Here is a 114,227-nt window from a genome sequence, read left to right as displayed (position 1 = left end):
ACCCCGTCGGCACCGGCAGGCATTGCAGCAGCGGCGCGGCCGCATATTCCGCGTAGCCGCCGCCCGCGAGCAGCGCGCACACGCGATCGCCGATCTTCAGACCGAACGGGTTGTTCTTCGCGTCGATCGTGCCGCCGACGATCTCGCCCGCCACCTCCAGCCCCGGCAGATCCGACGCTCCCGGCGGCGGCGCATAGCCGCCCTTGCGCTGAAACACGTCCGGACGATTGATGCCGGATGCCGCCACCTTGATCAGCACCTCGCCAGCCTTGAGCTGCGGCGTCGGACGCTCCGCCAGCTTGAGGACTTCCGGCGCACCGAATTCAGTGATTTCGATCGCTTTCATCTGCGTCAACTCCAAGATTGGATTGCGTTACCTACCCGTTGCTGCCGTCTGCCGTAGCGCACCGCTGCGATTCGAATGCGCAACGCAATCCATCCTGCATGAAAAACGGCCGGCGCGCATGACACGGCCGGCCGTTTGTCCGCTACCGCCTTACTGCGGCGTCGGCTCGCCTTGCGGCGCGTCGTTCAGCAATGCCTTCGCCGACAGACGCACACGACCCTTCTCGTCCGTCTGGATGACCTTGACCTTCACCTGCTGGCCATCCTTCAGATAGTCGTTGATGTCCTTGATGCGCTCGTTCGCGATCTCGGAGATATGCAGCAGACCATCCTTACCCGGCAGGATGTTCACGATCGCGCCGAAGTCGAGCAGCTTGAGCACGGTGCCTTCGTACACCTGGCCCACTTCGACTTCCATCGTGATCGCTTCGATACGACGCTTCGCTTCGGCCATGCCTTCGCTGTTCGTGCTCGCGATCGTGACGACGCCGTCATCCGAAATGTCGATCGTCGTGCCGGTTTCTTCGGTGAGCGCGCGGATCACCGAGCCGCCCTTGCCGATCACGTCGCGAATCTTTTCCGGGTTGATCTTGATCGTGATCATGCGCGGTGCGAACTCCGACAGTTGGGTGTTCGCGCCGGCCACGGCCGAGGTCATCTTGCCGAGGATGTGCATGCGGCCTTCCTTCGCCTGCGCGAGCGCGACCTGCATGATTTCCTTCGTGATGCCCTGAATCTTGATGTCCATCTGCAGCGCGGTCACGCCTTGTTCCGTACCCGCGACCTTGAAGTCCATGTCGCCGAGGTGATCTTCGTCGCCGAGAATGTCGGTCAGCACCGCGAAGCGATTACCTTCGAGGATCAGGCCCATCGCGATACCGGCGACGTGCGCCTTCATCGGCACGCCGGCGTCCATCAGCGCGAGGCAACCGCCGCACACCGAAGCCATCGACGACGATCCGTTCGACTCGGTGATTTCCGACACGACGCGGATCGAGTAGCCGAACTCGTCGGCGCTCGGCAGGCACGCGACGAGCGCGCGCTTGGCGAGACGGCCGTGACCGATTTCACGGCGCTTCGGCGAACCGACGCGGCCCGTTTCGCCCGTCGCGAACGGAGGCATGTTGTAGTGGAGCATGAAGCGTTCGCGGTACTCGCCTTCGAGCGCGTCGATGTTTTGCTCGTCGCCCTTCGTGCCGAGCGTCGCGACCACCATCGCCTGCGTCTCGCCGCGCGTGAACAGCGCCGAGCCGTGGGTACGCGGCAGCACGCCGGTGCGGATTTCGATCGGGCGCACGGTGCGCGTGTCGCGGCCGTCGATACGCGGCTCGCCGTTCAGGATTTGCGTACGGACGATCTTCGCTTCGATGTCGAACAGCACGTTGCCGACCGACGCCTTGTCGGCCGCCACGGTGCCCGCTGCCGCAGCTTCTTCCTCGAGCTTCGCCGAGGTCGCCGCGTAGACTTCCTTCAGCTTGGTCGAGCGAGCCTGCTTGTCGCGGATCTGGTACGCGGCGAGCAGTTCGGCTTGCGCAAATTCGGTCACGCGTGCGATCAGCGCTTCGTTCTTCGCGGCCGGCTGCCAGTCCCACTCGGGCTTGCCGCCTTCGCGGACCAGTTCGTGGATCGCGTCGATCGCGGTCTGCATCTGTTCATGACCGAACACGACGGCGCCGAGCATCACTTCTTCGCTCAATTGCTGCGCTTCCGATTCGACCATCAGCACCGCGCGTTCCGTGCCGGCGACGACGAGGTCGAGTGCCGATTCCTTCATCTGCGGACGCGTCGGGTTCAGCACGTATTCGTTGTTGATGTAGGCCACGCGCGCCGCGCCGACCGGGCCGTTGAACGGCAGACCGGACACCGCGAGCGCCGCCGAGGCGCCGATCAGCGCAGGGATGTCGGCGGGGATTTCCGGATTCAGCGACAGCACGTGAATCACGACCTGCACTTCGTTGTAGAAGCCTTCCGGGAAGAGCGGACGCAGCGGACGGTCGATCAGGCGCGAGATCAGCGTCTCGCCTTCCGACGGACGGCCTTCGCGACGGAAGAAGCCACCCGGGATCTTGCCGGCGGCGTAAGTCTTTTCGATGTAATCGACGGTGAGGGGGAAGAAGTCCTGGCCCGGCTTCGCGGTCTTCGCGCCGACCACGGTGGCGAGCACCACGGTATCTTCGACGTCGACGATCACCGCGCCGCCCGCCTGGCGAGCGATTTCACCGGTTTCGAGGCGAACGTTGTGCTGCCCCCACTTAAACTCTTTGACGATCTTATTGAACATAGTCATTGCTTTTCCTCATCGTAATGCCGCGCGGACCGGAGCGGCGCGGCAACGCCAAGCCGGCGCCGCATGGGAAGAGTCGTGCTATGCCATTCCAGAGAGCCACGTGCTGCGACTGCGCGCGAACCGCTGGAATGACACAAAACTCCCCCCTGAAGCCCGGCCTTGTTTCCTGTTACTGCTTCTTCTACTGCTGTTCTGCTACTGCTACTGCGCTTGCCCGTAGACGCCGCGCGAACCGGCATACGCCGCGGATCACAGGCGGTGCGCGTTACACGAAGCGCGCCGCGCAAAAACAAAATGCCTGTATCAGCGAAACTGACACAGGCATCTTGCTGAACGACTGGCCGATTACTTACGCAGACCCAGCTTCTCGATCAGGCTGCGGTAACGATCCGCGTCCTTACCCTTCAGGTAGTCGAGCAACTTGCGACGGCGGCTCACCATGCGCAGCAGACCGCGGCGGCTGTGGTGATCCTTCGTGTGCTCCTTGAAGTGGGAGGTCAGTTCGTTGATACGGGTCGTGAGCAACGCGACCTGAACTTCGGGGGAGCCGGTGTCGTTGGCTGCGCGTGCGAATTGCGCGACGACTTCGGACTTCTTGCTTGCTTCAACTGCGGACATGTCAATTTCCTTGATAACTGGACAGGCGGTCACGGAAGAAAGGCCGTGCCGTGGGATACCCGTTTCACAATTTACTGAGTCCCGTTCGTGGCTGAATTAACTGAATCAGAACCCAGCCCAACAACGGGACGCGTATTGTAGCACAGCCGATTCCGGCCGCGAACCCCGGGCCAGCAAGGCGGATTGAGTGTCGCTCGCGGGCGCTCAGGGGCGCCGCATCCGGCAGACCGTCGGCAATAGGGTGCGTTCGGCTGGTATCGCCAGCACCGTGCGAAAGCCATAGCCCGACCCTTCGTTATCGAAATGCACGCCGGGTGTGCCGGCTTTGTCCATCTGCATCACGTAGAGGGGCTGGATCAGCTGATGGTCATCGGCGCGCATCCACGATGCGTGAATACCGTTGTCGAAGCGGATGCCCTCGAGCGCTTTCGCGACCGCCGTCGGAGCGGCGCTGCCGGCGCGGCTCATCGCGGCGGCGAGCGTTTCGATCATCAGTGGCATGCGCAGCACCGGATAGTCGTCCCGGGCGGCCGGAAAGCGCGCGCGGAACGCCGCGTACCACGCGTCGGAGGCCGCGCCACCGACATTCGGATGCCACTCGGCCACCGCGATCACGTGACCCACGCCTGCGTCGCCAAGCGCGGCCGGCGCGCCGAGGCTGTTGCCGTAGAACGTGTAGAACTTCGTGTCGAGGCCCTGCTCGCGCGCCGCCTTCACGAGCAGCGTCAGGTCGTTGCCCCAGTTGCCGGTGATCACGGCGTCCGCGCCGCTCGCGCGGATCTTCGCGATGTACGGCGCGAAATCCTTCACGCGGCCGATCGGGTGAAATTCGTCGCCGACCACCGCGATGTCGGGACGCTTCGCCGCGAGCGTCGAACGCGCGAGGCTGCTCACGTCGTGTCCGAAGCTGTAATCCTGGTTCAGCAGGTACACCTTTTTCACCGCCTTGTCGCGCTCGATCACCTCGGCGAGCGCGGCCATCCGCATGCCGGCGTGCGCGTCGAAGCGGAAGTGCCAGAAGCTGCAGTCCGCGTTGGTGAGCGCGGGGTCGTCGGCGGAGTAGTTGAGGAACAGTTCGCGGTTGTCCGGCTCGCGGCTGTTCTGCTTCTCGATCGCGCCGATCAGCGCCGCGGCGACCGCCGAGCTATTGCCCTGCAGGATGTAGCCGATATGGCGATCCGCGGCCGCGCGCAATTGCGTCAGCGCTTCCTCCGTGCTGCCCTTGCTGTCGAGCACGACGAGTTCGAACGGATGCGCGCCGTCCGCGAGTTCCACGCCGCCGTGCGCGTTGACCTGCTCGACACCGAAACGCAGATTGCGCTCGACCGCCGCGCCCGCGTTCGCGAACGGGCCGGACATGCCTTCGATCAGCGCGAGCTGGATTGGCGTGCCGGTGAGTTTGCCGGCCGGCAGGCTGGCGGACTTGCTTGCGTGATTACCGGCCGGGCTTGCCGCCAGCGTGGCCGCGCGGCTCCCCGGCTTGCCGGCGGGCGGAACGGTCCCCTGCGCGGACGCCTGACTCGCGCCCGTCGAGGCCGGATTCGCCGCCTCAGCCACGCCAACTCCCGCCACTGCCATCGAAATCGCCGTCAGCGCAACCGCCGCCGCCCCTCGCCACATCGCCGTCATGGTCGTCCGCTCTGAATCTTCGAAGCGCGGATCATAGGATGACGCGCACGGAATAGGCAAGCCGGCGCATCCGTTACCGTTTGGTGGCGACGTACGTTCAAGCAACGCCGTTCTTTCGCCACAGCGCGTGTCAAAATGGTGCGTTTCGATGATAAGAACCGCTATTCAAACGCCATCGGAGGAATACATGCCGAACCGCCACCACCCCACGGCGGCTGCTATCACAGCCCCGGCCGGCGCCAGTCTGCGCCGCGCCGCGCTCGTTTGCCTGAGCGTGCTCGCGCTCGCCGGCTGCGCCCAGCCGTGGCAGCAGTATCAACAGGGAGCGGACGCATCGACGGTCATCGCGCGTCTCGGTCCGCCGCGCGAAACCTATGATCTGCCCGACGGCGGCAAGCGTCTGATGTGGCCGACCCAACCGATGGGCGAAACCACCACCGCCGCCGACATCAACGCAGCCGGCAAGATCATCAACATGCGCCAGGTGCTGCAGCCCAACGAGTTCTACCGCGCCGAGATCGGCAAATGGACACGCGGCGACGTGCTGGTGAACTTCGGCCGCCCGGTCGAAACGTCGTACTTCCCGCTGATGAGGCGCGAAGTCTGGACCTATCGCTATCTCGAAGACAACGTCTGGTACATGATGTACAACTTCTACTTCGATGACCAGGGCATCTTGCGCCTCACGCAGAAGACCCCCGACCCGCTACACGACCCCGACCGCCGCAACCTGTTCTGAGCACTGAGCACCCTGTTCGGAAGAAGCACCAAATCTCAAAAAAGCCGCCTTCGATAGGCGGCTTTTTTATTGTTTAAGCATAAAACAGAATTTTATCCTGTTTACGCCAACAATTTTGCGAAAGAAAGGTTATTGTAAACGCCGTTCGGGCGCCGGCTCGCAATCACGTGCAGACGCGGTTTCGGTCCGGTGCCAGGTCAATTGCCTCTCATACGGAGTTGCTACGATGAACCGACCCAAACACCTGCTGGTCGCCAACGTTGCGTGGGCTCATGAAACCGCGACGCGTAATCCGGCATTTTTTCGCGACCTGATGCGCGGACAGAATCCACACATTCTTTGGATCGGCTGCGCGGACAGCCGCGTGCCCGCCGAAACGATCACGCATTGCGAGCCCGGCGATCTGTTCGTCCATCGCAACATCGCCAACCTGTTTCATCCCGGCGACGATAACGTCGCGAGCGTCCTTGAATACGCGGTGCGGGTGCTCAAGGTCGGTCATGTGATCGTCTGCGGCCACTATGGCTGCGGCGGCGTGCGCGCCGCGCTGCTGCCGCCGGACCCCGCGCTGCCCCATGTGAACCGCCGTATCGCGCCGCTCTGCGCACTCGCCAAAACACATCACTCGGAGCTGGACGGCGCGGCGACCGAGCCGGATCGCGTCAATCGCCTCGCCGAGCTGAACGTGCTCGAACAGGTGCGGCAGCTACGGGCGAGCCCGATCGTGCACGAGGCTGAGCCGGCGCCGCTCGTGCACGGCTGGATCTTTGCGCTCGACGACGGGCGCATCAAGGTTCTCACCTCCGGCTATACCGCCGACGACGCGATGACCTGCACGACCGCGGCGCACAGCGCGGCCTAGCGAAGCGCGTCGCCCGTCCCATTCGAACCGCGGACGGAGCCGACAGCGGAATCGTCATCGGGCCATACCTGTTCGTCGCCCATCGTCCCACCTCTCGCTCTTCGACACCATGGATAATCAAACCTCTTTCTCCGCGCTCCAGAGCGACGTGCTCGCCGGAACGGCCGTTTTTCTGGTGGCCCTGCCGCTTTGCCTCGGCATTGCTCACGCATCGGGCGTCGACCCGTTTGCCGGACTGGTGTCCGGCATCATTGGCGGGCTCGTGGTTGCCGCGCTGAGCGGCTCGCGTCTGAGCGTGAGCGGCCCGGCCGCGGGCCTCGTCGTGATCGTCGTCGACGGCATCGCACGGCTTGGCGGCTTTTCCGCTTTCCTGCTGGCCGTACTGCTGTCGGGCGTCATCCAGTTCGGCTTCGGCATGCTCAAGGCCGGCCGGTTCGCCGCCTACGTGCCGTCGCCGGTGATCAAGGGGATGCTCGCGGCCATCGGCGTGCTGTTGATCCTCAAGCAGTTTCCCGTTGCGCTGGGGCTGTCCGGCACCGCCGACTCCGGCCAGTCGGCGGCGGCGGTCGCAACGCCGCTCGGCCCAATCTCACCGACCGCCGTGCTGATCACACTGCTGTCGCTCGCGATCCTCGCCGGCTGGGAAACGCGCGCGCTGCGCCGCTTCGCTGTCGTGCGCATCATGCCCGCGCCGCTCGCGGTGGTGCTGCTCGGCATCGGCGCGACGCTCGCCCTCAATCTCGTCGCGCCATCGTTGGCGCCGCCCGCCGAGGGGCGGGTCGCGTTGCCGTCGCTGGAATCGTTCGCGGCACTGCAGGCCGTGCTCGCGTCGGCCGACTTCGGCCCACGGTTCGCCCAGCTCGTCAATCCCGACATATGGCGCGTTGCGATCACGATCGCCATCCTCGCAAGTCTCGAAACGCTACTGAGCCTCGAAGCGGTCGAACAGATCGATCCGGAGCGCCGCCGCGCGCCTCCCGATCGCGAGCTGAAGGCGCAGGGCGTGGGCAATCTGATCGCGGGTGCGATCGGCGGCCTGCCGATCACCGCGGTGATCGTGCGTAGCTCCGCGAACGTCCATGCCGGTGCAAAAAGCCGACTCTCGGCGATCGTTCACGGCGTGTTGCTTCTCGTCAGCGTGTTCGCGCTCACGAGCGTGATCAACCTGATCCCGCTCGCCTGCCTTGCCGCGATCCTGATCTTCACCGGGTTCAAACTCGCCAAGCCGTCGTTGTTCGCCGGGCTCGCGCGGCAGGGATTCGCGCCGTTCGCACCATTTATCGTCACAGTCGTCGGTGTGCTCGTCACCGATCTGCTGATCGGTATCGTGCTCGGCATCCTGTGCAGCATGCTGTTTGCGCTGTACGCAAACCTGCGCGGCCCGATCGTGCTCGCGCAGCATGGCGATCACTACCTGCTGTCGTTTCGCAAGGACGTGTCGTTTCTCGGTAAGGTGCCGCTCAAGCACTATCTGCAGCAGATTCCGGATGGCGCCACCGTTATCGTCGATGCGACACGCGCCGATTTCGTCGATCACGACGTGCGCGAACTGCTGGACGCGTTCGTCGCCGATGCGCCTCGCCGTGGGATTACCGTCGACGTCAGATTTCAAGTCCGCGAGCAGGCCCGCGCAACGCGCGGCTGGTCGCTGCGGCGCACCACGGCGGAGTAGTTTCGTCATATCGCGCCGCCGCAGCTGCGCGATGACGGCAGAAAAAAGCCCCGTGTGCTGAGCACCACGGGGCTTCTCCTCCGATTCACACAAGCGATCGCGCGCTACCGGCGCGCCATGCTCGCGTTACTCCGAGCGCTGCGGATTCACCTTGTCCGCATTCGAATACAGCTTGTTGAGCGCCGAAAAATATGCCTTCGCGGATGCCGCGACGATATCCGGATCAGTGCCCGTGCCGTTGACGATGCGCCCGCTCTTCGACAACCGCACGGTCACTTCGCCCTGCGCCTGCGTGCCGGTCGTGATCGCGTTGACCGAGTACAGCAGCAGTTCGGAGCCGCTGCCCACTTCCGTTTCGATCGCGTTGAGGGTGGCGTCGACCGGTCCGTTGCCGCGCGCTTCGCCGGTGATCTCTTTACCCTCTACCGAGAACACGACCTTCGCGTGCGGCTGCTCGCCGGTTTCGGAATGCTGCGACATCGACAGAAACTTGTAGTGCTCCTTCTCGTGCGCTTCCGCCGATTCCTCGTTGACGATGGCGATGATGTCTTCGTCGAAGATCTCCGCCTTGCGATCGGCGAGTTCCTTGAAGCGCGCGAACGCGGTGTTCAGTTCGGCTTCGCTGTCGAGCGCGATGCCAAGCTCCTGCAGACGCTGTTTGAACGCATTGCGGCCCGACAGCTTGCCGAGCACGATCTTGTTCGCGGCCCAACCCACGTCTTCCGCGCGCATGATTTCGTAGGTATCGCGCGCCTTCAGCACGCCATCCTGATGGATGCCCGACGCGTGCGCGAAAGCGTTCGCGCCGACCACGGCCTTGTTCGGCTGCACGACGAAGCCAGTGATCTGCGACACGAGCTTCGAGGCCGGCACGATCTGAGTCGTGTCGAGGCCGACGTCGAGTCCGAAGTAATCCTTGCGGGTCTTCACCGCCATCACGATTTCTTCGAGCGACGTATTGCCCGCGCGCTCGCCGAGACCGTTGATCGTGCATTCGACCTGGCGCGCGCCGCCAATCTGCACGCCGGCGAGCGAATTCGCGACCGCCATGCCGAGGTCATTGTGGCAATGCACGGAGAACACCGCCTTGTGCGAGTTGGGAATGCGCTCGCGCAGCGTCTTCACGAGTTGGCCATAGAGTTCCGGCACGCCGTAGCCGACGGTGTCCGCGATGTTGATCGTGGTCGCGCCTTCGGCGATCACCGCTTCCAGCACACGGCACAGGAAGTCCAAATCCGAGCGGCTGCCGTCTTCCGGCGAGAATTCGACGTCGTCGGTGAACTTGCGCGCGAAACGCACCGCAAGCTTGGCCTGCTCGAATACCTGCTCGGGCGTCATCCGCAGCTTCTTCTCCATGTGCAGTGGCGACGTTGCGATGAACGTGTGGATGCGGAAATGATCGGCCGGCTTCAGTGCGTCGGCGGCCTTCTGTATGTCCTTGTCGTTCGCGCGCGCAAGCGAGCAGATCGTGCTGTCCTTCACGAGGCCGGCGATCGTATGGATCGCGTCGAAGTCGCCGTTCGAGCTGGCCGCGAAGCCCGCTTCGATCACGTCGACTTTCATCCGTTCGAGTTGCCTGGCGATGCGGATCTTCTCTTCCTTCGTCATCGACGCGCCGGGCGATTGCTCGCCGTCACGCAGCGTGGTGTCGAAAATGATCAGTTTGTCGGACATGTCGGGCCTCCTCGGGAGTCGTTCAGATGTGAGACTTGGTTTTGGAATGGGACGATGAGCGCCGCCGCTGGCAAGGTAGGGCGATCACGATGATCGCGGCCGGTGCGGACGGAACGCAAAAACGCATAAGGGCGTGAACGAAGCATGATGGCGCGGCGCAGCGAACGGCCTCGCCGACCCGGCAAAATCGGCCACGCCCACGCACTGATCCGACGACTATAGCGGCATTCCAGCCACCGCGCAATGCGCGCCGGGGCGGCCTGCGGCGCTGTCCGAAGCGACCGCGTAACGGCACCAACCAACGAAAAACGGCAGCCTACAGGCTGCCGTTTTTCGTACGTCGCTGCGATGCAGCGCGGTTCAAATCCTCAACGGTCGTGCGACATCGAACGCGCCGGATTGGCCCGGCCGCGCACCGCCTGATACGCCCAGAACACGTAGCCGGACAGACCGTACAGCACGAACAGACCGAACAGCATCAACGGCGGATCGGACGACACCAGCACGAAGGCGACCACCACCAGCAGGATCACGCCGAACGGCACGCGATGCCGTACGTCGAGCGCCTTGCCGCTATAGAACGGCGCGTTCGACACCATCGTCACGCCCGCGTAGATGGTCAGCACGAAGGCGACCCACGGCAGCCAGACGAGCTTCAGCGGCACGCGGTTGTCGGTGGCGAGCCACACGAAACCGGCGATCAGTGCCGCCGCGGCCGGGCTCGGCATGCCCTGGAAAAAACGCTTGTCGACCACGCCGATATTCGTGTTGAAACGCGCGAGCCGTAGCGCCGCGCCGGAACAATAGACGAACGCCGCGAGCCAGCCCCACCGGCCGAGGTCCTTCAGGATCCACTCGTACATCACGAGCGCGGGCGCAACACCGAACGACACCATGTCCGACAGGCTGTCGAACTGCTCGCCGAACGCGCTTTGCGTATGCGTCATGCGCGCGACGCGACCGTCCATGCCATCGAGCACCATCGCGACGAAGATCGCGATCGCGGCGATCTCGAAGCGCACGTTCATCGCCTGCACGACGGCGAAGAAGCCGCAGAACAGCGCGGCCGTGGTGAATGCGTTCGGCAGCAGGTAGATGCCGCGTTTTCTGAGGAACTGCTGACGCTGCGCGCGCCGGCTGTCGGCGACCGGCGACTCCGTGACCACCGGCGGCTTGTTGCGACGAAACGGCCGCGGCAGCGGTCCACTGCTGCGGGGTCGACGCGGTTTGAATGCGGCCATTCGGACAACCTCCTGTATGCCGCTTTACAGCTCGGCGAGGATTGTGGACGACGCCGACACCTTCTCGCCGATCGACACGCGCGGACGGCTGCCCACCGGCAAATACACGTCGACGCGCGAACCGAAGCGGATGAATCCGTAACGCTGGCCGCGGGTCAGCGGCTCGCCTGCACGGACGTAGCAAAGAATCCGCCGCGCGATCAGCCCGGCAATCTGCACCGACGTGACCGTCTGGCCGCCGGCCATTTCGATCACGACCGCGTTGCGCTCGTTTTCGAGCGAGGCTTTATCGACCGCCGCGTTCAGATAGGCGCCAGGAAAGTATTCGACTTTCGAGATCGCACCGTCGACGGGCGAGCGCTGCGAGTGCACGTTGAATACGTTCATGAACACGCTGATCTTCAGCGCTTCGCGATTCGCAAAAGGATCATGCGCGGTTTCTACCGCGACGATACGACCGTCGGCAGGACACAGCACCGCGTTGGCCTGCGTCGGAATCGGACGCGCCGGGTCGCGGAAGAACTGCACGATGAAGATCAGGATCAGCCAGAAGAGCCACGCAAAGCCGAACCCCCCGAAGGCGTGAACCAGTAATGCAACGACGGCCGCGATGGCGATGAACGGCCAGCCTTCTCGCGCGATGATCGGATGAGGGTAATTCATGGATGGCTTCTGTGTTTTTGTAAAACCGTAGGATAGCAAAAGCCGCCCAGGGTTCAGCACCCTTGGACGGCTTTTTGACTGGTCCGGCCGCCGCACCGAAGCGCCGCGCCGAACCTCGTTACGTCGAGACGCTTAGTTCTTCGACTGGTCGACGAGCTTGTTCTTCGCGATCCACGGCATCATCGCGCGCAGCTTCGAGCCAACCTGCTCGATCTGGTGCTCGGCCGTCAGACGGCGACGCGATTGCAGCGTCGGTGCGCCAGCCTTGTTCTCGATGATGAAGCTCTTCGCGTATTCGCCGGTCTGGATGTCGGTCAGCACGGCCTTCATCGCCTTCTTCGTTTCAGCGGTCACGATGCGCGGCCCCGTCACGTACTCGCCGTACTCGGCGTTGTTCGAGATCGAGTAGTTCATGTTCGCGATGCCGCCTTCGTAGATCAGGTCGACGATCAGCTTCAGTTCGTGCAGGCACTCGAAGTACGCCATTTCCGGCGCGTAACCCGCTTCGACCAGCGTTTCGAAGCCGGCCTTGATCAGGTCGACGGTACCGCCGCACAGCACAGCCTGCTCGCCGAACAGGTCGGTTTCGGTTTCTTCGCGGAAGTTCGTTTCGATGATGCCGGCCCGGCCGCCGCCGTTAGCCGCTGCGTACGACAGCGCGATGTCGCGCGCCGCGCCCGACTTGTCCTGCGCAACCGCGATCAGGTGCGGCACGCCGCCACCTTGGGAGTAGGTGCCGCGAACCGTGTGGCCCGGCGCCTTCGGCGCGATCATGATGACGTCGAGGTCGGCACGCGGGATCACCTGGCCGTAGTGAACGTTGAAGCCGTGCGCGAACGCGAGCGCTGCGCCCTGCTTGATGTTCGCGTGGACTTCCTTCGCGTACACGTCGGCGATCTGCTCGTCCGGCAGCAGCATCATGACGACGTCCGCGCCCTTCACCGCTTCCGCGACTTCCTTGACTTGCAGGCCGGCGTTTTCAGCCTTGCTCCACGATGCGCCGCCCTTGCGCAGACCGACCGTGATGTTCACGCCGCTTTCCTTCAGGTTCAGCGCGTGCGCATGGCCTTGCGAGCCATAGCCGATGATGGTGACCTGCTTGCCCTTGATGAGGGAGAGATCGGCGTCCTTGTCGTAGAAAACTTTCATGTCGGTTCCTTGGCTAGATTCGATGATTCAGAGAAATTCAGGTACTGCGAATGTTGTTATTGCCAGCCGGGCGATACCGCGTTGCCCGGCCTTGCGAAACGCGACGTCAGACCTTCAGAATGCGCTCGCCGCGACCGATGCCCGAGCTGCCCGTGCGGACCGTCTCGAGAATCGCCGTGGAATCGAGCCCCTCGATGAAGGCGTCGAGCTTGTCGCTCGCCCCCGTCAATTCGATCGTGTAGGTCTTTTCGGTGACGTCGATGATGCGGCCGCGGAAAATGTCCGCCATCCGCTTCATCTCCTCACGTTCCTTGCCGACCGCCCTCACCTTGATCAGCATCAGCTCGCGTTCGATGTGGGCGCCCTCGGTAAGGTCGACCACTTTCACCACCTCGATCAGGCGGTTCAGATGCTTCGTGATCTGTTCGATCACGTCGTCCGAGCCAACGGAGACGATGGTCATGCGCGACAGCGAACGGTCTTCGGTCGGAGCCACCGTCAAGGTTTCAATGTTGTAGCCGCGTGCGGAGAACAGACCCACCACGCGCGACAGCGCGCCTGGTTCGTTTTCCAGCAGGACGGAAATGATGTGTCTCATGTTTCGCTTCTTCCAGATGATGTGTCGATGTCTGCGAGCGGAGCGGCGCCGCTTCGTCTGCCCTCGCCTTTTTTGAAGGCGCGCATCACGAAGCCGGCGCTGGAGTTATCCAGACGCCCCGTCGTTAAAGATCTTCCGAACCCATGAGCATCTCGGTGATGCCCTTGCCGGCCTGAACCATCGGCCAGACGTTTTCGGTCGGATCGGTCTGGAAGTCGAGAAACACCGTGCGATCCTTCAGGCGCAGCGCTTCCTTCAGCGCCGGTTCCACATCGGCCGTGCGCTCGATGCGCATGCCCACGTGTCCGTACGCTTCGGCGAGCTTCACGAAGTCCGGCAGCGCATCCATGTACGAATGCGAATAGCGTTTGCTGTATTCGATCTGCTGCCACTGGCGCACCATGCCCAGATAGCGGTTATTCAGCGAAATAATCTTGATCGGCAGGTCGTACTGCTTGCAGGTCGACAGCTCCTGGATGCACATCTGGATCGAGCCTTCGCCCGTGATGCACAGCACGTCGTCGTCCGGATGGGCCATCTTCACGCCCATCGCGGCCGGTAAGCCGAAGCCCATCGTGCCGAGGCCACCGGAATTGATCCAGCGACGCGGCTTGTTGAACTTGTAGAACTGCGCGGCCCACATCTGGTGCTGGCCCACGTCGGAGCACACGAACGCGTTGCCGTCGGTCAGCTCCCACGCCTTTTCGACCACGTACTGCGGCTTGATGATGTCGCTCTTGCGGTCGAACTTCAGGCAATCTTTCGCGCGCCAGCCTTCGATGTCCTTCCACCAGTCGGCGAGCGCCGCGGCGTCGGGGCCATGCTCGGCCGTCTGCAACTGCTCGATCAGCTCCTTCAGCACTTCCTTCACGTCGCCGACGATCGGAATGTCGACCTTGACGCGCTTGGAAATGGAAGAGGGATCGATGTCGATATGGATGATCTTGCGCGGCCGCGACGCGAAGTGGCTCGGATCGCCGATCACGCGGTCGTCGAAGCGCGCGCCGATCGCGATCAGCACGTCGCAGTGCTGCATCGCCATATTGGCTTCGTACGTGCCGTGCATGCCGAGCATGCCGAGGAATTTCTTGTCGCTCGAGCGGTAGCCGCCCAGACCCATTAGCGTATTGGTGACCGGATAGCCGAGCAGATCGGCGAACTGGTTCAATTCACGCGACGCATCCGCGAGCACGATGCCGCCGCCGGTGTAGATATACGGACGCTTCGCCGACAGCAGCAGCGACACCGCCTTGCGGATCTGACCGGAGTGGCCCTTCGTGACCGGGTTGTATGAGCGCAGCGAAACGCTCTTGATCGGCTCGTATTGGCACGGCGTCTTCGACACGTCCTTCGGAATGTCGATCAGCACTGGGCCGGGACGGCCGGTACGGGCGATGTAGAAAGCTTTCTTGACCGTGGCGGCGAGATCGCGCACGTCCTTCACGAGGAAGTTGTGCTTCACGCAGGGACGCGTGATGCCGACCGTGTCGCATTCCTGGAATGCATCCTGACCGATCGCGGCAGTCGGCACCTGGCCGCTGATCACGACCAACGGGATCGAATCCATATAGGCGGTCGCGATGCCGGTCACCGCGTTGGTGACGCCGGGACCGGAGGTCACGAGACACACGCCGACCTTGCCGGTGGAGCGCGCGTAGGCGTCCGCGGCATGCACGGCGGCCTGCTCGTGGCGCACGAGCACATGCTGGAACTTGTCCTGCTTGTACAGCTCGTCGTAAATGTAGAGTACCGAGCCGCCGGGATAGCCCCAGATGAACTCGACGTCTTCGTCGGCCAGTGCCTTCATGAGCACGGTGGCGCCGATAGAGTCTGCTTCGTGATGGGGGGTCGTATCCGACGTGGAGAAATCCGCGCTGGGCATATTCATTGATTCACCTTTCGAATTTTCGGCAAAAAATTGATCGGGTGCTCTCTGCCGGGCTTGTGGCTCGGGTTCAAGCGGCGCGTCCAGTTGACAGGAGGGCTTCTTGGGCCACACCTCAATTGAGACAACTCACTTATGTTGCGAACCAGCGACGATAGCTTCTGACGCGCTCGCGGTCAAGAAAATATTGCCATTTGGCTCGCGCGTAAGAGCGCGCGATCGGACGGAATGTCGACCGTCATGCAAATGCAAGCTTGAGCAGGTTTCACCCTATCGGAGCAAAAGTTTGTTAGCATCCGCGAGTTTTACGACATTTTTCGACCGATTACGCGCACGCTTGCTGCGCCGACCCCAACCGGATGGCATCAGACAAGGAACTCGCCGATTTTCTGGCGGGCGTCGAAAGGCGCGCATTCAAGCAGACGGTCTACGCCGTGCGGGACGACGACGCGTCCCTCGACATCGTGCAAGACGCGATGATCAAGCTCGCCGAGAAATACGGCGACCGTCCGGCGGCCGAGCTACCGCTGCTGTTTCAGCGTATTCTGCAGAATGCGACGCACGACTATTTCCGCCGTGCCAAAGTACGCAACACTTGGGTTAGTCTATTCTCGTCGCTCGGCAATGCCGACGACGACGAGTTCGATCCGCTGGAAACCCTCGAGGCCGAGGCGGGTTCGGCTGGCGCCGAGAGCAACGAACAGAAGCTCGAACGAGAGCAGGTCCTGCAGTCGATCGACAACGAGATCCAGAAATTACCGGCACGTCAACGGGAGGCGTTTCTCATGCGTTATTGGGAGGATATGGATGTCGCCGAGACTGCCGCCGCAATGGGCTGCTCCGAAGGCAGCGTGAAAACGCACTGCTCCCGGGCCACTCACACGCTGGCGCAAGCGCTCAAGGCGAAAGGAATCACGCTATGAGCTCCCTTGAAAACACAGAACTCGAGTTTGCGCGTCAACTGCGCCGCGCGCTCGACGAAACCACCGCCAGCCTCCCTCCCGCCACCGTCGACCGGCTCGCTGCCGCGCGTCGTGCCGCGTTGGCGCGCAAAAAGCCCGAAGCCGTCAGCGCGCCGGTGTTCGTGCCTGCGTTCGCCGGCATGCCGGCCGGGATGGCGGGGCTACCGCAGGGAGGCTTCGAGCCGCGCCGCCGCTGGCCGCTGCGCCGCTTCGCGCTCGCGTGGCCGCTGGCCGCGCTGGTCGTGAGCCTGATCGGCATCGCGTACTGGGAAGATCACCAGCGCACCGCCGAACTTGCCGACATCGATGCCGCCATGCTAAGCGACGACCTGCCGCTCAATGCCTATCTCGACCACGGCTTCAACGCGTATCTTTCACGCGCCCACTGAGCGGGAGATTCCTCGGGTGAGTTACAAGCGCGGCCTGGCCGTTGTTTTCGGATGCGCGATCGCGGCCCTGGTGTCGTTTGTCGCGACCTATCCGCGCTTTCACCCGAGCCCATCGTCGGCGGGCAATCCGTCGCCCGGCGTCAACGTCGCCGCGCCCGCGCCCGCCCCCGCACTTTCCGTCGAATTGCCCGGCCTGCCGGGCAGCAATAGCCCCCTCGCGTGGTCACGCCTGAGCGCCGCCGACCACGCCGCGCTGGCCCCATTCGCATCGCAATGGGATTCGTTTAGCGACGAACGCAAGCGAAAGTGGATCAAGATTGCGTCGCGATACGCAAAGATGTCGCCGGATGCGCAAAAGCGTCTGCATGAGCGCATGAGCGAATGGGTGCGCATGACGCCCGATCAGCGCCGCGTCGCGCGCGAAAACTACCAGGTTTCGAAGGAGTTGCCGCGCGAAGCGCGCCAGAACGCGTGGAAAGCGTACCAACAGCTGCCCGAAGAAACGAAGGAGCGGCTCGCCGCGAGCGAACGCAAGCGTCGCCCCAGCGTCGTCAGCGCGCCGCCATCGGCTCGCAACGAGATCAAGGGCATCGACCGGTTCGTGAATGCGCGCGAGCACGGCGCCAGTGCTGCCGCGGCGGCGAGCGCCGCGCCGGCTGCCTCCGCGCCGGCCGCGGCCTCGCTGCCGGCAACGCCTGCGATTCCGGCGGCGGGCAGCTTCGTACCGGCGACGCCGGTGCCCGTGTCGCCTGCCGAAGCGCCGGCAATCTTCCACGGCTCCTGATTCCGACCCCGAACCCATTACGTGTCCCAGCCGCTCGCCACCCCCAGCCTGCCTGCCGCCGCACCCGGCGGCACGGCGCCCACCGTCCGGCGACGGCTCGCGGCACTGCTCTACGAAGCGGTCATTCTGTTCGGCGTCGTGTTTGTCGCCGGCTATCTGTTCAGCACGCTGACGCAGCAGCGTAACGGGCTCGCGCATCACAACCTGCTCGCCGGCTGGATCGGCCTCGTGGTTGGCGTGTACTTCGTCTGGTTCTGGACGCACGGCGGCCAGACGCTGCCGATGAAAACCTGGCGATTACGGGTTGTTGGCGCTGATGGCGCGCCGGTTTCGGTTGGGCGGGCGATTGCGCGGTATGTGTTCGCCTGGTTGTGGTTTTTGCCGCCGCTGGCGTTGCATCCACTTCTTGGGTTGCGGGTGCCGCAGACGCTTGTTATTGCGGGCGTCTGGTTCGTGGTGTGGGCCGCGAGTGGGCGTTTTGATCCGCAGCGGCAGTTTTTGCATGATCGGCTCGCGGGGACGCGGGTGGTAGCGGTTGGGCGCTAGCGCGCGTGGGCGATGGGCCGAATGCGGTGTTGGCCTTTCCTTGCTTTGTTATCGGTCATCGGTCTATTGGAGTTGCCCCTTGCAGGGCGGGGCTTTTTTCGTTGTTCTGGCTTTGTTGGCCTTTCCTTGCTGACTTATCGGTCTATTAGCGTTGCCCCTGTGCGGGGCGGCACCTACTTTCTTTGCTGCTGCAAAGAAAGTAGGCAAAGAAGACAGCTAAAACCGCCAACTCTTAAGCGGGTCCCTCGGTCCGCGTGAGGTAGTGGTGCATCTGGAATCCGTGCTCCCGCACATTCCGCGCTAGTGACAAGGCTGTCATTCTTCCGGCGGCGCTACGCGCACCGAAACCCCGTTCAAAACCCACTGGTGGTTTCGGCGCATCGCCGAGGCGCAGCCGACGGCCCCCGCTGCGCGGGCAAAACCATTGGTTTCCCAGGCAGACCCGTCCGCGACGCACGTAGTGCGGAGTGGGAGGGATGACGGCTTTGTCACGAACGGCGGAATGTGCGGGGGCCCGGATTCCAGATGCACCACTACCCCCTCCAAGCCAGGGGACCCGCTTAAAAGTTTGCGGTTTTAGCTGTCTTCTTTGCCTACTTTCTTTGCAGCAGCAAAGAAAGTAGGTGCCGCCCCGCACAGGGGCAACGCTAATAGACCGATAAGACAACAAGGAAAGGCCAACAAAGCCAGAACAACGAAAAAACAGGCCCCGCCAAGGCCCCTCCGTAATAAGAACTTCTCATGACTGTCACGCCGCAGTCACGCGCACCCGGCCCAATACGGGCACCGCCACTCGACGCGTGAGCCATGGACCCCAATACGTCCGCGACTTCCCTGTTTCGTCAAACCGGACCGAGCGTCGACCCCGTCGCGTTCCGGCCCGCTCCGGGTTCTACTCAACACGGCCTGCCGCTGCCCGCGACGCCATCACTCGATGCCCGCGCCGATCATCCCGATGACGGCCACGACGATCCGCATCGCTATCGCACGATCTGGCTCTCGGATATCCATCTCGGCTCGAGCGGCTGCCAGGCGGGATATCTGCTCGACTTCCTACGCCACAACGAATCGGAGTACCTGTACCTCGTCGGTGACATCATCGACGGCTGGCAGTTGAAGAAAGGCTGGTACTGGCCGCAGGCGCACAACGACGTCGTGCAGAAAGTGCTGCGCAAAGCGCGCAAAGGCACCCAGGTCATCTACGTGCCCGGCAATCACGACGAAGCCGCGCGCCAGTTCTGCGACCTCGCGTTCGGCGACATCCACGTACGCGGCGAAGCGTTCCACACGACGCTCGCCGGCAAGCGGCTGTGGATCGTGCACGGCGATCTGTTCGACGGCGTGATCCAGCACGCGAAATGGCTCGCCTATCTCGGCGACACGCTGTACACGATGATCCTCGTGCTGAACCGCTGGTTCAACCGCATTCGCAGCAAGCTCGGATTTCCGTACTGGTCGCTGTCGCAATACCTGAAGCATCAGGTCAAGAACGCGGTCAACTTCATCTCGTCGTTCGAACGCGTAATGACCGACGAAGCGCGTCGCCGCGGCTGCGACGGCGTCGTCTGCGGCCACATCCACAAGGCCGAGATGCGCGAGATCGATGGCGTGCTCTATTGCAACGATGGCGATTGGGTCGAGAGTCTGTCGGCGCTCGTCGAGACTTATGAAGGCGAGCTCAAGGTGATCTTCTGGACTGCGCTGCGCGCGCCCCAGGCGGGCACGCAAAAAGCCCGCGCCACTGCCTGAGCACTTCCACTCTCCACTTCCACAGGGCCCGCAGCGATGAACAACGCGATGAAGATCATGATCGTCACCGACGCATGGGAGCCGCAGGTCAACGGTGTCGTACGCACGCTGAAGAACACCCGGCGCGAACTCACCGCGCTCGGCCATCAGGTCGATCTGCTGACGCCGCTCGAATTCCGCACCATCCCGTGCCCGACTTACCCGGAGATACGCCTGTCGTTGCTGCCGCGCCGCCGGCTGCGCGAGCGCATCGACCGTTTCGCGCCCGACGCGTTGCACATCGCGACCGAAGGTCCGCTGGGCATGGCCGCGCGCGCGTATGCGCTCGACCACAAGCTACCGTTCACGACCGCGTATCACACGCGCTTTCCCGAGTACGTGCAGGCGCGCTTTCGCATCCCGCTCGCGGCGACCTACAGGTTTCTGCACTGGTTCCACAAGCCGTCGCTCGCGGTAATGGCGCCGACCCCCGTCGTCAAGCAGGACCTCGAGAAGTTCGGCTTCACGAACGTCGTGCTGTGGACGCGCGGCGTCGATCTCGAAATCTTCCGCCCGATGGACTCGAAGGTGCTCGACACCGCGCGGCCGATCTTCCTGTACGTGGGACGCGTGGCGGTCGAGAAGAACGTCGAGGCATTCCTGCAGCTCGACCTGCCCGGCTCGAAGTGGGTCGCGGGCGAAGGTCCAGCGCTCGCCGAACTGAAGTCGCGCTATCCGCAGGTCAACTATCTGGGCGTGCTGTCGCAGGCCGAACTCGCGAAGGTCTACGCGGCCGCCGACGTCTTCGTGTTTCCGAGCCGCACCGACACGTTCGGACTCGTGCTGCTCGAAGCGCTCGCATGCGGCACGCCGGTGGCCGCTTATCCGGTCACCGGCCCGATCGACGTGCTCGGCGACGGCGGCGCCGGTGCAATGCACGAGGATCTGCGCGAAGCGTGTCTGGAGGCACTGAAGATCGATCGGTCGCATGCGCGCGCATGGGCCGAGCGCTTCTCGTGGGCAGCGGCGTCCGCACAATTCGCCGCGCATCTGAAGCCGCTGCGCGATACGGCGTATCGTGAGGAAAGCGCCGCTGCGTGATGCGGCGCGCGGAGCCATCCATGCGAAGCAGTCGATCCAGCGCCGAAGGCGCGTCGAACGGCGCACTGCGCGCCGTCGAGTCCACCCGCGACACCACCAGCATCGAACCGTTCGACGACGTACGCGAGCCGGGTATGACCGGGCATGCGGATACCGTGCATCGGGTGAACGGCGCGAGGACCACGACCGGCGGCGCCAGCGTCGCGGGTGGCGTGCAACCTGACGCCACCCAGGACACGACTCACGACTCAAGCCACGACGCCCCCAACGAACCGCTCAGCCCCGACGACCCGCTCGCCCCGCTGCCCTTCAACCCCTACAAAGGCAACCGCGGCCTCACGCGCGCATGGCACGCGATGAAAAACTCGCTGGCCGGTTTTCGCGTTGCGATTCGCGAGGAAAGCGCGTTTCGTCAGGAACTCACGTTGGCCGCGATCCTGATTCCGTGCGGCCTCGTCGTGCCCGTCGATCCCGTGTCGCGCGTGTTGCTGCTCGGCTCGGTGCTGCTCGTGCTGATCGTCGAGCTGCTCAATTCGAGCGTCGAAGCGGCAATCGACCGGATCTCGCTCGAACGTCACGAGTTGTCGCGCCGCGCGAAGGATCTCGGCAGTGCGGCCGTGATGGTCGCGCTCGGCATGTGTGTGATGACGTGGGGAGTCATCGTCGGGCCGCTGGTCGTCGGCTGGGTTCGCGCGTGGCTTTGAGGTTCGATGCGGGTCGAAGCGCACGCTTCGCCACGCCCCACAGGATGAAAATCCGCGCAGGCGGTTGGGTATTAGAACGCTCGGTTTATAATCGTTTGACGGTCTCACAGGAAAGCGCTCGCGCAAACGGATCCGCGCCTCGCCTCATCCTGCCCTTTCGGGGGGCCCGCCGCGTGTCGGCGGGTTCGGGAGAGCTCAATATACCAACCGCATCCGGGTGGAACACGCAGCAGCGGCACGCCGCCACGCGCCCAGCCCGGCATAACCAGGGCCGGACGACATGGAAGCCAAACCTCCCCGCCGCACGCGCGAACGGATTCTCGAACTGTCGTTGAAGCTGTTCAACGAAATCGGCGAGCCGAACGTCACGACGACGACGATCGCCGAGGAAATGGAAATCAGCCCAGGCAACCTGTACTACCACTTCCGCAACAAAGACGACATCATCAACAGCATCTTCAGCCAGTTCGAGCAGGAGATCGAGAAGCGTCTGCGTTTCCCCGACGACCATCGCGCGACCATCGACGAGATGTGGTCGTATCTGCAGTACATGGTCGATTTCACGTGGCGCTACCGCTTCCTGTACCGCGACCTGAACGACCTCCTCGCGCGCAACCGCACGCTCGAGACGCACTTCAAGCAGATCATCAGCCATAAGGTGCGCTTCGCGAGCCAGTTCTGCGAACAGCTCGTCGCCGACGGCGAAATGGTCGCGACGCCGCAGGAAATGCAGGTGATCGCGACCAACGTCGGCGTGATCGGCACGTACTGGCTGTCATATCAGTTCGTGATGAATCCGCGCAAATACAACGAGCAGGAAGCGATCCGCGAAGAGCTGCATCAGGTCAGCGTGCAGATCGTCTCGCTGATGGCGCCCTACCTGCGCGGCCGTTCGCGGCAGCTGTTCGACGATCTCGTATCGGGCAGGCTGCCCAAGCGCGAGTTCTACGACTACCTGCCGCCGCGTGAAGGCGCCGCGCCTCGCAACGAATCGAAGGACAGTTGAGCATGAAGTCGGTGTGTGTCTATTGCGGCTCCTCGATGGGAGCCAAACCGTTGTATGCGCAGGCGGCGCGCGCGTTCGGCCGTGCGCTGGTCGAGGCCGATCTCGCGCTCGTCTATGGCGGCGGCAAGGTGGGGCTGATGGGCGTGATCGCCGATACCGTGATGGCCGAAGGCGGCCGCGCGATCGGCGTGATTCCCGAGCTGCTCGTCAGCAAGGAAGTGGGGCATAACGGCCTGACCGAACTGCACGTGGTGCCCGACATGCATCATCGCAAGAAGATGATGGCCGAGCTGTCCGATGCGTTCGTCGCGATGCCCGGCGGCGCGGGCACGCTCGAGGAGCTGTTCGAGGTCTTCACGTGGGCGCAGCTCGGCTACCACGGCAAACCGGTTGCACTCCTGAACACCGACGGCTTCTACGCGCCGCTGATCGACCTGCTTCAGCACACGGTCGACGAAGGCTTCATGCGCAAGACCTATCTCGACATGCTGCAGATCGACGCCGATCCGCTCGCGTTGATCGGCAAGCTGCAACACTACGCGCCGCCCGCGCGCGACAAATGGGCGGCGGTCCAAAGCGACGCGATCTGAATCCCCGGTCCGCCGAACCCGAGCGAAGCGCGCCGCGCACGCACCACCCCAACGACGAGGTTGCGATGACGAAAGCTGTTCTGATCACCGGCGGCAGCCGCGGCATTGGCCGTGCCACCGCGCGTCTGCTTGGCGCGCGCGGCTGGTGCGTCGGCGTGAACTACGTGCGTGACCTCACCGCCGCGCAGCAGACGGTCGCAGAGGTCGAACACGCGGGCGGCCGCGCGGTGCCGATCGCCGGCGATGTCGCGAACGAAGCCGACGTGACCGTCATGTTCGATACGCTGCAGCAATCCTTCGGCCGCATCGATGCGCTCGTCAACAACGCGGGCATCGTCGCGCCGTCGAGCCAGCTCGCGCGATATGGACTTCGCGCGTCTGAAACGCATGTTCGACGTCAACGTGCTCGGCGCCTATCTGTGCGCACGGGAAGCGGCACGGCGCATGTCGACCCAGCGCGGCGGCGCGGGCGGCGCGATCGTCAATGTTTCGTCGGCGGCGGCGCGGCTCGGTTCGCCGAACGAATACGTCGACTATGCGGGGTCGAAAGGCGCAATCGACACGATGACGCTCGGCCTCGCGAAAGAACTCGGCCCGCAGGGCGTGCGCGTAAACGCGGTGCGTCCGGGCCTGATCGACACCGAGATCCATGCGAGCGGCGGCAAGCCCGAGCGCGCCGCGCAACTGGGCGCGACCACGCCGCTCGGCCGCCCCGGCCGCGCCGACGAAGTCGCCGAGGCCATCGTGTGGCTGCTCAGCGACGCATCGTCGTACGTGACGGGCGCGCTGTTCGACGTCGCCGGCGGCCGCTGAGCGAACGCCGCACGCAACGCGGCGCAAGCCTTAAACACTTGGCGCGGTCCACTACGGCCGCGCCTTTCCAGCCCGCTCCCCCTCTCCTCCTTCCCCACGAACCCTGGTCGATTTGTCATGAAACCGGCACAGCCGCGCATCGAATGCGCGCGCGTTCGTTCGCGCGTAATCTTCAGTAATAATGCGGCGCTACAATCGACCAGATCGTATGCATCCGCAGGCGACGTAAGCAAAGCATAAGTACGAGGCCAACGCCGCCGCGTACGCTGACCAGAGACTTCCATGCAACACAAGCAGTCCACGCGCTGGCGCGCGCACAGTGCCAACGCGACGGCCCCGACCTCGGCCGCTGCAGCAGGTGGCACGCACGAGGCTTCGCTTTCCGCCAGCACCGCGCACCCGTTTGCCGGCGCGCAGACCCAGCCGGCGGCCGGGGACCCCGCGGCTTCGGCCGCAGCGGTATACAGCGCCGACACCGCCCATCCATCGGGCTCCGCCGTTTCTGCCGACCGCGCAACGCGCGGCCTGCAGCGTTGGCGCGCGCTCGCGGCGATCCGCCCGCTGCTGTGGCTGGTCGCGCTGGCGATCCTGTGCGCGTGGCTCGCCCCCGGCATTCTCGGCCACGAACCGTGGAAGCAGGACGAAACCTACACATTCGGCATCGTCCAGCACATGCTCGATACCGGCGACCTCGTCGTGCCGACCAATGCCGGCCAGCCCTTCGTCGAAAAGCCGCCGATCTACGATTGGGTCGCCACGGGCCTCGCGTGGATGTTCGGCCGCTATCTGCCTCTGCACGATGCGGCACGGCTCGCGAGTGCGCTGTTCGCGGGCCTGACGGTGTATTACACCGCGCGGGTCGCGCGTCGCGCGGTCGCTGCGTCGAGCTGGTTCGACCTGCGCGTGATCGGCACGCTCGCGCTGTTCGGCGGCACACTCGTCGTCGTCAAACACGTGCACGACATGATGACCGACGTCGCGCTGATGGCCGGCGCCGCGCTCGGCTTTTGCGGACTGTTCGAACTCGTACTCGTGCATTTGCGTGACGACCCGCGCGCCGCGTCGTATTTACCGATGCACTCGCAAGCCGCCCGGCACACCAAACCGCTCGATGCCCGCGAGCGGCGTCACGCGATCATCAGCGGCGCGACGATGTTCGGCGCGGGCGTCGGCGTGTCGCTGCTCGCCAAGGGGCTGTTCGTACCGCTCGTGTTCGGCGCCACCACCTGCGCGGCGCTGCTGCTCTATCCCGCATGCCGCAGCCGCGGCTTCGCCGGCGCGCTCGTCCTCGCCGCGCTCGTCTGCGCGCCGTTCGCGCTGATCTGGCCGATCTGCTTCTACCTGCGCTCAGCGGCACTCTTCAAGGTGTGGCTGTGGGATAACAACGTCGGGCGTTTCTTCGGTTTTTCGGTCGCCGAGCTCGGCTCCGAAAACGAGAGCCACCTGTTCGTACTGCGCACCGTGCTGAGCGTCGGCTTTCCGGTCGTACCGCTCGCGCTGGCCGCGCTCGCCGGTGGCGCATGGCGGCGCTGGCGCGATCCGCGCGTCGCGTTGTCGGTGCTGTTCGCGGGTATCGGTTTCGCGGTGCTGCAAAGCTCGGCGACGGTTCGCGAGCTATACATCCTGCCGTTCATCGCGCCGCTCGCGCTAGTCGCGATGCAGGGCGTCGAACGTTTGCCGGCGCACCTGCATACCGGCTGGGATATGACTAGCCGAGTGCTGTTCGGCAGCGCGGCCGCGCTCGTGTGGATCGTCTGGTCGATCATGACGACCCCCGCGAGCACGCATGCGTCGCTGCATCTGCTCGGCCGCTGGCTGCCGCTCGACTGGGTGCTGCCGATTTCGCCCGCGCTGATCGTCGGCGCGCTGCTGCTGACGATCGGCTGGCTGTGGCTGTTGCCGTCGTTCAAGTACGCGGGCAAATGGCGCGGCGCGCTCAGCTGGTGCGCGGGCGCGATGCTCGTCTGGGGGCTCGTCAGCACGCTGTTGCTGCCGTGGCTCGACTACGCGAAAAGCTACCGCTCGGTGTTCCGGGACCTCGGCGCGAAGATGGATATCGAATGGAACGACGGCGACTGCATGGCAAGTTCCGGACTCGGCGAATCCGAAGCGCCGATGCTCTTCTACTACACGGGCATCGTGCATCAGCCAAGCGAAGATCCGCGCACGACCGCCTGCACCTGGCTGATCGAGGAAAGCCGCCGCGACAACGCGCGGCCGCCGGCCGGCGAATGGCGGCTGTTCTGGTCCGGTGCGCGACCGGGCGATTCGGATGAGCTGTTGCGCGTCTTCGTGCGCACGCCGATGGCGGGCAAGCTGCACGGCGACGAATAGAGCCGCGCAACGCGTCGCTCCGGCCGAGTGCCTCGCGCGCGCGTCCGCGTCGAGTCAGAACGACGAACCGGGCTCGCGCAGGAACGCGATCTCCTCGTCGCTCGATTCACGTCCGAGCAACCCGTTGCGATGTGGAAAGCGGCCAAATCGTTCAATCGCTTTCGCGTGGCGCAGCGCGTACTGATAGTAGCCGTCACCGCCCGGCTCCGCCGCAAGCTGTTTGAACAGACGCAGCGACTCCTGCTGGCTCGCGAGCGTTTCATCGTGCTCGAACGGCAGATACGCGAACGCGCGATGCTGCACGTCCGGCAACAGCCGATCGGCGCCGCTCGCGATGATCCGTTGCGCGGTTTGCAGCGCCTTACCGTCGGTCGAGAAGGCGCGCGGCGTATTGCGATGGCAGTTGCGGGAAAACTGGTCCAGCACGATGACGAGCGCCAACGCACCCAACGGCGTGCTCTGCCATGCGTCGAGCTCACCCGCGTTCGCCGCATCGATCAGCTTACCGAAACGTTCGCGCAGCATCGTATCGACGGCGTCATCGCGCTTGAACCAGAACTTGCGCTCCGTGCCGCGCTCCGGCGTGCCCGGCGCGCCGAACCAGCAGTCGAGAACCTCGCGCGCCCGCGGCGCAAGCGCCGCATAGTCGGCTTCGACCGAGTACGGTGCCGAGGTGGCGTGCGGCGGCGTGTCAGCCATTGCGGTTGCGCATCCAGTCGGCGGTTTCGAAGAAGGAACCGAGCAGGCGCTCGCGCAGCGGTTCCGGCAAGCCGACATCCTCCATCGCCCATGCCATGCACCTCAACCACTGATCACGCTCGCTCGACGCGATCGCGAACGGCAGATGCCGCGCGCGCAGACGGGGATGGCCAAAGCGGCCGATGTAATGATCGGGACCGCCGAGCCAGCCGCACAAAAACCAGAATAGCTTGTCGCGCGACCCCTCGAGCGACCCCGGATGCAGCGCGCGAATCCCGGCGAAATCCGCCTCGAGATCCATCAGGTCGTAAAACCGGTCGACCAGGTCGCGCACCCGCGACTCGCCGCCCACCAGTTCGAAGGCCGTCGGCTTGTCCGAGGACACTTCGTCGTTCAAATCGCTCATACCCTGCTCGACAGCAAAAAGACATCACCAGGAAAACTCACGCGTCGCGCAGCGACTGGAGCGCCGGCCGCGCCAACACATGCCGCAAACTCAGCCACCCGCCGACACCGGCACACGCGATGCCGGCCGCAATGCCCACCGGCAGGAGCCACGGATCGAAGTCCAGATAAAACTCGAACACGTGCGTGGCCAGCATCGAGCCGACGATCTGCGCGCCGAGCGCCGCCATCAGGCCGGCAAGCGCACCGACCGCGACGAATTCGGACACCTGCACCGACCGCACCTGACGATGCGATGCGCCCAGCGCACGCAGCAGCGCGGATTCTCGCATACGCTCGTCGCGCGTGCCGGCGAGCGCCGCGTACAGCACCAGCACGCCGGCCGCGAGCGTGAACGCAAACAGGAATTGCACCGCGCCGATCACCTGCTGCAACACGCGCTGCACCTGCGCGAGGATCGGGCCGGTATCGATCGCGGTCAGATTCGGATACGCGGCGATCAGGCCATCGATCGTCGACTGTTTCTCCACCGGCAGATGGAAGCTCGTGATGAAAGTCGCCGGAAAATCCTGCAACGAAACCGGCGGCATCAGCACGAAGAAGTTGACCTTGAAAGAACCCCAGTCGAGCTTGCGCACGCTCGTCACCGGCGCCTCGACAGTCAGCCCCGTCACGTCGAAGCGCAGCACGTCGCCGGGCTTCACGTTGATCAGCTTCGCGAGACCCTGCTCGATCGAGATCTGCGGCTTCGTCGTCTCGCCGAACCAGGTTCCCGCGGCGATCCGGTTGTCGTCGGGCAGTTGCGTCGTGTAGGACAGGTTGAACTCGCGGTCGACCAGTCGCCGCGCATCCTCGCCCTTAAACGAATCCGGATTGACCGCCTTACCGTTGATCGCGACGAGCCGCCCGCGCACCATTGGCGACAGCGCCGCGCCGGCGATGCCGTGCGCGTCCAGATACTGCGTGACCGCGTCGCGCTGATCGGGCTGGATGTCGATGATGAACTCGTTGGGCGCATCGGGCGGGGTCGATTTGCGCCAGCCCTGCACGAGGTCGTTGCGCGTCATCGCGATCAGCAGCAGGCACATCAGGCCGATGCCGAGCGCGGTGATCTGCAGCGTGCTGGTACTGCTGCGCCGCTCGAGCGACGCCAGCGCATAGCGCCAGCCGATGCCCGCATTGACGCGCTCGCTGCGCACCACGCGCGCCGCGCCCCACAACGCGAGCCGCGCGATGCCGGCGAACACCAGCAGCCCGCCCGCGAATCCACCCGCGACGATGCCCCCGAGCTTCAATTCCCCCGCGGCGAGTATCAGCAGCCCCGCGAACAGCACGATGCCGACCGCGTAGGCGGCCCACGCAGTGCGTCCCTCCTCGCCCCATTCACGCCGCAGCACGCGCACCGGCGGCACGCGCGTGAGCGGCAACAGCGGCGGCAGCGCGAAGCCGAGCAGCAGCACGAGGCCGGCCGCGATGCCTTCGAGCGCGGGCCACAGCGTCGGCTGCGGCAGCACCACGTCGATCAGGCCGCCGAGCCACGTCAGCAGCGCGAGATGCCCGAGATAACCGAGCGCCACGCCGAGCACGCCGCCGAGTACGCCCAGCCCGACGAATTCGAGCGTGAACAGCGCGCGCAGCGCGGCCTGGCTCACGCCGAGACAGCGCATCGCCGCGCAGCCGTCGAGATGCCGGCGCATATAGCGGTGCGCGGCCATCGCGATCGCGACGGCCGCGAGCAGCGCGGTCAACAGCGACACGAGCGTCAGGAAATGGCCCGCGCGATCGAGCGTCTGACGCACCTGCGGCTGGCCGTCCTGCAGCGACTCGAGCGCGACGCCGCGCAGCTTGCCGCCGTCGACGTGCTCATGCGCAAACTGCGCGAAGCGCGCGACCGCGTCGTCTGAACCGGCGACCAGCAGCCGGTACGTGACGCGGCTGCCATAGGTGATCAGGCCCGTCGACGGTACGTCAGCGGCATTCAGCATCAGGCGCGGTGAAAAGTTGACGAACGAAAAGCCGCGATCGAGCTCGCGCGTGATCAGCGCGCCGACCGTGAAGTTGCGATTGCCGAGCTTCACCGCATCGCCGATCTTCAGCTTCAGCGCGTCGAGCAACTGCTGGTCGACCCACACGGTGCCCGGCGCCGGAATGGACGTCGCCGGATGATCGGCCGCACCGGGCGCCGCCGCGATGCGCAACGCGCCGCGCAACGGATAGCCGGGCGACACCGCCTTGACGGCGGCGAGCCGCGACGCCGGCTGCGCGCCGGTCGAATTGATCATGCTGGGAAAGATCGCCGTGGTGGCGGTGCGCAGGCCCAGGGCGTGCGCCTCGGCGGCGAATTGCGGATCGACCGGATGATCGGCGCGCACGATGAAGTCGGCGGCGATCATGCGCCGCGCATCGCGCTCGAGCCCCTGATGCAGCCGATCGCCCAGAAACCCGACGCTCGACAACGCCGCGACCGCCAGCACGAGCGCGAGCAGCAACATCGTCAGTTCGCCCGCGCGCCAGTCGCGCGCCGTCATCCGCATGGCCTGGCGCAACAGATCGATGCCGCCGAGCCGCCGCGCCGGTCTCGTGTCGGCGCGCGTTCTTGAACCCGCCTTGGATCCTGGTAGTGCTTCGCTCAATCGTGCCTGCTCCTCGCAAATCGCGACACCATGTGCGTGGCCATGCCGCGAAAACCGCCCTGCACGCCACGCCACAATCGCGGCAATGCCCACGCCGCGAGCAGAAGGAAGCCTACCATCAAGACCAGAAACACGAGCGGCACGAACAGCGCAAGCAGTACGCCGCCGACCACGAGGCCGTCCTCGGCGGTCGACGTGACGAGGTTCGACACCGGCTCCGGCGACAGGTTGATCAGCGCGCGCGTGCCCGCCTTCGCGAGATGCGCGGTGCCGGCGAGCGTGCCGCCCGCGAGCGCGGCAACGCTCAGTAGCGTCGGATCGGCGTGGCCGAGCGCGCCGGCGGCCAGCACGGCGCCGGCCGGAATGCGGATGAAGGTGTGGATCGCATCCCACAGCGAATCGAACGCGGGGATCTTGTCGGCGAAGAATTCGGCCAGCGTCAGCACGGCCGCCGCACCGATCACCCATGGCGATGACAGCGCGGACAATGTGTTCGGCAAGTGAATCAGGCCAAGACGTTCGAACACGCCGGCCAGGAGGACCGTCAGATAGAGGCGCAGACCGCTGCCCCATGAAAGGCCCGCTGCAAGTGAAAGTGATTCAAGCATGGCCGCCTCCACGCGCTAAGTGCGTGCCAGGCGCCGCGGCGGGAACGAGCGGGCGTTCCGCGCCGAAGCCATCAGGCTCGCCAAGCTGGCCGCGCCAGCCAGGCCGCGGGCAATTTCAAGGTCGTTTCTGTCTCATTATAGCTACGATAATTCGCAGAACGCAGAGCGGCGAAGCCTTCGCTGTGGCTTGCAGGCAATGGCGGCCGCGCCCCGAGCGGACGTGGCCGCCCGGTCAGTGCCCCGACGACAGCTTCAGGCCGACGAGGCCGATCACGATCAGCGACGCACTGGCGACGCGCGCGACCGTCAACGCCTCGCCCATCATCACGACGCCGAAGATGAACGCGCCGACCGCGCCGATCCCTGTCCAGACAGCATAGGCTGTGCCGAGCGGCAACTGGCGCATCGCGAGCGCGAGCAGCACGAAGCTGCCGAGCGCGGTCACGACCGTGAAGACGGACGGCCACAAGCGGGTGAAACCTTCGGAAGTTTTGAGACCGGCCGCCCACGCGACTTCGAGCAGACCGGCAATCAGGAGAAGAAACCAGGACATCGACACAGCTCCATGAAAAAATGGGGCCGTCCCCGATGATTGATGCAGGCGCAAGATCGTCCTTACGTCGGGAGATTATAACGAAGCGGCATCGCGGACGAACTCACACCGCACCCACCAGCCGGTACCCGACGCCCGTCTCCGTGACGATATGCTCCGGCTGCGCCGGATCGCGCTCGAGCTTGCCGCGCAGATGCGCCATGTAGATGCGCAGATAGTGGTGACTCTCGACGTGCGACGGCCCCCACACGTCGCGCAGCAACTGCCGGTGCGTGAGCACGCGGCCCGCATGGCGCACGAGCGTCGCGAGCAGCCGGTATTCGATCGGCGTCAGATGAACCGCGGCGCCGTCGCGCGTAACCTGGCGCAGCGCGAGGTCGACGGTGACCGCACCGAAGCGCACCTGCGGCGATTCGTTCGCGCCGCCGTGATTGCGCCGCCGCAGATGCGCGCGGATCCGCGCAAGCAGCTCGGACACGCCGAACGGCTTGGTCAGGTAATCGTCGGCGCCGGCGTCGAGCGCGGCGACCTTTTCGCTTTCCTGGGTACGCGCCGACAGCACGATCACCGGCAGCTCGCTCCAGCCGCGCAGCTCGCGGATCACGTCGAGGCCGTCGGTGTCGGGCAGGCCCAGATCGACGATCACGAGATCGGGCTTGCGCGTCGCCGCTTCGACGAGCCCCTGCTTGCCGGTCTCGGCGTCGTACACGGCGATGCCCTCGCCTTCGAGCGCCGTGCGCACGAAGCGGCGAATCTGCTTCTCGTCTTCGATCAGAACGACGGTGATGCTCAGGTCACTCATGGGCGGGGCGGGTGAGCGGGTTGAGGTCGGCGGCGGTGTCGGTGTCGGTGGCTGCGCCTTCGTCTTCGAGCGTATCAAACGTCTCGGGTGCGTCGGGCGGCGTCTTGACCGGCAGCGTGAACCAGAAGCGCGCGCCCTCGACGTGGCCATCCGCGGCCAGCCGGTTGAGCGCGCCGATTGTACCGCCGTGTGCCTCGACGATCGCGCGGCAGATCGCGAGCCCAAGGCCGATGCCTGGTTTCGCCGACTCCTTCTCGCCGCGCGTGAACTTCTCGAACACGCGCGCTTCCATGCCGGCGGGCAGGCCGGGGCCGTTGTCGTCGATCGTGATGTGCACGAACGGCGTGCCGTCCGCGTCGATCTGCTGCGCGCCGATCGCGAGCGGCGTGCCGGACGCCGTGTATTTGGCCGCGTTCTCGAACAGGTTCGAGAACAAGCGCTCCATCAACACCGCGTCGAGATGCAGCAGCGGCAGATCGGCGGGCAGCGTAACCCGCACCGGATGATCCGCGAGCACACGCTTGCACGCGCGCAGCGCGGCGCCGACGGTCTCCTCGAGCAGCGTCCATTGCTGGTTCAGCTGCAGGCTGCCGGCCTGCAAGCGCGCCATGTCGAGCAGATTCGTGACGATGCCGGTCATGCGCAGCGCTTCTTCGTGGATTGCGTCGACGAGTTCGTCGTCACGCCGCGCGGCGGATTGCGCGTCGGGCCGCAAAGAAGCATTCGCCTCGCCTTCTGTCCGCCCCTGTCCCGCCTGCCGCCCCTGTGCGAGCATCGACGAAAACCCGACTATCGTCGTCAGCGGCGTGCGCAGATCGTGCGAAATCGCCGACAGCAGCGAATTGCGCAGCCGCTCCGACTCCATGTTGACGAGCGCATCGCGCGCGATATCGACGTAGTGCACCCGTTCGAGCGCGAGCGCGATCTGCGCGGCGAACGCATCGAGCATGCGGCGCTGTTCGGGCACGGTCAGCTCGCGCTCGTCACGCACGACCACCGCGAGCACGCCGCGCGTGCGCATCGGCGCCTTCAGCGGCAGATACAGCGCCGCGGCGGCCGGCAGCGTATCGGTGCCGTGGCCGGCCGGCTTCTGCTGATCGTAGACCCATTGGCCGACGTCGAGATCGAGCGCGTCGCCTTCGAGCGTGATCGCCGCGTCGGGGTCCTCGATCTTCTGTTTGATCTGGTCGGCGCTGTCGGGCAGCAGGATCGCCACACGCGCGCCGAACACCTCGCTCACGTGCCGGGTGCCGATGCCGACGATCTGCTCGGTCGCGAGCGCCGCGGCGAGCTCGCGCGCCATCTCGTACATCGCGCCGGTGCGCTGCTCGCGGCGTCGCGCGACGCTCGCCTCGTGGCGCAGGCTCGAAGTCAGATGGCTGATCACGAGCGAGGTCAGCAGCATGCCGAAGAACGTCAGCAGGTATTGCGTGTCGGAGACCGACAGCGACATGCGCGGCGGCACGAAGAAGAAATCGAACGCGGCGACGCTCGCGAACGACAGCACGACACCCGGCCCGCGCCCGAGCTTCACCGCGGTGAAGATCACGCCGAGCAGATACAGCATCACGAGGTTGGTCAGATCGATGCGGTCGATCAACTGGCTCGACAGCAACGTGATCGCCGCACCAATCGCGAGCGCGTACGCGTACGCGCGCGGCGGCGAGCGACGCTCGCGGGCCGCGCTCAACGCCTCGCGCCACGCGTTCGCGGTCGTGTTCAACAGCCGCCGCTGCTCGCCGCCGTCGCGCTCCGACGATACGCGAATCAGCGTGAGATCGAGATCGCCGCTCTTCTCGGCGATGCGCTCGCCCAGCGGCCGGCGCAGCCAGCGGCTCGCGCCCGTGCGCGACGATGCGCCCGCCACCAGCTTCGATACGTTGCGCGCCTGCGCGTAACCGATCAACGCGTCGAGCTCATCGGTGGCGGCGAGCGTCGCGGTTTCCGCGCCGAGCTCGGCGGCGAGCTTCAGCGCGTTCAGCGTGCGTTCGCGGCGCGCGTCGGGCAGGCGCTGCAACGCGGGCGTTTCGACATAGACCGCGAGCCAGTCGGCCCTCAGGCTCGCGGCGAGGCGCGCCGCCGAGCGTACCAGCGCCGGCGCTTCGGGACCAGGACCGACGCACACCAGCAGCCGCTCGCGCGCCTGCCAGATACGCTGGATCGACCGATCGGCGCGGTACTCGCGCATCTGCGCGTCGACCCGATCGGCGGTGCGGCGCAGCGCGAGTTCGCGCAGCGCGATCAGGTTGCCCTTGCGAAAGAAGTTGCGCACCGCGCGCTCGGCCTGCTGCGCCATGTAGACCTTGCCGTCGCGCATGCGGTCGAGCAGTTCCTCGGCCGGCAGATCGACGAGCGTGACTTCGTCGGCATGATCGAACACGCGATCGGGCACGGTCTCCCACACCCGGATGCCGGTGATCTGGCCGACCACGTCGTTCAGGCTCTCCAGGTGCTGCACGTTGACGGTCGTATAAACGTCGATGCCCGCGTCGAGCAGTTCGTAGACGTCCTGCCAGCGCTTCAGATGACGCGCGCCCTGCAGGTTCGAATGCGCGAGTTCGTCGACGAGGATCAGTTGCGGCTTGCGCGCGAGCGCGGCGTCGAGATCGAACTCGCCGAGCTTGCGGCCGCGATACTCGATCTGCGCCAGCGGCAGCACGTCGAGCCCCGCGAGCAACGCGGCGGTATCGCTGCGTCCATGCGTTTCGGCGATGCCGACCAGCACGTCGACCCCTTCTTGCTGGCGGCGGCTCGCGGCCTGCAGCATCGCATAGGTCTTGCCGACGCCGGCCGACGCGCCGAAGAAAACCTTCAGCCGGCCGCGCTGGCGTTTTTCTTCGTCGCGCTGCAGCTTGTCGAGCAGTTGGTCAGGATCGGGGCGGTTCATGCTCAGTGGTTTTGATAGTCGTGCGAGCGGCGGTGTCTGCATGGTGGCACGGCCCGCGCCGGCCCGCAAATGGCGGCGCGGCGCCACGCGAAACGCCGCTGTTTCATCGATGAACCGCAATTGCGGCTGGTGCGTCGTCGATGCGTTCAGTGTCAGCCGCGCTTCATTTCATCGAGCGCGAGATTGAGCTTCAGCACATTCACGCGCGGCTCGCCGAGCACGCCGAACTGGCGCCCCGTCGTGTAGCGCTCGACGAGCGCCTGCACGTCGTTCGGCGCGAGATGACGGGCCTGCGCGACCCGCTCGAGCTGATACGCGGCCGCGGCCGGACTGATCTCCGGATCGAGCCCGCTGCCCGACGACGTGACCAGATCGACCGGCACCGGCTTCGACATGTCGGTGCCCGCCGCCTTCAGCGCCGCGAGACGGCCCTTGATCTCGTCGAGCAGCGCGGGGTTGTTCGGCCCGAGGTTCGAGCCGCCCGAGCTTTGCGGGTTGTACGGCATCGGGCTCGTCGCCGACAGCCGGCCCCAGAAGTACTGGGGCGCGTCGAACTGCTGGCCGATCAGCTGTGAGCCGACCACCTTGCCGTTCTGCTCGATGAGGCTGCCGTTGGCCTGTTCGTGGAACGCCGCCTGGCCGAACGCGGTCATCACGGCGGGATAGGCGAGTCCTGTGATCGCGGTCAGCACCGCGAAGATCACGATCAGCGGACGGAACAGATTTTTCATGATGGGTCTCTTTCCCTTTTCATCACATGGTCACTGCGCTCAAACCCAACCGAACGCGGCGAGCACCATATCGATCAGCTTGATGCCGATGAACGGCACGATGATCCCGCCAAGGCCATAGATCAGCAGATTGCGGCGCAGCAGGATCGCAGCGCCTAGCGCGCGATAGCGCACGCCCTTCAGCGCCAGCGGAATCAGCAGCACGATGATCAGCGCGTTGAAGATCACCGCCGACATGATTGCCGAGGTCGGCGTCGCGAGATGCATCACGTTCAGCGCGTTCAACGCCGGATACGTCGACGCGAACGCGGCCGGGATGATCGCGAAGTACTTGGCGACGTCGTTGGCGATCGAGAACGTGGTCAACGACCCGCGCGTCATCAGCATCTGCTTGCCGATCTCGACGATCTCGATCAGCTTGGTCGGATTCGAATCGAGATCGACCATATTGCCGGCCTCTTTTGCCGCCTGCGTGCCGGTGTTCATCGCGACCGCGACGTCGGCCTGCGCGAGCGCGGGCGCGTCGTTGGTGCCGTCGCCGGTCATCGCGACCAGACGCCCTTCGGCCTGATGCGCGCGAATCGTCGCGAGCTTCGTTTCGGGTGTCGCCTCGGCAAGGAAGTCGTCGACGCCCGCTTCGGCCGCGATCGCGGCGGCGGTCAGGCGGTTGTCGCCCGTCACCATCACGGTCTTGATGCCCATCTTGCGCAGCTCGGCGAAGCGCTCCTTGATGCCGCCCTTCACGACGTCCTTCAACTCGATCACGCCGAGCACGCGCGCGCCCTGCTCGCCTTTCTCGGCGACCACCAGCGGTGTGCTGCCGCGTCGCGCGACATCGGCGACCGCGTTGCTGACTTCATTCGGGAAACGGCCGCCGTTCGCTTCGACATAGTGCTTGACCGCATCGGCCGCGCCCTTGCGGATTTCACGGCCATGAGTCCCGTAGGGAGTCCCTTGCGGAGACAGATCGACGCCGCTCATGCGAGTCTGCGCCGTGAACGCGAGAAACACCGCATGCAGCGAGGCCATATCGCGCTGACGGATATTGAAGCGCTGCTTCGCGAGCACGACGATGCTGCGGCCTTCCGGCGTTTCGTCGGCGAGCGACGACAGCTGCGCGGCATCGGCAAGCGCCTCTTCGGTCAGACCCGGCGCGGGCAGAAACTGCGACGCCTGGCGGTTGCCGAGCGTGATCGTGCCCGTCTTGTCGAGCAGCAGCACGTCGACGTCGCCGGCCGCTTCGACGGCACGGCCCGAGGTCGCGATCACGTTCGCCTGCATCATGCGGCTCATCCCGGCCACGCCGATCGCCGACAACAGGCCGCCGATCGTCGTCGGGATCAGACACACGAGCAGCGCGGCGAGCGCGGTGATCGTCACCACGTGGCCCGCTTTCGCGGCTTCAACGGAGAACATCGAGAACGGCAGCAGCGTCGCGGTGGCGAGCAGCATCACGATGGTCAGCGCGACGAGCAGGATGGTGAGCGCGATTTCGTTCGGCGTCTTCTGACGCTTCGCGCCTTCGACCATCGCGATCATGCGGTCGAGGAACGCCTCGCCCGGGTTGGCCGTGACGCGCACGACGATCCAGTCCGACAGCACCCGCGTGCCGCCCGTCACCGACGAAAAGTCGCCGCCCGACTCGCGGATCACCGGCGCCGATTCACCGGTGATCGCCGATTCGTCGACCGAAGCGACGCCCTCGATCACTTCGCCGTCGGCCGGGATCACGTCGCCGGTCTCGACCAGCACGACGTCGCCACGGCGCAGATCGGTCGCGGTCGTGATGCGGATCGGCGACTTCGGATGCGGCTCGTTGAGCTTCTTCGCCATCACGTCTTTCTTCGCGCTGCGCAGCGACGCGGCCTGCGCTTTCGAGCGGCCTTCGGCGAGCGCCTCCGCGAAGTTCGCGAACAGCACCGTGAACCACAGCCACAGCGTGACCGCGAGGATGAAGCCCGCGGGCGCCTCGGCCTGACCGCCGAGCGCGGCGATCCACAGAATGGTCGTCAGGATGCTGCCGACGTACACGCAGAACATCACCGGGTTGCGAAACTGCGTGCGCGGCGTGAGCTTTTTAAAGGAGTCCACGATCGCCGGACGCAGCAGCGCCGGGTCGAACATGGACCGGGTAGCGTTATGTTCAGTCATTGAATCCTCGAATGTCCGTGGGCGCTTGCAGGCTTGCCGCGTGCGAGCGCCTGTTCGGTCGCTGGTTCGCGGCCGTGGGTCACTGCCGTGGGTCAGTGCGCGCCGATCATCATCAGTTGCTCGACGCCGGGACCGAGCGCGAGCGCCGGGACATAGGTCAGCGCGCCGACCAGCAGCACCGTGCCGAGCAGCAGCACGACGAACAGCGGTCCGTGCGTCGGCAGCGTGCCGCCGGTGACGGCGATGCGCTTCTTCGCGGCGAGCGAACCGGCGATCGCGAGCACCGGCACGATCGTGCCGAAGCGGCCGAACCACATCGCGATCGCGGTGAGCCAGTTGTAGAACGGCGTATTCACCGTGAGACCCGCGAACGCGCTACCGTTGTTGTTCGCTGCCGAGCTGAACGCATAGAGGATCTCGGAGAAGCCGTGTGCGCCGGGGTTTGCGATGCCGGCCTTGCCCGCCGCGCTGAGCACCGCGATCGAGGTACCCACCAGCACGAGCAGCGGCGTGAGCAGCACGACGATCGACACCATCTTCATCTCGTAGGCCTCGATCTTCTTGCCGACATATTCAGGAGTACGCCCGATCATCAGTCCCGCGACGAACACCGCGAGCAGCGCGAACACGAGCATCCCGTACATGCCGGAACCGACACCGCCGAAGATCACTTCGCCGAGCTGGATCAGCAGCATCGGATACAGGCCGCCGAGCGGCGTCAACGAATCGTGCATGTTGTCGACCGCGCCGCACGAAGCCGCCGTCGTCGCGACCGTGAAGATGCCCGACTGCGCGATGCCGAAGCGCGTTTCCTTGCCCTCCGCATTGCCGCCCGCCTGCAGCGCGTTCGCCGACTGGTCGATGTTGAGCGCCGTGAACGCGGGATTGCCGCTCTGCTCGGCGCTGATCTCGCCGAACACGCAAACGCCGAACGCGATCGTCATCGCCGCGAGCACCGCGACGCCCTGCCGCCGGTCGCCGATCACGCGGCCGAACACGAGCGCGAGCGCCGCCGGGATGATCAGGATCGAGATGATCTGTACGAAGTTCGAGAACGGCGTCGGGTTTTCGTACGGATGCGCGGAGTTGCCGTTGAAGAAGCCGCCGCCGTTGGTGCCGAGCATCTTGATCGCTTCCTGCGACGCGACCGGGCCCATCGCGATGGTCTGCGTCTTCACGGGCGTGTCGAGCGTCACCGGATCGCCCTTCGCGTCCTTCACCGGATTGCCTTGCGCGTCGAGCTTCGGCGCGGCGTAGGTGGTGGTCTGCAGCGTCGGCACCTCCTGATATGCCTTGAAGTTCTGGATCACGCCCTGACTCATCAGCAGTGCGGCGATGATCGCCGCCATCGGCAGCAGGACGTACATCGTCACGCGCGTGATGTCGACCCAGAAGTTGCCGATCGTCTTCGCCGTATGACGCGCGAAGCCGCGCATCAACGCGAACACGACGACGATGCCGGTCGCCGCCGACAGGAAGTTCTGCACGGTCAGGCCGAGCATCTGCGTCAGATAGCCGACGGTCTGCTCGGGCGTGTAGTCCTGCCAGTTGGTGTTGGTCACGAAGCTGACCGCGGTGTTGAACGCGCTGTCGACCGACATCGCGCCGAACTGCTGCGGATTGCCTGGCAGCCACCCTTGCACGCGCAAGAGCACGTACAGGAACGCCGCGCCGAGCACGTTGAACGCGAGCGTGGCGACCGCGTAGTGCCTCCAGCCCATTTCCGCCGCTGGATCGACGCCCGCGATACGGTAAAGCAGCCGTTCGAGCGGCGCGCCGAAGCGCACCACGCGCGAACTGCCATCCATCACGGCGCCGAGATAGCTCGCCATCGGCACCGCGGCGGCCAGTAGCACGACAATAAAAAGACTCGCCTGCAGGACATCGTTCGTGTTCATTCAATGTCCTCCGCGCGCAGCAGCGCATACACGAGATATACGAACAGCAGCGCGGTGGACGCGCCGGCCAGCCACAGCATCCAGGTCATCAGCGCGCTCCTTGTCCGCGGCGCAACTGCATCAGCTTCTCGCAGCCGCCAATCAGCCCAAAGGTCAGCAAGGCAAACAGCGCCAGGCCCCCGACATACAGCAGATCCATTCTCGTTCTCCATTCACGGACTTTGGATGGATAGAACGGTATGCCGATCGGCCTAAAGGGCTGGTCAAAGATCGTGGGGTGCGCGTAAAAATCGCGTAAACGGACAAGGCCGTTTCATCTCGCGATGAAACGGCCCTGATGGATGACGTGCAGCGCAGCCCGAGGCCGCGCTGCCACTTCTTTACGGCAGCAGGATCGTCGACCCCGTCGTGCGGCGCCCTTCGAGGTCCGCATGTGCCTGCCCGACGTCCGGCAGCGCATAGCGCTGATTGATGCTCGTCTTGACCTTGCCCGAGCTCAGCACGTCGAACAGCTCGGCCGACATCGCCTCGTAGTCGCTGCGTTTCGCCATATAGGTGAAGAGCGTCGGTCGTGTAAAGAACAGCGAGCCGCGCCCCGCGAATTCCGACGAATCGATCGGCGGCAGCGGACCCGACGCGTTGCCGAAGCTCACGAACAGGCCGAGCGGCGCGAGACAGTCGAGCGACTTTTCGAAGGTGTCCTTGCCGATCGAATCGTAGACGACCGGCACGCCCGCGCCGTTGGTTATCTCGCGTACGCGCTTCGTGAAGTTCTCGCGCGTATAGACGATCGCGTGATCGCAGCCGTGCGCTTTCGCGATCTCGGCTTTCTCGTCGGAACCGACCGTGCCGATCACCGTCGCGCCGAGCGCCTTCGCCCACTGGCACACGAGCAGGCCGACGCCGCCCGCTGCGGCCTGAATGAGGATCGTGTCACCGGCCTTCACGCGATACGTGCGGCGCAGCAGATATTGCGCAGTCAAGCCTTGCAGCATCACCGACGCGGCCTGCTCGTCGCTGATCGCATCGGGCAGCTTGACGACCAGCGCGGCCTGCAGCACGCGCTCCTGCGCATACGCGCCGGGCGGCCGCGCGACGTACGCGACGCGATCGCCGACCTTCAGACCGGTCACGCCCGAGCCCACCGCGCTGACCTCGCCGGCCGCTTCCATGCCGAGTCCTCCCGGCAGCGGCAGCGGATACAGACCGGTGCGGAAATACACGTCGATGTAATTGAGGCCGACCGCCGTCTGGCGAATGCGGATCTCGCCCGCGCCGGGCTCGCCCACCTCGACGTCGACCCATTTCATGACTTCGGGGCCGCCGGTTTTGTCGAAACGGATTGCCTTGACCATCACGTCTCCTTCATCTGTCATCTGTATGGATGTGGGTGCGGCGACGCGCGCGCTCACGCCTCGCCGGACAGGCGCAGCGTCAGCACGTCGAGCACCATGCGGGCGGTCGAAATGTTCGTCGCGCACGGAATGTTGTGCACGTCGCACGCGCGCACTAGCGCGTTGATGTCCGGCTCGTGCGGCTGCGGCGTCATCGGGTCGCGCAGGAAAATCACCATGTCGACGCGCCCTTCGGCGAGCTGCGCGCCGATCTGCAGGTCGCCGCCGTGCGGGCCCGACAGCATGCGCTCGACCGTCAGGCCGTGCGCGTCGCTGATGCGTCCGCCGGTCGTGCCGGTTGCGACGATCTCGCAGCGCGCGAGCGTGTCGACGTATTCGCCGGCCAGTTTGACGATGTCGTCCTTCTTGTGATCGTGCGCGATCAGCGCTATGCGGGTGCTCATGACGTAAGACTCCTCAAACCCTTGTGGCTATCGTTGTTGTGATGTGACGGGTGTCGTTCGCGCGCGGCGGCTCGGTACGGGCCTGCTCGGTACGCACCAGCTCAGTACGTACCGGGATAGGCGCCGCCGTCGATCAACCAGTTCTGCCCGGTGATGTAACCCGCGTGCGTGCTGCACAGGAACGCGCAGGCGCGGCCGAATTCTTCGCGATTACCGAAACGGCCGGCGGGGATCGTCTTCATGCGCTGCTTGCGCGCTTCGTCGATCGAAATGTTGTGCGTCTTCGCCTGCGCCTCGAACGTGACCGCGATACGGTCGGTGTCGAACAGGCCCGGCAGCAGGTTGTTGATCGTCACGCCGGTCGGCGCGACCTTGCGCGCGAGCCCCGCGACGAAACCGGTCAGGCCGGAGCGCGCGCCGTTCGACAGACCGAGCACGTCGATCGGCGCCTTCACCGCCGAGCTCGTGATGTTGACGATGCGCCCGAAGCCGCGCGCGCTCATCGTGTCGATGGTCTGACGGATCAGCTCGATCGGCGTCAGCATGTTGGCTTCGAGCGCGCGGATCCAGTCCTCGTGCGTGAAGTTGCGGAAATCGCCCGGCGGCGGTCCGCCCGCGTTGTTGACGAGAATGTCCGGCTGCGGGCAGGCCGCGAGCGCGGCCGCGCGCCCTTCAGGCGTGGTGATGTCGCATGCGACGGTCTTCACCTCGACGCCGCTCTGCTTGCGGATCGCCTCGGCGGTCGCTTCGAGCGTTTCGGCGGTGCGCGCGACGATCGTCAGGTCGACGCCCTCGGCGGCGAGCGCTTCCGCGCAGCCGCGTCCCAGACCTTTGCTCGCCGCGCAAACCAGCGCGCGGCGTCCTGCGATTCCCATGTCCATGTGTATGCCCTCGTGGCGAAGTTTCCCCAGATTCTAGAAGAATCGGTGCCGGACTGTGCCGCGTCGCTACAATCTCAGGTATCGCCGGGCGGTACTCTTTCGGTAAACTCGCGCGGTGGCGCGCTTTTCCACCGTTCGTCCGACCTTCGAGCGCGGACTGAGCCAACGGATGAGCGCGCCGAACCGATCCACCTTGCCGCCGCGCGCGAGCCCGCCATGACCCAGGACAGCCGTTTCCCCAATCTCTTCATCCTCGATCACCCGCTGATCCAGCACAAGCTGTCGCACATGCGCGACCGGGACACGTCGACCCGCACGTTCCGCGAACTGCTGCGCGAAATCACGCTGCTGATGGGCTACGAAATCACCCGCAACCTGCCAATGACCACGCGCCGCATCACCACGCCGCTCGTCGAGATCGACGCGCCGGTGATCGCCGGCAAGAAGCTCGCGATCGTGCCGGTGCTGCGCGCGGGCGTCGGCATGTCGGACGGCCTGCTCGAGCTGGTGCCGTCGGCGCGCGTCGGCCATATCGGCGTGTATCGCGCGGAGGATCATCGGCCGGTCGAATACCTGGTGCGGCTGCCGGACCTCGAAGACCGCGTGTTCATCCTCTGCGATCCGATGGTCGCGACCGGCTACTCGGCCGTGCACGCGGTCGATGTGCTCAAGCGCCGCAACGTGGCGGCCGAGAACATCATGTTCCTCGCGCTCGTCGCCGCGCCCGAGGGCGTGCAGGTGTTCCAGGACGCGCACCCGGACGTCAAGCTGTTCATCGCGTCGCTCGATTCGCATCTGAACGAGCATGCGTACATCGTGCCGGGCCTGGGCGACGCGGGCGACCGGTTGTTCGGTACGAAGAACTGACGCGCCGGGGGCCAGCGGGGTGGCCTGGCGATGCCGCCGCCCCGGAACCGGCCCCGCTTTCGCCCGCATCCGGCCCTCCCGGCGACACATCCGCGCCGCCTCCATTCATTTTCGCGTCGATTTCATGGCATTTGCGGCCGGTTTCGCGGCGCGGCCCCCTCTGCCGCACCCTCGCGGCATGATAAAATTCGAATCCGCTCGACGGAGCGCCTCGACCCGCACGATCACTCGCACCACCGCCTGCAATTTCGACTGGCGCCCCGCGCTTTCGCATCAGGTCATGCGGCGCCTGGCCGCGCAAGCTGCGCCGCTCCGCCGCGTTGCCGCCCTGCGGCTCCGCCTGGCCGGCCGATCATGCACGAACCGGCACGAACGCCCACCGGCGGGCAAGCGCGGAACGACGCGCGGGAACGGCCAGGCTGAGATCGGCGGCACAGGTGGCCGCCTCGACGGGCCAACACGAGCGACAAGCACAAGCGGCCGGCAGCCTTTCACCTGACGGATTGACATCGAGGCGCAACACGCGAGGCGCCCGACATCGCAACGACAATTGCACTATGCGTGCGCCCCGCTGGCGCGCGCGACGGAGAAAAGTATGGCGGGTCATTCGAAATGGGCCAACATCAAGCATAAGAAAGCAGCGGCCGATGCCAAGCGCGGCAAGGTCTGGACGCGGCTCATCAAGGAAATCCAGGTTGCGGCCCGTCTGGGCGGCGGCGAAATCGACTCGAACCCGCGTCTGCGGCTCGCGGTCGACAAGGCGTACGACGCCAACATGCCGAAAGACAACATCAACCGCGCGATCCAGCGCGGTGTCGGCGGCGCGGACGGCGCGAACTACGAGGAAATCCGCTACGAAGGCTATGGCATCGGCGGCGCGGCGGTGATCGTCGACACCATGACCGACAACCGCACCCGCACGGTCGCGGAAGTGCGTCACGCGTTCTCGAAGAACGGCGGCAACATGGGCACCGACGGCTCGGTGTCGTTCATGTTCGATCACGTCGGCCAGTTCCTGTTCGCTCCCGGCACCGCCGAAGACGCGCTGATGGAAGCCGCGCTCGAAGCGGGTGCCGACGACGTCGTGACGAACGAGGACGGCAGTATCGAGGTGCTGTGCCCGCCGAACGATTTTTCGAAAGTGAAGGCTGCACTCGAAACGGCGGGCTTCAAGGCCGAACTGGCCGAAGTCACGATGAAGCCGCAGACCGAAGTCGAATTCACCGGCGACGATGCCGTGAAAATGCAGAAGCTGCTCGACGCGCTGGAAAATCTGGACGACGTGCAGGAAGTCTATACAAACGCGTCGATCGCCGGCGAGTGATGGCGCGCCGGCCTCTGGCATCGTTTGCCCTTGCTGTTGATGGTTTATTGCACGGCTGAGCACACCGCTCGGCCGTTTATGGTTTTCAAGTCTCGGGGATTCACATGAAGTTACTCGTCGTCGGTTCCGGCGGTCGCGAACATGCGCTGGCATGGAAGCTCGCGCAATCGCCGCGGGTCCAGCTCGTCTACGTCGCGCCGGGCAACGGCGGCACCGCTCAGGATGAGCGTCTGCTCAACCTCGACATCACCGAGCCGGCCGCGCTCGCTGATTTCGTCGAAAAAGAACAGATCGCGTTCACGCTGGTCGGGCCGGAAGCGCCGCTCGCGGCAGGCATCGTCAACCTGTTCCGCTCGCGCGGTCTGAAGATCTTCGGGCCGACCAAAGAGGCCGCCCAGCTCGAAAGCTCGAAAGATTTCGCCAAAGCTTTCATGAAGCGCCACGGCATCCCGACGGCCGAGTACGAAACCTTCGCCGACGTCGCCGCCGCGCACGCGTATCTGGACGCCAAGGGCGCGCCGATCGTGATCAAGGCCGACGGCCTCGCCGCCGGCAAGGGCGTGGTGGTCGCGCAAACGCTGGAAGAAGCGCACGCCGCGGTCGACATGATGCTGTCGGACAACAAGCTCGGCGACGCCGGCGCGCGCGTCGTGATCGAGGAGTTCCTCGCCGGCGAGGAAGCGAGCTTCATCGTGATGGTGGACGGCAAGCACGTGCTCGCGCTCGCGTCGAGCCAGGATCACAAGCGTCTGCTCGACGGCGACCAGGGCCCGAACACGGGCGGCATGGGCGCCTACTCGCCCGCGCCGATCGTCACGCCGCAGCTGCATGCGCGCGTGATGCGCGAAATCATCCTGCCGACCGTGCGCGGCATGGAGAAGGAAGGTATCCGCTACACCGGCTTCCTGTACGCGGGCCTGATGATCGACGCGCAAGGCAACCCGAAGACGCTTGAGTTCAACTGCCGGATGGGCGACCCCGAAACGCAGCCGATCATGGCGCGTCTGAAAGGCGACTATTCGAAAGTGGTGGAACACGCGATCGCCGGCACGCTCGACACCGTCGAGCTCGAATGGGACCGCCGCACCGCGCTCGGTGTCGTGCTCGCCGCGCACAACTACCCGGACACGCCGAGGAAGGGCGACCGCATCAACGGCATTCCCGCCGAAACCGCGGATTCAGTCACGTTCCACGCCGGCACCACGCTGACGGACGGCAAGCTGACCACCTCGGGCGGGCGCGTGCTGTGCGTCGTCGGTCTCGCGGATTCGGTGCGCACCGCGCAGGCGGCCGCGTACCACACGATCAACCAGATCGCGTTCGACGGCATGCAGTACCGCCGCGACATCGGCTATCGCGCGCTCAACCGCAAGCACGACGGCAAGTAAGCTTCGCTAGGGCTGGACGCCGTGCGGGCGGCGCACTGCCGGTGCCACAGGCGCCGCCGTGCGGGCACGTTACACGACGCGCGCTACACTGAATCTGTCCCGCTCGTCGCGGCAGACGGGCCCGGAGCCCGCGAATCGACTGAAGCGGCAAGCCGCCTCTGATGTTCGCCTCCGGCAACCAGGCAATCCGAACCAGCGGTCCAGGTTCGCAGAGACCCGGCGCGAACGCGGCCATCGCTTTCTTTCGAAGAACCCGCGGCACGACGAGCGTGCCGCCCCAGCACCTGCATTCATGAGCAATTCGAGCTACGACGCACAAGCCGTGCGCAGCTGGCTGCAAGGCCTGCAATCGCATATCGCGGACACGCTCGGCGCCTTCGACGGCGCCGCGTTCGCTACCGACGCGTGGCAGCGCGCGCCCGGCGAGAAGCTGCGCGGCGGCGGCGTCACGCGGATTCTCGAAGGCGGCCAGTTCTTCGAGCGCGCGGGCATCGGCTTCTCGGACGTCGCGGGCGACGCGCTGCCGGGCTCGGCAAGCGCCGCGCGGCCGCAACTGGCCGGGCGCGGCTTCGAGGCGATGGGCGTGTCGCTCGTGCTGCATCCGCACAATCCGCACTGCCCGACCGTGCACATGAACGTGCGCCTGCTCGTCGCGACGAGGGAAGGCGAAGAACCGGTGTTCTGGTTCGGCGGCGGCATGGACCTGACGCCCTACTACGGCTACGAAGAGGACGCCCGGCAGTTCCATCAGGTCTGCCGCGACGCGCTCGCGCCGTATGGCGCGGATCTGTACCCGCGCTTCAAGCGCTGGTGCGACGAGTACTTCTTCCTGAAGCACCGCAACGAGCCGCGCGGCATCGGCGGGATTTTCTTCGACGATTTCTCGGTGCCGGGCTTCGAGCAATCGTTCGCGATGCTCAAAAGCGTCGGCGAAGGCTTTCTCAAGGCGTACCTGCCGATCATCGAGCGGCGCCGCGACACGCCGTACGGCGAAGCCGAGCGCGCGTTCCAGGCTTACCGGCGCGGCCGCTACGTCGAGTTCAATCTGGTCTTCGACCGTGGCACACTGTTTGGGCTGCAGAGCGGCGGACGCACCGAATCGATCCTGATGTCGATGCCGCCCGTGGCGAACTGGCGCTACGACTGGCACCCCGAGCCGGGCACGCCGGAAGCGCGTTTGTACAGCGATTTCCTCGTGCCGCGCGAGTGGGTATGACGCGCCACCTGTCTCGCTTACGGTCACGACAAAGGACCCTCACCTGAAGCCGAACGCTCACCCTGTCGCCCTGCCTCGCCGGATCGGTCTGCTGGGCGGCACATTCGATCCGATCCACGACGGCCACCTCGCGCTTGCGCGGCGGTTCGCCGACGTGCTGCGGCTGACCGAACTGGTGCTGCTGCCGGCCGGCCAGCCGTGGCAGAAAGCCGACGTGTCGCCCGCCGAACATCGGCTCGCGATGACGCGCGCGGCGGCCGCGTCGCTCGCGATCCCCGGCGTGACGGTACGCGTCGCGACCGACGAAATCGAGCACGATGGCGCGACCTACACGGTCGAGACGCTGCAATGCTGGCGCGAGCGCGAAGGCGACGACGCATCGATCACGCTGCTGATCGGCGCAGATCAACTGGTGCATCTCGACACATGGCGCGACTGGCGGCGCCTGTTCGAGCTCGCGCATATCGGCGCGGCCACGCGGCCCGGCTTCGACCTCGCGTCGGTCGCCCCTGCGGTCGCCAAGGAAATCGCCGCGCGCCGTGCGCGCGCCGACGTGCTGGAGGCCACACCCTGCGGCCATCTGCTGATCGACACGACGCTCGCGTTCAACGTATCGGCCACCGACATTCGCGCGCATCTGCGCGAGCAGGTCAACCAGCGGCTCGCCCACGCGGGTGCGGGCGGCACAAGCCAGGATCGGGCCGCGAGTCACGTCCCCGCCGCGGTGTGGGACTATATTCTTCAACATCATCTGTACCACCGGTAACTCCATGGATATTCGCAAACTGCAACGCGTAATCGTCGACTCTCTCGAAGACGTCAAGGCGCAAGACATCAAAGTGTTCAACACCAGCCACCTGACCTCGCTGTTCGATCGCGTGATCGTCGCGAGCGGCACGTCGAACCGGCAAACCAAGGCGCTCGCGTCGAGCGTGCGCGAAGGCGTGAAGGAAGCCGGCGGCGAGATCATCAGCACCGAGGGCGAGGATATCGGCGAATGGGTGCTGGTCGATTGCGGCGACGCGATCGTGCACATCCTGCAGCCGGCGCTGCGCCAGTACTACAACCTCGAGGAAATCTGGGGCGACAAGCCGGTGCGCATCAAGCTGTCGACGCCGAATCCGTTCGGCGGCGCGCGCGCAAGCGAGCCCGACGACGAGGAAGACGAGGAAGTGCCCGCCGCGAAGCCCGCGCGCAAGACCACGGCGCGCCGCAAGTAAGCGGGCCGTGTCGGGCACACCGCTACTGTCCTCGCGATGAAACTGCATATCCTCGCCGTCGGCCACAAGATGCCGGACTGGATCGCGACCGGCTTCGACGAATACGCGAAACGCATGCCGCCGGAGTTGCGCATCGAACTGCGCGAGATCAAACCGGAGCAGCGCTCGTCGGGCCGTTCGGCCGAAAGCGTGATGGCCGCCGAACGGCAGAAGATCGAAGCCGCGTTGCCGAAGAACGCACGCATCGTCGCGCTCGACGAACGCGGCAAGGACTGGACCACGATGCAGCTCGCGGGCGCGTTGCCGGGCTGGCAGCAAGACGGCCGCGACGTGGCCTTTCTGATCGGCGGCGCGGACGGGCTCGATCCCGAGCTGAAGGCGCGCGCCGATATGATGCTGCGCGTGTCGAGCCTCACGCTGCCGCACGCGATGGTGCGCGTGCTGCTGGCCGAACAGCTTTATCGGGCGTGGACCATCACGCAAAATCATCCGTATCATCGCGCGTAGGCGCTGGAGCCTCGCGCGGCGACGCCTGGCAACGATTCGTTGCTGCTGACGCGTCGCGGGCGCTCAGCTCCATACGCTTGAGCGTATTGCGGCTGCTTCATGCGATGATGCGCCCGACGCGCCGTGCATCGATGCCGCTAGTGGATGCAGCGCATCGATCGGATCACCGGGTCAACCTCGCCCCGCTCACTCTTCCACGCCCACCCGCGTTCACCACCCCGCGCCATCCGTTTCCCGCTTCATCGAGACCCGTTCATGCCCACGCCCTCCGCTTCGCTGCATCCGTTCGTCTACCTCGCCTCGCAAAGTCCGCGCCGCCAGGAGCTGCTGCAACAGCTCGGCGTGCGTTTCGAATTGCTGCTGCCGCGCCCCGATGAAGACGCCGAAGCGCTCGAAGCCGAACGGCCCGGCGAACACGCGCGCGACTACGTGCAGCGCGTGTGCATCGCGAAGGCGCAGGCGGCCCGCGCGCGGCTCCTCGACGGCGGTCACGAGGTGCGGCCGATACTCGTCGCCGACACCACCGTCACGATCGACGACGCGATTCTCGGCAAGCCCATCGATGCCGGCGATGCGGTCGCCATGCTCACACGTCTCGCGGGCCGCACGCACGAAGTGCTGACCGCGCTCGCCGTGATCGATGCCAACGGCGCGCTGCTGCCCGCGGCGTTGTCGGTCTCGAAGGTGCGTTTTGCTGCAGTGCACGCAGACGCGTTGCGTCGCTACGCGACGAGCGGTGAGCCGCTCGGCAAGGCGGGGGCGTATGGCGTGCAGGGACGCGCGGCGGAGTTTATCGAGCATATAGACGGGTCCTATTCGGGTATTATGGGTTTGCCGCTTTTTGAAACCGCTGCCCTCCTGCGTGCAGCGCGCATCGACTTCTAGAACAACACCATGAATGAAGAAATCCTGATCAATGTCACGCCGCAGGAAACGCGCGTCGCGCTCGTTCAACAGGGCGCCGTCCAGGAACTTCATGTCGAACGAACGCTGTCGCGCGGCCGCGTCGGCAATGTCTATCTCGGCAAGGTCGTGCGCGTGCTGCCCGGCATGCAATCGGCGTTCATCGACATCGGCCTCGAACGCGCCGCGTTTCTTCATGTCGCCGACATCTGGCATCCGCGCATCGCCGGCGAAGCGCAACATCAAACACCGCATCAGCCGATCGAAAAGATCGTCTTCGAAGGTCAGACGCTGATGGTGCAGGTCGTCAAGGACCCGATCGGCACCAAGGGCGCGCGGCTGTCCACGCAAGTGAGCATCGCCGGGCGCACGCTCGTGTATCTGCCGCAGGAGCCGCACATCGGCATCTCGCAGAAAATCGAAAGCGAAGCCGAGCGCGAGGCCGTGCGTGCGCGTCTGACCGCCGTGCTGCCCGCCGACGAGAAAGGCGGCTACATCGTGCGCACGATCGCCGAGGATGCGACGAGCGAAGAGCTCGCAGCCGACGTCGCGTATCTGCGCAAGACGTGGGCGACGATTCTGTCGCAGGGGCAGCGCATGCCGCCCACCAGCCTGCTCTACCAGGATCTGAATCTCGCGCAGCGCGTGCTGCGTGATTTCGTCAACGATGAAACGTCGCGCATCCAGGTCGATTCGCGCGAGACGCATCAGATGCTCGCCGATTTCGCGGCCGAGTTCACACCGGCGGTATCGTCGAAGCTGCACCACTACACCGGCGAGCGGCCGCTGTTCGATCTGTACAACATCGAGGCCGAGATTCAGCGCGCGCTATCGCGTCGCGTGGATCTGAAGTCGGGCGGCTACCTCGTGATCGACCAGACCGAGGCGATGACGACGATCGATGTGAACACCGGCGGCTACGTCGGCGCGCGCAACTTCGACGACACGATCTTCAAGACCAACCTCGAAGCCGCGCATACCATCGCGCGGCAACTGCGGCTAAGGAATCTTGGCGGCGTGATCATCATCGATTTCATCGATATGGAAAACGTCGAGCATCGCGACCAGGTGCTAGGCGAATTGAAGAAGGCGTTGTCGCGCGATCGCACGCGGGTGACCGTCAATGGTTTCTCGCAACTCGGGCTCGTCGAGATGACGCGCAAGCGTACGCGTGAGTCGCTCGCGCATGTGCTGTGCGAGCCTTGCCCGATTTGCCAGGGCAAAGGGCAAGTGAAGACTGCGCGCACGGTGTGCTATGACGTGTTGCGAGAGATATTGCGCGAGTCGCGGCAGTTCAATCCGCGCGAGTTTCGCGTGGTCGCTTCGCAGCAGGTGATCGATCTGTTTCTCGAGGAAGAGTCGCAGCATCTGGCGATGCTGATCGATTTCATCGGCAAGCCGGTGTCGTTGCAGGTGGAGTCGAATTTGAGTCAGGAGCAGTACGACATTGTGTTGATGTAAGCCTTTCTAGCCTTATCCAGAAAGGCTTTCCGTCCATAAATCGCGTCAAAGAAGGAAGCTGGTACCCATCTAGATACCCATTCGGGCCTTGGTAGCACGCCAAGTGACGCCTAATTACGTATCGGCCCGCCATGCTGCCGCCGCATCGACCCCGCGCTGAGGATGATCTCCGCCTTGCTTGTGGATATTCGGGCAGCGCTCCGGCACCTATGGTGAGCGCCATGCGCATTCACAACACGAACCGCATAGTCGCTGCGGTTTCGATGGCTGCTCATTCCCAACTGCATTGTATTGTCTTTCTTGTGGGGATCGCCCATATCTGCATCTGCGTTTGATAAGCACACCTACTACAGGTGGCCGACCGATGGTGGCATCACGCCCGAGCACGCGACGGCAATGCTATCCGTCATGCGAAGTGCGTTCGCGTCGTAGAAGTCATGCGCCGCTAGCAACGCGGCCGCCTCGACGGTCTCAGTTCGGCCAGTTGCGGTCATACGCCTGAAGCTGCCGATGAGCATTGAGAGGGCCGCTCTACTTCCGCAAGCAGCCGTTAGACCGAACTGGCAATCGTGGCGGTGCCATGTAAGCCGCTAGTTCGTTTTCGGGGCGACGATTGCGCGGATAATGAAGTAAACAGCGCGATGGCGACCGGCACATAAACGTTCGACTATGCGAGAGTGCCGATGCGCACCTGGAGGGGGCCTCGCAGGTACTGACGGGTCGTGAGGCCCTGACGGAATGAACGAAGGCGCAAGCTGTTGATCGCGGAGTGTCGGCAGGCACGATCGCCGCCAGCCCGCCCAAGCCCTGCCGACCGCTCATCCGCACTTACGGCCCGAACTGTTGCCAACGCAAGGACGGGCGGCTGTCGCCGGGGAACATGATCCACGGTCCGTTCGGGCTGAAGTCATAGGTTGGACCGAAGCTCGCCGGCATCGCCATCTGTGCAGTGGTCAGGCCATGTGCGGAACCGGGCGAGGTGGAGTCGGCCAGATCGGCAACCGCGACGGAAGTGCCCGTCGCCTGGGTGTCCCAGAAGACGTCGTTTGCAATGGACCCTGTTCCGGTATTGGTGACCGCGATTCCGCCGCCTCGCGGCGCCAGCACGCGCGCGGTGGAGAAGGACTGCTCGATCGTGCCTCGATTACCGCCGACCAGTGCCCCAACGGAGCCATTGTTGGCGGTCACGAATGCCGATGAATACGATTGCGTCACCAAGCCTTCGTTCTCCCCGACGAGACCGCCGGCGCCATTCCCACTGGTGAACGCCGCCGAATACGATTGCCGCACCACGCCGCCGTTGTATCCGACTAGCCCGCCGGTATAAGTAGCCAACGCGGGAAAGCATGTGCAAAGGACATCCGCATTGCTTGCCGAGCGGGTTATCGTGCCGGTGGAACTGCCCACCAGGCCGCCGACGGCGGTCGCCTGCCCCTGGGTTAGCGCCATCTCCCCACTCGTGCGAACGAGGGCAATGGTGCCTTCCGAGATTCCCGCGAGAAGGCCATAGTAGGCACTCGTTGCAGGGCCGCTGATATTCGCCTGCAGATGCAGATCGCGCACGACGCCGGCCGGTCCGATTTCGGAGAACATGCCCACTGGAGCGCCAGCGTTGCCTGACGCGGATATCTCGAGGTTCGAGATGGTGTGTCCCATGCCGTCGAGCTGACCGTTGAAGGGGCTTAACGGGAACGCGAGTATGCTCGTGCCCGTCGTTGTGGCGGGTGCCTGCGCATTCACATCTTTTCCGAGCGCGTAAGCACCTGAGAAATCAAGCGCGATGTTTTGCAGATCGGAGAGCGAGTTGACGAGCTTGTACGCCGTGAACTGGCTAACAAAACCGCTATCATCCGCCGCTGTCCACGCCTTGTTCGACAGCACGGTCCCCGGACTGCTGCTGCCATTCATGTCATAGAAAAACCGGACGAGACCGGTGCTGCCCGACCAGTCGATCGTGCCTCGGTTGACGACGCTGCCGCCGTTATCGATGCCCGAGGCGTCGGCGCGCAAGGTCAGATTGCCCGCTCCGTTGTTCGCGATCGTCGTGCCCTTCGTGACCGACACATTGTGGTACGCCGCGAGCGTAAGCGATGCGGCACCGTGCCAGCTCAGGTTCGATGCGATATCCAGATCACCGGTCGCGCCGTTGACACCCGTGGTCATGACGCCGACTGAAGTGCCCGCGTCGAGACTGCGTCGAAGCGCGCCTGCAGCGGCGCGGTCGATAGTGAAAGCAGGTGTCGATATGTTCCATTGGCCTGCGCGAACTTCCGCCCCCCTACCGAACGACAATCCCTCCGCCTGCGTGTCGACAGTGCCGCCACCGCCATCGGCATTTACCGCTGCAATTGGGCCACGCTGCGTGATCTGGCCGTGGTCCGCCACCAGCCAGACGTGGCCGTCGCGCGTTGTCGTGCCCGTCGCGCGGATGCGGGTGCCGCTGCCTGCGAGCGCATAGACGTTCCCATCGGCAGCCTGAAGACTGACCTGCGCGGCCTTGATGCGCCCCTCGTTGACGACCGTGCCGTGACTGCCTGCCTGCACGAACACCTGCCTGCTGCTGGCCGAGTCCTGCAACAGCACCGTCTCGCCAGCCGCCAGTTCCACCGTGCCGCTGGGCGCCTTTACCGTGCCCGCGTTGACGACTGCCTGACGCGCGATCAGGAACACGTCGCCGCCGCTGGTACTGATCCTGCCGAGGTTGACCACGCTCGCGTCCGACTTGCCCGACAGCGTCAGTGCATCGCCGCCGTTGATGAAGGCGTCGTTGCAGATATCCAGCGTGGCGCGACGAAACGTCCGCCCGTGCTGACAACGCCCGAGGGCCCAACGAGGACGCCTTGCGGATTGATCAGGTAAAGGCTGCCGGTGGCGGTGAGCTTGCCGAGAATCGATGACGGATCGCCGCCCGTTACACGGTTCAGCGTCGCGCCCGACCCGTTGTTGAAGGCGACGGTGTTGCCGTTGCCGATCGAGAAGCTGTGCCAGTCGATCACGCCGCGGGACGAGGACTGGCCGATCGTTAGCGAAGTGGTGCCGCTCGTCATCGCGCCCTGGCCCCGGACGAAGGCTCCGCCCTGCGGCAACGGTCCCGCCGCATGGGCCATCGGCACGCACCACTCGGCGAGCGCGAGCGGCACCCATAGCGCAAGCGGCAGCGGGCGCAGAACACGCTTCCATGCGGAAGGCCGGGACCGAGGCGCGATGCGTGCCGCGCCGGCATACGCCAGCGTAAAGGACAGCCCGTTGCGCAGGGCTGGCGGCGACTGGATCGCCGGTCTGGATGAATGCCGCAACATGATCGCTCCCGAAATGTGGTTCGTGGAAAGTCGTTGTCGCGGAACGCAGGTTGTTGCGACCAGGCAAGGCGCGAAAGCCGCCATACCGCACAACACAGACTAATGGTAGCAGCGCGTTTCGAAAGACAAACCGGTATTTGCGCATGCACCCGGTACTTGCTGGTACCTCTTCAAGCGGGGATGTGTGTCGGTCGCCGCGGCGGCGGGAACGGCCGTCCAACCCTCGAAAGCTGCCGTTAAGCTAGGGCGGGATCCAACGGCCGGATCGGGTCGGCTGCGGCCGGTCGCGACAAGCTGCGGTTACGCGAAAACTGCAGCAGATTGAAACGACCCGATAGATTGAAAGATTGAAGCGCCTCCCGATAGATTGGGACGTCGGATAGATTCGGTTGCTTCATCGATTAGGTTGCGCTGATAGATTGGCTTGCTGGATAGATTCGAGGCCCCATAGAGCGGAGATCCCCTCTGATAGATTGGCGGCCGATGGCAACGTACTCTTTCGGTCCCGGCGTGTCAGATTGCGCAGATTGCAGCGACTAGCAACAAGCCCTAACCTCTAAGCCGCCACGTCACACCCCGACTGCTCCAACACAGCCTGCGCCTCTGGTGCAGATTGCGGCCAGCCAACGACGCATCCGGCGACCTGGCCCACGTGCCCAACGCGGCCACAACATCGGCGCGAGGGTCGGGTCCGCATACGTGCGCGCGTGCGCCTTCGCGAACATCGCGCCGACGCGTGATGCGTTCCTGCCCCTCCGTTACACCTCGCGGTACGCGACTTGCTCGCCGAAGCGGAGCGGACCGGCGACGCTACACGCCGCGCGGCAGCGCTGCCTCGATGAACACCGCGCACAACGCTTCCATGCCCTTCGCGTCCTCCTCGTCGAAGCGCGCGACGACCGGGCTATCGACATCCCACACGCCGATCAGCGTGCCGTCGGGCGCGACGAGCGGCACGACGATTTCCGATTGCGACGCCGAATCGCATGCGATATGGCCGGGAAACTCGTGCACGTCGCGCACAACCTGGGTCTGACGGGTTTGCGCGGCCGTACCGCAGACGCCCTTGCCGAGCGCAATGCGCACGCACGCGGGCTTGCCCTGGAACGGGCCGACCACCAGTTCGCGGCCGTCGTGAAAGTAAAAGCCGGCCCAGTTCAGATCGCTCAACGAATGAAAGACGAACGACGAGAAATTCGCGGCGTTGGCGATCCAGTCGGTTTCGCCGGCTAGCAGCGCGCGCGCCTGCGCGACCAGTTCTTCATATTGCGCGGCTTTGGGCAGATGCGAGGTGGGGGAAACTTCGAACATGACGGCGTCCGTGATCAGAGCGGGATGGCAAGCGGTAAGGGGTGAAGTGTAAAGCAAGCGCAATCCCCGCGCGCGGGTGTCGAACGCTGTGACACGCGCCGCGCGTCTACGCTCGCCGTCCCCGTCGGTTCTCGACTATCCCTTCTTATTAATAGTTTCTATCTTGATAACATCAATATTCATTTCGCATTAGTTTAAATCGAACGGGTTTTTGTCGACTCTATTTTTGCTATATTACCGACCGTGTCTTTTGCTTATAACTCGTCACGTCAGAACACACGCGACGCGTTAGTCGCCCCTTCAGAACTGCGCAGAGCCAGCTGCAGCAAGTGATCGGAAGAAGTTCGTTGATTGTCGAACTCCCAGAAGCAATATCGATCTGATTTTCTTTCCGGGAGTTTGCGAGCCTCACCGATGAGCACGCCCGATTTTTTTCGCAGCCGTCTGGACGCGATGATTGATCTTCGTCACCCGCTGGCGGTGTTGGCCACGCGAATGCCGTGGGTGTCGATCGAAGCAACGCTGACCCCGGTGTTCGAGCGGCGTGCTCGCGAAGGACGAGTCAATGATGATGTCGATCTGTTCGGTAGTGCGGCGACGCTGGCGGGGGCTGGCCCGAGCGCGGCAGGCCGGCCGCGCCTGCCGGTTCGCCTGATGGTCGGCCTGCTCTACCTGAAGCACGCGTACAACGAAAGTGACGAGTCGGTATGCGAGCGTTGGGCGCAGGACGTGTACTTCCAGTTCTTCTGCGGCGAAGAGTACTTTCAGCCCCGCCTGCCGTGCGACCCAACCAACCTGGTGCGTTTCCGGCAAGCGCTGGGCGAAGCGGGTGTCGAGGAATTGCTGGCCACAACGATCGCCGCCGCCGTGCACATGAAGGCGGTAACACCCGCCGAATTCGAACGCGTGATTGTTGACACCACAGTCCAGGAGAAGGCGATCGCGTATCCGACCGACAGTCGCCTGCTTGATGTGGCGCGGGCCAAACTTGTGCAATTGGCGCAGCGCGCGGGTCTGAGTCTGAAGCAGACCTACGAACGCGAGGGCAAGCGTCTGCGTCGCCGTGCTGGCGGCTACGCGCACGCCAAACAATTCAAGCGCCTGCGTCGCGTGCTCAAACGACAGCGCACAGTGCTGGGACGACTGCTGCGAGACATCGAGCGCAAGCTGCCTGACGCCTCGGAGTCACAGCAGGTCAAGCTTCGCGTCTGGCTGGAACGGGCGTGGCGAATCTGCCGCCAGCGCCCGAAGGACAAGAACAAACTGTACGCATTGCATGCCCCGGAAGTCGAGTGCATCGGGAAGGGCAAGGCGCGGCAGCCCTATGAGTTCGGCGTCAAGGTCAGCCTGGCAATCACAGAGAAGCAAGGCCTGATCGTCGGCGCACGGGCGTTCCCGGGCAACCCCTACGACGGCCACACCCTGGCTGAACAGCTCGAGCAGACATCGATCCTGTTGCAGGAGGTGCCGGGCGCACCCCGTGCGAAGACGGCGCTGGTCGATCTCGGGTTTCGCGGCGTCGATGCCGACGTGGCGCCGGTACAGGTCGTGCATCGCGGCAAGAGCAGGACGTTGTCGGCACCCCAGCGCCGCTGGCTCAAACGGCGACAGGCCATCGAGCCGATCATCGGCCATGTCAAGCAGGATCACGGCATGCGACGCTGCTGGCTGAAGGGGCAAACTGGCGACGCCCTGCATGCGGTGCTGTGCGCCGTCGGCTATAACCTGCGCTGGCTGCTGCGCGCCATCGCCCGGCTCGGCATCAAGCCTGCCTTTTTTGTTCTCATGGTTCTGCGCCTTTTCGTCGACTTCACGTCGATAACGTTGCTTTCACGCTCCGCACGCGGCTTCCTTCAACTCGCTAAATGAATTATGCAGGTCCGACGCGTTAGGTCCCGCAAATACCGGAGACATGCTAGCGGTAGCAGAAAAAATGATGCTTAATGTGATGATTACCCCGCGTGATCGCAATGGCCGAAAGATGGGTCCCGCGAAGATAAGCCGGGGACTAATGAGCCGCCGTCAACGAGAATCCGCGCCCTTCCGGCAGTCGGCACAATGACAGGCCACAAGCTTTTTTCGTATGTGGCTCTCACGCTGACCGCCTCGGCAAGCGTGTGCGCGACACAAACACCACCACACGCTACGATTAATGATTTCATCGGCAATTGGGTCGTGACCGATGTAGTTGACTAGGCCGATATTTCTGGTGGCATCCCCGAAGCAAAACGGATTCTCGGCATGCCGATGACAATTACGCCGCAATCCATGAGCTTCGACAGTGAAACCTGCAAGCCCAACACAGGTTTTACCGTCAAACGAATTGACACGCTTTCGGCGTTGAAGAAACAGTTCGACCTTCGCGTGAATGAAACCGGGTTGCCCGCTACAACCGTTGTCGTAGATAGCGACAATTGTTTTGCGATCTTCCGGATGGACGCTCACAGGATTGTTTTTGGATGGGACGGGATCATCGTTCGCGCCATCCGCGATCAGTAAGAGCTCGTTGAGTACCCGTCCCAGAGGCCCGGGCCTTTTACTGATCGACCCCAATAATCACGCTCGACGCCTTGAAAACCGCCGTCGCCGCCTTGCCGCTCGCGAGGCCGAGGCGCTCGACGCTGTCGTTCGTGATGATCGCCGCGATCTGCGCGCTGCCGGCACTGATCGTCACTTCCGAATTGACGGCGCCCGTCGTCACCGCCGCGACGGTCCCTTCGATGCAGTTGCGCGCCGACACCTGCTGCCTCGCGACATCGACCATTACGATCACCGACGATGCCTTCACGAGCGCAAACGCCTGCTTGCCGGTCGCCAGCCCGAGCGACTTCGCGCTGCCGTGCGTGATGATCGCGACGACCTCGAGACCGTCCGGCGTGCGCAGCGTGACTTCGTCGTTGACTGCACCGTGCTTGACGTCGGTGACTTCGCCGCTGAACTGATTGCGTGCGCTGGTTTTCATGGCGGACTCCCTGGCGATTGTCGCGCGTGGCGACGAGCGGGTGGGCGGATAAAGCGAGTGTAATCGAAGCCGCGCGCGTCCCCGCCCAACATCCGATGCGCCGTGCGCATCGCCGACACCGTATCATCTTGGCCGTGCACCTCATACGCCAAATCTTTATGCCCGTCGCCGTTCTCTCCCGCCGTGCCTGCCGCGCCGTCGTGCTGTGCGTCGCCGTCACGATGCTCGCCGCATGCAGCACGCCAACGCCGCCGCGCGGCACGCACGCGTTCGTCGACAACGTCACGCTGTTTTCGCTCGCCCATTACGACCAGAACGTCGATCACTGGCTCGATCCGAACAGCCCCGACTACGATCGGCCGTTTCTCAGCGCCGCCGAGCAGCGCGCACATTTCGACGCGCTGTTCGCGCGCTACTTCGGCACGGGCGAGAACGCGCCGTCGCCGTGGAATCCCGCCTGGGTGACGACACGCGTGTTTCGCGAGCAGGGCGAGGACATTGCCGCACTGCAACAGCGCCGCATCGACAGATTCGACAACACCGGCAAGCGTGGCAGCATCATCGGTTACGGCGAAAACTTCCGGCCGCACGACAAGGCGTGGATCGACGCGATCGCGCGCAACATCAACGTCGCGCAGTTCACGCAAACGCCGGTCTATCAGCCCGAGCGGCGCGCGATCGCGACCGGCAACCTGATGGTGCGCGAGTTGCCTACCACCGATCCGTCGTTCTACGACCATCGCCTGGCCGGCGAGGGTTATCCGTTCGACAACCTGCAGATCTCGGCGGTGCGACCCGGCACGCCGCTCTATGTGCTCGGTAGCAGCGTCGACGGCGCGTGGCATTACGTGCAGACGCCCGATGTGCAGGGCTGGGTGCGCAGCGACGGCGTCGCGTTCGCCGACGATGGTTTGATCGATCAATGGCGCGCGGCGGCCGGGAAGTCGCTAGGCGCGGTGATCGTCGCGTCGGCGGCGGTCAACGACAGCCACGGCGTGTTTCGCTTCGCTGCCCCGGCCGGGACGATGCTGCCGCTGGTGGCGGGTGTCTCGGCATCGCCAGCCGCGACCAGCACCAATGCAGGCACACTCCAGCTCCTCGTTCCCGCGCGCGACGTCGACGGCCGCGCGCTGATCCGCACCGCGTCGCTCGACGCCACGCAGATCACGCCGATGCCGCTCGCCGCGACGCCGCGCCATCTCGCGACGCTGTTGAAGGCGCTGATCGGCCGGCCGTACGGCTGGGGCAATAGCGGGCTCTACAACGACTGTTCGTCGGAACTGCAAAGCATCTTCGCCGCGTTCGGCGTGTGGCTGCCGCGCCATTCGTCGACGCAGATGAGCGCCGGCCGCATGGTCGATCTGTCGGAGTCGACACCCGCCGAACGGCTCGACTATCTGGCGCGGCATGGCGTGCCGCTGCGCACGCTGATCTACATCGGCGGCCATGTGATGCTGTACCTCGGCAACACGACGCGCAACGGCGCCACGGTCCCCGTCGTCTATCAGGACGTGTGGGGCCTGCGCCCGGCCGACAACAGCCGGCGCGCGGTCATCGGCGGCTCGGTGATCCTGCCGCTCGACGAGCGCATCCCCGAGGACGCGACGCTGCAGTCGCTCGCCGCGACGCCCACGTTCCAGATCAGCATCCTCGGCGCGCCGGCGGGCAGCACGGCGCCGTCCGCGCCGCCGGCGGACGAGGACAATCCGGCGGGATAAATGGCGGGCCGCCCTCCCCCGCGCCTGAAAATATTTTTTTCGGAGTGTCGATCCGACGGTGACCAACTCGTCGTAACGTTGAAGACCCAGCTCATGCAGCCGGTCTTTCCCCTGAGGAACCGTTACTTCAAGGAGTCACCGTCATGTCCAGCGCCGCAGCCAAACCGATCCCGGACGGGATGCACTCGCTCACGCCGTACCTGATCTGCAAGAACGCCGCCGAAGCGATCGCGTTCTACACGAAAGCCTTCAACGCCGTCGAACAGATCCGTCTGCCGGGCCCCGACGGCAAGGTGATGCACGCGACCCTGAAAATCGGGGACTCCATGCTGATGCTGACCGACGAATGGCCCGAGCACCAAACCTTCGGCCCGAACACGCTGAAGGGCACGCCGGTCACGATTCACCACTACGTACCGGACGTCGACGCGAGTTTCAAACAGGCGGTCGACGCGGGCGCGACCGTCACGATGCCGGTCACCGACATGTTCTGGGGCGACCGCTACGGCCAGGTCAAGGACCCGTTCGGCCACAACTGGTCGCTCGCGACGCACAAGCGCGACCTGAGCGCCGAGGAAATCCAGCAGGCGATGGCCGCGATGGACTGTTCGTCCCAAGAGAAGAAGTGAGCGGCCGATGGGCGTCGGGCAATCGCACGCCCACGCCCACCGACACCAGTCCCGAAAGGAGCAACGTCATGCAGAAAATCGCGCCGTGCCTGTGGTTCGACGGCAACGCGGAAGAAGCCGCGGAGTTCTACACGTCGGTGTTTTCGGCGTCGCGCATCGCCACCACGCTGCACGCCACGGACGCCGGCCCAGGACCGGCCGGCAAGGTCGTCGCCGTCACCTTCGAAATCGAAGGCCAGGAGTTCATGGCGCTGAACGGTGGCCCGCAATATAAATTCACGCCGGCCATCTCGCTGTTCGTGCACTGCGACTCGCAGGAGGAAATCGATCGCTACTGGTCGAAGCTGCTCGACGGCGGCGGCGAGCCGTGGGCCTGCGGCTGGCTGCGGGACCGCTTCGGCGTGTCGTGGCAGATCGCGCCCAACGTGCTGCTGCAGATGCTGCGCGACCCGGATCGCGCCAAGGCAAGCCGCGTGATGGCGCAGATGATGAAGATGGTCAAGCTCGATATCGCGCCGCTCGAACAGGCGTATCGCGGCGAATAGGACGGCGGCCAGCGGGCGCCCCGCCTCGCCCGCGCGATCTTTTGATAGGATCGGTCTCGACCCAACACGGCGAGACAACCACGGTGCGCGTCAACCATCAGGCCTTCTTCTGCTCGCTGTTCATCGCGCGTCTCGCCGATCAGATCCTGCTCTTCCTGGTGCCGCTCGTGGTGTTTCAAACGACGCACCAGGTCGCGTGGTCGGGACTCGCGTTTTTCATCGAAACGCTGCCGCGCTACCTCGTGTTCCCGTTCTTCGGCGCGCTCTGCGACCGCTTTCCACCGCTGCGCCTGATGCGGCTGAGCCAGGCGGTGCGTGCGCTCGCATGCTTCGGCGGTATCGCCGCATATGCGCAGTTCGGCGGCATCGGCTGGCTGATCGCGCTGTCGGCCGCGTGCGGCGTGCTGACGAGCCAAGGGCTCGTCGCGCGCGAGGTGATGCTGCCGCAGATCTTCAGCACGCAGCGGATCCAGAAGGTGCTCGCGTATTCGCAACTGGCCGATCAGCTCGGCTTCGTGCTTGGGCCGATGCTCGCCGCGTTGCTGCTCGGTGTGTGGCATTGGGAATGGGTGGTCGCCGCGACCGGTGTGCTGTTTCTGTGCGCCGACGCCGCACTGTTCGTCTGGCAGCGACTGAGCGGCTTTCGCGCGCCTTCGCCTGTGTCCGCTCGATCGCTCACGCCCGCCGCCCACTGGACCACGCCGCTGCGCATCGCGCTCGATCACGTGTGGACGCTGCCGGGCCTGAAGAAGGTCATCATGCTCGCGGCCGCGGAGAACCTCGTCATCGGTGTCACGCTTGCGACGTCGGCGGCGATGGTGACGGGTTTGCATGCGCAATCGAGCCGCTACTACGCCGGTCTGCAAACGGCCGGCGCGCTCGCCACGGTGCTGGTGCTGCTGACGGTTGCGCGCGCCGGATGGCCGGCGCGCGTGCTCGGTGTCGTCGCATTCGTGACGATCTGCGCGGGCGGCGTGATCGCAGGCGCGAGCGCGTCGCCGTGGGGCTATGCACTCGGCTTCCTGCTGATCGTCGGCTTCGACAAGATGTTCAACGTCTACATCCGCAGCGCGCGTTTGCAGATCATCCCGCCCGAGGACTACGGCAAGACCATCGGCGTCGCGATTCTGCTGAACAACCTGACGCAGCCGCTCGCCGGCCTGCTCGTCGGCGTGTTCTCGGCAAGCACCCAAACCGGCCCACTGATCGTCGCGCTGTCGCTGACGATGGGCGGCATCGGCGCGGCGGTATCGATCGGCTCGGCGCTGCTGCGCCGCAGGCGCGCGTGGGCGCTCGAAGACTAACGGCGCTTCGACGCGCGACGACACGCTCGAAGTTACCCACAGTTTTTGTTGGCAAATCTGTGCATAACTTCCCGGAAAAATCCGCAAGCCTTTGATACGCCTGTCGTTTTTTCGTCTGCATCGAAGGTGCGGCAGCGCACGGAGTTTTACCGGGGTTCATGAGTGGCCGGCTGTGCGCAGACCGTCGTCAGCGCCGTGCGCATGCGAAGAGTTTCATCAGATTTACACGCTCGTTAGCTAAACCCGGCACGCTGTAATTCGTGACAAAAATGCCACGTTCTATTGCAGCGAAATTAGCCGCATTTCTGCTTAAGAATTCACGAAAATTAACGATCCACACATAGCCTAAATTTTTTGTATCGATGACAATGGGTCTGCATGCCCTGACGCAATCGAGGCCCACGCTTCCGCTTAGGATAAGGTATTGAGTCAATTCGCTGTGAACTCGATCCGAATATCCGCCGCAAATCATTATTAACAGATATAAATCTTTAAATCCCGATCTGCTAAATTCAATTTAAATCACATTTGTCAAATGCGTCCGGAGTACCGCATCTTTAACCAAATGCTTCGGCGAGCGCAGCAATTACGGCGCGAAACCGGCGCCGTGCCCGCGGACGTCGGCCCCGCGCTACGCGAAGACGCGGATGCTGCCGGCGTATCGCAGGGACGGCGGCGCGCGCTGAAAACGCTCTGGGGGCTTGCGATCGCCGCGCCCGCGGGCTGGCTCGCGAGCCGCTTGCCGTGGCAGATGTGGACCGCCGAATTCCACACCGGGACTGGCGAACTGGACGACGTGCTGCTGGCGGACGGCACTCAGATCACGCTGGGCAGCGCGAGCGCGATCAACGCCGCGTTCGAGGCGAACGTTCGGCGCGTCGATCTGCTCGGAGGGGAAATCATGGTGCGGCCCGTGATCGATGTTGGCGGCGCACCGGGCGCCCGAACGACTCATGCGCCTTTGCTCGTGCAGACGGCCGAAGGCGTCGTCCAAGCGCGCGGCGCGCAGTTCAGCGTGAGGCAAGGGGATGGTTTCACACGCGTGGCCGCGTTTCGCGGCGACGCGTTGGTGAGGCCGGCATCGGGCGCGGCGCTGGTGCTGACGCAAGGCCAACGGTGCACGCTGACACGCTTCGGCGTCGCGGCGCCGCAAGCGCTCGACCCGCGCGAGGCGATGTGGACGCGTGGCCTGCTCTACGCGAACAACATGCGTATCGCGGATCTCGTCGACGAACTCGCGCGCTATCACGCCGGCGTATTGCGCTATGCCGACGACGTCGCCGATCTGCGCGTGTCGGGCATCTATCAGCTCACCGATACCGACGCGACGCTCGCGCTGCTGCAGCGGACCTACCCGATCCGCTTGCGCTCGATCACGCCTTACTGGACCCTCGTCGAAGCGCTCGACAGCGCGAAAATCTGACGCTCAGGCCGCGACGGCCTGCGGCAACGCGAGCCCTTGCTCGCCCTGCTCGCCGCCCAGCGCATCGAGCAGATCGCGCAGCATGCGGTCGAGCTCGGCCGTCATCAGCGCAACGTCGGAATCGAAGCGCTCGTCGTCGTTCTGCGCGGTCGGGTCGCTCGCTTCCTTGAGCACGTCGAGCGGCGCGACGCGCTTGATCGTCAGCGACGGCGTCAGCACGAACGACACGCGATCGTTCCACGTCATCGCAAGCCGCATGCATTGCTTGCCCGCCTCGATATGGCGGCGCATGTCTTCGGCGTCCAGCGCATGCCCGACATAGCGCACCGTCGCGTTGCCCTCGGCGGGCGAACGCAGCTCGGTGTCCTGATCGAGCGTGAAACCCGCCGGCGCGTCGCCCTCGAGCAGCCAGCCGGTCATCGCCGCGACCGGCGACTGCGCGACGCGCACCGTCATCAGCGGCAACTGGTCGATCGACTTGACGAGCAGACCGCGCACATCGTCGGCGACTGCCTGCGACGCCGCGTCGATCACGAGCCAGCCATTCGTGCAATCGATCCACACGCGCGTATCGCGGCGGATGCTGAACGCGCGCGGCCGCAGTTCGTCGGTGACCTGCTCCTTCAGGTCGCGCATCTGCTTGCGGCCCGGCTTGAAGCCCTGCTGCTCCTCGAGCTCGGCCGCGCGCTCGCGCGTGACCTGGGTGACGACCGACGCCGGCAGCAGCTTCTTTTCGGCGCGAAACGTCAGCAGTATCTGACCGGTCATCGCGTAGACGAGCGAGTCGCCATCGCGCGGGGGCGCCCAGCCTTGGGCCTGCATCTCGACGCTCTGGCCGGGCGCGAACGCGTACGGCGCGAGCCACTTCTGCATCTGTTCAGGGGTGACGGACCACGGAGCGGGCAGGCGGTGCAGTTGAAGGTTTTTGAACCACATGAGCGAAGTCGGATTTGGGCAAAGCGCAGCATTTTATCCGACGAGAACCAGCCGGGGGCGTTCTAGTGAGCGCGTTTCTGGAGACGGCGGATTTTCAAATGCAAAATGAAAATCTTTCCGCTGAAGCAGCTCGGCGCGCTGAAGCGGTAATTCAGGCCGTAATGGTTTTGCCGTAACCGCAGACCCGCGCGTTTTGGCGGCAAATCACCTAGACTTTTGGACAGGACAGACCCAGACGGAGGCGGTCATGGCCGACGAAACCGCAGCCTGGCAGACGGTGCAATACGAAGGCTTCGAGATACACGTGTCACCTGTCGCGAAGGACCCGCCCGACGCGGCGCATGCCGCCAACGCCGCGGCCGCGCAAAACAGCCGCTATACGTATCTCGGCTACGTCTGCCATCCGGGCGCCAACCCCCATCTTCCCGGCCATGCGGTGCCGTTTCACGCGGACGGCGAGGAGAGCTTCGCGAGCCTCGACGACGCGCTGCACGAAGCGGTGCACGTGGGGCGCAGCATCGTCGACGGCACACATCCGGATCTGACCGTGCTGCCGCTCGTGACGGGCGGCGTTTGAGACGCGCCGCGCGTCAGCCCAACGCGCGTTTGATGCGCGACTTTAGCAACGCGCGGCGCAGCCGGCCCGAGCGCTCCGGCTCGCTGACCGCGAGCGCGCCGTCGATGGCGGTGCCGCGGCGCAGGTAGTAGCGGTCGAAAGTCGCCTGCGTCATCCCCCACTTGTTGAGGAACTGCCGACGCCCGTCGTTCTTGACGACCTTGCCGGTGCTCTTCTGCTGGAAGTGATAGACGAGACTGTCGCCGGCACCGACGAACACGCGGCAGCCCGCGTCCCACAGCTTCATCGAGAAATCGTTGTCGCTGCTCATGCCGGGACTCAGTTCGCTGCTGTAGCCGCCCACCTTGAACCACCAGTTGCGATGCACGAGCGTCGGCGGCCACGTCGCGCCGCGCCAGTCGGCGCGTACGAGAGCGGGCGTGGCGGCGATCAGCTCGTCGGCGCGAAACACCTGCGCGTCGCGGCCGAAGTCGCGCACGACCACGCACGGATTGCCCGAATCGACCGGCTCGATCATTGTGCCCGACAGCATGAACAGGTTGTCGGCCGGCATCTGCGCGAGACGCTTGACGAGCGCGTCGTCCCAGCCGGGGCAGCAGTACATGTCGTCGTTCAGGTAGACGACGTAGTCCTGCGTCGCGCGCGCCGCCGCGATGTTGACCGCGTGGCAGATGCCGATGTTGCCGGGCGACGCCGTGTGCTCGATGCCCTCGTCGCGCACCCACGCGAGCGTGCCGTCCGAGCCGTCGTTCACGTGCACGATGATCTGGTGCTGATGCGTCGAATGACGCCGAAGGCTTTTGATCACCAGGCGCAGATAAGGCAGGTTGTTCCAGGTCGGAATGATGATTGAGAACATCGGATGTGAATTCTGTAAGGGTGACGTCCGCGCGCGGATCGTGTCGGTCAGTCGCGCCCGGCCTGGTCTTCGGACCTCTCGCCGAACGACTTCATGAACGGCAGCTTCGCGGGAAGATTGGCGTCCCAGCCTTCGAGATCCTCGAACGGATAGCGACTCAGCGCGTACAGCACGCGTTTGAGGCGGCTCGTGAACGGCGCGCGCGGCACGTTCGGCAGGCTGCCGGGGGCCACCACGGCCGTCTGGCGAATGTAGCCGCGCGCAAAGTCGCGCTGCGAGATGCCCCACTTCATCAGGAATTCGCGGCCGCCGCGATTACGGCGAATGCGGCCTGTCGATTTGCAGCCGAAATGGTAGATGCGGCTCGCGCCGACGACCCGAAACACACGACAACCGACCAGCCAGAGCTTCATCAGAAAGTCGTCGTCGCTGCTCATGCCGGGGCCGAATTCGATGCTGTAACCGCCCACCGCGTGCCACAGGCGGCGGCTGAGCAGCATCGGCTGCACGGCCACGCCATCGCGATCCGCCGCTTGCATCGCGGCAGTGTACTTGAGCAGCCCCGCTTCGTCGAAATTCTCCGGCCCGGTGCCGAAATTGGCCGTCGTGACGTTGGTGTTGCCGGTATCGATCGGCTCGATCAGCACCGACGAGAGATACGCCGACGATTCGCCGAGCGAGCGCACGCTGGCCTCGAACGCGACATCCCAGCCCGGCGTGCAGAACATGTCGTCGTTCAGGAACAGGATCCAGTCGCGGGTGGCGAGCCGGGCGGCGTCGTTCAGCGCAATGCAGACGCCGACGTTGCCCTTGCTCCACGTATGACGGATGCCTTCGGCTCGAACCCATTCGAGCGTACCGTCGCTGCCGTCGTTGACGTGCACGATGATCTCGTGATCGAACGCCGAGTGACGACGAACACTGTCGATGCACAGCTTCAGATAAGGCAGGTTATTCCAGCTCGGAATCAGGATACTGAACATGAGTCGATGTGAGCTTCATTGAATGTAACAGTGCGAGGACCGGGCAGCGGTACTGTCCGGCGTGTTGCTGGCATACGTGCAACACGCGGTGAGCACCGCCATGACCATCGAATAGAACGACACGGTCAGCTTGAGATCGAAGGTTTCCACACTCAGCCCGAAAATCCAGAACGACAGGACGAACGTCAGCCCCATCAGCGCGGCGCGTCGGGCCGGTGCGTCGGGCGCTCTGAGACGGCGCTGGAAGATCACGCCCGGCACCAGGTAGATACCCAGCAGCGCGAGACCGCCAAGGCCGCCATAGTCGGTCATGTACGCGAGCATCTGATTGTGCGCTTCGCCGCGGCCGAACTGCGCGGCAATGGGCGTGATCAGGCCTGAATCCACGAAGGATTGCATGCTATCGCGAAAGCCGTCGCCGCCCAGCCCCAGCAGCGGATGACTCCTGACGATGTGCGCGGCGGCCTCGTAAAGCTGCAGGCGAATACCCATCGGCGTGTCTTTATGGCCGTGCATGTACTGCACGAGATCGGAAGACACGTCGCCGAAGCGATCTCGCACGGTCGGCGAAAAAATGCACGCGCCAGCCAGAATCACCACGATGGCAAGCGGCAGCGCCACCTTCCACTTGCGCGATTTGCCGCGACTACGCAAATAGAGAATCACGGTCACCACGACAGGAATCGCGACCCAGCTACCGCGCGTGCCGGTTATCAGCGATCCGGCGAGTCCCGCGAACAGGCCCGCGACCTTGACGATCCGCACGGCCGTGCAATCCTTGCGCCACCAGTTCGGCGAGAGAATCGACAGCGCGCCCATCACGAGGGCGATATCGCCGAAGTGAATCGGATTCAGAAAGCGGCTGCTGAGGCGGCCGAAGCCCCAATCGCGTGGCACGATCAGCAGAATCCCGAGCGACACCAGCGCGGCCAGCGCAAACGATAGATCGGCCCACGCGAGCGTACCCGGCAAGCTTCGGCGCAATACCAGGAAAACTGGTGCGGCAAGAAAGAAACGGGAAGGCGAATCGAGCGTACTGGGTACCACGACACCGTGCGAGAGACCCGCGAGTAGCACGGCGATCACCGGACAGGCGGCGCAGAGGCAAAACGCGCTATCGATCCTGTCCCAGCGGAGCGCCGGCAGATTCGTCAAGCTTTTCGGCAATGCAAGCAGTAGAAGCGAAATGATCGCGGCCGCAACCAGCAGCGCACTGGCCGCGCCCGGTATCAACAGGCACGCCGACGGATAGATGAACAGGAGTAAAGCTGGCGGCAGACTTTGCAAATTGACGCTTGGCATACAGATTTTGGAAGGCGTCGGCATGTATTTGATTTAAGCAGTCGTCGCAGAATTTTGACATGCGACCGGGTAGTGTGGGTCGTCATTGTACCGGGTTCGTGTCCTAATCTCGTAATCCGCCGGGACCTTCCGATCCGGGCAGAGGCAAGCCCGTGGGGACTTCGGCCCGAGTCCGCGCGGCGCGTGCGAAGCGTGCTGTTACCATATGAGGCCACGCTGCGCGCGGTGAGCGCCGCGCACTCGCGCGACAGCCGTCGTCCATCGCAGCCTCGGTTTTCAGTGCTCCAGACAATGAAACAATTGATGCGCCCGCTTTATCCGCTTGTCCCTGACGCCTTGAAAAGAATCGTGGAAACCGCCGTCGATCGTTCCGTGCGGATTCCTTATAGCGGCGTCGCGCACGAGCCCGAGACGTTTTTGCGCAAGAGTTCGCGAGCGAAGATAGTCAAAAAGTATCTGCACAAATACCTGTTGCTGAAAGGGGCCGGACAAACTCGCCTGGAACTCGAGAGCGCCGCCGGTGTAAAGCGGCTGCTGTGGATCTATACCGGCAAGCGCAATTTCGGCGATGCGACGATGGACCTGTCGGGACGCGCGCTCCTGAAGGATCGCGGTGTCGAGATCGACCTGCTCACGCTGCCGAATCTGCATCCGCTGTTCGCGGAGGACGATATCTTTCAGAACGTCTATTCCGACTTACAGCAACTTTCCGGCCGCCGCTACGACGCGATCGTCATGTCGGAATTCAATCTGCCGTCCATCAAACTGAAAGCGCGGCACTTCAGGCATCTGCCCTATGTCTGCCTGTTCCAGTATTTCTACGGACCCGATCGCAATCAGACCAGCTTCAGCTATGCGGCGATCAATCACTTCTTTTCGCTAGGCCATTCGGCCGCCGCCGTGATCGCGATGAGCAAGCCGTATCTGGCGGCTCGCTCCGCGACCCGCGAATCGGTGCAGGAATGGCTACCGGGCGGGCAGTTTCTCGCACTCGCCGTCGGGGGGCTCGACACAAACCGGACTTACAACCGCTGGGGCGAACTGCTGGAACTCATCGATCAGTCCGATGACGCGACGCTGCCGCGGCAGATCGTGCTGCTCGGTTCGGACAATGGACTGGCGATGGCGCAGACGCTGCTCGAACACCCGTTCGCCACGTTGAAGATTGCTTCCTGCGTCGGCAAGCTGACGCTGTTGCAGTCGCGCGAAATCGCCGCCCACGCGTGTCTGTTCGTCGGTGCAGACGGCGGCTTGATGCACGTCGCGCATTCGACGCCGACGCCGAGCGTGTCGCTGTTCTCGGACCGCGAGCCGCCCTATCTGCGGCTGACCGAACCATGCCATTCGACCGGCATTCAGAGCAGCGGCGACGTCGACGAGATCGCACCGGCAGCCATCTTCCGTGCGATCCGCCAGCAGTTGCTTCAGGCCGTGGGCACGACCTCGAACACCTGAGCGACAGCCGCGCGACGCCCCGGTAAAACGGCGTTGGAACTAGGCCGCGCTCTGCTGGAACTGGATGCGATGCAGATGGGCGTACAAGCCGTCGTGCTCGAGCAGCTCGCGATGGCTGCCGCGCTCGACGATCCGCCCCGCCTCCATCACGAGGATGCGGTCGGCGCGCTCGATCGTCGACAGGCGGTGCGCGATCACGAGCGTGGTGCGGCCTTTCATCAGCGTTTCGAGCGCCGCCTGCACGTGGCGCTCGGACTCGGAATCGAGCGCCGACGTCGCTTCGTCGAGAATCAGGATCGGCGCGTTCTTGTAGATCGCGCGCGCGATCGCGAGACGCTGGCGTTGGCCGCCCGACAGCATCATGCCGTTGTCGCCGACGAGCGTCTCGATGCCCTGCGGCATCGCCTGCACGGTGTCCCACAGGTTCGCCGCGCGCAACGCCGCCTTGACCTTCTCCGCATCGACTTCCTGACCGTACGCGACGTTGTGCGCGATGGTGTCGTTGAACAGCACGACGTCCTGGCTCACCATCGCGATCTGGCTGCGCAGCGCGTGCAGGTCGTACTCGGGCAGCGCGACGCCGTCGACCAGAATCGCGCCGCCGGTCGGATCGAAGAAGCGCGGCAACAGATTCACCAGCGTGGTCTTGCCGCTGCCCGACGGCCCCGCGAGCGCGACCATCTCGCCCGGCGCGATCTTGAACGACACCTGGTCGAGCGTATGGCGGTTGTGCGTGGAGTTCGTGCCGTAGATGAACGACACGTCGCGGAACTCGACCTCGCCGCGCGCGTGAGCGAGCGGCTTGCCGCCGCCTTCCGGCTCGGCCGGCTCGTCGATCAGGCCGAAGATCAGCTCGGCCGCGGTCATGCCGCGCTGCAACGGCTGGTTCACGTCCATCAGATGCTTGAGCGGCGAGATGATCAGGAGCATCGACGTGACGAACGCGACGAAGCCGCCGACCGTCGTCTGATCCGACGACGACTGCACCACCGCGATCGTGATCACGACCGCGAGCGCGATCGACGCCAGGAACTGCGTCAACGGCTGCGCGAGGCCACCGGAGACCGTCATGCGCATCGCGTAGCCGCGCAGGCGCCGGCTCATCGCGGTGAAGCGGTCCGTCTCGTATTGCTCGCCGTTATGCACCTTGACGACCTTGTAGCCGCCCACCGTTTCTTCGACGATATACGACAGCTCGTTGGTGAGCAGCTGATGCTCGCGGTTCAGTCGCCGCAGCCGGCGATTGATCTTGCCGACCAGCCAGCCGATGCCTGGCAGCAGCACCGCGACGATCAACGTCAGACGCCAGTTCAGATAGAACAGATAGCCGAGCAGGAAGATCACCGTCAGCGAGTCGCGCACGAGCGTGACCATCACGCTCAGCAGCACGTTCAGGATCTGATTGACCTCGAAGACGATCGCGTTGATCACCGTGCTCGCGGTTTCGCGCTGGAAGAACGCGACGCTCGTGTGGATCATGCGGTCGAACATCTTCAGACGCAGCTCGAGCAGGATCTTGTTCGACACGTACGCGAGCAGATAGCCGGACGCGTACTGCGACACGCCGCGAATCAGCGCGAGGCCGATCACCGCGATCGGCACGAGCCACTTGGTCTTGTCGACTGCGTGCGAGCCGAAGCCCTTGTCGAGCAGCGGCTTGAGCAGCGCGGGAATGGCGGCGTCGGTGCCGGCGCTCACCGCCATCGCGATGATCGCGCCGACCCCGACCCACAGCAGCGGCTTGATGAAAGGCCACAGGCGCCGCAGGACGACGGCCGGCGACGACGCATCGCCTGCCCCCATGGGTTTGCTTAACGTTGGCTTCGCGCTCAAGGAATCCTCTGGAAATGCGGAACGGCGAGCACGCGGCGCATGATCGGGCGGCCACGTGAAATATCAAAAAAGAGCATTGTAATCGGTTGCAGATGACGGCCGGCGCTCGGCGCGCGACGGCATGCGCGCAACGCCTGGCGGATCGGCGCCGTGGTGTGGGGACGGATGAGATGTGTATACTCGCTGCTCGATTGCCGGGTCGCGACCCGCTCCGTCACTTCGTCCTCCACGCAACTCAGGTATGCAAGAAACCACTCTTGGCGTTGCCATCATCACCCGGAACGCGGCGGCGCGGCTGGCCGAATGCCTGCAAGCCGTGGCCTTTGCCGACCAGATCGTCGTGATCGACGGCGGCAGCACCGACGGCACCGCCGACATCGCTCGCGCGAACGGCGCTCGCGTCATCGAACAGACGGACTGGCCGGGCTTCGGCCCGCAAAAGAACCGCGCGGTCGATGCACTGACCACCAACTGGATCCTGTCGCTCGACGCCGACGAAATCGTCACACCGGAACTCGCCGCATCGATTCGCGCGACGCTCGCCGCGCCCGCCGCCGACGTCTATGCGGTGGACCGTCTGTCGAGTTTCTGCGGCCACTGGGTCCATCACAGCGGCTGGTATCCGGACTGGATTCCGCGCCTCTTCAAACGCGGCACCGCGCGCTTCTCCGACGACCTCGTGCACGAGCGCCTCGTGTTCGACACGCCCGCGCAACGCCTCGCCGGCAAGCTGATGCACTACTCGTACGAGGACTACGAGGGTGTGCTGCGCAAGCTCGACGCGTATTCGACGGCCGGCGCGCGGCAGCGTTACGAGGCCGGGCAGAAAGGCAGCATTCGCCTCGCGCTCGGGCGCGGCCTGTGGGCGTTCGTGCGGACTTATCTGCTGCGGCGCGGTTTTCTGGATGGCCGCACCGGGCTGATGATCGCGCTGTTCAATGCGGAGACGGTGTACTACCGGTTTCTGAAGCTGGCGCGCCTGGAAAAAACGGGCGGGCGGTAAGGCTAGCCGGTACACGCTGCACTGGCCCATCGATACCGCGGATCTCGCTCAATACACGATTTCGATCGAGCTTCCCGCAAACTCGCCGCGCAGCGCGGCGAGCAGTTCATCGGTCGGCTTCACGCGCCACGCGTCGCCCAGACGCATTTCGCCTTGCGCATGCTCGCTGCGATAAACGACCTGCACCGCGAGCCCGTTCGGAATCTGCACCGCTTGACGCTGACGGCCGCCGTCGCCGCCGAAGCCGCCACGCCCACCGCCATTGCCGCGCGGCGCGGCCGCCGGCGCGGCTGTGGCGGACGGCTCGTCCTTGCCGGCGGTGTGCGCTTCGAGCACCCGGCGCAATGCCTGCGCGTCCGCGTTGCCGTTCATCTGCACCTTCAGCGAATCCGCGTAACGGCAGCGCGCGCGGCCGAGATCCATCACCGTTTCGACCGTGAAGCGGATGCCGCCCGTGAACGCGTCGTTGCGCGCCTGGCCCTGCACGACCAGCAGCTCGTCTTCCTTGAACAACTGCTTGTGCTCTTCGAAGACCTCGTTGAACACCGTCACTTCGCACTGGCCGGTGCCGTCGTCGAGCAGCGCGATCAGCATCTTGCCGCGCTGGGTCATCTGCGTGCGCAGCGACACGATCACGCCCGCGACCAGCTTGTCGCGCCCTTCCTTCAGCTCGCCGATCTTCTGGCGCACGAAGCGACGCACTTCGTCCTTGTATGCATCGAACAGATGGCCCGACAGGTAGAAACCGAGCGCGGCCTTTTCTTCCTGCAGCTTGCGCTTTTCCGGCCACTCCGGTTCGTCGACGAGTTCGTGGCCTTGCGACGGCGCGTCGCCCATGTCGAACAGGCCGGCCTGCAGCGCATTGGCCGCCGCCTGCTCGGCAGCTTCCATCGCGAGCGACACCGACGCGATCAGCTGCGCGCGGTTCAGATGCAGCGTGTCGAACGCGCCGGCGCGAATCAGCGCCTCGATCGTGCGACGATTGACGATGCGCCGATCGACGCGGTTGCAGAAATCGAAGATGTCGATGAAGCGGCCTTCCTCGCGCGCGCGCAGGATTTCTTCGATCGCGTTCTGGCCGCTGCCCTTGATCGCGCCGAGACCGTAGCGGATCGTGCGCGAGCGCTTGCCGTCGGCTTCGGCGACCGGCTCGAAGCGATACGCGGACAGGTTCACGTCCGGCGGCAGCACGGCCATCTTGTTCGCGAGGCAGTCTTCGAACAGGATCTTGACCTTGTCCGTGTCGTCCATCGCGAGCGACATGTTGGCCGCCATGAATTCGGCCGGATGGTGCGCCTTGAGCCACGCGGTGTAGTACGCAAGCAGCGCGTAGGCGGCCGCGTGCGACTTGTTGAAGCCGTAGCCCGCGAACTTCTCCATCAGGTCGAAGATTTCGTCGGACTTCTCGCGCGTGAGGCCGTTGGTGGCCGCGCCTTCCGCGAAAATTTCGCGGTGCTTGGCCATTTCCTCGGGCTTTTTCTTACCCATCGCGCGACGCAGCAGGTCGGCGCCGCCCAGCGAGTAGCCGCCGATGATCTGCGCCATCTGCATCACCTGCTCCTGGTAGACCATGATGCCGTAGGTCTCTTTCAGAACAGGTTCGACGCGCGGGTCCGGATATTCCACCACCTCGCGGCCGTGCTTACGCGCACAGAAGCTCGGGATCAGGTCCATCGGACCCGGGCGGTACAACGCGACGAGCGCGATGATGTCTTCGAAGCGGTCGGGCTGCGCGTCCTTCAGCATGCCCTGCATGCCGCGGCTTTCCAGCTGGAACACGGCGACCGTATTCGCTTTCTTCAGGATCGAGAACGACGCCGGGTCGTCGAGCGGCACCTGGGCGAGCGACCAGTCCTGCTTCGACGGATCGAGGCGGCGGATGTAGCGCTCGGCCCAATCCAGAATGGTCAGCGTGGTCAGGCCCAGAAAGTCGAACTTCACGAGGCCGACTGCTTCGACGTCGTCCTTGTCGTACTGGCTGACGACGCCGCTTTCGTCGCCCTGCGTGTACAAGGGGCAGAAATCGGTCAGCTTGCCCGGCGCGATCAGCACGCCGCCCGCGTGCATGCCGACGTTACGCGTCAAGCCTTCGACGCGCTGCGCGAGTTCGAGCAGCTGGTGCACTTCGTCTTCGTTGTCGAAGCGCTCCTGCAACAGCGGCTCTTCCTTCATCGCGTCGGCGATCGTCACGTGCTTGCCCGGCTTGAACGGGATCAACTTCGCGATGCCGTCCGTGAACATGTAGCCGAGATCGAGCACGCGGCCGATGTCGCGCACCGCCGCCTTCGCCGCCATCGTGCCGAACGTCGCGATCTGCGACACCGCGTTCGCGCCGTATTTTTCCTTCACGTACTGGATCACGCGATCGCGGCCGTGCTGGCAGAAGTCGATATCGAAGTCGGGCATCGACACCCGCTCCGGATTCAGGAAACGCTCGAACAGCAGGTTGTAGCGCAGCGGATCGAGATCGGTCACGCCGAGCGCATAGGCGACCAGCGAACCCGCGCCCGAACCCCGGCCCGGCCCGACCGGCACGCCGTTGTTCTTGGCCCAGTTGATGAAGTCCGCGACGATCAGGAAGTAGCCCGGAAAGCCCATCTTGATGATCGTGCCGCATTCGAATTCGAGGCGCTGGTAGTACGTCGGGCGTTGCGAGTCGCGCTCGGCCTCGTCCGGATACAACTGTTCGAGCCGCTTTTCCAGGCCCTCTTTCGACAGCTGCACCAGGTAGTCGTCGAGCGACATGCCGTCGGGCGTCGGAAAGAGCGGCAGCTTCGGCTTGCCGAGTTCGAGCGTCAGATTGCAGCGCTTGGCGATCTGCACCGTGTTCGCCAGCGCCGAAGGAATGTCCGCGAACAGCGTGGCCATTTCCTGTTGCGTGCGGAAATACTGCTCGGCCGTGAAGCGCTTCTGGCGACGCGGATTCGCGAGAATGTCGCCTTCGGAAATACACACGCGCGCTTCGTGCGCGGTGAAGTCGTCCGGCGTCATGAACTGCATCGGGTGCGTCGCGACGACCGGCAGTTTCAGCGATGCCGCGAGCGCGACCACCTGCTGCACGTACTGCTCGCCGCCAGGCTGGCCGTAGCGCTGCAGCTCGATATAGAAGCCGCCTGGGAACACCTTCGCCCAATGCTGCGCGTGGCGCTTCGCCGCCTCTTCGTTGCCGGCCGCCAGCGCGAGACCGATGTCACCCTGCTGCGCGCCCGACAGCGCGAGCAGCCCTTCGCCCAGACCGGATTCGAGCCAGCCAGCTTCGATTTCCGCGCGGCCGCGATACTGGTTCGTCAGCGAGGCCTTGCTGAGCAATTCGCAGAGGTTCAGGTAACCGCGGCGGTCCTTGACCAGCAGCAGCAGGCGGGAAGGCTTGTCGCGGTCGTCAGGATTGGTGATCCAGACGTCGCAGCCGGCAATGGGTTTGATCCCTTTGCCACGCGCTTCCTGGTAGAAACGGACGAGGCCGAACGCGTTGCCGAGGTCGGTAAGCGCGAGCGCGCCCTGACCGTCTTTGGCCGCCGCCGCGACGATGTCGTCGAGACGCACGATGCCGTCGGCAATCGAGAATTCGGAGTGAACGCGGAGATGAACGAAGCGGGGATCTGACATGGGCGACATTGTAACTCCACCCTTCCGCGGATTTCAGGTCAAAACGGCGCGTTGGCCATCCGGCCAGGACGAGGTCGGAGCGAGCGCTGTTTGCGCTAGCGCAACTCGTTGGCCATTCGGCCAGGTCGGGGAAAATGCCGGGTTGAGGGATAATAGGGGTTTCGCCTCTCTCGACGTGGCCATTTAACCGGCAAACGCGCGGCAAACGCACGGCAAACGCGCGCGAACCCGCGCGTCAAACCCCGGGTCTCATACGGGGCGCAACAGCGGCGGCACATCCCGCCGCCCCCTCGCCACGCCGGCCATCTTTACTGCAGAACACACATGAGTATCGTCAATCTCGCCGCGTATCAATTCGCGACCATCGAAGACACCGCCGCCTGGCGCCCGTTCGTCACCGAACGCTGCAATGCGCTCGGCCTGCGCGGCACCATCCTGCTCGCGCCGGAAGGCATCAACCTGTTCATCGCCGGCACGCGCGAGAGCACCGACGCATTCATCGACTACATTCGCCACGACGCGCTGTTCGAAGGCAAGTTCGCGAATCTGCAGTTCAAGGAAAGCCTGTCGGACAAGCAGCCCTTCACGCGCATGCTGGTCAAGCTCAAGCGCGAAATCATCACGATGAAAAAGCCGGCGATCCGCCCCGAGCTCGGCCGCGCACCGTTCGTCGACGCGCCGACGCTGAAGACCTGGCTCGACCGCGGTCACGACGACGAAGGCCGTCCGGTCGTGATGCTCGACACGCGCAACGCGTTCGAAGTCGACGTCGGCACGTTCGACAACGCGCTCGACTATCGGATCACGAAGTTCAGCGAATTCCCCGAGGTAATCGAGAACAACCGTGCCGATCTCCAGGACAAGACGGTGGTGTCGTTCTGCACGGGCGGCATCCGCTGCGAGAAGGCCGCGATCCATATGAAGGAGGTCGGCATCGAGAACGTGTACCAGCTCGAAGGCGGCATCCTCAAATACTTCGAGGAAGTGGGCGGCGCGCATTATCACGGCGACTGCTTCGTGTTCGACTACCGCACCGCGCTGAATCCGCAACTCGAACCGACCGCGACCGCGCAATGCTTCGGCTGCCGCGCGGTGGTCACGCCCGAGCAACAGCAATCGCCGATGTACGTCGCGGGCAAGACCTGTCCGGCGTGCCACCCGGACAGCAAGGCCGCGTGCGCCGCGTAATGACAGCCGGGGGGCTCCGTGACGCGGGCGCCTCACCTGTCGTCCCCAAACCATGACCTATCGCGGACGCTTCGCGCCGTCGCCGACCGGCCCGCTGCATTTCGGCTCGCTGGTCAGCGCGCTCGCGAGCTGGCTCGACGCGCGCGCGCAGCGCGGCGCGTGGCTCGTGCGCGTCGAAGATATCGACGGACCGCGCACGGTGCCGGGTGCCGCCGAGGACATCCTCGCGACCCTCGAACGCTTCGGCATGCGCGCGGACGAAACGCCGGTCTGGCAAAGCCAGCGCATGGCGCGCTATCAGCACGCGCTGGAGCAGTTGAAATCGACCGGTCTCGTCTATCCGTGCGGCTGCACGCGCAAGGAAATCGCCGATTCGCTGCTGCACGCGCACGCGCGCAACACTACACTCGCCTACCCCGGCACCTGCCGCACGGGTCTGCATGGCAAGCCGGCGCGCGCGTGGCGCCTGCGCGTACCCGACGGCGAGCCCGCCGTGATCACGTTCGACGACCGCTGGCAGGGTCCGCAGACGCAAAATCTCGCGACCGAGGTCGGCGATTTCGTGCTGCGCCGCGCGGACGATCAGTGGGCATATCAGCTGGCGGTGGTGGTGGACGATGCGGACGCGGGCATCACGCACATCGTGCGCGGCGCGGATCTGATGGATTCGACGGCGCGGCAGATTTATCTGCAGCGTTGTCTGGGTGTGGCAACGCCCGAGTATCTGCATGTGCCGGTCGTCACCAACGAGCACGGCGAGAAACTGAGCAAGCAGAACGGCGCGACCGCGCTCGATAGCGACAAGCCGCTCGAAGCACTAGGCGCGGCGGCACGGCATCTGGGACTGAAGTTGGGAAGCGAGCCGCCCACGACGCTGGAGCAGTTCTACTGCGCCGCGACCGCCGCCTGGGCAAAACGGATGAACATTCGCGCATCCCGATGATGCGCACGCGTGAAGCCTGCTGCGTTTTCCGAGACATCGAACCGCGCGGCCCCACCGTTTTTACGCTCGAGGCGTTGCACCCCGAGCTCTGAACCCGACAGCCCGTCTTACGACGACGAAGGCGTCTTCCTCGGCATTCCGAAGCCACCGAGCAACGCTGCCAGTGGCCGCTTCGGCGCCGTCTTTTGCGGCGCGGAGTTCGACGCGGCCGTCTCCTCGATCTTGCGCACCGATGCCGGCGACGGCTCGTACGGCTTCAGGAAGAAATCGTCGACCGGTTGCGCGCGATGATGATGCGCACGGTCATACGAACCCGACGCCCCGCCCGTGCGACGGCGGCTGCGCTCGTCGCGCGATTCGCTGCGCTCGCGGCGCGGCGGACGGTCCTCGTGATGATGGCGCACCGGCGCCTCGACGGTCAGGCGCTGCAAGTCGAGCGGACGCTTGATCAGCTTCTCGATGTCGGCCAGTTGCTTGCGCTCGTTCGGGCTGCACAGCGACAGCGCGTCGCCCGATGCACCCGCGCGGCCCGTGCGGCCGATCCGGTGCACATAGTCTTCGGCGTTGAACGGCAGGTCGAAGTTGATCACGGTCGGCAGTTCGACGATGTCGAGACCGCGCGCGGCGACATCCGTCGCGACGAGCGCCTCGACTTCGCCGCGCTTGAACGCATCGAGCGCCTGCATGCGCTCGCTCTGCGTGCGGTCGCCGTGAATCGCGGTCGCGACCACGCCGTCGCGTTCGAGACTGCGCGCGAGCCGGCTCGCGCCGATCTTGCTGTTGCAGAACACGAGCACCTGCTTCAGGCCACGCTCGCGGATCAGCTGCACGACCGCGCCGGTCTTGTCGCCCTCGGCGACTTCATAGACGATCTGCGTGACATTGGTCGCGGTCGAGTTGCTGCGCGCCACTTCGATGGTCTGCGGGTTGCGCAGATACGTCGCGGCGAGCTTCTTGATTTCGCCCGAGAACGTCGCGGAAAAGAGCAGCGTCTGGCGCTCTTTCGGCAGCAGGTTCAGGATGCGCTGCAGGTCGGGCAGGAAGCCCATGTCGAGCATGCGGTCGGCTTCGTCGAGCACGAGCATCTGCACCTGGCCCAGGTTCGCGGTTTTCTGCTGCACGTGATCGAGCAGACGACCCGGCGTCGCGATCAGGATTTCAACGCCGCGGCGCAACTGCTCGGACTGCGGATTCATGTCGACGCCACCGAACACGACCGCGCTGCGCAGCGCCGTGTGCTTCGCGTACGCCTGCACATTCGCGGCGACCTGGTCGGCCAGTTCGCGGGTCGGCGTGAGGATCAGCGCACGGACCGGATGGCGCGCCGGCGACGCGCTCGTACTGGCCTGCGGCAGCAGACGCTGGATGATCGGCAGCGAGAAGCTCGCGGTCTTGCCGGTGCCGGTCTGCGCGGCGCCCATCACGTCACGGCCCGCCAGCACGACCGGGATCGCCTGCGCCTGGATCGGCGTGGGCGACGTGTAGCCCGATTCCTTGATGGCCTTCAGGATGTCGGGCGCGAGGCCGAATTGATCAAAAGTCTCGGTACTGGGCGTGACGGCTGTGTCGGACATGGTGGCTTTCGCTAAAAAGGCGCGTGGCGCGATGCGCGCGGCAGCGGTCGGGACCGCTGAGGGCATCAGGATGAAGGCGGAGCCACGTCGTTCCGCGCGAGACCCGTCTGAGTTCGGATAATGCGGCCGGCTCCGGCTGGCGGAAGCATCCGCCGAAAGCCGAGTATTGTAGCACTTCAGCAAAAACGCTCGTGACGGCTGGCCGGCCGGCGGCTCGCGGCCGTTGCTTCGGTCGCAGCGTAGTGCGCACAGACGACAGTGGCGTGACAGCCGGGCCCTTCGGCGGGCGGCGCGCGGCGTTCGTCAGCCGTCCCGGCGCCCGCACTGGCCCCATTGCGAACGGTCGCCCGCCCCCGCTCACGTCAGATCGCCCCTCACCACGTCTCGCGCATCACCATCAGCCGCATCTCGGTCATGTCCTCGATCGCATAGCGCACGCCCTCGCGCCCGAGCCCCGAATCCTTGACGCCGCCATACGGCATGTTGTCGACGCGGAACGACGGCACGTCGTTGATCACGACGCCGCCCACTTCGAGCGCATCCCACGCGCGATGCGCATGCGCGAGCGAATCGGTGAACACGCCGGCCTGCAGGCCGAAGTCGCTGTCGTTGACCTGCGCGAGCGCCGCCTCGAAATCATCGAAGCGCTCGAGTATCGCAACCGGCCCGAACGCCTCCTTGCGATACAGATCGGTGTCGCGCTTCACGCCTTCCAGCAGCGTCGCCTCGAACATCGCGCCGTCGACCTTGCCGCCCGCGACGATCTGCGCGCCCGCCTGCACCGCCCCCTCCATCCAGCCAGCGAGCCGCTTCGCTTCCGATTCGGAGATCATCGGCCCGACGAAGGTCTTTTCGTTCTTCGGATCGCCCATCACGAGCGACTTCGTCTTCGCGATCAGCTTCTCGCGCAGCGCGTCGTAGACGCTCGTGTGCGCGAGAATCCGCTGCACGCCGATGCAGCTCTGCCCCGACTGATAGAACGCGCCGAACGCGAGCCGGTCGACCACGTAGTCGAGCTTGCCGCCCTGGTCAGCGTCGACGATCGCCGCCGCGTTGCCGCCCAGCTCCAGAATCACCTTCTTCTTGCCGGCTTTGCGCTTCAACTCCCAGCCGACCGCGGGCGACCCGGTGAACGACAGCAGCTTGAAGCGCTCGTCGGTCGTGAACAGGTCGGCGCCGTCGCGATGCGCGGGCAAAATCGAGAACGCGCCCTTCGGCAGATCGGTTTCCGCGAGAATTTCGCCCATGATCAGCGCACCGACCGGTGTGCGGCTCGCCGGTTTCAGCACGAACGGCACGCCGGCCGCGATCGCCGGCGCGACCTTGTGGGCGGTCAGGTTCAACGGAAAATTGAACGGCGAGATGAACGAGCACGGCCCGATCGGCACGCGCTTCACATAGCCGTGATACCCGTTCGCGCGCGGCGAAATCTGCAGATTGATGATCTCGCCGTCGATCCGCACGCTCTCCTCCGCGGCGACCTTGAACGTATCGATCAGGCGCGTGACTTCGCCCTTCGAATCGTTGATCGGCTTGCCCGCCTCGATGCACAGCGCGAGGGCGAGTTCGTCGTAGCGCTCGCGAAAGCGCTTCACGCAATGTTCGAGCACCGCCTGGCGCTTGAACGGCGGGTACGCTCGCATGGCCGGCATCGCATCGACCGCCAGGCCGATCGCCTTGTCGATCGCGGCCGCGTCGGCCATTGCGACGCGCGTGGCGACTTCGCCGCTGAATTTGTCGGTGACTTCGAGGTCGGTGTTGGCGGCCACCGGCTCGTTGGCCAGGTAGTACGGATAGGTTTTCTGCAACATGTCGCACTCTCCTTGATTCGATGCACGGATGCTCAAAGCCGCGCGGACAGCCGCTTGATCTCGCGATTGAGCACGCGCTCGTTGTCCGAATAGTCGATCGGCACGTCGATCACGTGCACGCCGGGCGTCGCGAAGCACTCGCGCAACAGCGGCGCGAACTGCTCGGCCGCCTCGATCCTATGCCCCTGCGCACCATAACTCTGCGCATAGGCGACGAAATCCGGGTTCGCAAGCGTCATGCCGTAGTCCGGGAAGTTCATGTTCTCCTGCTTCCAGCGGATCATGCCGAACGCGTCGTCGCGCAGAATCAGGATCACCAGATCGAGCTTCAGCCGCACCGCCGTTTCGAGCTCCTGCGAGTTCATCATGAAGCCGCCGTCGCCGCACACGGCGATCACCTTGCGCTCCGGATGCACGATCTTGCTCGCGATCGCAGACGGCAGCCCCGCGCCCATCGACGCCAACGCGTTGTCGAGCAGCAGCGAATTCGGCTCGTGCGCGCGGTAGTAGCGCGCGAACCAGATCTTGTACATGCCGTTATCCAGACACACGATGCCGTCGACCGGCGTGGTCTCGTACACGTCGTTGACGATCCGCACCGGGTACATCGGGAAGCGATCGTCGTGCTGGCCCTTCACCAGATGCGCCTCGAAGTGCTCCTTGATCTCCTTGAAGCGCGTGAAGTCCCAATGCTCCTGACGTGTCTTCAGGCTCTCCTTGAGCTGCCACACCGCGTTGGCGATATCGCCGACCACTTCGATCTGCGGGAAATACACCGGATCGACTTCGGCGCCGAGGAAGTTCACGTGGATCACAGTCTTCTCGCCCGCCTCGCCGCTGCGCATGAAAAACGGCGGCTTTTCGATCACGTCGTGACCGACGTTGATGATGCAGTCCGCGAGCTCGATCGCGCGGTGCACGAAGTCGCCGTCGGACAGCGTCGCGTTGCCGAGCCACATCGGATGCGATTCGTCGATCACGCCCTTGCCCATCTGCGTGGTGAAAAACGGAATGCCGATCTGGTCGACGAACTCGCGCAGCATCTTCGTGGTGGTTTTGCGGTTGCCGCCCGCGCCGATCATCAGCAGCGGATGCTTCGCGGCGGTGATCGCCTCGACCGCGCGCGCGACCGCTCTCTCCTCGGCGACCGGACGGCGGCTGTAGCTCTTCGGAATCGGCTTGCCGTCGCCCTCTTCGTGCGCGACGTCCTCGGGCAATTCGAGGTGGGTGGCGCCGGGCCGCTCCTCCTCGGCGCGGCGCACCGCCTCGCGCACCGTCGCAGGAATGTTGCCGATCGACACGATCTGCCGTGTGTACTTGGTGAGCGGCTCCATCATCCGCACCACGTCGACGATCTGGAAGTGCCCCTGCTTGCTCGACTTGATCGGCTTCTGGCCCGTGACCATCAGCATCGGCATGCCGCCCAGCTGCGCGTAGGCGGCCGCGGTCACGAAGTTGGTCGCGCCGGGGCCGAGCGTCGCCAGACATACTCCCGTGCGGCCGGTGAGCCGCCCGTAGGTGGCGGCCATGAAGCCGGCCGCCTGCTCGTGGCGCGTGAGGATCAGACGGATTTTCGAGCGGCGCAGCGACTCCAGCAGATCGAGATTTTCTTCACCGGGGATGCCAAACACATACTCGACACCTTCGGCTTCCAGCGATTTGACGAACAGGTCCGATGCTTTCATTGAGGGGCTCGCTTGATGACTCGGGGAACGGACAATCGAAGACGACAACGACGGCTGCGCGCGAAACACCGCTCCGCGCGCGCGGCATGGCAAACGGCATGGCGAACGCCATGCCGGACAGCTTACTACTCGAACGGAAACGATGCGCGCGAGCGCACGAGGCGGCGCGGGACAGGAAGCCAGGCGCGAGAAGAAGAGGCGGCGGTAGGGAATGAAGCCGCCGCATGCGGTGCATGTGTCCGCCGATCAGCAAATCAGCGAATCACGGTCACGCAGTCGGATAGAATCGGCGGCGCGTTCTCGCCGCTCGTCAGGTCGTACAGGTTGGCGCGCGGACCCTTGGTCCACCACGTATAGCTGCCAGCCTGGTACTTCGCACCGGACGCCGAGATCGTGTTGACGAACAGCATCGACGCGCCTTTCACCGGCAGCACGGCGAAGCTCTGGCCGTTCTGCGCGTTCCAGTAGGTGACTTGCAGGATCTTGCCGGTCGCGCAGGTGTATTTGCGCGTCTGATGGTTCTTGCCCTCGATGTGCTTGAATTGCAATGGCGCGGCCGATGCGCCGCCGGAAGATGCCGCCAGCCAGGCCACCGTCCATGCTGCTGTCGTGAGGATTGCAACACGCCATGTCTTCATCGAACACCTCGATTGTTGCGGGGGTCAGGCAGGGAGGGCAACACCGGCCGCGACGCCGGTCACAGCCGAGCCACGGCCGAGTCACAGGCAGCTCATGGGCGATTCACGGACAGCTCAACGACGCTTCAAGGATCGATCACGCCGGCACACGCATCGGTCGGCGCAGCGGCGACGTGGCCGACCACCGGCACGATCTTCAGTCCCGCTGAAGCGATCCGGCACGGCGCGGCCGCGAGCCCGCAGCCGCTGATGCCGGCGCACAGCGCGAACGCCACGCCGAGTGCGCCGACCCGGCGAAGCGCGCCGCGCCATGGATTGCTGCGAGATTCAAGCGCCATACGATCCTCCTCCGATCTCTTTGCTTCGATAAGCCAGAAACGAATGCGGTGGGCTCTTTCGTGTGCGTCCCGCACACTTTTGCGCCGCGCCTCGCCGCCTGCCCGTTACTTCGCCGACACCGGCCGCACCGCTGCCGCTGCCTGCAGGGCACGCGAGCGCGCTTCCCCGATGTTCCCGCCGGTCGCGAGCGCGACGCCCATGCGACGTTTGACGAAGCTTTCCGGCTTTCCGAACAGGCGCAGATCCGCATTGGGCACCGCAAGTGCGGCCGCGACGCCTTCGAACGCGATGCCGGCCTCGTCGCGACCACCGTAGATCACCGCCGACGCGCCCGCCGCCCGCAACGACGTATCGACCGGCAGGCCGAGGATCGCGCGCGCATGCAGTTCGAACTCCGAGAAGCGCTGCGAGCACAGCGTGACGAGCCCCGTGTCGTGCGGACGCGGGCTGACTTCCGAAAACCATACGTCGTCGCCGCGCACGAAAAGTTCCACGCCAAACAGGCCGCGGCCGCCGAGCGCCGCCGTCACCTTGTGCGCGATCTCGCGCGAACGCTCGAGCGCGAGCGGGCTCATCGGCTGCGGCTGCCACGATTCGACATAGTCGCCCGCGACCTGCACGTGGCCGATCGGATCGCAGAAATACGTGCCGACCGCACCGCTCGCCGGGTCGATCGCGCGCACGGTGAGCTGCGTGATTTCATATTCGAAGTCGATGAAACCCTCGACGATCACGCGCCCGAAATTCACGCGGCCGCCCGCCATCGCGTACTGCCAGGCGGGTTCGACGTCGGCGTCGCCGCGCAGCACCGACTGCCCCTTGCCCGACGACGACATCACCGGTTTCACGACGCACGGATAGCCGACCTTCGCGATGCCCGCGCGCAGCTCGTCGAGCGAATCGGCGAATGCGTACGGCGAGGTCGCGAGGCCAAGCTCCTCCGCAGCGAGGCGGCGGATGCCTTCGCGGTTCATCGTCAGTTGGGTGGCACGCGCGGTCGGGATCACCTCGGCAAGCGCCTCGGTTTCGATCGCGGCGAGTTCGTCGGTGGCGATCGCCTCGATTTCGGGGACGATCAGATGCGGGCGCTCCTGCTCGACCAGTGCGCGCAGCGCGGCGCGGTCGGTCATGTCGATCACATGCGCGCGATGCGCGACCTGATGGCCCGGCGCGTTCGGGTAACGGTCGACGGCGATCACTTCGACGCCCAGCCGTTGCAGCGCGATGATCACTTCCTTGCCGAGTTCGCCGGCGCCGAGCAGCATCACGCGCGTCGCGGATTCAGAAAGGGGCGTGCCGATCCGTTGGCCGATCTGCATGGGAACTCCAGATAAAAGTCGGGATGAGGGTGGGACTGGATAGACCGCGATGTTAACATGCGGGCCCCTTGCCGCGCGGCGCTCAGGGTGCGCTTTGGGTGCGCTTTGGGTGCGCTCGCGAGGCCGTGGCGGTCGAGCGGAACCGTGCCGCCGCGTCGACGTTCGCAGCCGCGATCACGTCACCGCGAGCATCGCTCGCGCACGACAAGCTTAGTACGTTACCCTTACGCCTTCGCCAGTTTGAACAGGAACGACGCCATGCTCATCCGCTCCCGCCCGCGACCTCTTGCGCGCATCATTCCGTGCCTGCGCACGGCCGTCGCCGCGTTGAGCATCGCCGCGCTGCTCGGTGCCTGCGCGATTCCGAAGCATCCGGACTCGTCGGCGCCGCCGCCTGATCCGTTCAATCCCGCCGCCGCGCAACTGCTCGACGACACCAGCTGGGTGCTGAGCTCGTGGAAGAACGCCGACGGCACGGCGCGCGCGGTGCCGTCGAAAGATCAGAAGCCGCTCACGCTGACGTTGTCGACCGAAGGCGGCCGGCGTCACGCGAGCGGCTTTTCCGGTTGCAACCGCTTCATGGGTTCGTACATGCTGAAGGACGGCAAGCTGAGCTTCGGTTCCCTCGCCGGCACACGCATGGCGTGCGTCTCGCCGGGCGGCGACATCGAGAAGCCGTTCCTCGACGCGCTCGAACGCATCGATCGCACCGGCGTGCAGATGCGAGCGCCGCAGCAGATGCAGCTGATCCTCGACAACGGCGACACCCTGATGTTCGATCGCAGCGACAAGTGATGCGAGTTTGCGCCGCGTTCGTGATTCGCGCCGGCCTTCGAAGCCGCGCGCTGCGCCGTTTAAACTCGACGGATTGCGCTTCTCGCGCGCTCCGTCATTCGTAGATGTCTGGTATGCACACGGTAGTTTTCGGCTGGTTCGGCGGGTCGGCCGTCTGGTTCATTCCTCTTTTGTGGCGCCTCGTGAAGTCGATGCTGCCGGGCGGCGCGGGTCTGCGCGGCCCCGGCACGATCCGGCTGTGGCTCGGCTTCGTCTGCGTGCTGATCGCGAGTTGCACGCTTGAGGGCTCGCTGACCGGCATTGCCGGCATCAATGGTTTCGGTCATGCGCTCGCCGCGGGGCTTGGACATCTGCTCGGCCATGTCGGCACGCCGCTCGCGGCGCTCGCGCTGCTCGTGATCAGCCTGCCGTGGCTCGTCGACTTCCGCTGGAGCGACGTCGCCGTTTGGGCCGACGGCGCGTTCGGCCTCGGTCTGTCGCGGGGACTCGCGAAGCGCGACGAGGATGCGCGCCGCCACCGCAGCGTCGACGACGGCGCGCCGTCGCATGTGTCGCCTGCTACCAACACGATGGCGCCACGCAATAACAAGGGTCGCTACGCGCGGCCGACGGTGTGGCGTCCGCCCGCGAGCGGGCGCGGCGCGGGCTCCGCCGCTGCTGCCGGCACCGCGGCGGCTGGCATCGCGGTTAGCAAGGACGCTTCCGCCCGTGGCGCCGGCGCAAGCTGGCGAGCCGATGCGGCCGCTGACGCGGCGCGCGGGCCGGTCAAGCAGACCGAGCCGGTGCTACGCACGGGGTCGGGCGCGTCGCCGCGCCCGGCAACGTCGACGGCAACGCAGGCGCTGCATGCGGACAAGGCTGCGGACAGATCCGCCGCACCATTCGTGCCGACCGAGCCGGTCGCGCCGGCCGGCTGGCTGCGCACCACGGAGCCGCGCGCGGCGACGGCGGCGGCATCGCTGGGTGCGGCGGGTGCATCGGCCGCATCGGGCATGTCGGCTCGTGATGGCGCTGCGCAGATCGGGCGGCGCTCGGTCGGAGATCAGCGTGCGGCCGCGTCGTTCGGCTCCAGTGCCGCGTTGGCGGCGACGGCCGCCAACGCGGCCGGCGTGTCGGCGCGAGCGGCACAGGCAATGGCGGGCCGCGCCGCCGCGTCGGGCGCCGGTGTCGGCATCACAGCGGGATCGATGAATGCCGCGGGCCGCGCAAGCCGCCCGTCGTCGCTGCCACGTCCGGCCGACGGCAGCGCGCCGCTCAATCGCGGCGCGACCCCGCGTCAACCATTCCCGGCCGCTTCGCGCGCCAACAGCGTGACCTCGCCGTCGACCGTGCGCCGGCCTACACCGAACTTCACTGGAACGATGACGAACGCGTCGACGGTCGCGCCGCCCGCGAGCGTCGAGGAAACGCTGCGCAGCATCGCGGAAAACGCCGCGCGCTGGACCGACATGGCCGGCGTGAGCCTGGCGCGCAGCCGTGGCGCCGATAGCACGAAGATTGGCGATGCAGAGCGTGCGTCGACGACGTTCGATGTGCCACCGGCGCAGCGGGACGTGCTACCTGTCGAAAACGGCGAGACGGTTGCGGCGCCGCAGGCGCAGAGCGTGGAGAGTTCGGCGCGGATGGTGTCGCCGGCGCAGTCGCAGCAAGAAACCGCATCGGTCGAGTTGCCGGCTGAGCGTGCGGTGGCCGAGTCCGAGAGGTCGGTCGAGGGCGGCAACGAAGCAGTTGCGCAATGGCCGACCGAACCGCCCGTCATTCATGCGCCGCTTACGGCTGCGCCGCAGACGACGACTGCAATCGAGTCGGTGGCCGACGTGGCTGCTGCGGCTGTCGAATCCGCGGTTGTCGAGCCATCGGCATCCGCTGTGGCTGAACCTGCCGCCACCGAACCCGCCGCAAGCGCGCCGCAACATGAGTCGCCGACGGCGACGCCATTCGAGCGCTTCGCAGCCAGCCTACGGGACGATGCTTCGCAAGAAGACGCACCGGCGGTCCAAAACGATTCGACGCAGACAGCAACAAACACCAGCGTCCCGGCATCGCAGAGGGAGGAATCCGCGCGAACCGTCGAACCGGCCAGCGCCGACACCGCGACGCCTCCGCAAGCGCTGGCTCCGGCAGCCGAAATCGTCATCGACAAGACGCTCGTGCCTTGGGAGAGCAAGCTCGGCCCCGCCGCGGCTCAACGCGCGGCCGCGTCGGCGGACTCGCCGCAGACGGAGGCCGCCGCGCCGTCGAGCGCAAGCGTGCCGCCGGGGTCCGGCGCGACGGTCTCGGAGCTCGCCAGCGAAAGTGCGCAGTCAGGTGAGCCCGCGACGTCGCACGCCCCTGCCCTGCCCGCTGTGAACGAGCCCGCGAACGAGCCCGCGAACACCCCCGCAAACGACTCGCCGTCGTCGACTTCGACGAGTGCGGCGAACCTCGCTATGCCGGCAACCGCACCGGCCGTCGTCTCGAACGTAGTCCGTTTCCCGGGCTTCGCCGCGCCGGCGACCAGCATCGAGCCTTCGGTCGGCGCAAGCGCAACGCCTGTCGCGAACACGCCGGCCGCCGAACCGTCGCGCGCTCCGTCGCCCGGTCCGTCGTCTTCGCCAGCGCTAACACCGCAGGTCCAATCCGCCGACCAACCCACTGCCGAGCCCGCCGCCCGCCCGCCGCTGCCCGGCCACGCGCCGGTCAACGGCTTCGAGTTCCATGCGCCGGCCGCATCGATGGTCGAACTGCCGACGCTCGATCTGCTCGCCCCCGCCGATGCCGACATCGAACCGATCCCGGATGAAAAGCTCCGCGAAACCGGCCTGCTGATCGAGCAGCGCCTGCAGGAATTCAAGGTGCCGGTGACGGTGGTCGGCGCATCGGCGGGTCCGGTCATCACACGCTTCGAAGTCGAACCGGCGCTCGGCGTGCGCGGCAGCCAGATCGTCGGTCTGATGAAGGACCTGTCGCGCGGTCTCGGTCTCACGTCGATCCGCGTGGTCGAAACGATTCCGGGCAAGACCTGCATGGGCCTCGAACTGCCGAACGCGAAGCGCCAAACGATCCGCCTCTCGGAAATTCTCGAGGCGAGCGTCTACCAGAACTCGCACTCGCGACTCACGCTTGCGATGGGCAAGGACATCACCGGCCATCCCGTCGTCGCCGATCTCGCGAAGGCGCCGCACATGCTGGTGGCCGGCACGACCGGCTCGGGCAAATCGGTCGCGATCAACGCGATGATCTGCTCGCTGCTGTTCAAGGCGACGCCAGAGGAAGTGCGCCTGATCATGATCGACCCGAAGATGCTCGAACTTTCGGTTTACGAAGGGATTCCGCATCTGCTCGCGCCGGTCGTCACCGACATGAAGCTCGCGGCCAACGCGCTGAACTGGTGCGTCGGCGAAATGGAAAAGCGCTACCGGCTGATGTCGGCCGTCGGCGTGCGCAATCTCGCCGGCTTCAACCAGAAGATCCGCGACACCGAGGCGAAGGGCAAGAAGCTCGGCAACCCGTTCTCGCTGACGCCCGATGCGCCCGAGCCGCTGGCGCCGCTGCCGCTGATCGTCGTCGTCATCGACGAGCTCGCCGACCTGATGATGGTCGCCGGCAAGAAAATCGAGGAGCTGATCGCGCGGCTCGCGCAGAAGGCGCGCGCGGCCGGCATCCACCTGATCCTCGCGACGCAGCGGCCGTCCGTCGACGTCATCACCGGTCTCATCAAGGCGAACATTCCGACGCGCGTCGCGTTCCAGGTGTCGTCGAAGATCGACTCGCGCACGATTCTCGACCAGATGGGCGCCGAGTCGCTGCTCGGCCAGGGCGACATGCTGTTTCTGCCGCCGGGCACCGGCTACCCGCAGCGCGTGCACGGCGCGTTCGTCGCCGACGAGGAAGTGCATGCGATCGTCGAATATCTGAAGCAGTTCGGCGAGCCACAATACGAGGAAGGCATTCTCGACGGCCCGGCCGCCGATGGCGGCGCGGCCCAGGACCTGTTCGGCGAAGCGCCGGAGGCGGAAGCCGATCCGCTGTACGACGAAGCAGTCGCGTTCGTCGTACGCACGCGGCGCGCGTCGATCTCGTCGGTGCAGCGGCAGTTGCGCATCGGCTATAACCGCGCGGCGCGGCTCGTCGAACAGATGGAGACGGCCGGCCTCGTGTCGGCGATGAGCATCAACGGTAGCCGCGAAGTGCTGGCGCCGGGGCCGGCGGAATGAGCGCCCGGTGAATCGCTAACCGGGTCGGCGATGATCCGGAAGAAAAAACGGACAGCCTCAGGATGTGAGCTGTCCGTTTTTCATTTACCCGCGCGTGCCGCGCATCACGACGGTGATACCAGCTTGAAGTCGACCGGCGAGCCGAGGTCGAAATGCTGCTTCGGATTCGGATCGAGCAGCCCCGTCTGCGGATCGCGCTTGAACACATAGACCGTGTCGCTCAGCTGATTGCCGACGATCAGCCAGTTGCCGGTCGGATCGATGGTGAACTCGCGCGGTGATTTGCCGAGGCTCGACTGCTGGCCGATCTGCTTCAGGTGTCCAGTGGCGGGATCGACCGAGAAGATCACGATCTCGTTCGCGTCGCCGCGATTGGACGCATACACGAAGCGTCCGTCCGGCGACATATGGATCGCCGCCGCGCCCACCTTCCCCTTGAAGTCAGGCTCGCTCAATGGCAGCGTCTGCACGAGCTTCAGCCTGCCGTCGTGGTAGTCGAACGTGCTGACGGTCGCCGCGAGTTCGCTCGTCAGATACGCGTGCTTGCCGTCCGCGCCAAAGATCAGATGGCGCGGACCCGTGCCGGCCTTCTGCTGCGTGTAGCCCCAGTCCGTTGCGATGAATGGACCCGCGCCGGCGCTGCTCTGCGGCGCGTAGCGGTACGAGTACAGCTTGTCGGCGCCGAGGTCCTGCGCGAACAGATAGCGGCCGTCAGGCGAGAACACAGTCGAATGCACGTGCGAGTTGTCCTGCCGCCCTTTCACCGGACCGCCGCCCTCGTGATGCACGGTCTGCACCGAGGTGCCGACCTGGCCGTTCGCCTGCAGCGGAAACACCGCGAAACTGCCGCCCGGATCGGGCGCGACCGAATAGTTCGCGCCCAGCAGATACTTGCCGTCCGCCGAGATGCTCAGATAGCACGGATCATTGCCGTCCGACGACACCTTGTTCAGAAACGTCAGTTGCCCGCGCGCGGCATCGAAGCCGAACGCGCTGATGCCGCCGCGCTGCGTGGCCGGGCCGTTGTCACCGGGCAGTTCGTTGACCGAATAGACGAAGCGGCGGTCGCGGCTCACGACCAGAAACGACGGATTGACCGTCTGCCCGACCGACACCTGGGTCGCCGCGCCCGTCTTCGTATCGAAGCGAAAGACGTAGATGCCCTCGCTCTTGCCGCTGGTGTAAGTACCGACCAGCATCGTATAGACGCCGTCCGCGGGGACCGGGCCAGAATCTTGCGCATACGCGTGCGAAGCAACAATCGAAACCATGAGCGCGAAACCTTTTATTATCGAACGGGCGGCGCGCAACGGCGTTGGCCGCGTTGCGCGCCGGGCGGTGCTTTCCGCCGTGCAATCCACGGCAGATGGAGCGGCGCGGTCAGCGCCACGCGGACGGGAACCCTGAAAGGCAACACTGGCAAGAACAGAAGTAAAAACGGAAGTCGGAACTGGGCGCACGGCAATACGCCCGACGGCACGGCGACTGTGAAGCATGAGACCTCCTCGACATCGGTTGTCTGGTACGGGCTCGCGTATGAGCCGGGGTACGAGCGGTTGTAACGGTGTCTGGTCTGCCGCGCCGCGAATCGAGCGTCGTTCCACGTTGTTGTTGTCGAAGTCAGTATAAGAGCGTCAGGTCGGATCATGCAGTGAATCCATCGCTGCGGCACGGTCTGCGCCAGCGGCTTGGGTCCCGCGCGGCGGGACGTTTTTCAATCGTTTTCTCAATCGCGCATCACGCGTCTCAACCACGGAGTCTCCATGAACGTCACTCTCAGCCTGGGCCCGCTCGTTTCGCTGATCGCCGGCATCCTGATCCTGATCATGCCGCGCCTGTTGAACTACATCGTCGCGCTCTACCTGATCATCATCGGCATCATCGGGATCTTCGGCGTGGGCTCGTCGCATCTGTGAGCGACAGGCGCCGCGACGCCGGGCGCGAGATTTGCGTCCCGTATCGAGGTGGTTTCGCACGAAGGGAAGGTTCGCTGGGTGCCAGCGCCACTCGCCCGTGTGAGAGCGCGGTAAATGTCACGCCATGACATATGCGGGAAGCGGGCATCGCGCGCAAGATGGACGCGCGCGACCGCCCGCGCCACGCGAACGATCGACCTGACGCGACGCGGCGTGAAGATACGGATAGGAAATGCGAAGGCGCGGTACGAAGGGATGCGGCGAATGGCCGGCGCGGATACGCCAGGAACCTGCGCTACGAACGCTCGGCCCTACCGCTCAACCGTTCGCCAGCTGTTCGAGCCGCAGGCGCCCCTGCAATGACAGCGCGCCGACCGCATAATGATCGGCATCCTGCTGATAGCGCCGGAAGCAGGCCCGCTCGACCAGGAAGGAGGCGGCAGCCAGCATGCCGTTGCGGCTCAGGCCGAGCCGGCCATGATCGAGCGGCAGCATGGAGTCGCCGGCAAGCTGGCTGGCGGCCGAGAGAATCGTGATGCAATCGGATTTCGAAGGGTTCAGCATGGCTTTCGTCCTCGGAAACGGCGTCTGCAACCGCCATGAGCAAGGCCGATTCGCAGTCCGGCAGCTCGCTGGACATCGGCATGAAATTTGATTGTATGCATGGATTTGACAATTTTCCAACCCGCGTTTTGCCGCACTGTGCGGTGAACCAAACACTGCCGATCGTGGTCCGGTAATAACGCCCACTCGAAGCGCGGCTGCTGTGGCCGTCCGTAATAACGACTCGTTTTCCGACACGCTTTCCATGCCTGCACACATCGAAGACTACGCACTCATCGGCGATGGCCATACCGCCGCGCTCATCTCCCGCGAGGGTTCCGTCGACTGGCTCTGCTGGCCGCGCTTCGACTCGGGCGCCTGCTTCGCCGCGCTGCTCGGCTCGCCCGACAACGGCCGTTGGCTGATCGCCCCCGCCACCGAGGGCGAGCACGGCGCGCCGACCATCACGCGGCGCTATCGCGGCGAAACGCTGATCCTCGAAACCGACTTCGAAACGCCCGACGGCGCCGTCACGCTGATCGATTTCATGCCGCCCGGCAACGGCTGGTCGGAGCTGATCCGCATCGTCGTCGGCAAACGCGGCACCGTGCGCATGAAGATGGAACTCGTGCTGCGCTTCGACTACGGTTTCTCGATTCCGTGGGTCGACAAGCTCAAGCACGACAGCGGCATCAAGGCGATCGTCGGTCCCGACAACGCGGTGCTGCGCACGCCGGTCGAACTGCACGGCGAAGACATGAAGACCATCGCGGAATTCACGGTAACCGAGGGCGAGCGCGTGCCGTTCTCGCTCGCGTACGCGGCGTCGCATCTGCGCATTCCGCCCGCGCGCGATCCGCACACGTCGCTCGCGCGCACCGAAAACCACTGGCTCGAATGGGCGGCGCGCGGCACCGTCGAAGGACGCTGGGCCGGGCCGATCCGCCGCTCGCTGATCACGCTGCGCGCGCTCGCCTACGAGCCGACCGGCGGCATCGTCGCGGCGCCCACCACGTCGCTGCCCGAGCGGCTCGGCGGCACGCGCAACTGGGACTACCGCTACTGCTGGCTGCGCGACGCGACCATCACGCTGCTCGCGATGATGCGCGGCGGCTACTACGACGAAGCGCGCGCCTGGCGCAGCTGGCTCGGCCGCGTGATGGCGGGCGCGCCGGACCAGTTGCAGATCATGTACGGCATCGGCGGCGAGCGGCGCCTGCCCGAATCCGAAATCGACTGGCTGCCCGGCTACGAGGGCGCGAAACCGGTGCGCATCGGCAACAATGCGGTCGGGCAGCGTCAGCTCGACGTCTACGGCGAGGTGATGAACGCGCTGCATCTGGCGCGCGTCGGCGGCCTGCAGGCGGACGTCACCGCGTGGAGCGTCCAGCGCGCGCTGCTCGAGCACCTGAGCACGATCTGGCGCGAACCCGACGAAGGCATCTGGGAGACGCGCGGCGGCCCCGAGCATTTCACGTTCTCGAAGGTGATGGCGTGGGTCGCGTTCGACCGCGCGATCCGCTCGGCCGAAATGTTCAAGCTCGACGGCCCCCTCGACGAATGGCGCGCGACGCGCGACACGATCCACGCCGAGGTCTGCGAGAAGGCGTGGAATCCGCAGCTCAACGCGTTCTCGCAGTACTACGGCAGCGATCAGCTCGACGCGAGCGTGCTTCTGATGCCGCTGGTCGCCTTCCTGCCGCCGCAGGATCCGCGCATCAAGGGCACGGTCGAGGCGATCGAGCGGGACCTGATGCACGGCGGCTTCGTGCTGCGCTACCGCACCACGGAATACGACGACGGCTTGCCACCGGGGGAAGGCACCTTTCTTGCGTGTTCGTTCTGGATGGTGGATAACCTTGCGCTGCAGGGACGCGTGCAGGAAGCAACCGAGATGTACGAGCGGCTGCTCGCGCTGTGCAACGACGTCGGCCTGCTGTCCGAGGAGTACGACCCGGTCGATAAACGTCTCGTCGGCAATTTTCCGCAGGCGTTCTCCCACGTGGCGCTCGTGAACACCGGACTGAACCTGATGAAGCACGAGCAGGAGATGGCGCAGGCGACCGGCCATCCGGCGCATGACGGCATCCGCGCGATGGAGCTCGAGGTTCAGGCAAGCCCTGATAGCGGCGAAGCAGCATCGCCATTAGCATGACGCAGTGACAATTTGCGTACACTGAATGCGAATATTGTTGCATTGCACAAATTTGCCTTATTCGATATTATCGATCTGACTGTCGGCCGACAATAATGTGCCTACAACCACAATGGCCCGCCGCAACGCCTCACGCGTGTTTGCGAAGCCCCATGCGAACCGCTTAAAACGGAGCAAACATGCTCTATCAATTTCATGAATTCCAGCGGGCGATGTTGAGCCCCCTCACCGCCTGGGCTCAGGCCGCATCGAAATCATTTGCGAATCCGGCCAGTCCGCTAGCCTATGTTCCGGGCGCCACGCGCCTTTCCGCCGGCTACGAACTGCTTTACCGGCTCGGCAAGGACTACGAAAAGCCCGAGTTCAATATTCACCAGATTGTCAAAGACGGCCATAACATTCCGATCGTCGAGCAGACGTTCATCGAAAAGCCGTTCTGCCGCCTGATGCGCTTCAAGCGCTTCGCGGACGATAGCGAAGCTGTCAGCCAATTGAAAGACGAACCGGTCGTGCTCGTCTGCGCACCGTTGTCAGGACACCACGCCACACTGCTACGCGATACCGTGCGCACGTTGCTGCAAGACCACAAGGTCTACATCACCGACTGGCTCGACGCGCGCATGGTGCCGCTAGAAGCCGGCTGGTTCGGTCTGAACGACTACATCGCGTATATCCAGGAATTCATTCGCCATATCGGCGCGAAGAATCTGCACGTGATCTCGGTGTGCCAGCCGACCGTGCCGGTGCTCGCCGCCATTTCGCTGATGGCGAGCCGCGGCGAGGACACGCCGCGCACGATGACGATGATGGGCGGCCCGATCGACGCACGAAAAAGCCCGACCTCGGTCAATTCGCTGGCCACGCAGCACTCGTACGAGTGGTTCGAGAACAACGTGATCTTCACGGTGCCGCCGAACTATCCCGGCGCGGGCCGCAAGGTCTATCCCGGCTTCCTGCAGCACACCGGTTTCGTCGCGATGAATCCGGAGCGTCATGCGGCGTCGCACTGGGATTTCTACCAGAGCCTGCTGCGCGGCGACGAGGACGACGCCGAAGCGCACCGCCGCTTCTACGACGAGTACAACGCGGTGCTCGACATGGATGCCGATTATTACCTCGACACGATCCGCGTCGTGTTCCAGGAGTTCCGTCTTGCCGAGGGCACGTGGGTCGTCAACGGCGAACCGGTGCGGCCGCAGGACATCACGACGACCGCGCTGTTTACGATCGAAGGTGAACTCGACGACATTTCCGGCGACGGCCAGACTTACGCGGCGCACGACTTGTGCAGCGGCATTCCGACGAAGAACAAGCGTCACTTCACTGCGGAGAAATGCGGCCACTACGGCATTTTCTCGGGCCGCCGCTGGCGCACGATCATTTACCCGCAATTGCGCGACTTCATTCTCGAGCACAACAAGGCAGCAAAAACGGCGAAAGAAAAAGTCGAAGCCTGAGCATCAAACTTGCACTAGCATATAAAAAGCCAACGGTCCCGTTCGAGGCCGTTGGCTTTTTTATCGCGCTTTGTTCGTGATACTGATTTTTTGCCACGGCCATGATCACCGCGGCACTGCCCGTTACTTTCTCAACAAATACGCGAGCAGCAGTTCGGTATTCATCTGAATCACCTCGCTGCGTTCGGCGGCGCTGCTGAAATCGCGGCCGAGCGTCGCCTCGAGCGTGAAACGGTTCGACACGATGTAGTAGCCCATGCCCGAGAGCGTCACGTAAAAGCGCAGCGGGTCGATGTTCGTGCGAAACAGCCCCGCGCGCTGCCCACGTTCGAGAATGCCGCCGAGCGTGGCGACGATCGGCGAAATCATTTCGCGTATGCGCGTGGACTTCTGCATATAGCGTGCTTCATGCAGATTCTCGTTGTTGATGAGCCTCAACAACTCGGGATGATCGCGGTAGTAGTCCCACACGAAATGCGCGAGACGCGTAACCGCCTCGACCGGCGCGATTCCGTTGAGTTCGAGCGTGCGTTCCGCTTCGTTGAGCGCGCTGAACGCGTGCTCGAGTACCGCGGTGAATAGCTGCTCCTTGCTACCGAAGTAGTAATAGAGCATTCGTTCATTGGTTTCCGCGCGGCGAGCGATCTGATCGACCCGCGCGCCGAACAGCCCTCCATTTGCAAACTCTTCCGCCGCCGCGAGCAAGATGCGGCGCCTCGTGCCTTCAGGATCTCTTTTGATTTTCGGCTGATTCATGGTGGCATCGTCTTCGTGAGCCGCGTTCTCCGGATCGCGCCGCCGGCCTCTCCTCGAGCCTTTTTGTGGCGGCGTTTAGCGGGCGCGTCATGGTTGGGAAACACACCCTTTTCTGCGGTCTTTCGAATGAAGCGCTTCGATTATGGCACATGGATTGCGAATGGCAATCCGGGAAATCGGCGATAATGTGCTATTTAGTTCAGGTCGTGCGATCGCACGGCAAACCCCCGCGCCGCAACCGTGACAGACGTCAAAACACTCGCGGATCGCATCGAAGATCTGCTGCCCCAAACGCAATGCACGAAGTGCGGTTATCCCGCATGCCGTCCGTATGCCGAAGCCGTCGCCAATGGCGAGGCGAACTATAACCAGTGCCCGCCCGGCGGCGCCGAGGGCATCGCGCGCCTCGCCGCGCTGCTCGGCAAACCGGTGATTCCGCTCAATTCGGCCAATGGCGTCGAACGTCCGCGTCCGTTGGCGGTTATCGACGAACAGGTGTGCATCGGCTGCACGCTGTGCATGCAGGCGTGTCCGGTCGACGCGATAGTTGGCGCACCGAAACAGATGCACACCGTGGTCGCCGAGCTATGCACCGGCTGCGACCTGTGCGTGCCGCCCTGCCCGGTCGACTGCATCACGATGCTCCCCGTGACCGGCGAGGCCACCGGCTGGGATGCATGGAGCCCGAGCTACGCGGACGCGGCGCGGGCGCGTCATAACCGCCACGAGACCCGCCTCGCGCGCGAGCGCGACGCCGCCGAAGCGCGCGCTGCGGCGCGGCGAGCCGCAAGCGCGCCGCCGGCTGCGCCGGACGCGGTTGCGGCAAACGCCGCGATAGTGCCGTCCGAGGCTCCCGCCGCCCCGATTGCGGACGACGCGGAAGCGAAGAAACGCGCGATCATCCAGGCCGCGCTCGAACGCGCGCGCAAGAAGAAGGAAGACTTGGCCGCGAAAGGCGAGGGACCGCTGAACACCGAGAACGTCAGCGCCGACGTGCAGGCACAGATCGATGCCGCCGAAGCGCGCCGCCGTCGTCTCGGTCTTGCCAGCGGTGGCGACACGCCCGGCTCGGAGCAGCAGTCCGACGAGTCAAATGAGTCAAACGAGTCCAATCCACCGTCCAACTCGCCGCCAACCGCGCGCTGACCACGCCGACGCAACCCGGCCCACTCACACGGACCCGCTCCGCATGAACGCGAACAAACGCCGCGCGATCTACGAAACGCTTCAGAGCCTCAATCCGCATCCGACCACCGAACTCGAGTACACGACGCCGTTCGAACTGCTGATCGCGGTGCTGTTGTCTGCGCAGGCGACCGACGTGTCGGTCAACAAGGCGATGCGCAGGATGTTTCCGCTCGCGAACACGCCGCAGAAGGTGTTCGACCTCGGCGAGGAAGGCGTCGCGAGCTATATCAAGACGATCGGTCTGTATCGCACGAAGGCGAAGAACGTGATCGCGACCTGCCGCATTCTGCTCGACCAGTATGGCGGCGAGGTGCCGGAGGATCGCGAGGCACTCGAAGGGCTGCCCGGTGTCGGCCGCAAAACGGCCAACGTGATCCTGAACACCGCATTCGGCCATCCGACCATTGCGGTCGACACGCACATTTTCCGCGTCGCCAACCGCACCGGCCTCGCGCCCGGCAAGGACGTGCGCGCGGTCGAAGCGGCACTCGAAAAATTCACGCCCGCCGAATTCAGGCAGGATGCGCACCACTGGCTGATCCTGCATGGACGCTACGTGTGCAAGGCGCGCCGCCCCGAATGCTGGCATTGCGCGATCGAGCCGCTGTGCGAGTTCCGGCCAAAGACCCCGCCACCCGATCTATAAGGCCGGCCCAGCTCGAAACCCAAGGCCGTGCAGCGCGCCTGCGGCCCACGCGGCCGCCGCGTAAAATAGTGCCTTACGCGCAGCGCGCACTGCGGACCCGCACCGTCGCGCTCCGCGCCTCCACTCCCACGCACCGGTTCCACGATGTTCAATCCCAGCCGCGACGAAGTTCGCCTCTTTTTCACCGACACCTGGCGCAAACAGCGCCAGGGCGAGATTTTGACGCCGCTCGAGGCGATCGCCGCCGACTGGATCGTCGAGCATCCCGAATATCACGCCGATCTCGCCGATGGTCCCGCCGCCCAGGCGCAGGACTATTCGCCGGAGCGCGGCCAGACCAATCCGTTCCTGCACCTGTCGATGCACCTGGCGATCTCCGAGCAGTTGTCGATCGATCAGCCGCCCGGCATTCGAGCCGCGCATGAGCGGCTCGCCGCGCGCCTCGGCTCGACGCACGAGGCCCAGCACGCGATCATGGACTGCCTCGGCGAAACCATCTGGGAAGCGCAGCGCACCGGCACGCCGCCGGACACGGACGCGTATCTGCAGCGCATCGAACGGCGTGCGACGCGCGACTGAGGCGACTGGAAACGCCGGCGCGGCACGACGCCAGCACGCCGAGGTACGACGCCCTCAAAGCAAAACACCCCGCCAAGGCGGGGTGTTTTGCTTTTGAAGCATCGGCGCGAAACCGGCGCCCGACGCTTACTTTTTCTGCACGAGGTCGCCTTTTAGCGATTCGATGTAAGCGGCGATGTCCTTCATGTCGCCTAGCGACAGGCTCTGCACCTGTGCCTGCATGATCGCGTTGTTGCGGCCGAGGTGTGGATTGCCAGTACCCATCTGGTACTGACGCAGCGCCCAGTAGACATAGTCGGCGTACTGACCGGCCAGCTTCGGATACTCCGGGCTCACCGGCTTGTTCAGGTTGGGCCCGTGGCAGGCCGCGCAGTTGTGGCTGTCGGCGAGCACCTTACCGTTGCCGGCGTCGGCCGCGTGGGCTGCGTTCGCTGCGGCCAGACCGATTACCGCCGCCGCGCTGACCGCCTTGAATACCGTGTGGAGTGCCTGTTGGGGCTTGATCATGAAATCTCCTATCCCGCGAATTGGATGTGCTGGTGACCGACGCCGATCACTTGTCGGGATTGTTTTTCGAAGCGGCAGTTTGCGCTGCGTAGTACGCGGCGACATCGGCAATGTCCTGATCCGACAGCGTCACCGCGATCGCATGCATCGTGGCGAAATGGCGGTCGCCCTTCTTGTAGGCGCGCAGCGCGTTTTCGAGGTACGCCTGATTCTGGCCACCAAGCTTCGGCACGCGGAAAACCTCTGGATAAGCCGTGCGGTATTCGGGGATGCCGTGGCAGCCGATACACATCGCGACCTTGCCCTGGCCCGCCTTGGCATTGCCTACGACATCCGCTGCCTGCGCATTGGCCGCATACCCCGCGAGCACCGACAGCGCTGCGATCACGACGTGTTTGCCGACGAATTTATTCATAGATGTAACCTGGCTTGAGGGGAAACGGGTGCCCACAAAGGCAGCGGTCCGCGCCGTTCTTCTTGTAGGGTAGCCACGCAGGCCAAAAAAATCGGGCTCATTGTACCGCGCCGCCGCGCCGAACGTCCACCGGACACGGGGGCCGCGCAACGCCCGCCGGGACGGGCGCCACGCCATGACCGCGGCGGCTTCGCAACGACGCCACAGCGGCACCGCCGCCGCGTCACTGCGCGGCTGACACCATACGTGAGCCGGTTTCAGGCCAACAGGCCTTCTGACTTATACTGGGTTTTTTCCCGCACAAGAGCATCTCGTCATGCGTTTCGAAGGCTCATCGCAGTACGTCGCCACCGACGACCTCAAGCTCGCGGTCAACGCCGCGATGACGCTCAAGCGTCCGCTGCTGATCAAGGGCGAACCCGGCACCGGCAAGACCATGCTCGCCGAGGAAGTCGCCGCCGCGCTCGGCATGCCGCTCTTGCAATGGCACATCAAGTCGACCACCAAGGCACAGCAGGGGTTGTACGAATACGACGCGGTGTCGCGTCTGCGCGATTCGCAGCTCGGCGACGAGCGCGTGAAGGACATCCGCAACTACATCGTCAAAGGCGTGCTGTGGCAGGCGTTCGAATCGGACGAGCAGAGCGTGCTGCTGATCGACGAGATCGACAAGGCCGACATCGAATTCCCGAACGACCTGCTGCGCGAACTCGACCGCATGGAGTTCTACGTGTACGAGACGCGCGAGCTGGTGCGCGCCAGACATCGCCCGCTCGTGATCATCACGTCGAACAACGAGAAGGAGTTGCCCGACGCGTTCCTGCGCCGCTGCTTCTTCCACTACATCAGGTTTCCGGATGCGACGACGATGCAGCAGATCGTCGACGTGCACTACCCCGGCATCAAGAAGGATCTGCTCGCCGCGGCGCTGCAGAGCTTCTTCGAGCTGCGCAACGTCGCGGGGCTGAAGAAGAAGCCGTCCACCTCCGAACTGCTCGACTGGCTCAAGCTGCTGCTCGCCGAAGACATTCCGCCCGAAGCACTGCGCTCGGCCGATCAGAAGCAGATCGTGCCGCCCCTGCACGGCGCGCTGCTGAAGAACGAACAGGACGTGAGCCTGTTCGAGCGGCTGCTGTTCATGAACCGCAACAACCGTTGAGCCGGCGCCGCGCCGCAGGACATCCAGCATGCTGATCGACTTTTTCTACTCGCTGCGCGCCGCCCGCCTGCCGGTCTCGGTGAAGGAATACCTGACGCTGCTCGAAGCGCTGAAGGCCAACGTGATCGCGCCGTCGCTCGACGAGTTCTACTACCTCTCGCGCATCACGCTCGTGAAGGACGAGCAGTACTTCGACAAGTTCGACCAGGCGTTCGGCGCCTTTTTCAACGGTGTCGCGGCGACCTCGGAGCTCGCGTTCGAGATTCCGCCCGACTGGCTGAAGAAGAAGCTGCAACGCGACCTGTCGCCCGAGGAAAAGGCGCAGATCGAGGCGATGGGCGGCATCGACAAGCTGATGGAGCGCCTGAAGGAACTGTTCGACGAGCAGAAAGAGCGCCACGAGGGCGGCAACAAGTGGATCGGGACGGGCGGCACGTCGCCGTTCGGTCACGGCGGCTATAACCCCGAAGGCGTGCGCATCGGCGGCGACGCGGCCGGCAATCGCACGGCCGTCAAGGTATGGGAAGCGCGCGCGTATCGCGACTACGACGACCAGGTCGAAATCGGCACGCGCAACATCAAGGTTGCGCTGCGACGGTTGCGCCGGTTCGCCCGCGAAGGGGCGGCGGAAGAACTCGACCTGCCCGACACGATCCGCAGCACCGCCGCGAACGCCGGCTGGCTCGATCTGAAGATGGTGCCCGAGCGGCACAACAACGTGAAGGTGCTGATGCTGCTCGACGTCGGCGGCTCGATGGACGATCACGTGAAGCGCACCGAGGAGCTGTTCTCCGCCGCGAAGGCCGAGTTCAAGCACCTCGAGTTCTACTACTTCCACAACTGCGTGTACGACTTCCTGTGGAAGCACAACCGCCGCCGCCACGCCGAGCGCACACCGACGTTGGACGTGCTGCACAAGTTCACGCCCGACTACAAGCTGATCTTCGTCGGCGACGCGACGATGAGCCCATACGAAGTGTTGCAGCCCGGCGGCTCGGTCGAGTACAACAACGCCGAGGCCGGCGCGGTGTGGTTGCGCCGGCTCGCCGATCACTTCCCGCACTTCGCGTGGCTGAACCCGGAACCGGAAGCGCTGTGGCCGTACCGGCAGTCGGTCAGCGCGATCCGCGAAGTGCTGGGCCACCGCATGTATCCGCTGACGCTCGCGGGCCTCGAGACGGCCATGCGGGTGCTGAGCAAGTAACGCCCGCCGTTCCAGAATCCACGTCCCGACGCTTCAACTTCCACAACAAGAAAGCCTTCGCATGAGTTCGTCCCCGTCGCCCCAGCTGTCCCCCGCCGCCACGTCGCCCAGGCGCTTCAATCCGCTCGCCGATACGTCGCTGTCGACGATCGTCGCGGGCTTCGTCGCGGCGATGACCGGCTACACGAGCTCGCTCGTGCTGATGTTTCAGGCGGGCCAGGCCGCGCATCTGAGCGACGCGCAGATTTCGTCGTGGATCTGGGCGCTGTCGATCGGCATGGGCCTGTGCACGATCGGCCTGTCGCTGCGCTTTCGCGCGCCGATCGTGATCGCGTGGTCGACGCCGGGCGCGGCGCTGCTGGTGTCGTCGCTGCCGCATGTCGTGTATGCGCAGGCGATCGGCGCATTCATCTTCTGCGCGGCGCTGCTGACGCTGGTCGGCGTCACCGGCTGGTTCGACGCGCTGATGAAGCGGATTCCGTCCGGCCTTGCGGCAGCGCTGCTCGCGGGCATCCTGTTCGAGATCGGCATCGAGATTTTCCGTGCCGCGCAGTACCAGACCGCGCTCGTGCTGACGATGTTCTTTACCTACCTGATCGTCAAACGGTTCGTGCCGCGTTATGCAATTCCGACCACGCTCGTGGCAGGCACCGCAGCCGCCGGCGGCCTCGGGCTGCTCGACTTCAGCCACTTTCACGTCGCGCTCGCGCACCCGGTGCTGACGATGCCGTCGTTTTCGGTGGCGGCTTGCGTGAGCATCGGCATTCCGCTGTTCGTGGTCGCGATGGCCTCGCAGAACGTGCCGGGCATCGCGGTGCTGCGCGCCGACGGCTATACGACCCCGTCCGCGCCGCTGATCGCGACGACCGGCGTCGCGTCGCTGCTACTCGCGCCGTTCGGTTCTCACGGCATCAATCTTGCCGCGATCACGGCGGCGATCTGCACCGGCCCTGAAGCGCACGAAAACTCCGCCAGGCGCTACACAGCGGCCGTATGGGGCGGCATTTTCTATCTGCTCGCGGGCGTGTTCGGCGCGACGATCGCCGCGCTGTTCGCGGCGTTCCCGAAGGAACTGGTCGTCTCCGTCGCGGCGCTCGCGCTGTTCGGCTCGATCATGAGCGGGCTCGCCAACGCGATGCAGGATACGAGGCAGCGCGAGGCCGCGCTCGTCACGTTCATGGTGACCGCCTCGGGACTCACGCTGCTGTCGATCGGCTCGGCGTTCTGGGGGCTCGTCGCGGGCGTGGTGACGCAAGTCGTGCTGAACACGCGCCGCGTGTGAACGGATCGCCACGCCCGGCTGTCCATACGCGGTGTTCATACCGTCCTCGGCGATCCGCCATAGAATAGATGTATCCGGCAGCGTTTCCCAAGCCATCGTGGGACGCGCTGCGGCTTGACCCGCGGCCGCCGGCGCCGGCTGATTCCTCCTGCCGGCGCGGCGGCGTCCTCACTTCTCCTGAACCATGGCGCACACGCGCCCTGAAGGCCCGAACATGACAACCGCACTCGACCAACTCAAGCAATACACCACCGTGGTGGCCGACACCGGCGACTTCCAGCAGCTCTCGCAGTACAAGCCGCGTGATGCGACCACCAATCCGTCGCTGATTCTGAAGGCCGTGCAGAAAGACGACTACCGGCCGCTGCTCGAAAAGACCGTGAAGGCGCATGCGTCGAAGCCGGCCGGCGCGATCATCGACCAGTTGCTGATCGCCTTCGGCACCGAAATCCTGAAGATCATCCCGGGGCGGGTGTCGACCGAAGTCGACGCGCGCCTGTCGTTCGACGTCGAAGGGTCGATCGCGAAAGGCCGCGAGCTGATCGCGCTGTACAAGGAACACGGCATCGAGCGCGACCGGGTGCTGATCAAGCTCGCGTCGACGTGGGAAGGCGTGCGCGCGGCCGAGGCGCTGCAGAAGGAAGGCATCCACTGCAACATGACGCTGCTGTTTTCGCTCGTGCAGGCCGCCGCCGCCGCGGAAGCTGGCGCGCAGTTGGTCTCGCCGTTCGTCGGCCGCATCTACGACTGGTACAAGAAGAACGCCGGCAGCGCGTGGGACGAAGCGAAAGACGGCGGCGCCAACGATCCGGGCGTCAAGTCGGTGCGCCGCATCTACGCGTACTACAAGAAGTTCGGCTACAAGACCGAGGTGATGGGCGCGAGCTTTCGCACGACCTCGCAGATTCTGGAACTGGCCGGCTGCGATCTGCTGACGATCAGCCCCGACCTGCTGCAGAAACTGCACGAGAGCACCGACAAGGTCGAACGCAAGCTGTCGCCGGAGACATCGCACGACGCGGACATCGAGCGCGTGCCGGTCGACGAGAAGTCGTTCCGCTTCCTCCTCAACGACGAAGCGATGGCGACCGAGAAGCTCTCCGAAGGCATCCGCACGTTCGCCGCGGACGCGGTGAAGCTGGAAAAGCTGATCGACACGCTGCGCTGAGGCGCCGGAGGCCGCGGGCGTGGCTGGCTGAGTGACGCTCACGCTCGCCGCGCGGCTCCGCGCGAGTCCCATCCATGACAGGCGGCGCTGGACCTCACGGTTCAGCGCCGCTTTTCGTTTGCGCTGCATCGCCACTGGCGACATAGCGTCACAATCGACGCGCCGCCACCGACTACAATCGACTCCACGCCCCTCCCCACCGCCGCTGGCGAGGAACGACGGCACCCGCCCAACGCCTGACCATGGAGACGATCATGTACGTTCAGCCCTATGTGTTCTTCAACGGCCGTTGCCAGGAAGCGCTCGATTACTACACCGACAAGCTCGGCGCCCAGGTGACCTTCAAGATGCTGTTCAAGGAAGCGCCGCCGGACGCGCACAATCCGCCACGCCCCGAACTCGCCGACAAGATCATGCACGCGAGCGTGCAGCTGGGCTCGAGCACGTGGATGGCTTCCGACGGCAACTGCGATGCGGCGGCCGGCCCGTTCAATGGCTTCAGTCTGTCGCTGACCGTCGATGACGGCGCGTCGGCGGAAAAATGCTTCAACGCGCTCGCCGATGGCGGCCAGGTCGTGATGCCGTTCCAGCAAACGTTCTGGAGCAAGGGCTTCGGAATGGTGGTGGACCGCTTCGGCATGATGTGGATGGTCACGCTGCCGCCGCAGGTTTGAGGCTTAGGGGCAGGCCAGCGCTAGCACCTACCTGCCACGCGTCGCCCGCTCGTGCCGCTCGATGTTCCAGTTCGGCTCGGTCTCCAGCAATAGCGCGCGCAACCGGTCTACCTGCTCCGCGAGCCGCTGACCGAGCCAGTACGGCCCTTGCCAGTCGGGCGGCAACGCGGTGGCCACGTCGCCGTGCCCCTTCGCGAGCGGCGCCGCGGCCGGAATGCCAAAGCGCGACGGACGGCCAAAACGCAGCCCGCGCGCGGTGGACAACAGGATCGCCCGCACGGCGCGCACCTCGGCGCCGCAATGCGCTGCATAGGCGGTGCGCGCGGCGGCATCGGCGTTCATCAGCGGCCCCGTGGCAAGCAGTTCCAGCGAGCTGAGCACCGAACGATGCAGCCGCTGGATCTCCTCGAGCCTCGACTGCGGCACGTCGATTTCCTTCGCGACCGACGGCATCAGCGAGCGCAGTTGCACGAGCCGCTTGTTGATCCACAGGAAGCGCTTGATCTGCTCCTCCTCGGTGATCGTTTCGCCGTCGAGCAGCCGCGCGTAGATGCCCGCGCATTCGCGCAGATTGGCGGCGAGGCCGTAGCGCCACGAATACGTCGCGTGCAGCGGAAACGCGAACGAAAACGCCAGCGCGATGACAATACCGATCAGCACGTTCAGCGTGCGCCACAGGCCGACGTCGATCAGATTGTCGCCGTGGCCCGCGACGATGCACATCGTGATGGCGGTCAGGAGCCCGATATAGCCGGACGAGCCAATCGCGAACCACGCGCAGATCGACGCGATGATCGCCTCCAGCACATAGGTGAGCGGCAGCGAACCGATGAAGTGCTGTTGCACGATCAGCAGGAGCCCGATCGATGCGCCGAGCAGCGTGCCGGCCGCGCGTTCGGCCGCTTTCTTGCGGATATTGCCGTGATGCTGCAAGCCGCCGATCACGACCAGCAGCGTTACCGACGACCAGATGCCGTGCGGAATATCGATGCCGGTCGTCGCCAGAATCGACACCAGCATCGCGAGGCCGACGCGCAGGCTATGCAGCACCTTGGCGTGCCGGTAGCGGTAGTACGGCGACGTGACCGCGCGCACCATCCGGCTGAGCGCCGCGCGGCGGGAAATCAAAGTGGGAGTATCGGCAGCAGCCATGGCGGCGCGCGGCGAACGCGTGAAAGGACGGTTCCGCTATCCTGCCCTGGAGTGCCCCGCAAACACAAACGCCCGCCAACTTCCGTCGGCGGGCGTTGCGTGTTTCAGAACGTGATTTGCAGCTGGAATCAGCCTTCGACGATGTCCAGGTAGTCCTCCGGACGCGTACGGTCCTCGGCGCGCTGCATGCCCACCGCGCGCACGACCAGGCTCACGACGACCGACACCACGAGGTTCACGACCAGCGACCACACGGCCGCATAGCCCGGAATCGCCATGCCGAACAGATGGATCGTGAAGATCGAGCTCGCGAGGTTCAACGAAATCGCCATCCACGTGCCGGTCGCGATACCTGCCGCCCAGCCGAGCAACAGACCCCGGTAGTCGAGCACGCGCGTGTAGAGACCCAGCACGATCGCCGGCAGCGTCTGGATGATCCAGATCCCACCGAGCAGTTGCAACTGGATCGCGTACGTGAGCGGCAGACCGAGAATGAACGCCACCGCGCCGACCTTGACGATCAGCGACACCAGCTTCGCGACGTTGGTCTCCTGCTCGTGCGTCATGTTGCGGTTGACGAACTCCTTGTGCACGTTGCGCGTGTACAGATTCGCCGCCGCGATCGACATGATCGCCGCCGGCACCAGCGCGCCGATACCGATCGCCGCGAACGCGACGCCGACGAACCACGACGGGAAGAAGTGCAGGAACAGCGCCGGCACTGCGAAGTTCGGGCCGAAGGCCTTGAAGTACGGCGCGAACTCCGGCATGTCCTTCACGCCGGCCGCGAGCGCCATGAAGCCGAGCAGCGCGAGCAGGCCGAGCACCAGCGAATACGCCGGCAGCAACGCCATGTTGCGGCGGATCGTGTTGCCCGACTTCGACGACAGCACCGCGGTGATCGAGTGCGGATACAGGAACAGCGCCAGCGCCGAACCCACCGCGAGCGTCGCGTACGCGCTATAGCCGTTCAGGCTCGACACGTCCGGCGACTTCAGCAGCAGCTTGGCCGGCGGGACCGCGCCGAAGATATGGCCGAAGCCGCCCAGCTGCGGCGGAATCACGATGATCGCGGCGAAGATCGTCACGTAGATCAGGATGTCCTTGACGACCGCGATCATGGCCGGCGCGCGCAGGCCCGACGTGTACGTGTAGGCCGCGAGGATCGCGAATGCGATGATCAGCGGCAGATCGCCGACGAAGCCGGTCGTGTCGAAACCGAGCGCGCCGATCACCACTTCGATACCGACCAGTTGCAGCGCGATGTACGGCATCGTCGCGACGATGCCGGTGACCGCGACGGCGAGCGCGAGCATGCGGCTGCCGTAGCGGGCCGACACGAAGTCCGCCGAGGTCACGTAGCCGTGCCGCTTCGCGACGCTCCACAGCTTCGGGAACACGACGAACGCGAACGGATAGATCAGGATCGTGTACGGCAGCGCGAAGAAGCCCGTTGCGCCCGCACCGAACACGAGCGCCGGCACCGCGATGAACGTGTAGGCGGTGTACAGGTCGCCGCCGAGCAGGAACCACGTGACGATCGTGCCGAAGCGCCGGCCGCCGAGACCCCACTCTTCGATATGCGCGAGATCGCCGCGCCGCCAGTGGGCCGCGACGAAGCCGAGAATCGTGACGCCGATGAAAAACAGAACGAAGACGAAAGTTGCAATGGGGTTCATCGTTGTGCGCCCCCGTTCGTGCGACCCGTATAGCGGGACCTGGTCTTCGAATAGACGAACGCGGTGATGACCGCGCTGATCAGCACCCACAGCAGCTGATACCAGTAGAAGAACGGGAAATCGAACAGCTGCGGCTCGACCCGGTTGTAGGACGGCACCCAGATCATCGCGATCCACGGTAGCAGCAATAGCCAGAGCCAGTGCTTGCTGGCTTTCTTCACGTCGGCGTCGTGAGCCATGACGTCTCCTGTTTCCTATTTAGAATTTATCTGCCCGCGGTCGACGGGAGGTGGGACTCAGCGGGTGGTCGTCCCGCGGTCAGCCACGGGCTCCCCGAAAGCTTCGAAAGAGTATAGGAGTGGCGAACTCCCGGTCAAGCAGGGACGACCCGAGGCGCGTCGGGTCCAACAACGCGACGGAAGCGCCAACGATGCAGGCTGGATGACGTTGCGGCGTAGACGTGAAAAAATACCGGAAGCAAAGCGGCCGTGCCGACCGCTACGCCGGTACGGCCGATTCATTCTCCGTGCGCTGATCAGATCGCAAACGATGCGCCCGTCTGCCCGGTCGATTCGCGCAGGCCCTTGATCCATTTGCGCGCCGGCAAGCCGAGCTCGGCTTCGATCAGCTTCGCGCGCGCCTCTAGCGCGGTGAACGGCACGTCGAGCGCGGGGCCCGAGAACGCGATCGCGATACGGTTGCCGTCGTGCACTTCGGGCAGCGCGACGACGCGACCGTCGAAGGCTTCGTTCAGACGCTTCATGTTGCGCACGAAGCTCGGATGATCGCCGAACAGATTCACCGTGACGATGCCCGCGTCGGTCAGACACGCACGTGCCGCACGGTAAAAGCCGACGCTGTCGAGTACTGGGCCACGCGCGGTCGCGTCGTAGACGTCGATCTGCAGCGCGCCGATGGTGCCGTGGTTCGCGCTCTCGTTGACGAAGTCCCACGCGTCGCTTTCATGCACGCTCAGACGCGCGTCGTCGGGCGGCAGTTCGAACATCGTGCGCGCGGCCACGACGACCGCCGGATTCAGTTCGACGGCCTCGACCTTCGCGCTCTTCAGGAAGCGGTGCGCGAACTTGGTCAGCGACGCGGCGCCGAGCCCGAGCTGCACGATGCGCTTCGGCGTTTCGAGGAATAGCAGCCAGGCCATCATCTGCTGCGCGTATTCGAGTTCGATGTGATCGGGCTTGCGTAGACGCATCGCGCCTTGCACCCATTCCGTGCCGAAATGCAGGTAGCGCACGCCGCCCTCTTCGGAGAACGTCACCGGTGCGAAGCGCGGCTTGCGCGGCGCTTCGATTTGCGGCGCGTCGTGTGCGTCGTGCTCGACGGTGCCGCTCGCGTTGCGCGTGGATTTGGGCGCCTTTTTGTGGGCCATTTGCTGTTTACCGCCGATGGCTTGGGCGTCGCGGTTACGGAAAGCGCGCGCCTCGGCCGAAGCGCGCTTGATCAGATTCGTCATGTAGGGATGTCGCGCGACAGGCGCAATATTTTTGGTCGAACGAGAGCATAGCATTCGCTGCGGTTCGCTCATTCAAATCGACCGCTCACAAACTGCTTTCAACGAACTCACTTTTGCGGCCGCTGGGTCGCGACCAACCTGCGCCATTACGCCACGCGCAAACGATTCACGTGGCGCTTTATCGCCGTTTTCCGTCACCAGCCGCAGCTTGCAGCGCATTTCCTCCTGGTGCAGCGCCCGGCGAGATCATCTATTCCGAGGGCTACTCGGGTGAGCCCGTGGTCTTTCTGATCACGGAAGGCAAGGTCGAACTTTCCACTCGCTGCGACGACATGAAGGTCGTCGATTCGTTCGATGTACTCAACCCGATCGCGCAGGGACTGCAAAAGGATGCGACGGGGAATGTGCTCGTCGAAGGGCATACCGACAGTGCGCCGATTTCGACCGCGAAGTATGTGTCCAACTGGGAGCTGTCGTCGGCTCGCGCGGGCGCAGTGGTCAGGTATCTGGTCGAGCGCGGGATCGAGCCGCATCGGCTGGCCGCGATCGGACGGGCGGACAATTTTCCGCTGGTTGCCGGCAATGACGCGGCGGCAAGAGCGGCCAACCGGCGGGTCGCGATCGTCGTGCAGTATTGAACGCGTTCGCCGGTAGCATCGGCCGCCCTTCCCTGCTACGAGCCGCCCGCCGGCGGCTCGTCTTCACATCACCTCACTTCACGCATCACGTCATTCGACGCGTACCGCCCCAAGCGCCTCGTTCAGCGTGCGGCTCGGCCGCATCACCTCTTCGAGCTTGTTGAAGTCCGGCTTGTAATAGCCGCCGATGTCCGCCGGCGCGCCCTGCACCGACGCGAGCTCCGCCACGATCACCTGCTCGTTGGCGGTCAGCTGCGTCGCGAGCGGCGCGAACTGCGCGGCGAGCGCGGCGTCGTCCGTTTGCGCGGCCAGCTCCTGGGCCCAGTACATCGCCAGATAGAACTGGCTGCCGCGATTGTCGAGCTCGCCCGTCTTCGGGCTCGGGCTGCGATTGTTGTCGAGCAGCTTGCCGGTTGCGGTGTCGAGCGTCTTCGCGAGGATCTTCGCCCGGTTGTTGCCGGTCTTGATGCCCAGTTCTTCGAGCGACGCCGCGAGCGCGAGGAACTCGCCGAGCGAGTCCCAACGCAGATGGTTTTCTTCGACGAGCTGCTTCACGTGCTTCGGCGCCGAACCACCCGCGCCGGTCTCGTACATGCCGCCGCCCGCCATCAACGGCACGATCGACAGCATCTTCGCGCTCGTGCCCAGCTCCATGATCGGGAACAGGTCGGTCAGATAATCGCGCAGGATGTTGCCGGTGACCGAGATAGTATCGAGCCCGCGCACGACGCGCTCGAGCGTGTAACGCATCGCGCGCACCTGCGACATGATCTGGATGTCGAGGCCGGTGGTGTCGTAATCCTTCAGGTAGGCCTCGACCTTCCTGATCAGCTCCGCTTCGTGCGGGCGATACGGGTCGAGCCAGAACACCGCGGGCATGCCGGAATTGCGCACGCGCGTGACCGCGAGCTTGACCCAATCGCGGATCGCCGCGTCCTTCACCTCGCACATGCGCCAGATGTCGCCCTGCTCGACGTTCTGCGTGAGCAGCACCTCGCCGCTGGCTAGATCGACGATGCGCGCCTCGCCGTCTTCCGGCACTTCGAAGGTCTTGTCGTGCGAGCCGTATTCTTCCGCCTTCTGCGCCATCAGGCCGACGTTGGGCACGGTGCCCATCGTGACCGGATCGAACGCGCCGTTGGTCTTGCAGAAGTTGATGATCTCCTGGTAGATGCGCGCGAACGTGCTCTCCGGGATCACCGCCTTGGTGTCTTTCGGACGACCGTCGGCGCCCCACATCTTGCCGCCGAGGCGAATCATCGCCGGCATCGACGCATCGACGATCACGTCGTTCGGCGCGTGCAGGTTCGAGATGCCCTTCGCCGAATCGACCATCGCCAGTTCCGGACGATGTTCGTGGCATGCGTGCAGGTCGCGGATCACCTCCTCGCGCTGCGATTCCGGCAGCGTCTCGAGCTTCTCGTACAGATTGACGAGGCCGTTGTTGACGTTCACGCCAAGTTCCTCGAACAGCTTGCCGTGCTTCGCGAACGCGTCCTTGTAGAACACCTTCACCGCGTGGCCGAAGACGATCGGGTGCGAGATCTTCATCATCGTCGCCTTCACGTGCAGCGACAGCATCATGCCGGTCTTGCGCGCATCTTCCATCTGGTCTTCATAGAACGCTAGCAGCGCCTTCCTGCTCATGAACATGCTGTCGATGATCTCGCCGTCCTGCAGCGCGACCTTCGGCTTCAGCACGATCGTCTTGCCGTTCTTCGTGACGAGTTCCATCTTTACGTCGCGCGCGCGATCGAGCGTCATCGATTTTTCGCCGTGATAGAAGTCGCCGTGCCGCATGTGCGCGACGTGCGTGCGCGACGCCATGCTCCATTCGGCCATGCTGTGCGGGTGCTTGCGGGCGTAGTTCTTCACCGCTGCCGGCGCGCGACGGTCCGAGTTGCCCTCGCGCAGCACCGGGTTCACCGCGCTGCCGAGACACTTCGAGTAGCGCTGACGGATCGCCTTCTGTTCGTCGGTCTTCGGATCTTCCGGATAGTCGGGCACCTTGTAGCCCTTCGCCTGCAGTTCCCTGATCACGCTCGTCAGTTGCGGCACCGATGCGCTGATGTTGGGCAGCTTGATGATGTTGGTGTCGGGTAACGAGGTCAGGCGACCGAGTTCCGCGAGGTTGTCGGGCACCCGCTGCGCTTC

Annotated in this window: 100 protein-coding genes and 2 pseudogenes (2 of these 102 cut by a window edge); 50 read left to right on the top strand and 52 right to left on the bottom strand. The window is 64.9% G+C overall.

Annotated elements, in window-relative coordinates; genetic code table 11:
* From OKW37_RS09505 to OKW37_RS09490, 4 genes are all read right to left on the bottom strand, one after another.
* On the bottom strand, positions 1–346 hold the 5' portion of the coding sequence (locus tag OKW37_RS09505; RefSeq protein WP_429406818.1) for an NAD(P)H-quinone oxidoreductase. The gene continues 707 nt to the left of window position 1, outside the view; the window shows 346 of its 1,053 coding nt (coding positions 1–346); the start codon lies at positions 344–346; the stop codon falls past the left edge of the window.
* A 150-nt stretch (positions 347–496) separates the two neighbouring features.
* Positions 497–2,632, bottom strand: coding sequence for a polyribonucleotide nucleotidyltransferase (pnp, locus tag OKW37_RS09500; RefSeq protein ID WP_429356883.1), 2,136 nt, complete (start codon positions 2,630–2,632; stop codon positions 497–499).
* Between the two features lie 345 nt (positions 2,633–2,977).
* A complete protein-coding gene (gene rpsO / locus OKW37_RS09495; protein ID WP_008920609.1) occupies positions 2,978–3,250 on the bottom strand; it encodes a 30S ribosomal protein S15 in 273 nt (90 codons plus the stop codon).
* Positions 3,251–3,454: 204 nt separating this feature from the next.
* Positions 3,455–4,879, bottom strand: a complete 1,425-nt coding sequence (locus tag OKW37_RS09490; RefSeq protein WP_429406820.1) for a branched-chain amino acid ABC transporter substrate-binding protein — start codon at positions 4,877–4,879, stop codon at positions 3,455–3,457.
* A 187-nt stretch (positions 4,880–5,066) separates the two neighbouring features.
* On the opposite strand from OKW37_RS09490, the gene OKW37_RS09485 reads away from it, so the two are divergent.
* From OKW37_RS09485 to OKW37_RS09475, 3 genes are all read left to right on the top strand, one after another.
* Positions 5,067–5,618, top strand: a complete 552-nt coding sequence (locus OKW37_RS09485) for a hypothetical protein (RefSeq protein ID WP_184059334.1) — start codon at positions 5,067–5,069, stop codon at positions 5,616–5,618.
* A gap of 226 nt (positions 5,619–5,844) precedes the next feature.
* The gene (locus tag OKW37_RS09480) at positions 5,845–6,480 is read left to right on the top strand and encodes a carbonic anhydrase (RefSeq protein ID WP_018420005.1); all 636 of its coding nucleotides are present in this window, start codon (positions 5,845–5,847) and stop codon (positions 6,478–6,480) included.
* 109 nt (positions 6,481–6,589) lie between these two features.
* Entirely contained in the window at positions 6,590–8,152 is a 1,563-nt protein-coding gene (locus tag OKW37_RS09475) for a SulP family inorganic anion transporter (protein WP_184059338.1), read from the top strand.
* Positions 8,153–8,278: 126 nt separating this feature from the next.
* Here OKW37_RS09475 and OKW37_RS09470 read toward each other — a convergent pair whose 3' ends face one another.
* The 6 genes from OKW37_RS09470 to OKW37_RS09445 form a co-directional block, all read right to left on the bottom strand.
* Positions 8,279–9,826 carry a 2-isopropylmalate synthase gene (locus tag OKW37_RS09470; protein WP_184010172.1) on the bottom strand — a complete coding sequence of 516 codons (1,548 nt, stop codon included), beginning with the start codon at positions 9,824–9,826 and terminating at the stop codon, positions 8,279–8,281.
* 368 nt (positions 9,827–10,194) lie between these two features.
* Positions 10,195–11,067: a CDP-diacylglycerol--serine O-phosphatidyltransferase gene (pssA, locus tag OKW37_RS09465; RefSeq protein ID WP_018420002.1), complete on the bottom strand. Its 873-nt coding sequence runs from the start codon at positions 11,065–11,067 to the stop codon at positions 10,195–10,197.
* A 24-nt stretch (positions 11,068–11,091) separates the two neighbouring features.
* Entirely contained in the window at positions 11,092–11,730 is a 639-nt protein-coding gene (locus OKW37_RS09460) for a phosphatidylserine decarboxylase (RefSeq protein ID WP_429406823.1), read from the bottom strand.
* Between the two features lie 132 nt (positions 11,731–11,862).
* Positions 11,863–12,879, bottom strand: coding sequence for a ketol-acid reductoisomerase (gene ilvC / locus OKW37_RS09455; protein WP_008920617.1), 1,017 nt, complete (start codon positions 12,877–12,879; stop codon positions 11,863–11,865).
* A 106-nt stretch (positions 12,880–12,985) separates the two neighbouring features.
* A complete protein-coding gene (gene ilvN, locus OKW37_RS09450; protein WP_018420000.1) occupies positions 12,986–13,477 on the bottom strand; it encodes an acetolactate synthase small subunit in 492 nt (163 codons plus the stop codon).
* A 124-nt stretch (positions 13,478–13,601) separates the two neighbouring features.
* A complete protein-coding gene (locus OKW37_RS09445) occupies positions 13,602–15,365 on the bottom strand; it encodes an acetolactate synthase 3 catalytic subunit (protein ID WP_429406825.1) in 1,764 nt (587 codons plus the stop codon).
* 356 nt (positions 15,366–15,721) lie between these two features.
* Here OKW37_RS09445 and OKW37_RS09440 point away from each other — a divergent pair, with 356 nt between their 5' ends.
* The 11 genes and pseudogenes from OKW37_RS09440 (at position 15,722) to OKW37_RS09390 (ending at position 26,319) form a co-directional block, all read left to right on the top strand.
* On the top strand, positions 15,722–16,285 hold the full coding sequence (locus OKW37_RS09440) for an RNA polymerase sigma factor (RefSeq protein WP_184059344.1): 564 nt from the start codon (positions 15,722–15,724) through the stop codon (positions 16,283–16,285).
* Positions 16,282–16,713 carry a DUF3619 family protein gene (locus OKW37_RS09435; protein ID WP_184045896.1) on the top strand — a complete coding sequence of 144 codons (432 nt, stop codon included), beginning with the start codon at positions 16,282–16,284 and terminating at the stop codon, positions 16,711–16,713. Before OKW37_RS09440 ends, OKW37_RS09435 begins: the two co-directional genes overlap by 4 nt.
* A 16-nt stretch (positions 16,714–16,729) precedes the next feature.
* Entirely contained in the window at positions 16,730–17,497 is a 768-nt protein-coding gene (locus OKW37_RS09430) for a DUF3106 domain-containing protein (RefSeq protein WP_184059348.1), read from the top strand.
* A 21-nt stretch (positions 17,498–17,518) separates the two neighbouring features.
* Positions 17,519–18,043: an RDD family protein gene (locus OKW37_RS09425; RefSeq protein ID WP_184045892.1), complete on the top strand. Its 525-nt coding sequence runs from the start codon at positions 17,519–17,521 to the stop codon at positions 18,041–18,043.
* Positions 18,044–18,850: 807 nt separating this feature from the next.
* Positions 18,851–19,792 carry a UDP-2,3-diacylglucosamine diphosphatase gene (locus tag OKW37_RS09420; RefSeq protein WP_090803742.1) on the top strand — a complete coding sequence of 314 codons (942 nt, stop codon included), beginning with the start codon at positions 18,851–18,853 and terminating at the stop codon, positions 19,790–19,792.
* 48 nt (positions 19,793–19,840) lie between these two features.
* Positions 19,841–20,872, top strand: coding sequence for a glycosyltransferase family 4 protein (locus OKW37_RS09415; RefSeq protein ID WP_429408451.1), 1,032 nt, complete (start codon positions 19,841–19,843; stop codon positions 20,870–20,872).
* A gap of 20 nt (positions 20,873–20,892) precedes the next feature.
* Entirely contained in the window at positions 20,893–21,576 is a 684-nt protein-coding gene (locus OKW37_RS09410) for a diacylglycerol kinase (protein WP_429406828.1), read from the top strand.
* 280 nt (positions 21,577–21,856) lie between these two features.
* Complete coding sequence (locus OKW37_RS09405) at positions 21,857–22,582, top strand: TetR/AcrR family transcriptional regulator (protein ID WP_090803741.1); 726 nt, start codon at positions 21,857–21,859, stop codon at positions 22,580–22,582.
* 2 nt (positions 22,583–22,584) lie between these two features.
* Positions 22,585–23,172, top strand: a complete 588-nt coding sequence (locus tag OKW37_RS09400; protein ID WP_429406830.1) for a TIGR00730 family Rossman fold protein — start codon at positions 22,585–22,587, stop codon at positions 23,170–23,172.
* 65 nt (positions 23,173–23,237) lie between these two features.
* Positions 23,238–23,985 (top strand): annotated as a pseudogene (locus OKW37_RS09395) (SDR family oxidoreductase).
* 282 nt (positions 23,986–24,267) lie between these two features.
* Positions 24,268–26,319 (top strand): ArnT family glycosyltransferase, encoded by a 2,052-nt coding sequence (locus OKW37_RS09390; protein ID WP_429406834.1) that lies wholly within the window; start codon positions 24,268–24,270, stop codon positions 26,317–26,319.
* A gap of 54 nt (positions 26,320–26,373) precedes the next feature.
* On the opposite strand, the gene OKW37_RS09385 is transcribed toward OKW37_RS09390, so the two are convergent.
* The 15 genes from OKW37_RS09385 to OKW37_RS09315 all read right to left on the bottom strand — a co-directional run bounded on the left by OKW37_RS09385 (position 26,374) and on the right by OKW37_RS09315 (position 42,365).
* A complete protein-coding gene (locus tag OKW37_RS09385) occupies positions 26,374–27,018 on the bottom strand; it encodes a DUF924 family protein (RefSeq protein WP_429406836.1) in 645 nt (214 codons plus the stop codon).
* Complete coding sequence (locus tag OKW37_RS09380) at positions 27,011–27,424, bottom strand: group II truncated hemoglobin (RefSeq protein ID WP_429356871.1); 414 nt, start codon at positions 27,422–27,424, stop codon at positions 27,011–27,013. Before OKW37_RS09380 ends, OKW37_RS09385 begins: the two co-directional genes overlap by 8 nt.
* A gap of 37 nt (positions 27,425–27,461) precedes the next feature.
* Positions 27,462–29,951 (bottom strand): ABC transporter permease, encoded by a 2,490-nt coding sequence (locus OKW37_RS09375; RefSeq protein WP_429509920.1) that lies wholly within the window; start codon positions 29,949–29,951, stop codon positions 27,462–27,464.
* Between the two features lie 101 nt (positions 29,952–30,052).
* Complete coding sequence (locus tag OKW37_RS09370; protein ID WP_184059364.1) at positions 30,053–30,664, bottom strand: DUF4126 domain-containing protein; 612 nt, start codon at positions 30,662–30,664, stop codon at positions 30,053–30,055.
* A gap of 232 nt (positions 30,665–30,896) precedes the next feature.
* Entirely contained in the window at positions 30,897–31,217 is a 321-nt protein-coding gene (gene sugE, locus OKW37_RS09365) for a quaternary ammonium compound efflux SMR transporter SugE (RefSeq protein ID WP_090805648.1), read from the bottom strand.
* A gap of 103 nt (positions 31,218–31,320) precedes the next feature.
* Positions 31,321–32,019 (bottom strand): two-component system response regulator KdpE, encoded by a 699-nt coding sequence (kdpE, locus tag OKW37_RS09360; protein WP_176109149.1) that lies wholly within the window; start codon positions 32,017–32,019, stop codon positions 31,321–31,323.
* On the bottom strand, positions 32,012–34,906 hold the full coding sequence (locus OKW37_RS09355) for a DUF4118 domain-containing protein (protein WP_429406840.1): 2,895 nt from the start codon (positions 34,904–34,906) through the stop codon (positions 32,012–32,014). Before OKW37_RS09355 ends, kdpE begins: the two co-directional genes overlap by 8 nt.
* A 152-nt stretch (positions 34,907–35,058) precedes the next feature.
* Positions 35,059–35,637, bottom strand: coding sequence for a potassium-transporting ATPase subunit KdpC (kdpC, locus tag OKW37_RS09350; protein ID WP_090803729.1), 579 nt, complete (start codon positions 35,635–35,637; stop codon positions 35,059–35,061).
* Between the two features lie 39 nt (positions 35,638–35,676).
* Positions 35,677–37,788, bottom strand: coding sequence for a potassium-transporting ATPase subunit KdpB (kdpB, locus tag OKW37_RS09345; RefSeq protein WP_429406842.1), 2,112 nt, complete (start codon positions 37,786–37,788; stop codon positions 35,677–35,679).
* A 92-nt stretch (positions 37,789–37,880) separates the two neighbouring features.
* On the bottom strand, positions 37,881–39,686 hold the full coding sequence (gene kdpA, locus OKW37_RS09340; RefSeq protein WP_429406844.1) for a potassium-transporting ATPase subunit KdpA: 1,806 nt from the start codon (positions 39,684–39,686) through the stop codon (positions 37,881–37,883).
* Positions 39,683–39,775 carry a K(+)-transporting ATPase subunit F gene (gene kdpF, locus OKW37_RS09335; RefSeq protein ID WP_013088901.1) on the bottom strand — a complete coding sequence of 31 codons (93 nt, stop codon included), beginning with the start codon at positions 39,773–39,775 and terminating at the stop codon, positions 39,683–39,685. The genes kdpA and kdpF overlap by 4 nt, the downstream gene beginning before the upstream one ends.
* A complete protein-coding gene (locus OKW37_RS09330) occupies positions 39,775–39,885 on the bottom strand; it encodes a potassium ABC transporter ATPase (protein ID WP_429406846.1) in 111 nt (36 codons plus the stop codon). Before OKW37_RS09330 ends, kdpF begins: the two co-directional genes overlap by 1 nt.
* 181 nt (positions 39,886–40,066) lie before the next feature.
* Positions 40,067–41,041 carry a quinone oxidoreductase family protein gene (locus OKW37_RS09325; protein WP_184059374.1) on the bottom strand — a complete coding sequence of 325 codons (975 nt, stop codon included), beginning with the start codon at positions 41,039–41,041 and terminating at the stop codon, positions 40,067–40,069.
* A 53-nt stretch (positions 41,042–41,094) separates the two neighbouring features.
* Positions 41,095–41,484 (bottom strand): methylglyoxal synthase, encoded by a 390-nt coding sequence (locus tag OKW37_RS09320; protein WP_013088898.1) that lies wholly within the window; start codon positions 41,482–41,484, stop codon positions 41,095–41,097.
* A 101-nt stretch (positions 41,485–41,585) separates the two neighbouring features.
* On the bottom strand, positions 41,586–42,365 hold the full coding sequence (locus OKW37_RS09315; RefSeq protein ID WP_090803723.1) for an SDR family oxidoreductase: 780 nt from the start codon (positions 42,363–42,365) through the stop codon (positions 41,586–41,588).
* A 216-nt stretch (positions 42,366–42,581) separates the two neighbouring features.
* Here OKW37_RS09315 and upp point away from each other — a divergent pair, with 216 nt between their 5' ends.
* The 9 genes from upp (at position 42,582) to rng (ending at position 51,251) form a co-directional block, all read left to right on the top strand.
* Complete coding sequence (gene upp / locus OKW37_RS09310) at positions 42,582–43,232, top strand: uracil phosphoribosyltransferase (protein ID WP_026225693.1); 651 nt, start codon at positions 42,582–42,584, stop codon at positions 43,230–43,232.
* A gap of 595 nt (positions 43,233–43,827) precedes the next feature.
* Positions 43,828–44,556, top strand: coding sequence for a YebC/PmpR family DNA-binding transcriptional regulator (locus OKW37_RS09305; protein ID WP_018419973.1), 729 nt, complete (start codon positions 43,828–43,830; stop codon positions 44,554–44,556).
* 104 nt (positions 44,557–44,660) lie between these two features.
* Positions 44,661–45,944, top strand: a complete 1,284-nt coding sequence (purD, locus tag OKW37_RS09300; RefSeq protein ID WP_429406847.1) for a phosphoribosylamine--glycine ligase — start codon at positions 44,661–44,663, stop codon at positions 45,942–45,944.
* 292 nt (positions 45,945–46,236) lie between these two features.
* Positions 46,237–47,160 carry an oxygen-dependent coproporphyrinogen oxidase gene (hemF, locus tag OKW37_RS09295; RefSeq protein ID WP_429406849.1) on the top strand — a complete coding sequence of 308 codons (924 nt, stop codon included), beginning with the start codon at positions 46,237–46,239 and terminating at the stop codon, positions 47,158–47,160.
* Positions 47,161–47,203: 43 nt separating this feature from the next.
* A complete protein-coding gene (locus tag OKW37_RS09290; protein WP_429408453.1) occupies positions 47,204–47,926 on the top strand; it encodes a nicotinate-nucleotide adenylyltransferase in 723 nt (240 codons plus the stop codon).
* Positions 47,927–47,930: 4 nt separating this feature from the next.
* On the top strand, positions 47,931–48,380 hold the full coding sequence (rsfS, locus tag OKW37_RS09285) for a ribosome silencing factor (RefSeq protein WP_429406851.1): 450 nt from the start codon (positions 47,931–47,933) through the stop codon (positions 48,378–48,380).
* A 36-nt stretch (positions 48,381–48,416) separates the two neighbouring features.
* On the top strand, positions 48,417–48,887 hold the full coding sequence (gene rlmH, locus OKW37_RS09280; protein WP_008919684.1) for a 23S rRNA (pseudouridine(1915)-N(3))-methyltransferase RlmH: 471 nt from the start codon (positions 48,417–48,419) through the stop codon (positions 48,885–48,887).
* A gap of 255 nt (positions 48,888–49,142) precedes the next feature.
* Positions 49,143–49,772: a Maf family protein gene (locus OKW37_RS09275; protein ID WP_429406853.1), complete on the top strand. Its 630-nt coding sequence runs from the start codon at positions 49,143–49,145 to the stop codon at positions 49,770–49,772.
* A 9-nt stretch (positions 49,773–49,781) separates the two neighbouring features.
* Positions 49,782–51,251, top strand: coding sequence for a ribonuclease G (rng, locus tag OKW37_RS09270; protein ID WP_184059381.1), 1,470 nt, complete (start codon positions 49,782–49,784; stop codon positions 51,249–51,251).
* Between the two features lie 347 nt (positions 51,252–51,598).
* Here the strand turns inward: rng and OKW37_RS09265 are convergent, their stop codons facing one another.
* The 4 genes from OKW37_RS09265 to OKW37_RS09250 form a co-directional block, all read right to left on the bottom strand.
* On the bottom strand, positions 51,599–51,745 hold the full coding sequence (locus tag OKW37_RS09265; protein WP_429406855.1) for a hypothetical protein: 147 nt from the start codon (positions 51,743–51,745) through the stop codon (positions 51,599–51,601).
* Between the two features lie 334 nt (positions 51,746–52,079).
* Entirely contained in the window at positions 52,080–53,960 is a 1,881-nt protein-coding gene (locus OKW37_RS09260; protein WP_429406857.1) for a filamentous hemagglutinin, read from the bottom strand.
* Between the two features lie 26 nt (positions 53,961–53,986).
* Entirely contained in the window at positions 53,987–54,550 is a 564-nt protein-coding gene (locus OKW37_RS09255; RefSeq protein WP_429406859.1) for a filamentous hemagglutinin N-terminal domain-containing protein, read from the bottom strand.
* 810 nt (positions 54,551–55,360) lie between these two features.
* A complete protein-coding gene (locus OKW37_RS09250; protein WP_184059394.1) occupies positions 55,361–55,861 on the bottom strand; it encodes a GAF domain-containing protein in 501 nt (166 codons plus the stop codon).
* A gap of 414 nt (positions 55,862–56,275) precedes the next feature.
* Between OKW37_RS09250 and OKW37_RS09245 the strand changes: the two genes are divergently transcribed.
* Both OKW37_RS09245 and OKW37_RS09240 read left to right on the top strand, forming a co-directional pair.
* The gene (locus OKW37_RS09245) at positions 56,276–57,730 is read left to right on the top strand and encodes an IS5 family transposase (RefSeq protein WP_429406861.1); all 1,455 of its coding nucleotides are present in this window, start codon (positions 56,276–56,278) and stop codon (positions 57,728–57,730) included.
* Between the two features lie 372 nt (positions 57,731–58,102).
* The gene (locus OKW37_RS09240; RefSeq protein ID WP_429406862.1) at positions 58,103–58,360 is read left to right on the top strand and encodes a hypothetical protein; all 258 of its coding nucleotides are present in this window, start codon (positions 58,103–58,105) and stop codon (positions 58,358–58,360) included.
* A 37-nt stretch (positions 58,361–58,397) separates the two neighbouring features.
* On the opposite strand, the gene OKW37_RS09235 is transcribed toward OKW37_RS09240, so the two are convergent.
* Positions 58,398–58,823, bottom strand: a complete 426-nt coding sequence (locus OKW37_RS09235; protein WP_184045857.1) for a TOBE domain-containing protein — start codon at positions 58,821–58,823, stop codon at positions 58,398–58,400.
* 158 nt (positions 58,824–58,981) lie between these two features.
* On the opposite strand from OKW37_RS09235, the gene OKW37_RS09230 reads away from it, so the two are divergent.
* The 5 genes from OKW37_RS09230 to OKW37_RS09210 all read left to right on the top strand — a co-directional run bounded on the left by OKW37_RS09230 (position 58,982) and on the right by OKW37_RS09210 (position 64,442).
* A complete protein-coding gene (locus tag OKW37_RS09230; RefSeq protein ID WP_429406863.1) occupies positions 58,982–60,541 on the top strand; it encodes an SH3 domain-containing protein in 1,560 nt (519 codons plus the stop codon).
* A gap of 143 nt (positions 60,542–60,684) precedes the next feature.
* The gene (locus tag OKW37_RS09225; protein ID WP_187617948.1) at positions 60,685–61,170 is read left to right on the top strand and encodes a VOC family protein; all 486 of its coding nucleotides are present in this window, start codon (positions 60,685–60,687) and stop codon (positions 61,168–61,170) included.
* Positions 61,171–61,238: 68 nt separating this feature from the next.
* The gene (locus OKW37_RS09220; protein WP_184059400.1) at positions 61,239–61,715 is read left to right on the top strand and encodes a VOC family protein; all 477 of its coding nucleotides are present in this window, start codon (positions 61,239–61,241) and stop codon (positions 61,713–61,715) included.
* An 83-nt stretch (positions 61,716–61,798) separates the two neighbouring features.
* Positions 61,799–63,019 (top strand): MFS transporter, encoded by a 1,221-nt coding sequence (locus tag OKW37_RS09215; protein ID WP_429406865.1) that lies wholly within the window; start codon positions 61,799–61,801, stop codon positions 63,017–63,019.
* A 565-nt stretch (positions 63,020–63,584) separates the two neighbouring features.
* Entirely contained in the window at positions 63,585–64,442 is an 858-nt protein-coding gene (locus tag OKW37_RS09210) for a FecR family protein (RefSeq protein WP_429406867.1), read from the top strand.
* A 3-nt stretch (positions 64,443–64,445) separates the two neighbouring features.
* Here the strand turns inward: OKW37_RS09210 and OKW37_RS09205 are convergent, their stop codons facing one another.
* Entirely contained in the window at positions 64,446–65,378 is a 933-nt protein-coding gene (locus OKW37_RS09205; RefSeq protein ID WP_429406869.1) for a recombination-associated protein RdgC, read from the bottom strand.
* A gap of 247 nt (positions 65,379–65,625) precedes the next feature.
* On the opposite strand from OKW37_RS09205, the gene OKW37_RS09200 reads away from it, so the two are divergent.
* Entirely contained in the window at positions 65,626–65,955 is a 330-nt protein-coding gene (locus OKW37_RS09200; protein ID WP_429406871.1) for a hypothetical protein, read from the top strand.
* Positions 65,956–65,968: 13 nt separating this feature from the next.
* Here the strand turns inward: OKW37_RS09200 and OKW37_RS09195 are convergent, their stop codons facing one another.
* The 3 genes from OKW37_RS09195 to OKW37_RS09185 are packed head-to-tail and all read right to left on the bottom strand — an operon-like array spanning position 65,969 to position 69,099.
* On the bottom strand, positions 65,969–66,814 hold the full coding sequence (locus tag OKW37_RS09195) for a glycosyltransferase family 2 protein (RefSeq protein ID WP_429406873.1): 846 nt from the start codon (positions 66,812–66,814) through the stop codon (positions 65,969–65,971).
* Positions 66,815–66,861: 47 nt separating this feature from the next.
* Positions 66,862–67,797, bottom strand: a complete 936-nt coding sequence (locus tag OKW37_RS09190; RefSeq protein WP_429406875.1) for a glycosyltransferase family 2 protein — start codon at positions 67,795–67,797, stop codon at positions 66,862–66,864.
* Between the two features lie 15 nt (positions 67,798–67,812).
* Positions 67,813–69,099: an O-antigen ligase family protein gene (locus OKW37_RS09185; RefSeq protein ID WP_429406877.1), complete on the bottom strand. Its 1,287-nt coding sequence runs from the start codon at positions 69,097–69,099 to the stop codon at positions 67,813–67,815.
* Between the two features lie 348 nt (positions 69,100–69,447).
* On the opposite strand from OKW37_RS09185, the gene OKW37_RS09180 reads away from it, so the two are divergent.
* Positions 69,448–70,554: a glycosyltransferase family 9 protein gene (locus OKW37_RS09180; RefSeq protein ID WP_429406879.1), complete on the top strand. Its 1,107-nt coding sequence runs from the start codon at positions 69,448–69,450 to the stop codon at positions 70,552–70,554.
* 39 nt (positions 70,555–70,593) lie between these two features.
* On the opposite strand, the gene msbA is transcribed toward OKW37_RS09180, so the two are convergent.
* Positions 70,594–72,387 (bottom strand): lipid A export permease/ATP-binding protein MsbA, encoded by a 1,794-nt coding sequence (msbA, locus tag OKW37_RS09175; protein WP_429406881.1) that lies wholly within the window; start codon positions 72,385–72,387, stop codon positions 70,594–70,596.
* A 241-nt stretch (positions 72,388–72,628) separates the two neighbouring features.
* Here msbA and OKW37_RS09170 point away from each other — a divergent pair, with 241 nt between their 5' ends.
* Positions 72,629–73,390, top strand: coding sequence for a glycosyltransferase family 2 protein (locus tag OKW37_RS09170; protein WP_429406883.1), 762 nt, complete (start codon positions 72,629–72,631; stop codon positions 73,388–73,390).
* Positions 73,391–73,438: 48 nt separating this feature from the next.
* On the opposite strand, the gene dnaE is transcribed toward OKW37_RS09170, so the two are convergent.
* The gene (gene dnaE / locus OKW37_RS09165) at positions 73,439–77,005 is read right to left on the bottom strand and encodes a DNA polymerase III subunit alpha (RefSeq protein ID WP_184059420.1); all 3,567 of its coding nucleotides are present in this window, start codon (positions 77,003–77,005) and stop codon (positions 73,439–73,441) included.
* 315 nt (positions 77,006–77,320) lie between these two features.
* Between dnaE and OKW37_RS09160 the strand changes: the two genes are divergently transcribed.
* Positions 77,321–78,184: a sulfurtransferase gene (locus tag OKW37_RS09160; protein ID WP_184059422.1), complete on the top strand. Its 864-nt coding sequence runs from the start codon at positions 77,321–77,323 to the stop codon at positions 78,182–78,184.
* Between the two features lie 52 nt (positions 78,185–78,236).
* Positions 78,237–79,127, top strand: a complete 891-nt coding sequence (gene gluQRS / locus OKW37_RS09155; protein WP_429406885.1) for a tRNA glutamyl-Q(34) synthetase GluQRS — start codon at positions 78,237–78,239, stop codon at positions 79,125–79,127.
* A 107-nt stretch (positions 79,128–79,234) separates the two neighbouring features.
* On the opposite strand, the gene OKW37_RS09150 is transcribed toward gluQRS, so the two are convergent.
* The 6 genes from OKW37_RS09150 to purT all read right to left on the bottom strand — a co-directional run bounded on the left by OKW37_RS09150 (position 79,235) and on the right by purT (position 86,493).
* Positions 79,235–80,701 (bottom strand): DEAD/DEAH box helicase, encoded by a 1,467-nt coding sequence (locus OKW37_RS09150; RefSeq protein WP_184059426.1) that lies wholly within the window; start codon positions 80,699–80,701, stop codon positions 79,235–79,237.
* 374 nt (positions 80,702–81,075) lie between these two features.
* Positions 81,076–82,512, bottom strand: coding sequence for an aldehyde dehydrogenase family protein (locus tag OKW37_RS09145; protein ID WP_184021588.1), 1,437 nt, complete (start codon positions 82,510–82,512; stop codon positions 81,076–81,078).
* A 32-nt stretch (positions 82,513–82,544) separates the two neighbouring features.
* Positions 82,545–84,197, bottom strand: a complete 1,653-nt coding sequence (locus tag OKW37_RS09140; protein ID WP_429491391.1) for an acetolactate synthase large subunit — start codon at positions 84,195–84,197, stop codon at positions 82,545–82,547.
* Between the two features lie 254 nt (positions 84,198–84,451).
* Entirely contained in the window at positions 84,452–84,835 is a 384-nt protein-coding gene (locus tag OKW37_RS09135) for an MliC family protein (RefSeq protein WP_429406887.1), read from the bottom strand.
* 125 nt (positions 84,836–84,960) lie between these two features.
* Positions 84,961–85,173, bottom strand: coding sequence for a DUF6726 family protein (locus OKW37_RS09130; RefSeq protein ID WP_090803657.1), 213 nt, complete (start codon positions 85,171–85,173; stop codon positions 84,961–84,963).
* Positions 85,174–85,278: 105 nt separating this feature from the next.
* Entirely contained in the window at positions 85,279–86,493 is a 1,215-nt protein-coding gene (purT, locus tag OKW37_RS09125) for a formate-dependent phosphoribosylglycinamide formyltransferase (RefSeq protein ID WP_429406889.1), read from the bottom strand.
* Between the two features lie 258 nt (positions 86,494–86,751).
* Between purT and OKW37_RS09120 the strand changes: the two genes are divergently transcribed.
* Together OKW37_RS09120 and OKW37_RS09115 are read left to right on the top strand one after the other, a co-directional pair.
* On the top strand, positions 86,752–87,288 hold the full coding sequence (locus OKW37_RS09120; RefSeq protein WP_184021557.1) for an META domain-containing protein: 537 nt from the start codon (positions 86,752–86,754) through the stop codon (positions 87,286–87,288).
* A gap of 113 nt (positions 87,289–87,401) precedes the next feature.
* Entirely contained in the window at positions 87,402–91,484 is a 4,083-nt protein-coding gene (locus OKW37_RS09115) for a DNA translocase FtsK (protein ID WP_429406891.1), read from the top strand.
* A gap of 104 nt (positions 91,485–91,588) precedes the next feature.
* Here OKW37_RS09115 and OKW37_RS09110 read toward each other — a convergent pair whose 3' ends face one another.
* A complete protein-coding gene (locus OKW37_RS09110; protein ID WP_429406893.1) occupies positions 91,589–92,980 on the bottom strand; it encodes a lactonase family protein in 1,392 nt (463 codons plus the stop codon).
* Positions 92,981–93,247: 267 nt separating this feature from the next.
* Between OKW37_RS09110 and OKW37_RS09105 the strand changes: the two genes are divergently transcribed.
* The gene (locus tag OKW37_RS09105; protein ID WP_013088853.1) at positions 93,248–93,400 is read left to right on the top strand and encodes a DUF3096 domain-containing protein; all 153 of its coding nucleotides are present in this window, start codon (positions 93,248–93,250) and stop codon (positions 93,398–93,400) included.
* 318 nt (positions 93,401–93,718) lie between these two features.
* Here OKW37_RS09105 and OKW37_RS09100 read toward each other — a convergent pair whose 3' ends face one another.
* On the bottom strand, positions 93,719–93,964 hold the full coding sequence (locus OKW37_RS09100) for a hypothetical protein (RefSeq protein WP_090803648.1): 246 nt from the start codon (positions 93,962–93,964) through the stop codon (positions 93,719–93,721).
* Positions 93,965–93,999: 35 nt separating this feature from the next.
* On the opposite strand from OKW37_RS09100, the gene OKW37_RS09095 reads away from it, so the two are divergent.
* The 3 genes from OKW37_RS09095 (at position 94,000) to OKW37_RS09085 (ending at position 97,555) form a co-directional block, all read left to right on the top strand.
* Positions 94,000–94,140, top strand: a complete 141-nt coding sequence (locus tag OKW37_RS09095) for a hypothetical protein (RefSeq protein WP_184059442.1) — start codon at positions 94,000–94,002, stop codon at positions 94,138–94,140.
* Between the two features lie 68 nt (positions 94,141–94,208).
* A complete protein-coding gene (locus tag OKW37_RS09090) occupies positions 94,209–96,098 on the top strand; it encodes a glycoside hydrolase family 15 protein (protein WP_184045804.1) in 1,890 nt (629 codons plus the stop codon).
* Between the two features lie 179 nt (positions 96,099–96,277).
* Positions 96,278–97,555: a polyhydroxyalkanoate depolymerase gene (locus OKW37_RS09085; protein ID WP_184059444.1), complete on the top strand. Its 1,278-nt coding sequence runs from the start codon at positions 96,278–96,280 to the stop codon at positions 97,553–97,555.
* A 123-nt stretch (positions 97,556–97,678) separates the two neighbouring features.
* Here the strand turns inward: OKW37_RS09085 and OKW37_RS09080 are convergent, their stop codons facing one another.
* Positions 97,679–98,311 carry a TetR family transcriptional regulator gene (locus tag OKW37_RS09080; RefSeq protein WP_013088849.1) on the bottom strand — a complete coding sequence of 211 codons (633 nt, stop codon included), beginning with the start codon at positions 98,309–98,311 and terminating at the stop codon, positions 97,679–97,681.
* A 240-nt stretch (positions 98,312–98,551) separates the two neighbouring features.
* Here OKW37_RS09080 and rsxB point away from each other — a divergent pair, with 240 nt between their 5' ends.
* The 3 genes from rsxB to OKW37_RS09065 all read left to right on the top strand — a co-directional run bounded on the left by rsxB (position 98,552) and on the right by OKW37_RS09065 (position 100,724).
* Positions 98,552–99,457 carry an electron transport complex subunit RsxB gene (gene rsxB, locus OKW37_RS09075; RefSeq protein ID WP_429406896.1) on the top strand — a complete coding sequence of 302 codons (906 nt, stop codon included), beginning with the start codon at positions 98,552–98,554 and terminating at the stop codon, positions 99,455–99,457.
* Positions 99,458–99,500: 43 nt separating this feature from the next.
* Positions 99,501–100,145: an endonuclease III gene (nth, locus tag OKW37_RS09070; protein WP_184059448.1), complete on the top strand. Its 645-nt coding sequence runs from the start codon at positions 99,501–99,503 to the stop codon at positions 100,143–100,145.
* A gap of 144 nt (positions 100,146–100,289) precedes the next feature.
* On the top strand, positions 100,290–100,724 hold the full coding sequence (locus OKW37_RS09065; RefSeq protein ID WP_018419890.1) for a DUF1841 family protein: 435 nt from the start codon (positions 100,290–100,292) through the stop codon (positions 100,722–100,724).
* A gap of 126 nt (positions 100,725–100,850) precedes the next feature.
* Here OKW37_RS09065 and OKW37_RS09060 read toward each other — a convergent pair whose 3' ends face one another.
* Both OKW37_RS09060 and OKW37_RS09055 read right to left on the bottom strand, forming a co-directional pair.
* Positions 100,851–101,231 carry a c-type cytochrome gene (locus OKW37_RS09060; protein WP_429406899.1) on the bottom strand — a complete coding sequence of 127 codons (381 nt, stop codon included), beginning with the start codon at positions 101,229–101,231 and terminating at the stop codon, positions 100,851–100,853.
* A 46-nt stretch (positions 101,232–101,277) separates the two neighbouring features.
* Positions 101,278–101,646 carry a c-type cytochrome gene (locus OKW37_RS09055; RefSeq protein WP_429406901.1) on the bottom strand — a complete coding sequence of 123 codons (369 nt, stop codon included), beginning with the start codon at positions 101,644–101,646 and terminating at the stop codon, positions 101,278–101,280.
* 316 nt (positions 101,647–101,962) lie between these two features.
* Here OKW37_RS09055 and OKW37_RS09050 point away from each other — a divergent pair, with 316 nt between their 5' ends.
* The 5 genes from OKW37_RS09050 to OKW37_RS09030 all read left to right on the top strand — a co-directional run bounded on the left by OKW37_RS09050 (position 101,963) and on the right by OKW37_RS09030 (position 107,133).
* A complete protein-coding gene (locus tag OKW37_RS09050) occupies positions 101,963–102,805 on the top strand; it encodes an AAA family ATPase (RefSeq protein ID WP_090803635.1) in 843 nt (280 codons plus the stop codon).
* Positions 102,806–102,833: 28 nt separating this feature from the next.
* Positions 102,834–104,009, top strand: coding sequence for a vWA domain-containing protein (locus tag OKW37_RS09045; protein WP_184059454.1), 1,176 nt, complete (start codon positions 102,834–102,836; stop codon positions 104,007–104,009).
* A gap of 61 nt (positions 104,010–104,070) precedes the next feature.
* A complete protein-coding gene (locus OKW37_RS09040) occupies positions 104,071–105,291 on the top strand; it encodes a benzoate/H(+) symporter BenE family transporter (RefSeq protein WP_429406904.1) in 1,221 nt (406 codons plus the stop codon).
* A gap of 214 nt (positions 105,292–105,505) precedes the next feature.
* Complete coding sequence (gene tal, locus OKW37_RS09035; protein ID WP_429406906.1) at positions 105,506–106,459, top strand: transaldolase; 954 nt, start codon at positions 105,506–105,508, stop codon at positions 106,457–106,459.
* Between the two features lie 254 nt (positions 106,460–106,713).
* Entirely contained in the window at positions 106,714–107,133 is a 420-nt protein-coding gene (locus tag OKW37_RS09030) for a VOC family protein (protein WP_429406908.1), read from the top strand.
* A gap of 27 nt (positions 107,134–107,160) precedes the next feature.
* Here OKW37_RS09030 and OKW37_RS09025 read toward each other — a convergent pair whose 3' ends face one another.
* The 4 genes from OKW37_RS09025 to OKW37_RS09010 form a co-directional block, all read right to left on the bottom strand.
* On the bottom strand, positions 107,161–108,285 hold the full coding sequence (locus OKW37_RS09025; RefSeq protein ID WP_429406910.1) for an FUSC family protein: 1,125 nt from the start codon (positions 108,283–108,285) through the stop codon (positions 107,161–107,163).
* Positions 108,286–108,413: 128 nt separating this feature from the next.
* Entirely contained in the window at positions 108,414–109,964 is a 1,551-nt protein-coding gene (gene mctP, locus OKW37_RS09020; protein WP_429335987.1) for a monocarboxylate uptake permease MctP, read from the bottom strand.
* On the bottom strand, positions 109,961–110,203 hold the full coding sequence (locus tag OKW37_RS09015; protein WP_429406912.1) for a DUF3311 domain-containing protein: 243 nt from the start codon (positions 110,201–110,203) through the stop codon (positions 109,961–109,963). Before OKW37_RS09015 ends, mctP begins: the two co-directional genes overlap by 4 nt.
* A 296-nt stretch (positions 110,204–110,499) precedes the next feature.
* On the bottom strand, positions 110,500–111,435 hold the full coding sequence (locus tag OKW37_RS09010) for a spermidine synthase (protein WP_090803626.1): 936 nt from the start codon (positions 111,433–111,435) through the stop codon (positions 110,500–110,502).
* Between the two features lie 344 nt (positions 111,436–111,779).
* Here OKW37_RS09010 and OKW37_RS09005 point away from each other — a divergent pair.
* Positions 111,780–112,073: pseudogene (locus OKW37_RS09005) on the top strand (OmpA/MotB family protein); the annotation flags it as partial.
* Between the two features lie 90 nt (positions 112,074–112,163).
* Here OKW37_RS09005 and OKW37_RS09000 read toward each other — a convergent pair.
* Positions 112,164–114,227, bottom strand: the 3' portion of a protein-coding gene (locus tag OKW37_RS09000) for an NADP-dependent isocitrate dehydrogenase (protein ID WP_090803620.1). 177 nt of this gene lie beyond the right edge of the window; the window shows 2,064 of its 2,241 coding nt (coding positions 178–2,241); the start codon falls outside the window, past its right edge — the gene reads right to left on this strand; it ends in the stop codon at positions 112,164–112,166.

This window comes from Paraburkholderia sp. MM5482-R2 (assembly GCF_050436125.1).
Classification (GTDB): domain Bacteria; phylum Pseudomonadota; class Gammaproteobacteria; order Burkholderiales; family Burkholderiaceae; genus Paraburkholderia; species Paraburkholderia tuberum.
Note: the sequence above shows the minus strand (reverse complement) of the source record. Positions and strands in the feature narration are given on the sequence as shown.

Excerpts from the sequence above, each read along its gene's own strand:
- pnp (WP_429356883.1), bottom strand. The coding sequence starts at position 2,632 with ATGACTATGTTCAATAAGATCGTCAAAGAGTTTAAGTGGGGGCAGCAC.
- rpsO (WP_008920609.1), bottom strand. The coding sequence starts at position 3,250 with ATGTCCGCAGTTGAAGCAAGCAAGAAGTCCGAAGTCGTCGCGCAATTC.
- OKW37_RS09490 (WP_429406820.1), bottom strand. The coding sequence starts at position 4,879 with ATGACGGCGATGTGGCGAGGGGCGGCGGCGGTTGCGCTGACGGCGATT.
- OKW37_RS09485 (WP_184059334.1), top strand. The coding sequence starts at position 5,067 with ATGCCGAACCGCCACCACCCCACGGCGGCTGCTATCACAGCCCCGGCC.
- OKW37_RS09480 (WP_018420005.1), top strand. The coding sequence starts at position 5,845 with ATGAACCGACCCAAACACCTGCTGGTCGCCAACGTTGCGTGGGCTCAT.
- OKW37_RS09475 (WP_184059338.1), top strand. The coding sequence starts at position 6,590 with ATGGATAATCAAACCTCTTTCTCCGCGCTCCAGAGCGACGTGCTCGCC.
- OKW37_RS09470 (WP_184010172.1), bottom strand. The coding sequence starts at position 9,826 with ATGTCCGACAAACTGATCATTTTCGACACCACGCTGCGTGACGGCGAG.
- pssA (WP_018420002.1), bottom strand. The coding sequence starts at position 11,067 with ATGGCCGCATTCAAACCGCGTCGACCCCGCAGCAGTGGACCGCTGCCG.
- OKW37_RS09460 (WP_429406823.1), bottom strand. The coding sequence starts at position 11,730 with ATGAATTACCCTCATCCGATCATCGCGCGAGAAGGCTGGCCGTTCATC.
- ilvC (WP_008920617.1), bottom strand. The coding sequence starts at position 12,879 with ATGAAAGTTTTCTACGACAAGGACGCCGATCTCTCCCTCATCAAGGGC.
- ilvN (WP_018420000.1), bottom strand. The coding sequence starts at position 13,477 with ATGAGACACATCATTTCCGTCCTGCTGGAAAACGAACCAGGCGCGCTG.
- OKW37_RS09445 (WP_429406825.1), bottom strand. The coding sequence starts at position 15,365 with ATGAATATGCCCAGCGCGGATTTCTCCACGTCGGATACGACCCCCCAT.
- OKW37_RS09440 (WP_184059344.1), top strand. The coding sequence starts at position 15,722 with ATGGCATCAGACAAGGAACTCGCCGATTTTCTGGCGGGCGTCGAAAGG.
- OKW37_RS09435 (WP_184045896.1), top strand. The coding sequence starts at position 16,282 with ATGAGCTCCCTTGAAAACACAGAACTCGAGTTTGCGCGTCAACTGCGC.
- OKW37_RS09420 (WP_090803742.1), top strand. The coding sequence starts at position 18,851 with ATGGACCCCAATACGTCCGCGACTTCCCTGTTTCGTCAAACCGGACCG.
- OKW37_RS09415 (WP_429408451.1), top strand. The coding sequence starts at position 19,841 with ATGAAGATCATGATCGTCACCGACGCATGGGAGCCGCAGGTCAACGGT.
- OKW37_RS09410 (WP_429406828.1), top strand. The coding sequence starts at position 20,893 with ATGCGAAGCAGTCGATCCAGCGCCGAAGGCGCGTCGAACGGCGCACTG.
- OKW37_RS09405 (WP_090803741.1), top strand. The coding sequence starts at position 21,857 with ATGGAAGCCAAACCTCCCCGCCGCACGCGCGAACGGATTCTCGAACTG.
- OKW37_RS09400 (WP_429406830.1), top strand. The coding sequence starts at position 22,585 with ATGAAGTCGGTGTGTGTCTATTGCGGCTCCTCGATGGGAGCCAAACCG.
- OKW37_RS09390 (WP_429406834.1), top strand. The coding sequence starts at position 24,268 with ATGCAACACAAGCAGTCCACGCGCTGGCGCGCGCACAGTGCCAACGCG.
- OKW37_RS09385 (WP_429406836.1), bottom strand. The coding sequence starts at position 27,018 with ATGGCTGACACGCCGCCGCACGCCACCTCGGCACCGTACTCGGTCGAA.
- OKW37_RS09380 (WP_429356871.1), bottom strand. The coding sequence starts at position 27,424 with ATGAGCGATTTGAACGACGAAGTGTCCTCGGACAAGCCGACGGCCTTC.
- OKW37_RS09375 (WP_429509920.1), bottom strand. The coding sequence starts at position 29,951 with ATGACGGCGCGCGACTGGCGCGCGGGCGAACTGACGATGTTGCTGCTC.
- OKW37_RS09370 (WP_184059364.1), bottom strand. The coding sequence starts at position 30,664 with ATGCTTGAATCACTTTCACTTGCAGCGGGCCTTTCATGGGGCAGCGGT.
- sugE (WP_090805648.1), bottom strand. The coding sequence starts at position 31,217 with ATGTCCTGGTTTCTTCTCCTGATTGCCGGTCTGCTCGAAGTCGCGTGG.
- kdpE (WP_176109149.1), bottom strand. The coding sequence starts at position 32,019 with ATGAGTGACCTGAGCATCACCGTCGTTCTGATCGAAGACGAGAAGCAG.
- OKW37_RS09355 (WP_429406840.1), bottom strand. The coding sequence starts at position 34,906 with ATGAACCGCCCCGATCCTGACCAACTGCTCGACAAGCTGCAGCGCGAC.
- kdpC (WP_090803729.1), bottom strand. The coding sequence starts at position 35,637 with ATGAAAAATCTGTTCCGTCCGCTGATCGTGATCTTCGCGGTGCTGACC.
- kdpB (WP_429406842.1), bottom strand. The coding sequence starts at position 37,788 with ATGACTGAACATAACGCTACCCGGTCCATGTTCGACCCGGCGCTGCTG.
- kdpA (WP_429406844.1), bottom strand. The coding sequence starts at position 39,686 with ATGAACACGAACGATGTCCTGCAGGCGAGTCTTTTTATTGTCGTGCTA.
- kdpF (WP_013088901.1), bottom strand. The coding sequence starts at position 39,775 with ATGACCTGGATGCTGTGGCTGGCCGGCGCGTCCACCGCGCTGCTGTTC.
- OKW37_RS09330 (WP_429406846.1), bottom strand. The coding sequence starts at position 39,885 with ATGGATCTGCTGTATGTCGGGGGCCTGGCGCTGTTTGCCTTGCTGACC.
- OKW37_RS09325 (WP_184059374.1), bottom strand. The coding sequence starts at position 41,041 with ATGGTCAAGGCAATCCGTTTCGACAAAACCGGCGGCCCCGAAGTCATG.
- OKW37_RS09320 (WP_013088898.1), bottom strand. The coding sequence starts at position 41,484 with ATGAGCACCCGCATAGCGCTGATCGCGCACGATCACAAGAAGGACGAC.
- OKW37_RS09315 (WP_090803723.1), bottom strand. The coding sequence starts at position 42,365 with ATGGACATGGGAATCGCAGGACGCCGCGCGCTGGTTTGCGCGGCGAGC.
- upp (WP_026225693.1), top strand. The coding sequence starts at position 42,582 with ATGACCCAGGACAGCCGTTTCCCCAATCTCTTCATCCTCGATCACCCG.
- OKW37_RS09305 (WP_018419973.1), top strand. The coding sequence starts at position 43,828 with ATGGCGGGTCATTCGAAATGGGCCAACATCAAGCATAAGAAAGCAGCG.
- purD (WP_429406847.1), top strand. The coding sequence starts at position 44,661 with ATGAAGTTACTCGTCGTCGGTTCCGGCGGTCGCGAACATGCGCTGGCA.
- hemF (WP_429406849.1), top strand. The coding sequence starts at position 46,237 with ATGAGCAATTCGAGCTACGACGCACAAGCCGTGCGCAGCTGGCTGCAA.
- rsfS (WP_429406851.1), top strand. The coding sequence starts at position 47,931 with ATGGATATTCGCAAACTGCAACGCGTAATCGTCGACTCTCTCGAAGAC.
- rlmH (WP_008919684.1), top strand. The coding sequence starts at position 48,417 with ATGAAACTGCATATCCTCGCCGTCGGCCACAAGATGCCGGACTGGATC.
- OKW37_RS09275 (WP_429406853.1), top strand. The coding sequence starts at position 49,143 with ATGCCCACGCCCTCCGCTTCGCTGCATCCGTTCGTCTACCTCGCCTCG.
- rng (WP_184059381.1), top strand. The coding sequence starts at position 49,782 with ATGAATGAAGAAATCCTGATCAATGTCACGCCGCAGGAAACGCGCGTC.
- OKW37_RS09265 (WP_429406855.1), bottom strand. The coding sequence starts at position 51,745 with ATGACCGCAACTGGCCGAACTGAGACCGTCGAGGCGGCCGCGTTGCTA.
- OKW37_RS09255 (WP_429406859.1), bottom strand. The coding sequence starts at position 54,550 with ATGTTGCGGCATTCATCCAGACCGGCGATCCAGTCGCCGCCAGCCCTG.
- OKW37_RS09250 (WP_184059394.1), bottom strand. The coding sequence starts at position 55,861 with ATGTTCGAAGTTTCCCCCACCTCGCATCTGCCCAAAGCCGCGCAATAT.
- OKW37_RS09245 (WP_429406861.1), top strand. The coding sequence starts at position 56,276 with ATGAGCACGCCCGATTTTTTTCGCAGCCGTCTGGACGCGATGATTGAT.
- OKW37_RS09240 (WP_429406862.1), top strand. The coding sequence starts at position 58,103 with ATGCCGATGACAATTACGCCGCAATCCATGAGCTTCGACAGTGAAACC.
- OKW37_RS09235 (WP_184045857.1), bottom strand. The coding sequence starts at position 58,823 with ATGAAAACCAGCGCACGCAATCAGTTCAGCGGCGAAGTCACCGACGTC.
- OKW37_RS09230 (WP_429406863.1), top strand. The coding sequence starts at position 58,982 with ATGCCCGTCGCCGTTCTCTCCCGCCGTGCCTGCCGCGCCGTCGTGCTG.
- OKW37_RS09225 (WP_187617948.1), top strand. The coding sequence starts at position 60,685 with ATGTCCAGCGCCGCAGCCAAACCGATCCCGGACGGGATGCACTCGCTC.
- OKW37_RS09220 (WP_184059400.1), top strand. The coding sequence starts at position 61,239 with ATGCAGAAAATCGCGCCGTGCCTGTGGTTCGACGGCAACGCGGAAGAA.
- OKW37_RS09210 (WP_429406867.1), top strand. The coding sequence starts at position 63,585 with ATGCTTCGGCGAGCGCAGCAATTACGGCGCGAAACCGGCGCCGTGCCC.
- OKW37_RS09205 (WP_429406869.1), bottom strand. The coding sequence starts at position 65,378 with ATGTGGTTCAAAAACCTTCAACTGCACCGCCTGCCCGCTCCGTGGTCC.
- OKW37_RS09200 (WP_429406871.1), top strand. The coding sequence starts at position 65,626 with ATGGCCGACGAAACCGCAGCCTGGCAGACGGTGCAATACGAAGGCTTC.
- OKW37_RS09195 (WP_429406873.1), bottom strand. The coding sequence starts at position 66,814 with ATGTTCTCAATCATCATTCCGACCTGGAACAACCTGCCTTATCTGCGC.
- OKW37_RS09190 (WP_429406875.1), bottom strand. The coding sequence starts at position 67,797 with ATGTTCAGTATCCTGATTCCGAGCTGGAATAACCTGCCTTATCTGAAG.
- OKW37_RS09185 (WP_429406877.1), bottom strand. The coding sequence starts at position 69,099 with ATGCCAAGCGTCAATTTGCAAAGTCTGCCGCCAGCTTTACTCCTGTTC.
- OKW37_RS09170 (WP_429406883.1), top strand. The coding sequence starts at position 72,629 with ATGCAAGAAACCACTCTTGGCGTTGCCATCATCACCCGGAACGCGGCG.
- dnaE (WP_184059420.1), bottom strand. The coding sequence starts at position 77,005 with ATGTCGCCCATGTCAGATCCCCGCTTCGTTCATCTCCGCGTTCACTCC.
- OKW37_RS09160 (WP_184059422.1), top strand. The coding sequence starts at position 77,321 with ATGAGTATCGTCAATCTCGCCGCGTATCAATTCGCGACCATCGAAGAC.
- gluQRS (WP_429406885.1), top strand. The coding sequence starts at position 78,237 with ATGACCTATCGCGGACGCTTCGCGCCGTCGCCGACCGGCCCGCTGCAT.
- OKW37_RS09150 (WP_184059426.1), bottom strand. The coding sequence starts at position 80,701 with ATGTCCGACACAGCCGTCACGCCCAGTACCGAGACTTTTGATCAATTC.
- OKW37_RS09145 (WP_184021588.1), bottom strand. The coding sequence starts at position 82,512 with ATGTTGCAGAAAACCTATCCGTACTACCTGGCCAACGAGCCGGTGGCC.
- OKW37_RS09140 (WP_429491391.1), bottom strand. The coding sequence starts at position 84,197 with ATGAAAGCATCGGACCTGTTCGTCAAATCGCTGGAAGCCGAAGGTGTC.
- OKW37_RS09135 (WP_429406887.1), bottom strand. The coding sequence starts at position 84,835 with ATGAAGACATGGCGTGTTGCAATCCTCACGACAGCAGCATGGACGGTG.
- OKW37_RS09130 (WP_090803657.1), bottom strand. The coding sequence starts at position 85,173 with ATGGCGCTTGAATCTCGCAGCAATCCATGGCGCGGCGCGCTTCGCCGG.
- purT (WP_429406889.1), bottom strand. The coding sequence starts at position 86,493 with ATGCAGATCGGCCAACGGATCGGCACGCCCCTTTCTGAATCCGCGACG.
- OKW37_RS09120 (WP_184021557.1), top strand. The coding sequence starts at position 86,752 with ATGCTCATCCGCTCCCGCCCGCGACCTCTTGCGCGCATCATTCCGTGC.
- OKW37_RS09115 (WP_429406891.1), top strand. The coding sequence starts at position 87,402 with ATGCACACGGTAGTTTTCGGCTGGTTCGGCGGGTCGGCCGTCTGGTTC.
- OKW37_RS09110 (WP_429406893.1), bottom strand. The coding sequence starts at position 92,980 with ATGCTTCACAGTCGCCGTGCCGTCGGGCGTATTGCCGTGCGCCCAGTT.
- OKW37_RS09105 (WP_013088853.1), top strand. The coding sequence starts at position 93,248 with ATGAACGTCACTCTCAGCCTGGGCCCGCTCGTTTCGCTGATCGCCGGC.
- OKW37_RS09100 (WP_090803648.1), bottom strand. The coding sequence starts at position 93,964 with ATGCTGAACCCTTCGAAATCCGATTGCATCACGATTCTCTCGGCCGCC.
- OKW37_RS09095 (WP_184059442.1), top strand. The coding sequence starts at position 94,000 with ATGAGCAAGGCCGATTCGCAGTCCGGCAGCTCGCTGGACATCGGCATG.
- OKW37_RS09090 (WP_184045804.1), top strand. The coding sequence starts at position 94,209 with ATGCCTGCACACATCGAAGACTACGCACTCATCGGCGATGGCCATACC.
- OKW37_RS09085 (WP_184059444.1), top strand. The coding sequence starts at position 96,278 with ATGCTCTATCAATTTCATGAATTCCAGCGGGCGATGTTGAGCCCCCTC.
- OKW37_RS09080 (WP_013088849.1), bottom strand. The coding sequence starts at position 98,311 with ATGAATCAGCCGAAAATCAAAAGAGATCCTGAAGGCACGAGGCGCCGC.
- nth (WP_184059448.1), top strand. The coding sequence starts at position 99,501 with ATGAACGCGAACAAACGCCGCGCGATCTACGAAACGCTTCAGAGCCTC.
- OKW37_RS09065 (WP_018419890.1), top strand. The coding sequence starts at position 100,290 with ATGTTCAATCCCAGCCGCGACGAAGTTCGCCTCTTTTTCACCGACACC.
- OKW37_RS09060 (WP_429406899.1), bottom strand. The coding sequence starts at position 101,231 with ATGATCAAGCCCCAACAGGCACTCCACACGGTATTCAAGGCGGTCAGC.
- OKW37_RS09055 (WP_429406901.1), bottom strand. The coding sequence starts at position 101,646 with ATGAATAAATTCGTCGGCAAACACGTCGTGATCGCAGCGCTGTCGGTG.
- OKW37_RS09050 (WP_090803635.1), top strand. The coding sequence starts at position 101,963 with ATGCGTTTCGAAGGCTCATCGCAGTACGTCGCCACCGACGACCTCAAG.
- OKW37_RS09045 (WP_184059454.1), top strand. The coding sequence starts at position 102,834 with ATGCTGATCGACTTTTTCTACTCGCTGCGCGCCGCCCGCCTGCCGGTC.
- OKW37_RS09040 (WP_429406904.1), top strand. The coding sequence starts at position 104,071 with ATGAGTTCGTCCCCGTCGCCCCAGCTGTCCCCCGCCGCCACGTCGCCC.
- tal (WP_429406906.1), top strand. The coding sequence starts at position 105,506 with ATGACAACCGCACTCGACCAACTCAAGCAATACACCACCGTGGTGGCC.
- OKW37_RS09030 (WP_429406908.1), top strand. The coding sequence starts at position 106,714 with ATGTACGTTCAGCCCTATGTGTTCTTCAACGGCCGTTGCCAGGAAGCG.
- OKW37_RS09025 (WP_429406910.1), bottom strand. The coding sequence starts at position 108,285 with ATGGCTGCTGCCGATACTCCCACTTTGATTTCCCGCCGCGCGGCGCTC.
- mctP (WP_429335987.1), bottom strand. The coding sequence starts at position 109,964 with ATGAACCCCATTGCAACTTTCGTCTTCGTTCTGTTTTTCATCGGCGTC.
- OKW37_RS09015 (WP_429406912.1), bottom strand. The coding sequence starts at position 110,203 with ATGGCTCACGACGCCGACGTGAAGAAAGCCAGCAAGCACTGGCTCTGG.
- OKW37_RS09010 (WP_090803626.1), bottom strand. The coding sequence starts at position 111,435 with ATGACGAATCTGATCAAGCGCGCTTCGGCCGAGGCGCGCGCTTTCCGT.